The following is a 115343-nucleotide window of genomic DNA, read 5'->3' as shown; positions in this document are numbered from 1 at the left end:
GCGGATTAAACTCAATGGTCGTCACGATCCCGTTATGCGGTAACGCTTTCGCCATCCAAATCGTGCTGTAGCCGCCAAGTGTACCAATTTCAAGAACGCGAACAGCACGAGTCATTTTGACCAGAAGCGCCAGCATCTTGCCCTGCAAGGCGGATACATCAATAGCGGGTAATCCATGATTTGCGTTATTCGCGAGGGTATGTTTCAGGTCTGGTTGCTCAGAAACAAGCTTTTCAGCCAACCAGGTATCGACTTGTGACCATTTTGCCGCGTCGCTGGAAGGATAATCAGGAGTTCGCATAGTCGGTCTTATCTCCTTGAAGGGTTTTTTATCAGAAGTGTAGTCGCCGTTGGGAAGTTGCTCATCCACACCAATCCTGTCTTTCTCAGCTACTCTTTGTGACTTAAGTCACAAAAATGCATTGGGTAACAGGAGAAAACCATGTTGAACATCGCGAAAGCATTTTGCCTGTCTTGCTGTTTTATTTTGTGTGCCAGCGCCAGCGTGATGGCAGAAACTCTGCCACGTATCGGCATTATCGGTGCCGGATCGATGGGTGGGACGCTTGGGCGGTTGTGGGTTAAGGCGGGCTACCCGGTCTTTTTTTCTTCCCGGCATCCGCAGGAATTGCAGCCTTTAATCGCCTCTCTCGGGCCGCTGGCAAAGGCGGGTACACCCCAGCAGGCCGCTGAATTCGGGGAGGTGGTTGTGATGGCAGTCCCTTACGGTGTGCTGCCCGCTCTGGGAAAAAACCTGGCGGAAGCGCTGAAGGACAAAGTGGTGCTGGACGTTGCCAACCCCTATCCGCAAAGAGACGGTGATGTTGCCACCCAGGCATTACAGGTTGGGAGTGGTGTCTACAGTGCCCGTCTGTTTCCACAGGCACGCGTTGTCCGCGGATTTAATTCAATCGCCGCATCCAGTCTCGCATCCAATGCACATCGTTCAGGCGACGCTCTGGCCGTGCCTCTGGCAGGGGATGACAGGAAGGCACTGGATACCGTGATACAATTAACCAAAGCTGCTGGTTTTGCCCCTGTAGTGGTGGGCGATTTGAGCAAAGCCACGCTGTTTCAGCCTGGGAGTGATTTGTTTTTACAAACGATGACGGCGGATGAGTTAAAACAGGCAATTAGCCGCTAATCGGAGCCACGCATAATTCTGAATCACCGAAGAAATGCTTGCTGGCGTTCAATGAAATGTTCATCTTTTTCACAGAGAGGATGAGCTAACATGAAGACAGTGAGTCAAACCTCACGATTTGTGTTTCCACTCTTGGTGCTTCTACGGCATAATCCGCCCCCGCCGAGTCAGTGGTCCCCCCAGGGCCTTGACGTCACTGAGGTTTATGTATGACAGATATTCAGCAGCTGATACTTGCTGCCAGGCCCCTGATCCCTTTCAGACGCATCCATGACGCACAGGCATTTCTGAGCTTGTGGCCGCTTGAGGATCAATTTGCGCTTATCAGTGCGCTTTGCATTGGGCGTGATCACATGGGTGCCAACGTTATTCGGGCTGGCTATGTTTCTGATGATCAGTCATTCGATCGCTTTCTGCACATCGGCAGCACCGGGATCTGGCTGATTCCTCCAGCAGATTTTGCCGGTATACTGTGCGAGGCAGGCGCATCGCTGGAGGAATGGTTTACGACTTTTGAACATTGCGCCACGGTGTCTGGTTACGATCTGAGCGAGTTCTGAGCCTTAATCTACCGCTAAAAGAGCCCACAGCCTAGCTTGTACCTCTTCATGCGGTTCCCGTTCTGCGCATTCCGTCAGGTAATCACGATGATCCGACAGTACTGGCGCTGGCCATGCTTCCAGAGCGTTAAGCGCCATCTGACGGTTTCTGATCACCGGGCTTTGTAGTGCGGCCTCCAGTAAAGGCCATCCCATTGACGGGAAGCGCTTCAACTCCTGGACGACAGCGTCAAGTTTAGAATGCATCTTCCAGTTTGGACCCACACCGCTGCTGAGAGCAGGACCCGAGGCGATCGCTGGCAGGTCAAACTGAGCCTGTGCCAGGGTACACACCTGCTGTGCCTGAGCAGCATCCTCGGTCTGCATCAGTTGATACCAGTTATCTTCTGCTGAATCCTTACACTGGCGTTCAAAGAGGGAAGGCCATGGATCCTGTTTGCGCTCCCGGCTGACCTGAATCGCCAGGTAATAGACATAACCTTCACCGCTGGCGAGGATCTGAGGGATAAGGTCGTCCCACAGCGACATCGCCTGGACCTGCTTACTCTTTTCAGCCAGGTGTTGTGCAGTGGCAGGGGAGAGCGATGTTTCACTCTCTACCCATGTCCCAATATGCCGGGCAGTTAAAAAATGCAGTGGGTGAGAGGGCTTACAAGCCAACACCTTCTCCAGATAGCGCTGACAGCTCAGGGGCGCATCATCGTAAACCGAGATACCCGGAACCGGACCTCCCATGAGCATGGCATAAAGCATCTCAGCGGCACCCATCAGCAACGCGTCGTCATGTTCTGTTTCGAGTGCAGCCAGCAGCCCACCGCGTACTGCGCAGTTAACGGCGGTGTATTCATTCATCACGGAGTTGGAGAACCCCTCGCGCAGTAACCAGCGACGAAGTTCATCATTCATCTGTTCCGGCATGCGCTCCATCAAATGGATACGCCCCCAGCCATTGACGCGCAGCGCCATGCCATACCACACAGGTGCATATTCTTCCGGTTCCAGCATCGCTCGCAACGCGACCACCGCGTAAAGCGTGAATTCATCATGACGAGCCAGTACCTGAAGAATCTCCACGGTGCGTTGCTGTGGGAAGTACGCCATCAGTGCCATAGCAAACTTCACCACATTACGATCCGGACTGGCGGTGGCGAGCCAGACCACCAGCTTACAGAGCGCTTCTGCCCGCAGGTTTTGAGACTGCGGAATCGCGCTCAGCAGCTCGTCAATGTAGTGCACGGGCGAGCCCTGATTAATCAGTTGATAGAGCGCCTGTATGGCCATCGTGTCAGGCTTTTTCTGCACCTGATGCAGGGCAGACAGAATCTCCGAGGCATCCGGGCCGTCATTACCCACGCCAAAGTGATAAATCATGGTGCCTTCCAGCGCACCTGGTGCCCAGCAAATCTCATCGGAATCACTCATCGGCTGGTTGGCAAGCACCCCGGCGTCAGCAGGCAGCGGTTCGGCCTGCGCATAGCTTTCAGCCAGACATGCGTAGATCGACGGTTGCTGATCGTCCCAAACAACAGGGAAGGTCATTTCCGTGTTTTTACCCAATAAACGATCAAACCAGCTTTTCATCATTCGTTTTCCACATTCATGACGGTTTCAAACAACAACCGGTCCAGCAGCGCATCAGCAGACTTATCATGTGCAGCGGGCAGGAGGATTTCGTCGCGAGTCAGCTCCGCTTCGATAAACGCATGTAGCACTTCACGGCGCGAACCATACTGTGCCTCGCCTGAACGCTGTTTTATGGTCAGCAGTTCTTCGATGTCGCGCAATAATCGGGTGTCGGATACCGTTCCACGCACCAGTTGATCGAAACGCATCGGTGGCGCACCGTTTCTTTCCTCTATCCAACGCACAGCCAGTAGCGGGCGTAGCACGTAAAAATATTTCTTCAGTCGTACCTCTTCCTCCTGCAAATACTGGCGGAAGTTTTTGGCTGCCATCGCCTTGTAGTGCCAGCGGGCTCGATCCGCCGAAAAAAAGCGGCCACTCAGGGTGTTAAGGCGTGCCATGACGTTGCTTTCCTGCCGATATACAACGGGTGAGTCCAGCCAGTCGATAAGCGTCGGGTTAGCCCGTTTCAGCAGTCCCAATGCTTTGCGCCACTCCCAGCCGCAGACATCCAGCTCGTCATCTATGGGTTTTTCGATGACATCACGCGAGGCTTCCACCCGCAAATACCACTCAGGCTTGTGTACATAGAGAAAACGCACGTCATAATCGCTGTCTGGCGAGGCAAATCCCCAGCCCCGACTGCCAGACTCGCAGGCAAACAACACACGTACGTCGTGTTCCGCCTCGATTTCCTTCAGCACGCCACGGACGCGTTCACGCATGGCCTCATCAACGCCATGCAGTCCGGTTTTTATCTCCATTGTGTTCTCCTTTATCCTTTAACGCAGATGACCTGGCGCAGCGTGTGCACGATTTCCACCAGCGACGATTGCGCGGCCATCACGGCATCTATGTCTTTATAGGCCATCGGTGTTTCATCAATCACGTTAGTGTCCTTGCGACATTCCACATGGGCGGTCGCACGGATATGGTCATCAATGGTGAAACGATTTTTGGCTGCGGTACGGCTCATGGTGCGGCCCGCACCGTGGCTGCACGAGCAGAAACTTTCTTCATTGCCGAGTCCGCGCACGATAAAGCTTTTGGCACCCATCGAACCCGGGATGATGCCCATTTGTCCCTTCTGTGCCGATACGGCCCCCTTACGCGTCACCAGAATCTGCTCACCAAAATGCTGCTCCTGTTGTACGTAGTTGTGGTGGCAGTTGACGGCTTCCTGATGGGTAGCAAATGGCTTGGTAATACAGGCCGCCAAGGCTGCTAACACGCGATTCATCATCACTTCCCGGTTGTGATGCGCGTAATCCTGCGCCCAGCTCACCCCAGCAAGATAATCGTCATAATGCTGGCTGCCTTCGCTGAAGTAAGCGAGATCCCGGTCCGGGAGATTAGCCAGATGCTGCTGCATATCTTGTTGAGCCAGTTTGATAAACAGCGTGCCGATGGCATTCCCCACACCACGCGAACCACTGTGCAGCATCACCCATACGCGTTCACTCTGGTCAAGACAGATCTCGATGAAGTGATTACCCGTCCCCAGCGTCCCCAGGTGCTGGTGGTTATTGGTTTTCAGGAGCTGTGGATACTTGTCCGTGAGCTTTCTGAAACGCGGTGCAAGATGCGCCCAATGGGCGTTTACGTCATCGGGAGTATCCTGCCAGGCACCTTTATCACGCTTACCCCGCCCGGTGACCCGACCATGCGGCACGGCCTGTTCAATGGCATTGCGCAGTCCTTGCAGGTTATCCGGCAAATCGCCCGCCATCAGCGATGTGCGTACGGCGATCATGCCGCAGCCAATATCCACGCCTACTGCCGCCGGAATGATGGCGCCGCGTGTCGGAATGACGCTACCAATCGTCGAACCCTTACCCAGATGTACATCGGGCATTACCGCCATATGTTTAAAAATAAATGGCATGCTGGCCGTTTTCAGCAGTTGCATTTTCGCTTCTGGCTCGACAGGTACGCCCTGCGTCCACATTTTTATCGGTGCGCCTGCGGCGGGGTGAATAATGTCAAATTGAGGTTTCATGCTTGTTCTCTTTTTTGTTTGCGTCGTTTTGTTATTGCGAACGGCGTGCCAAAACAAAGTATATCGATAAAAAACTAATAACCATCTGATAAATAACATTAAAAAATAAACCCTCGACACGAGGGATAGTCAGAAGGTCTGTAATTATTTATATTTAAAAATAGAATTTATCTTACAGGATAAGAAATGAAGCGCAGGGTGGTGATTGGTGTTTTGGGGACTCAGCTGGACAGACGGGGTAAGCGTCAGAATCGCTGGACGAAATGGCGTCCCAGCGTTGCGCTGTGCCAGCATGAAGATTTGCCGATTGATCGGTTTGAGCTGCTTCATCAACCGCGCAATCGCGGCATGGCCGATCAGCTTGCGGAGGATATCGCGCAGATATCACCCCAGACGCAGGTAGTTCCTCACGCCGTCAGTTTGAATGATCCCTGGGACTTCGAAGAGGTCTACAGCGCATTTCTGGATTTCGTCAGCCGTTATCCTTTCGATACAGAAAATGAAGAGTATCTGGTGCACATCACTACGGGGACGCACGTCGCGCAGATCTGCTGGTTTTTGCTGACAGAAGCCCGTTATCTGCCCGCCACTCTTCTTCAGACCGGGCCGGGGCCGCAGGATGAAACCACACCAAAGGGGATCTATTCGATTATCGATCTGGATCTCAGCCGCTACGCTACCTTAACCAGTCGCTTCCAGCGCGAGCAGGCAAATTCGGTATCTTTCCTCAAATCTGGCATTGAAACACGCAACCCCACCTTTAACGCATTGATTGAGCAAATTGAACGTGTTGCGCAGCGTTCGGATGCCCCCATGCTGCTGACTGGCCCCACCGGTGCCGGTAAGTCGTTTCTTGCCGAGCGAATTTATCAACTGCGCCAGTCACGCCATCAGGTAAAAGGAAAGTTTGTGGCGGTTAACTGCGCCACACTTCGTGGTGATAATGCCATGTCGACGTTGTTTGGCCATGTTAAAGGGGCCTTTACCGGTGCGCTGACTGCTCGCAGTGGGTTACTCCGCGAAGCCGATGGCGGCATTCTTTTTCTGGATGAGATAGCTGAACTGGGACTGGATGAGCAGGCCATGCTGCTGCGTGCCATCGAAGAGAAAAGTTTCTTTCCTTTCGGTGCCGACCGTGAAGTCAGCAGTGATTTTCAGCTCATTGCGGGTACGCACAGGGATATGCCGCGCTGGGTGAGTGAGGGACGTTTCAGGGAGGACTTATACGCACGTATCAACATGTGGACGTTCCGCTTACCCGGACTGGCGGAACGGCGCGAAGATATTGAACCTAACGTTGAATATGAACTGCACCGTTACGGGCGTCAGCATCAACAACAGGTGCGCTTTGATAAGGAAGCGCGTGAGCGTTATCTGCATTTCGCTTATTCCGCCAAGGCCAGCTGGAGAGGGAATTTTCGTGAGCTGGGGGCCAGTGTTGCGCGCATGGCGACGCTGGCTGAGAACGGGCGCATTAATCTTGCGTTGGTGGATGAAGAGATTACCCGGCTGTTGGGGGCATGGCAGACAGAGCAGGGCGGAACCACGGAGTTTCCGCTCAATCAGGAAATCGATATTTTCGACCAAAAGCAGCTTGAGGCGGTGATTGATGTTTGTCGCACTTCGGCATCTTTGTCGGATGCCGGACGCAGGCTGTTTGCCGTATCACGACAACAAAAAAAACAACCCAACGATGCGGATCGTTTGCGTAAGTATCTGCTGCGCTTCGATCTGAAGTGGGAGGATGTGCATAAGGTATGAGCTGACAGGCTGCGGAAATTGCCCACCTGAGTGTGGGCAATGGCAAAAAAATTTAACCGCATCCTGACTCGTCAGAAAAACATCCTCACAGCGCAATAAATGAGTAACAGCGCCAGTATCCGATTAACCAATCGACCATGTCTGCGAAACAGTGACTGGAACATATGACCAGCCAGCGCCCAGACAAGATTTCCCAGGCAACCGATGATGGCGAGGAGAATGCTGACGGCAGTTACCCAGATAACATCCTGGGTGTAAGGCAAAACGAATGCAGACAATGCCGTTATGCCGTAAAGAATAATTTTTACGTTGGCAAACTGAAGCCAGAAGCTCACCCAAAAACTGAGAGGACTGCCAGTGTTATCAGCCGTGGCAGGTGAGCTGTGCGCAATCCGCCATGCAAGCCAGAGAATGTAAGCAGCGCCAATCCACACCAGCCAGCGAGTGGTTGAAGGCAGCACATTGATCAGCGTGTAGGTAAATACACCGCAAGCCAGCATAAGCACCAGAAATCCAGCACTCATACCTGCCATTGTGCGCAGACTGCGCCGAAAACCATGCTGATTTACTGAGCTGAGAGCCAGGATATTGTTAGGGCCGGGTGTTAGCGCGGTGATTAATGTATAGGTCAAAAAACCACTGATGATTGTTGGTGTCACTTGTATTCTCCTTGTTTCCGGAGCATATTAGCGACGCCAAAACATTCAAAAAAGCGAATGTTTTAGATGTCATATTTTCAATATTTCGATGTTTTAATCTTAGGGGTAACTTTATGGATCTGCGCCGTTTCATTACCTTTAAGACGGTTGTTGAAGAAGGTTCTTTTGCTCAAGCCGCCCGTAAGCTGTGTTGTACTCAGTCAACCGTCACCTTCCAGATCCAACAGCTTGAGCAGGAACTTTCATATCCGGTTTTTGAAAAAGTAGGCCGTCGAATGGCTCTTACGCCCGCCGGAAAATTACTCTTACCAAGAGTTCGGGAGCTGACGCGTGTACTGGAGGGGATACGCCAGATTTCATCCACTGAAGAAGATATTGCCGGTGACTTGCGGGTGATGGTCGGGGAAACATTACTTGCGTACAAAATGCCCGAAGTACTGAAATTGTTCAGGTTAAAAGCGCCCAAAGTTCGTCTGTCCCTGCAATCTGTTAACTGCTATGTGATAAGAGACTCGTTGCTTAACGACAATACAGACCTGGGCGTTTTTTACCGCGTTGGTCATGATGATGCGTTACATATGGAATACTTTGGGCAACAGGAAGTGGTGCTGGTTGCCTCCCCATTGTTCCAGGGCTTTGATTTCACGAAAAGTGATCAGCATATCCCGGTGAGTTTCATTATCAATGAGCCTCAATGTATTTTCAGGCAAATATTCGAATCCACTCTCCGGGAAAGAAAGATAACGCTAGATAATACGATTGAGCTCTGGAGTATTGAGAGCATCAAAAAATGCGTTGCCAGCAATCTCGGCATTTCATTTCTGCCACGGTTCAGCGTATTGCGTGAACTGGAATCAGGTGAACTTAAAGAGCTTCCATTCTCGTCCTCCCCACTGTCAATTACCGCGCTGTGTGCTCACCATGCAGGCCGAACTGTCAGCCCAGCGATGAAAACTTTCATTGACTGTATGCATGAATGCCTTGGTTAGGAAATTCCCTGAATTTAACAGCGCATGAGCTTGTTATCTGGAAGCTGTCATAAAACCCGGGTCTGTCCTCTCGTTACTGAAGGTGGTCAGGTCGCTATTACGGGGTTAAATAGAACGACTGCAACGCGCTCGTGATCTGCTGCCTGAAACATCGTTCATCCTCAAAAGTGATGCTGCCAGCGAATCAGATATCAGTGAATTACAGGTGGCGATTAAGCACTGGGGTACTCTTGATGGGTTGTGGCTTAACGCAGGATTCGCCGAAGTAGGTTCCCCGGAATTGGTTACCGCTGAATCATTTAATCACATGATAAATGCTAATGTCCGGGGGCCGATGCTACAACTTGCGGCACTCTCTGACGCCCTTAATCCCGGATCTTCTGTTCTGGTCACGTCTTCCTCGTCGGTTTATGAAGGTGCTTTATTGAGACTTCTGAGAACAGGCAGACACGGAAGATGATGAAAAATCACCTTCATAACAGTGCAGAGTTTGCTGTATTGCCGGTGCATTAGCACCGGGGGCTGTATAATTCTCGGTTTGTTAAGTGCTGACAACGTCAGAAAACGATGCCCATCGTTTTGCCGATCGTGATAGCTGCTGCAAAGAGGCTCATCGCAAGAATACTGATGCAGGTTCCACAGGTAATAATCCTGGCCGATCGGCCTGTCCCCAGATAATGCGTTTCAAGAACGATGATATTTGCTGCCGGAGGCAGAAGACAAAAGAGATAAAGTGTTGGCGTATTTTCCGTTATCAGTCTGAAATCGACAATTCTGGCAAGCCCTATCATCAGTGAAATCATCATCAACATCGCTGCTGATTTAATCAGATATGGGCGAACCTCATGCCGGAGATCCTTAAGCGTCAGCTCAGTTTTTGACAGCCAAACGCCAAGCACCGCCATACCAAGAAAGCTCATCAGAAATTTTGCGACTTCATACAGTTCGTTAAACCACAGCGATATCTGCTGGCTGAACGGAATGAGCGCGGCCCCGACAATCAGTGCCAGCACAGGCGGAGTCTGAACTAATTTCAACAGTCTGAAATGGTGGCCGGAGAGCATACCAGCCCCGACGGAATTACCTACGATTGAGCTGCCGACATAGGCGGCGATAACAATGGTTGCGGCTTGATCGCCAAAGAGGGCCGTCGCCACAGGCAATCCCAGCCATCCGATATTCAGGTAACTGAAGCACAGGCTTTTGATGGGATCACGAAAGAAATACCGGGAAGCCATCAGCATAATCAGCATGCAGATGGCTGTCGCGATGATTATCGTACTCATACTGCCAAAACGCGTGGATATATTGAAGATGATGACAACCGGAATAGCTACGCGGGTTAATACCCATGAGGCAGCTGCTTTTAAATCCCAGGCTGTTTTACCGACCAGCCAGCCGGCAAAAAGATAAATCAGCGGTACAAATATCGTCACAGCGTTTCCTTACCGTGTGTTCACAAAACTCAACAGCCCGCGACCTTGTCCGATTCTCAACAAACCGTGCAACAGATTGCCTGGGGTGCCGATGGCCATACGTGTGGGACATTTTTGTTTAACGTTAGCGGTGCATCTGTGAATTCGCCAGGCAGGGTAAGCTCCTCTTGTGATAGTTCAAGATTAAGCTCTTCCCTGAATTCCCGAATCAATGCGGAATGAGCGTCTTCTCCTGGCTCAATTTTCCCTCCGGGTTGTCCACTTTGAAGCAGGTGGCGTATAGGTTTTGAAATACTCGATAATGTCGTGCAAATTTTCAGAAAACAGAAGCATATCGGCATAATCCTGTTTCATAAAACCTTCACTCACCATCTGATTTACCATCACTTTAAGCGGGTTGTAAAAGTGATTAACGTTCAGAAACGCACAGGGTTTATCATGTATGCCTAATTGTGCCCAGGTCCACTGTTCAAATATCTCCTCAGCAGTTCCTGCGCCACCCGGTAAGGCGATAAAACAGGATGATAATTCTGCCATCACAGATTTTCTCTGATGCATGTCATCCACCACCTGTAGCTCAGACAACCCGGTGTGGGCAATTTCACGTTCCAGCAGGGACTTTGGAATAACACCCGTTACATGACCACCATATGCGAGAGCTGAGTCGGCTACGGCACCCATTAAACCAACACGTCCACCCCCATAAACGATATTTATACTCTGTTCAGCTAACCATCTACCAACATGACGAGCAGCCTCCATGTAAGCGGGTGTACAGCCTTCAGAAGAGCCACAGAATATGCCTACAGTGTGCATATTTTCTCCTCAAACAAATGGAAAAATCCCCGTGATGGGGAGAACAAGCGAGACCCATCTTAACATGTTACCTCGGAGAATGTGGATGAACACGTTCTTGCCATTATTACCAATTTCAAATAAAATTTCTCGAAGCATCATAAAATAACCACATAAAATGACCGGGAAATATTATTTTAGACACTGCTTTTGGGGTTTGATTGGTTTTGGCTATTTTGTTTACAGTATTCTGAAAGACCTACATGATGGATTGATTTTCCCTGCATATATACCCTATATTCCATATGTTGCCATCTATTTATCTATAAGTGCAGTAACGTACCCATATTCTTTATTTGTCACAAATAAATTGGGGCTGATGATAATGAAAAAAGAAACGTGGAGTTATTTCTTCACTATAAATGGCCCCAGCTGGAATTTTTTTATTTTTGTATATCTGTTTTGTGGATTGCTATCGGTACCACTGCTCATTATTTATCCACTTATAAACAGATCCGTTTAACAAATTAAAACACTCTGGCGCCACATTTTGTATTCTGGAGCCACGTCGGCTTCTGCAAGTATCGCAGAACCTAATCCCACTGCTGAAGGCTCATCTTTGGTAAATGAGATGCTGGCTGCTCGATAACAGAGACTCTCCTCTCTGTGCCAGGAGCGGACTTTGCAGACATCACTGTTTTAATTAGAGAATAACAGGTCATAATCTGTGGGCCTCATTGACTGCGTTCCATCAATTCAAGCGTCTGACCATCAGGGCTTTGTAAATATATTACTCGGGTTCCCTGCATGGGTCCTGACAACACTGTCTGAGGTTTACCGGGCGTCTTCCAGCCGTAGTCCGATACTTTGCCTAAGAGCGTATCAAGATCCTCAACTATAAAAGCAAGGTGAGCGTAGCCTGGGATATAGGGCGCTGAAGGTGCTTCTGGCTGCTCAATGTTATTGTATTGTAGTAATTCAATTTGAATATCAGCCAGTTCAAGCAAAGCCATTCGTACATCAGCTCCCCTTGCACCTGTTACCTCATCGATTATTGGTCCAGACATTTTTCCTTCGCGTAATAATTTACCTCCAAGAATCTGAGTCCAGAATAATAATGAGTCTTCAATGTTTTTAACTGAAAAACCAACGTGATTAACACTTAATATCATGCGATTACCTGCTGAGTTTTCAAAGTTCATCATCCAACTATATAAAAAGCCTGCTTTATTTCTACACGATAAATGCGCAACCGTTTTACAAGCCTGCATCTTTTATCGATAAATTGCGAATGTGCGCTTTTCGCTCATGACAGCCCTCTGATGGGCCGCCTGTTAGTTGTTCTTTTGGTTCGACTTTGCAAAGATATCTTTGCACAAGATTCCAGACCTGCCACGCAATCAGTAACAGGCATGCTTCTCCACGACCCATGACCTGTGCCCCGGCAACAACGCGCTACGTGGCCGAACGGGTTATGCTTTGAGGATTCCGAGATGACTACCTTTTATCAACTTACCGCCACCCGTCTTTCCGGCCAGCTTATCTCTATGGCCGACTACGCTGGTCAAGTGGTTCTGGTCGTTAACACCGCCAGCCATTGTGGATTCACGCCACAATACGGCGGCCTTGAAGCGCTCTACAAGAAATACGCCGTCCAGGGTTTCGTGGTGCTTGGTTTCCCCTGCAACCAGTTCGGTAAACAGGAACCTGGCGGCGCCGAGGAAATCGCGCAGACATGTCACATTAACTACGGTGTGAACTTCCCGATGTTCGCGAAAGTTGAGGTCAACGGAACCGCAGCACACCCGGTGTTTCGTTATCTGAAAAATGAATTACCTGGCGTGCTGGGGGGGCGGATTAAATGGAACTTCACTAAGTTCCTGATTGGACGTGACGGTAAACCACTCAAGCGTTTTGCACCGTTCACCACGCCGGAGAAAATGGAAGCATCAATCCTTACTGCACTTGAACGCTGAGGACTAAACGGAACGGAGCTTGTCCAGGTTGTCTGCAACTATGTCGATGATCAAATCATGTGGGAAGATCGTTTCGTTAGTATGTCTGAGTTCTTCTAACGTCCACCAGTGGTGATCCCGCATAACTTCCTTTTCATTCTTACTCCACCTTGAGCAATCGATATCTGTTTTATCCGCGTGAATGATAAAGAAACGTTCGTCAGCATAAACGGTTTCCCCATTTGGTAGCATCATGGTGAAGGTCCGGGATGCGACCGACATGCCAACTGAATGCCTTTGCAACCCGGTTTCCTCCCGCAATTCGCGTAAAGCGGCCTGCTCAAAGGATTCATTCGGCTCCAGCCCGCCCCCCGGTGTTGCCCAGTATGTCCTGCCATTTAACGCATCATCTTTATGGCAAAATTTAAACAGCAGAACCTGATTTGCCGGAGAACGAACGATCAACCGGGATGATGGACGAGTGCGCACAAAGCCTCCCTTTAATGCGGTAAATTACTCAGAACTGAACACCTTTTGTCAGTCCACCGTCGACAGTGAGATTGGTGCCCGTCGTGAAGCTGGCAGCGGAGCTGGCAAGAAAAAGCACGGCTTTAGCCACTTCATCCGGACGAGCCATTCGTCCCATTGGGTTCATTGCCAGACATTCGGCAAAGAGATCGGGCGTTTCGCGCTCGATTTTTCCCCAAACCCCATCCACGAAGTAAACGTTGCCCGGGGACACAGTATTTACGCGAATTTTCTCGGGCGCCAGTTTTGCCGACAGGGTTTTACCATAGTGAATCAACGCGCTCTTTAACACCCCATAAGGCTCGGCAAACATATCCACTTCTCGACCTGATACGCTTGAAATAAGAACCACTGAACCTGATTGTGACTGGCGGAGCCAGGGCAACGCAGCGTTTACCATGCTCACAGAACCGAGTAGGTCGGTCTCGAAAGCCAGACGCCATGTTTCCGGGTCGGAACCCCCGGCCAGTGCGCTGACGTTGGGAATAACGATGTCGATACCACCCATTTTTTTGGCAGCATCCTCAGCCCAGGCGCGTACCTGATCTGATTCTGTCACGTCAACTTTATAACCGAATGCCCGGTTGCCCATTGCGGCCTGAGCCGCGTCAATTTCTTCGCCCTTTCTCGCACAGAAAGCGACGCTTGCCCCTTCTGACAAAAATGCTTCGGCAATGGCTCGACCAATACCGCGTGTGCCACCACTTAGCATGACTCTGGCATTCTTCAGGCCTAAATCCATAATTTTCTCCTGTTTTCCGGGCTTCATCCGCCGGGATAATGGTTATCTGTGAAGCAATATAGGATTTGACCAGCATTCTGAAAAATGAAATTAATAGAACCCATCATTCATTAAATGAGAATGCCGAATGCACCTTTCTCAACTCAGGGCCTTTTGTGCGGTAGCGCAGACCGGATCGATTTCAGGCGCGGCTCGGGTGTTAAACCGCGTTCCTTCAGGCATCACGGTACGCATCCAGCAGCTTGAACAGGATTTAGGCTGCGAACTCTTTCTGCGCGACCGCCAGGGGATGTCCCTCTCGCAGAACGGGCGGCTACTGCTGGACCACGCGCAACGTATTCTGGACCTCACCGACAGCACCCGTCTGTTGATGCGAGAAGAGGATCTGGGAGGAAAACTGGTGATTGGCGCGCTGGATGTGGTTCTGGTCGATTTTATGCCGGCATTGATTGGCACCTTCCGTAAACGATACAGCGGTATTGGCCTCGACATCCGGCACGAAGCCTCGGAGGTTTTGGTGCAACATGTGGCAGATGGGACACTCGACATTGCCCTGACTGATGGCCCGGTACAGTCAAAGGCCCTTGAAAGCCGACTGGCCTTTGTCGACGAAATGTTGCTGATCACGGAACTCAATCATCCTGCGGTCAGAAAGCCATCGGATCTCCAGTGTGCCGAACTCTATGGATTTCGCCATGATTGCTCGTTTCGCTTCCGCATGGATCGATGGCTGGCAGAAGCGCGCATCAGCCATCTGCCGGTGACGGAAATTGAGTCATACCATACGATGCTGGCTTGCGTGACAGCAGGGATGGGGGCGGCCTGGGTGTTGCGTTCCGTATTACAAACCTTGCCAGGACATCAGCATGTACGCAGCCATTCGCTCGGTGAGGTAGGGTATACCGAAATTCATTATCTCTGGCGCAGTGGACAGCTATCACCGAATGCCCGCAGGCTGATTGAAACCGGGAGTGAGCTTGGCGAGCGGCGCCATACCCAAACCTGGAGCAAGGTATTACCTTAACGACTGTATGATCTTGTAATGAAACTCATACACTCATTTACTCAAAAACTCATTATTAGTAGTGCCCATTGGCTGTTTGTTGATTTGCCATCTGGGCACCGCTACACCAGTGGTCATCCTTCCAGACGCGTGAATTCCCCTTCAATCAATTCACCGCTTTCACGCCACGCCTGGAACTGCGAGCGTAGTTGCGTTTGGGTATTGATAGCATCGTTAACATCATTGGCATTCACTTTTAACGCGGCATAGTCAGGGAAGAAGTTTGCCTGGAAGATATCGCTATTAACCATCGCCAGCAGCTCTTCGCGCTGCGCATTGAAGTTTGTAATCATATCTTTCACTGCTTCGTTAACAGCTTCTTTGCGCTCGTGGTGTTTCCAGGAGTCATAGGCCTCCAGAGCCAATCCTGCCACCGCCAGCACGCCATTAATATTTTTCGCCAGATTAACAGCTCCCCACGGCTTAAATTTAAGTGCTTTGGTTAAATCCAGCCCCAACGTTTTCGCCGCAGTGACAATGCCGTCGCGTGCCGCCAGCACGCTACCATTATTGATGAAGTTACCTTTGATAACGTAGCTGACGCCTTGTTTACCGAAATTCACCACGGTGCTGTTGTAATGGGCAATCTCTGCATCGAAACTCAAACGCATCCGGTTCAACTCCTGGCTAACGCCGTTAAGTTGGCGATCGAACTCGTTCTGCAAGCGAGTGGTCACCATGACACCATCCTTGCCAATTTCGCGTTCAAAGAACTCAGCGAATGTCTCCAGGGTAAGACCTTGAGTACGCAGGATCATGCCGGAAAAGTAACGGGCGATAAAATCACGTAAGCCGATGCGTGCTTCCTGGATTTGCAGGTTAGCTTCATCAAGTTGGCGGGTGAGGTGGCGGTTCATTACCGTTAATCGCTCGACTTCAGCTCCAAGGCGTTGGTCGTTTTCTACGGCCAATGGCAATTCCTTATGCAGCACATCAAGAATGACGCTTTTACGTGCCTGTTCAGCCATTGCCTCAGGACCGCCGCTGGTCTGGATCTTAAGAGCGGTTGCCTGCTGCAACGAGTCAATGTGCGACAGCACCTTAAACTGGTCAAGATGCTCAAGCCAATAGTCGGTACCCATATCGAACGGGTTGGCCGCAACAGCCACGATACTGAGTGCTGCCAGCTCGGCTTCGCTGGCACCAATGGTTTCATGCAAGCGGCTTGCAACATTGTTACGCTTGACCTGTAGGTTTTGCGCGTAACTGGCTTCGTCTTCGACATCTGCCACTTCGTCGAAGCGGCTAAGGACGAAGACGGTGCGTGGTAGCAGGTCAAGGGTGCGGAATAACCAGTTAAGATCGTCCTTGTGGCTGTCTTTGATCGGGTTGGTTGAGTTCATCACGTACAACACCAGATGGGCTTCGCTGACATATTTGCGGGTAATGTCTTTGTACTTCTCCATCGCCTGCAAATCCGCGTTGAATTGCTCCTTGAAGCCGAACAACCCCGGTGTATCGATCAGTACGAAGTTGTCAGCGACTTCGTATACCTTCACTTCATTGGAGGATTCCTGCTGGCTGATATGCATACTCGCCTTGTCCAGACGTTCCATCCAGGCGGCGGCGATGGAGGTTTTACCTTCAGAAAAGCCACCGATAAGGGCAATCTTGAGTTTCCCGTCGGCGAGATGCTCACCCACATGTTCAAGTTTACTGAACAGGGAAGGGTCGATGTTCACGCCAAGCGAAATGCCTTGCTCAAGAAAGGTACGCAACTTGCCAAGTAATGCAACGGCCTTGCTATTCTGGCTCAGAAAGAGGTCAAGGGTAGATTTCATTGTCTGTTTCCTCAGGCAGTTAGGTCGCGAGCCATTTTCTTCAGGCCGAGATGGGCGACATCAAGTGTTTGATTAATATGTCGGGCTTGCACGGCAGGTTGTTCAAGCGCGTGGTCGAGCTGGTCGATGACCTTTTGCAGCGGCAGGAGTGCTTGCTTCAGGGTATTGGAAAAGCCTTCACGAAGCGTATCGCAGGCTTTTTCGAGGTTTTCATCAGCGGATTTGCGTTGCTGACTTTTCTTGTAGTCAGAGTCGAAGAAACTCCAGACTGCTTTCGCGAGGTTGATTAAGATACCTGCCGCTCCCAGCACCATCAGGGGCCAGGTCACTGGATTCCAGATCATTGCTGCCACCCCTGCCAGGCTTCCCAGGATCCCCCATACGCTAATGCCATTGTCGATATCAATTTTCAGATCAAACTCGCTGGCTAGTCGGGTTTTACCCACCTTTGCGTAGCCGTCTAATAGCTCGGCTGCATGGGCTTCGAAGCGTTTGATGATGTCACTGACGTTCCCCTGAAAGAGTTTTATCTGCTTGTCGAGCGCAACAGGAAGTTCACGTTGTAATGTTGCACTTTCTTGCTCCAGCAATTGTTCGAGCGTCGCTTTGAACTGATCATTGCTGATGTCATCGCGGATGCGGTCATAAATGCGTGTGCGCACGGCCTCTTCGAAAATACCAATCGACTGCTCCCCAGCGTTAGCCAGGCGCGAATTAAGGGCTTTGAATGCTATGGCAAGCTGATGCCTGGCACTTTGCGCTTCTTCGTCCAGTTTCGCTGCCAACGGCGCGAAGTTTTCAGTCTGTAGCGCTTTGACTCGTGAGCAAACGTGATGGAAAACCTGCTGCACCTTATTCAGATTGGAACGGCGAATTTTCTCTCTGACGTTGGTGACCATGTCCTGGGTCAGAAACTGACAGAATTGTTTGACGCCGGTTTTCTCCAGCAGCACGTCGGGTGCCTGTGCCGCGAGGAACTTCTGACGGCTGGTGGCTGCTGGTGAACGCGGTACCAGGCAAATCGCAGCGGCGTAAAAAGCGGGTAAAGCACTGAGGACAAAGCTGCGCTGATAGTGCTGCCCCAAATGTTCGGTCATGGTGCGGTCCAGATCACCCAGGCTGGTCTGCTCATCAGTACTGACTAAAGCTGACTTTTGCAACGCCAGGGGATTGGTGATGCGTTTGTTGTAAAGCGTCCAGACTTCTGTCTGATCCCCGAGCTGTGCTTTGATTTTTTCCAGCGTGCCCTTCCGGCCGGCATCTCCGGTTTGCGGTGGTGCAGCCTTGGCGGTGACATAGAACACTGCATGGGCGCGTTTAACTGCATTGTTGATTTGTTCGCTGACCTTACTTTCTTCGCCCTCAATACCCGGTACGTCGAGCAGTTTGAAAGCTTGCCCGTTCATTTCGAATTCATATGCCTGGGTTTGCCGGGTGAAATCCGCACGCCCGTCACCAATGATGCTGCCGTCTTCATAAGCCGATAACTGGTGCAGGTCGTTCAACGTTGTGACATGGCGGTGGTTCACGGCTGTCAGTTGGCCCTGAATCGTCTCACTCAATTGATACAATGGAGCGAGTTCAGCTTCGCGTTGGCTGGACAATGCTGCTGAACTGGCTTGCAGCTGTAACAACGCTAGCTCTTCGGGCAGTTTGCGAAGTAAGTTGAGCAGGCGCTGCAAAAAATTCGCCCGGGCCTTGATTTTCCCGACCCGATCAGCCAATTCAGTCTCTTGCAACTGTTGATATTGTTGGCGTTCGTCATGGCGAGTGGTTGCCAGGGTGATATCACTCAGTACCTGATCGTGTTGGTCGCCAAGTGTTCGAATCTCTGCCTCCAGTGCCAGCAACGCTTCCTCACTCAGTCCTGATGCCTGCTGCAATGCCGAGAACTGTTCGCGCTGCGCCTGTTTGCTACGTTCCTGGAGTAAAATACGCAAGGTTTCGATCAGGGTGGATTTCCCTGCATTGGTTTCGCCGTAGAAAGCGATGGTGAAGGTCTTATGTTCTGCATTGCGACGTAGTTCATTGATTGCATCAGTGATTGCTGTGTTGATGGCGTTTAGATTCTCGCGAGCCTGGCTTTGCGCATTGGCCAGCGTTGGGTCTTCACTATCTTGTGCAATGCTTTTGAGCAAGGTGCTGACATGTTGTAGTAGCTGCTGGTAAAGACTTTCGGGTAGGGTTTGAGCCGTCGTCATGGCAGTTTCCTTACTGATGAAGCGAGGTGCTTATCCGTAGTCAGGACATGCACGTCAGAATAAAAAAATGCTATCGGCACTTGTATATCAAACTTTAGTTGTAGGGCCACTTGTCTTAGCCACCGCTACAGCGAGAGAAAGGAGGTCGCTGAACAGCTTTCAGCCAGGGATAATCAACGCAGCCTTTAAAAGAAAACCGGCGTAATGCCGGTTATCCTGATGTTTCGCATTGAGGGCCGACATTTTTACATCCGGCTGATACTGACTGTGAATTTCTGTTAGTTATTGATGGTAAACCTGGATAAATCATCCAGGACCCAATAGCGTCATCTTTTCGCCTGTCGGGAAACCTCATTTGATGTTAGCCAGCAAAAAGATCGCTGATCATAGCGTTCCAATTTACTGATTAAACTTTATTCAATTTTTTTGAATTCTTTCAGCAAATCCCTCAGTTTTTACTCCCCCGCCGACAGTTCTATTCTCTCTCACATCGAGGCACAATGCCTCACCGATTAAACAAACTTCTGAGGAAATGACCATGAAATCTATCAAAACTTTCGTTGCAGTTGCCGCCCTGTCACTGGTTTCTTTCGGTAGCTTTGCGCAGAGCATCACTGCTTCCGCTTCTACCCTGGATGGCGCAGAAGCCAAAATTGCGGCGCAGGCCAAACAGGCAGGTGCGTCATACAAAATCACCGGCGCACGCGTGGACAACGGTGCTTACCTGTCAGCTGAACTGACTAAATAAGGTAATAATTAGCACGATCACAGTTATCGCACTAATTATCAATCACGAAACGATAACTATGGTTATTATTACTTTCATCGAAGGCACACAGCCTTCCAAACAAATTAAGGATTAAGACCATGAAAACTATCAAAGCACTGTCAATCGCCGCTGTAGCCGCTCTTTCCCTGATGTCAGCAACCAGCTTCGCGCAGAGCATCTCTGTTACCTCTTCAACCCTGGACGGTGCAGAAGCGAAAATTGCAGCACAGGCCGCACAGCAGGGTGCACAGTACAAAATCACCGAAGCGAACACCAATAACCGTGTTCACATGACCGCAGAACTGTACAAATAACGGATGGTCGTACAGGGACGTGCCAGAAGAGGTCGCCGCAAGGCGGCCTTTTTTGTGTTGCTGATCCGTCCTGAATAGGAGAGACATTTTCGTGCACACCCTTCAGATGTGCAAAGGGTGACGGGTAGTATTTTTCTTTGCTGTATTGCAGCACCCGCCGCATATGCAACCAACTTTTTTAGCTCAAAGTTAGGTTCAGTAGTAAGATTCTTCGCCTCGTCGAGAAATGGCGATTATGGAGTCTATCGTGAAATTTAAAATCCAGCATTTGCAGGCAGCAGTGGCACTGGTTCTTGCCAGTTTCCAGCCGCAACCAAAAGAGGTTGCGTGTAAGCCTACGATTGTAGAGCGGGTTTATGAGATGGGCGCCAGAGTTAACAAAACCGACATTAAAGATCTAACCGATGCGCTCCACACGCTGGCGGAGGAACTTCATGACAGCCGTGCGGAACTTTCCCGTTATGCAGATAACAATTTTGAAGGTGCTGTCATAACTGCGAAGGAAATCAAGAGCCAGACTATTCATGTTGCCGGTATTGCTGAATCCTTCGTTCTGATGTTGCCTGAAAAAGACATAATCATGTCTTACGAAAAAAACTCCGTTGAGTTTACGTTCTTTAAGGCCATCAAAATGGTGAGTATTGCGACAAAAAACTACCTCAGCCTCATTGATCAGTTTACTCGCACAACTGATACACGCGATTCAGGTGTCGACCTTTCTGCCATGAACCATCTATTGGGTACTGGTAATTTGGCTGCTGCTAAATGGCATTAGTAGCTGAATACAGTCAAGCTACATAGGGTGAATTTTTTCATCCCACTTTTGATGTTTATCCGGAGCTCAAAGCCGAGTTCATCACATACAAATCAACGGGCGCTCCATCAAACCTTCTCGGGCGTGATGCGCCGTTTGACTTCCCACCGTTCGCAGTTACTGCGAATGTTCAGCATATTCACGTCAATCTGCACTTTCAACTGACCTGGAACACACGGCAAGCAAACTACAATCGAACCTCTGATCACTATCTCGTTTATACCGAGCATATGTGGGAGAGTGGGCGATTTTTGCTGATGGGCCTGATTACCCCCGCTCACAATCGTATGCCTGCCATAGATACTCGATTGCTAAAATATTTTTCAGAAGTTGCAGAAGACTTTCATGCCTCGTAAAAATAAGGATGTTCGGCGATTCATGTTGGTCCAGTTTCCCGATTAATTAATATTCAATTTTTTTGAATTCTTTCAGCAAATCCCTCAGCTTTTCCTCACCCGCCGACAGGTCTATTCTCTCTCACATCGAGGCACAACGCCTCACCGATTAAATAAACTTCTGAGGAAATGACCATGAAATCTATCAAAACTTTCGTTGCAGTAGCCGCCCTGTCACTGGTTTCTTTCGGTAGCTTTGCGCAGAGCATCACTGCTTCCGCTTCTACCCTGGATGGCGCAGAAGCCAAAATCGCTGCTCAGGCAGCACAGCAGGGTGCACAGTACAAAATCACCGAAGCGAACACCAATAACCGTGTTCACATGACCGCAGAACTGTACAAATAACGGATGGTCGTACAGGGACGTGCCGGAAGAGGTCGCCGCAAGGCGGCCTTTTTCGCATCTGGAGACTGGACAGTTGCGCGATAAATCGCGTCGCTACGAATCAGTGACAAAAAAGCACCATAAAAGGTGCCTGTTTTTCATCTGTGCCTCATCCTGATTGGGTGAATACTCATTTACTCCAAAACTCACTTTTACTACTTTTCTGATGCTCGACCACCATTCAGCTTTCCCTACACGTTATGTGGGCAGGAGCGCCAGTCAGGCAGTTCTGAGCGATACCATTACCCAAAAATCGTAAGAATCAGAAAATTTTCACACTTAATTGATAATGAAATTGTAAATCACTCTCATTATTGTTAGTGTTCGTATCAAATTTTTACAACTTTCATCTGCCATAGTGCAACTGGGGACGTATCGGGGATCCCGGCATTGAGTCACCGGTTAAAAACTGTCTGAGGCAAGTGTAAACGCCGTACATTTTAGGGTGGGGAAGGGTTTTGCTTACATTTGGATCCTCTGCGAAGTCTACAGGGATGGCTGGATTTTTAACTCAGTCTCCCTGGTCCTTGTATCGCAAAACATTCCCTGTTTGCTCCTCTGTTGCTGTTCATCTCCTGTTGTTGGTGTTACTGGCGAGTTTCCGAAATACGCCCTTGCCGCTAACTAACGAGGCAGGTAAGACAGGAAATGAAATCTCAGTCGTAAATTTAAATCAGCCGATGCTGCCGGTAGCGACGCCTGTGCTTTCATCGCCAGAAGAGCAAGTGGTATTGCCCAAAACCGTCGTTGTCGACAAGGCAGATATTGTTGTTGAAAGGAAGAAAGTCACCTCGCAGAAGCCGCCGGTAACAAAAGCGACCACGGTTGACAACCAACCGGCCAGACCACGCCCGGTGGTGAAACCGATCTTGCTGCCAGCGTCTCCCGATAAGCATCAGCAGACTGAGCTTGCGCAACAAACAACATTATCCAGTTCTTCTTCCGCTCCTGTTAACGCTGGCAGCGGTGGAAATGTTGCTGCTGGTGGAGAGAGTACTTCTGGTCATGCTGCGAAGGGCGCAGGGAATGAAACGACGACAAGGGTGCGGGCGCTGAACCGTCGCGTCAATTATCCCGCCCGTGCCCGCTCTATGGGGGTTGAGGGCAGAGTGAAGGTGCAGTTTGACATTAGCGCGTCCGGAACAATAAAAAATATTCAAATTCTGGCTGAAGATCCTGCGGGTGTATTTAGCAGCGATCTGCGGCGGGATATTACACGCTGGCGATATGACATTACTGGTGAAGTTAAAAACCAGATTGTTACCGTTATTTATAAGTTAGATGGGCGTATTCAGGTCATAAACTGAATTTCACTTCTGGGAAAATCATGAAAATAACAGGCTGTATAATTATACCGCTTAGCATTTTTGCTATGCCAACGGTAGCGGACACCAATACCGTAATTCAGGACGTAAACACCACCACAGAAGAATCAGCTGCTGAGCAGATAGATGATTCTGGTGATACGATTATTGTTCGTTCTGCACCTACCAGTCAGACGATGGGGACGCAGGTTATTAACGCCGAACAGATCGCGCGTTTTCCCACGGGTAATGGCACCATCACCGAGTTACTGAAACATAATCCGAATGTACGATTCGCCAATAATACAGACTCCAGTAATAACCCTGGCGAAATTGCTCCCGAGAATGTCTCATTTCACGGCGAGAAGTTTTACAACAACAATTTTATGATTGACGGTCTTTCCAACAACAACACTGTCAATCCCGGCAACAAAAACGGCGACCTCAGTGATGATCCAGATGGTTACAGCCCAATTGACCTGCCATCGGGTGGTACACAATCATTCTGGATAAACTCAGAGCTGGTGGACAAACTCGAGGTTTTTGACAGCAACGTCGCTGCCAAATACGGTGATTTCACCGGAGGAGTGGTGGATGCACGTCTTAAAGATGCCAACCTTGAACGGGCATCTGGTCGTGTGTCCTGGCGCAGCACCCGAGATAGCTGGACGCGTTATCATATTGATGAGTCAAAACGTGAAAGTTTTGAGGAAGCGACTTCGCAAGCTAATCAACCTAAGTTCACCAAGAACTTTTATTCTGTCAGTGTTAATCAGCCCCTGAATGACAGTGCAGGTTTGATCTTTTCCTACAACCGTCAGGAATCAAAGATTCCGATGTACCATTCCAACCTGGATATGTGGACTAACCAGGAGCGAATTTCGGAAACCTATTTATTAAAAGGTACCTGGTTTGCGGATAATGGTGATATTTTCCGCATGACCGGAATGTATGCGCCGCATAAGTCAACTTATTATAAAGTTGATGTAAAGAATGGTGGCTTTACTAATAATGGTGGTGGTTATCGTGCCAATTTAGAATGGGAGCATTTTGCCCCGTGGGGTAAGATTACCAGTCTGGCAGGTTATCAGTTTGAACAAAACAAAATCGAACAAGAAGCCAGTACTTATCAAAGCTGGTACCATTTTAATAACAGTAGAAACTTTACCTCGGATGCGATTACCTGGGGGAGTACTTCAGGTTCAAGTACTCAGTTAGGTTATCTGGGCGGCTACGGTACCTTTGGTACCGATAAAACGACGACGACCCTGAAACAAGATGCCGAGTTCACGCCATTCTCTGCTCTTGGGATCACTCATCAACTCGATGCAGGCTGGCAAACCGATCTCTATCAGGCGAGATATCGTCGTTTTGGTGATGCCGCGTTGAGCCGTGGAGTCGCGACGATAGACACCAGCGTTGTCTGCCAGGCAGGTGATGACTTTTGTATTGATGGTGAGCAATATTTCAAAAGCAGAACGGTCTACCCGGCGCGCACGGTTGAGGGGAACTACACCAACTATGCGCTCTATCTTCAGGACAGTATGCTTTACAAGCGACTTGAAGTTACCCCTGGGGTACGACTTCAGTATGATGACTTCCTGAAAAACCTGACTGTCGCACCACGCTTTGCCACCTCACTGGATGTGTTTGGTGACCGCAGCACCCGCCTGTTTGGTGGTGCCAACCGTTACTACGGTCAGAACCTGCTGACATACAAACTGCGTTCAGGGATCAGTGCCAATATTGTCCAGACCCGTACGGATGCCAACAGCCCGTGGGTCGGTGATACTACCAAATACAGCACCTACGATTACGACATCTCCGATCTGAAAACGCCTTACAGCGATGAACTCTCTCTCGGCATTTCTCAGCGTCTGATGGATACCGTGTGGACCGTGAAATGGGTTAACCGTAAAGGACGTGACCAGTTTGGTCGTGACAGATACACGGATACGAACGGTAATAACTACTACATCCTCACGAACAGCGCGAAAACAGAAGGTAACACCTGGTCTCTGACCGCGCAGCCAATCAGTCCGTATCACTTCGCAGTAGCCGACATTAGCTGGGAACTGGGTGCCAGCATTGTTAAAAATAAATCCAGCTCGCAGACGTATTACGATCAGTCCACCTCTGACGAGAATATGGTGATCTTTAACGGCAAGTTGATGGAAAAAGGCGAGATGGATGCGCTGGACTTCAACACGCCGTGGACTGCCTTTATTAACGTCAATACCTTCTTTCCGGCAGTTAATCTTAACTGGAGCCAGAATCTCGGGTACACGGCAGGCTACTCCGGTTACAGCATCAGTACTGTGGCTTGTCCGGGTGACAACAGCGCCTGCGGCAGTTACGAAGGCAGCGCCAGTCTGTATGAGAAAACCAAATACAAAGACTACATCACCTACGACTGGCGCTTCGCCTGGTCTCAGCCCACGTTCCAGAATCAATCAATTGAGCTGACGCTCGATGTACTGAACGTTCTTGATAACGTCATTGAAGCGACGCAAACCACCGGTTCTACCTCCAAAACAGTGACCTACAAAACCGGACGGCAGTTCTGGTTTGGTGTCGCTTATAACTGGTAACCCTCCACTTTACCTCCGGCGGAATGCCGGGGGATTTGTGCTGCCTGCACCACAGGCAGCCGGTTGCAGCACTGAGTCTGATAAGGAAGAAAAATGTGTAAACGCAGAGGATTGGCAGGGGTCGCACTCTTTCTGCTGGTGTTATCCCAGCCCGTACTGAGTGAAGACGCAAAAACAACGCTGCCGGTGGTGACTGAAGGCGTACTGGATAATGGGCTTCAGTACACTCTGGCACCGATTAAATCAGATGCCGGGCGTATTGATATTCGTCTGAGTGTAGAAGCCGGGTCGCTTGATGAAACTGACGAGCAGTCAGGCGTGGCGCATATGGTCGAACATCTGGTTTTTCGCGGCAGTGACGCCTGGCCTGAGGGCGTTTCGGCGGCACTGGCTAAGAAGGGATGGTCACGCGGTGCTAACTATAACGCGGTAACCAACTACGAACGTACGCAGTTCATGATGAGCCCGCCTGATGGTGTAAAAGGGTTAGATCTGGCCTTACAGGCACTGGCACAGATGACGGCACATGCGCGTATAACGCAGCCTGATCTGGATGATGAACGTAAAGTCATCCTCGAAGAGTGGCGTGGCAAACTCGGAGTGGCAGCCCGCATGAACCAGCAACGCATCGCGGCCTTGCGTGCGGATTCCCCTTATCCCGACCGACCAACCATCGGGAACGTTGAGTCGATTGAGCATACCCCGGCAGCCACGTTGAAAGCCTTTTATCAGCGCTGGTATCACCCGGACAATATGCGCCTCCTGATCATCGGCGATTTTGAACCAGAGAAAGTCAAGGCACTGATTACAAAACATTTTGCCGGGTTGCCCGCCATTGCCGTGCCGGTCCGTCAGGAAAGCCAATACAACCAGCAGCTGAAAAAACAGTTTCGAGTGATCCATCTACAGGACTCGGAAAGCGGTGGTAGCCAGGTCTCGTGGGTAAACCGTTTTGATGAAAAACAGATGCAGGGTACCGAAGGGTATCGGGATCGCCTCATCAACCAAATCACCCTCACCATGCTGAGCCGTCAGCTCAAACGTCAGCAAAGTGCCTTGCCAGACTCCATTGGCAATATTGTTGCGCGGAAATCCGAAACAGGCCGCTCTACCGTCGCGTTTGGCCTGTTTGTTGATGTGATGCCGGGTGACTTTCAACTGGGCCTGGAAACGTTGATTCGCGAACGCGAACGCTTAATGCGTTATGGACTGAGTGTCGATGACTTTGCACGGGTGAAGAGCGACATCCTCGATGCGGCAAAGCGGCTGGAAGAAAAACCGGAAAACCGGACTTTCTCTGAGTGGGTGCAGACCCTGGCTATTGCGTGGCAGCAGAACCAGCCGTATGCCGACGCGCAACAGCGCGGAGTCCGGGCGGTGGCAGAACTTAAAACCATCGACATGGCCGACATCAACACTCGCCTGAATACGTGGTTACAGGCCACGGATCAACTGGTGCAGTTCAGCGTACCGGGAAGGTATGTTTACAGTGTGCCGTTGCCTTCTGAAATTCAGCGGATGGTGACGACGATCGCCGGTGAGCCATTAACTCCGGTAGCGAAGGAAAAAACATCGGTCTCAGTCCCGTTACCTGAACACGATACCTCGGGTAAACGCACATCCGTGAAAAATTTCCCGGCAGAGTCGGTGCAGGAGTGGCGGCTCAGTAATGGCGACCGCGTGGTCTGGATGAAAACCCCGTTGGCCAAAGACCGCGTGTGGTTCCAGGCACAAAGCGCGGCGGGCTATCTGGGCCGTGGGCTGAACGCCTGGCAGGCACAATTGGCTGCACAACTGGCAGGATTTGGTGCACCGACCGGCTGGACCGACGACGGTTATGCGCAATGGAAACGGGATCAGGAGATTTGGCTGAATATCAGTCAGCAACCGGACACACTGGAAGTGACCGGAAGTGCACCTTACAAGCGATTGGACAGCCTGTTGCACGCGTATCAGCTACTTCATACTGATAATCATATGAATGCTGCCTCGCTGAAAAGCAGCGTAATGATGTTGGCGCGCCGACGGCTTATGCAGGAAGGTTCGTTGTTTGCACTTCGCCAAATGGAGGTGACGGATTTGCGCTATGGCGGCCCGGCACTTGAACTGCCAGATGCAACACAGTTGTCGGCCCTTAATTCTGAGCAACTGACAACGCAGTGGAAAAAAATCAGCGCGGCACCGGTGACTTACTTTGTGATGGCCAATCTTCCCGAAGCCACCCTCAGACAGGCTGTTGAACGATATCTGGCGGGCATTAAACGCGGAGCCGGATTGCCTGCCGAACCTTATCTCGCTTTGCCCGGACATCGAGAACGACGTAGTCAACTCAACAAAGAGCCGAAAGCCGAGGTGAGGTTGTGGAGTTTCAGCAACGAAGTATGGTCACCGGAACGGGCAGCCCAGGTCAGCATCGCCAAAAATCTTGTCAACCGTCATCTGAAGAACGTTTTGCGCGATGATGCCCGTGGGATCTACAGCCTGAGTTTAGAAACCGTACTCAACGATAAAACCAACCGTATTGAAACCGAACTGCGTTTCAGTACCTCTCCTGAACGTGCTGCGGAACTGGTTCAGATCGCCAAAAAAGCGTTTAAGAATGCTGACAGCCAGATAAATGATCGCACCGTGCAGGAAATGAAGGCTTCGTTCCAGCGTGCAGAGACCTCACGGCAGCATGATTACTACACCCTACAGCGACGTCTGATACTGAGTTATCGCCATTATGATAATCCAGGCTATCTCTCCCGCGTGTCATCACTGGATAAAGCCATCACGATAGACGGTGTGCGTGCGGTCGCATCGCGTATTTACAACCCGGACAATCTGGTGATTTACACGGTTCTGCCGCAAGAGACGAAATAATGAAGAAGAAACTGGCCACGGTGTGGCAACTCAGCCGGGCGTTCTGGGGTGGCAAGCAGAGCTGGAGTGCATGGTTAATTCTGGCCGTCATTCTGAGCCTGGGGGGATCGATCGTCTGGCTGAACGTGTTGATCAACGACTGGAGCAAATCCTTCTATGATGCGTTGGGTGAGTTTGATGGTGCAAAGGTCTACAGCTTGGTTAAGGAATATTGCGTCTTCATCCTGATTTATATCGGGGTGTTCGTGTACCAGGATTGGTTTACCCGGCTGCTCATTATTCGTTGGCGGAAATCGCTGACGGCCCAGCTTGTGGACAGCTGGCTGGCGAAACAGGCGTACTACCACATGTCGCTCACCGGCAAGGTCGATAACCCGGATCAGCGTATTGCCGAAGACATCAACTTCTTCGTTGATAAGACCATCAGCCTGTTGGTGTCGTTCCTGATCACCAGTGCTCAGCTGTTCTCGTTTGTCTGGATCCTGTGGAAGCTCTCGGGCGTTCAGACCTTCACCCTGTTCGGGCAGGAGTGGGTGATTAGAGGTTATCTGGTCTGGGTTGCGCTGCTTTACACGCTGGTGGGCAGTCTGGTGACCCATCTGATTGGCAAGAAGCTGCATGGCCTGAATTATCAGAAACAACGCGCCGAAGCTGACTTTCGTGCAGCCCTGTTACGTAAGCATGATAACGCGGAGCAAATCGCGCTTTATCAGGGGGAGTCCTGGGAGAAGCAACATCTGAATCGCGCCTTTGGTGCCATCGTACAAAACTGGCGTGCCTTGATGAACGGAGAGCGTAACCTTGGCTTCTTTACCACCGGTTATACTCGTATCAGCCTGATTGTGCCGGTGTTTGCTGCATTGCCCCTGTTTATGGCAAAAACGATCACTCTGGGTGGTCTGATGCAGGTACGTTCCGCTTTTGGTCAGGTTCACGGGGCGCTGAGCTGGTTCATCCGTGTTTATAAGGCCCTGGTAGAATTGTCGGCGAGTATTTCGCGTCTGGAGCAGTTCTCCCAGGCAATCGCGGAGTGCCAGAACAACCGGGACCTCAGTGTGTCGGGTGAAATGACACAGGTAGATAAACTCACGGTTACCACTCCACAGGGAAAAACCCTGTTGTCAGACATGCAATTCGGTTTTCCTGCCGGAAGCTGGAGCAAACTTTCCGGCAGAAGCGGTATCGGGAAATCAACATTGCTGAGAACCCTGTCCGGGGTCTGGTCCTGGTATGAAGGGCACTGGCAAAGCCAGCAGGGCAAAAGTCTTTTGCTGCCACAACGCGCTTATATCGGACAGGGGACGTTACGGGATGTTCTTTGCTATCCGCAGCCTGCCGATCCAGACTCGGAAAAACTGGTGCGGTATCTCACTAAGACCGGTCTTGGTGAGTGGAGCGGGGCGCTTGATAAGCAGCTGAACTGGGAGCAGGTACTGTCAGGCGGTCAGAAACAACGACTCGCATTTGCCCGCGCATTGCTGTTGAAACCAGACATCCTGTGGCTGGATGAAGCGACCAGCAATCTGGATGCACCGTCGGCGCGCGAGATGCTGCAACTTATTAAAACCTGGCTGCCGGACTGTACCGTGATTGCAGTAACACACCAGACTGAAATCGATGAGCATTTTGGTCAGCACCTTAATCTGGATAGCGTGGCAGGCGTAATCAGAGCAGAAAAAATGAGGGGCTGACCTGGGCTGAACGTTATGGCCAGTTATCGGTATTTATTGTCCTGTTTCGGATACTGTACCGCGCAGCGCTTCCGGTAATCTGCGTCGGTACAACCATGTTAATCAAGCAGGACAGGATATGAATAAGCAAAGTCAGCTCGTCATTCAAGCGTTGCAGGAGATTGTGAGCAATCCACGCCATGATGAGAAAATGATCGCCTCGTATTTCGCCGCAAGCTATCAACAGCAGGTTGACGGAAAATACCTGGATTATCCGGGCTTTGTCAGCCATATGGCATTGCTAAAAACGCTGACCAGGCAAATGGAGGTGGTGCTGTTAAGCGTTGTAGCTGAAAGAGATACGGTGTTCACTCATCATCGCGTGAAGGTGGAAAAATGCGATGAAACAAAAAGTGAAATAGAGGTGATGGCACGATTTACCCTGGAATCGGATCGGATTATTCGTTGTGAAGAGTTAACACGGCTGGTCAGCGGAAATAAGCAGGATCATGATCTGGGGAGCAGAAGTTAATACCTGAACATAAACTTTGCCTAAGCGCTATGTATTGAAAAATAATGCCCTGAGGGCCGTATAAAAGTCCCTCAGGGAATGTGATAGGACTATGAACAAAACCTTGCAACATAGTTATAATAGCGTAAACGATGTTCATCCACATAAGAGTCACTATTGTCGGCCACATTGCCAATTGTTGAAATGGTATTCCCAGAAATATACAAGGGGATGCCATCATCGGTTATGGCACTAAAAATTCCTGCATGGTCACCTAAGCTCTTGCCATTTCCGAGAGTAGGATAATCAACTCTCAATACAATATCTCCGATCCTGACATTGTTTATTGGGACCAGTCTACCCAGTAGTTGTGCTTGCGTGAAGAAATCTCTAACGCTGGTCGTCATCGGAACTCCGGCTATTCCTGCCTGTTCATGGCACCAACAAACAAAAGCCATGCACCAGGCATTACCCGGATCGGCACCAACAGCTTTAAGATACTGATCCACTTTAGGGCCGGAGTTGCTATCCAGAGGGTTTTCAGCTTCACCAATCTGCATTCTGGTCCAGGACATTAAATCATTAACGTCAGACATATTGATCTCCAAAGCTAAAAAATTATTAGTAAGTTGATATCCCATATGCGGGAAATTATTTTGCGTTAAATGGGTAAAGGCATTCGCGTGTAAATCATTAGATAAGAGACCAGCCAATTGCACTGTCGGTAGCCTTGGCAAGTACTGCCATCGCCGCATTCAATGCATTATTATGTTACCTAGGACTTCAATATCGAATAATATGCCCTGTGCAGCGGCTCGGCTAAAGTTTCTACATCTCAAGATCTATGATGATCCGGGTATGACAGGAACTATTTTAAAACGATGTCAGGACGATCATTTAATTTTTGGAGCGTTAGTTAATTAACGATAGCGGTGTTTTTCGTTAGTGCAAGTTCTGGCATGTCGGAGATTATAAATTGACGGTTAATGTTTTAGAGGTCGTTATTTTTCGATAGTTATGCCTTTTAATCATTGCAAGCTAGCATGTTATACTAACACTGATATTTTAAGACACGGCCTCGTAAAAAACCAATAAAAATAAGATGTTATTCACAATTTCCAGAGAGTATGGATAGTTGCGTTGTAACCTTCATATTGATTGCCATTTTTATGTGTATTTCAAAAAATAATTTCATGATTTTAATCAATTACATGTATCAAAACCTCTTCGCATCATAAAAATCTAACATTACGCTAGATATTCATGGCGTTCTAACTAAAGTTACTCACAAAAAACTATGCTTTAACCCCAGATGGTTGAGTCATCCGGGGTTATGAATAATCTGTTTTGGATCACCAGAGCATTAAGCGAAGCGCTTTACCTCTTCGTTACTCCTCTATTTCCATAGTCTTACTTTTGGTTTTTCTTGCTCTTATCGCTACTTCAGATTCTTTGATGAATTTATTGATTTCACCTTCTGTTGGTCGCTTGTAGAGATGGAGGTTGAGTAATTTTTTCTGTATATCATGCGCCATGATAATCGATTGCTCCTTGCTTAACGTTGGATGCCAACCTGCGCTTTCAATTCCAGGCCATCCTCTCTCAATTCGTTCTTCAATGCGTGAAACTAAAAATCTTTCCGTGATGATATTATCTGATTTTGCACCGTTACATCCGCGGCAGACTGCAAGTAAGTTGTAATCTGTATTGTTTATTAGACAGTTACGTCCTTTCAAACGGGAATCGATATGGTCTATCTGAAAAGCCATATCCTGATAAACACCGAGGCAATAAAAGCAGAGTCGGCCTGTCCAGTTATTTAAGTCGGCTCTGAGTTGATGGTTTACCAACTCTTCGAAGACCTGATGTGCCTTGAATGGCATACCTGATCCCGGCGCGCGCCAGGCACGGATTTGCTTCTCTCCTTCATTCAATAAATTATTTGTCAAAATCCCTTCAGAAAGCGTCATCTCGTTCCATTTCGCGAGATAGCTGAAGAGTTTTTTGTCTCCCTGTGGCATATATACTGACATGATCTCCCAAGCCAGCTGGGTTTTCCGTTCAAGATGAGACAGGTCTGACAGTGCCGGACGATGAAATTCTATTGCATCATCCATTGTGGATTTTTTCGGGAAATCATCACCTTTCTCATTATTGCATTTATTGCAACAAATTATCAGGTTGTCAGTGTCATGAAGATATTTTTCGAGTTCTAATTTAATATTGGTGTTGCCATGCAGCCTGTTTCTGTTTTTATAAAGCTGATATCGAAGGAAGATTTGCTTTGGGATAATGTGATCGACTTGAGTTGCATGATGACCGGTGAATTCAAGGCACCAAGGGCACAGAATAACATCAACCTCTTCATTAATGGTTACCTGAGGTAATAAACTTAAAAAATGGTCCCTTACGGCAGGGGCAAAGCCATTCGTTTTTTTATCATCATCCAAATTTTCGGGAAAAGGCTGTAATTCAGCATTCTCATATCTAAATTGGTCTGTGTTGTCTATGAACCGCATATTTCTCCCGAACTATATAAGTACGCAAGTTTCAGCGCCTGGGAACGATCAGCGCTGATTTTGCTGGAATGAGTTACGAGTTAGTACCCAAAAGATATCAACATGAATTATCCCGTGATTCGACGCAGAACCTTCGGCCTTAGCGTTCTGGCTGCCGGATCGTAATCCAGAGCGACACCTCGAATTTTGGTCTTATTCGCTGCTTCCGCATCCATACCAACTGGCACTTTAATTTCATCAATATTCAGTGTTCTGGCACTTTCACTCATTCCTGCCAAACCGAACCAGGGGCCTTTATCAACCAGTTGATACTCAAAGGCGAGGTGTTTTTTTGGACTTTCGTGGACACGCAACCTGATGGCGTATATTGGATCTTCGGGAAGAATCAAGAAACGGTCGTCAACACAGACTTCACCATAGTCATGTAAGAAATCACGATCTTCCTTATCTTTATCTGGTTCGTCCTCCCAGACCTCTGTTGCACTTCCACTTAGCCTCTGAGCGGAAATTTTCATTTTAAGTCGATGGTATTCACCACTGACCAATTTACGGTCCTTACCACGTTTTTCGAGAATGAACTCTATCCCGGTTAAATAACCGTCAACTTTCAGTTCTCTTTTATCGACGGTTTTAACCTTTTCACAGGTCTGCATATTCCCGGAAGGGGTGGCAGAGCTGAATCCGACGGGAACGATTCCGACAGCGACATCATGATATCGGATAATATGAGCATCCTTTGCGTCCGTACTAACGGGTTGACCTGTCTCATCTGGTCTGGCGGCAGCGTAGAGATAAAACTTATCCGCAGGCACTTCCCCGGTGTAGAACATGTCATCGGTATCACACTTGAGAGCCTCTGCGGAAAGACTTTTCCCCCGTGCGATCACATTCTTCTGTGGATCAAGGGTGAGATACACATCGGATGATTGTGCTGGATTATTGCTACCAATACGGATGGCCGAGACTATCGTCCCGTCTTGTTTGCGATTCCACAGTTGATGTCGTCCACCAATGTCGGGTTGCAGGAGCACTCTGCGTTGTTCTGAACGCCCAAAGCTGTAACCCGTGTCTTCACATCCTTCCACCGACAACACCAGGCCAGTTGGATGAACCAGCTTGCCATAACACTCGTATGCATCAATATTTTTCAGGTCGTCGGGTGTTGCTTCATCAACACGCCACAAGCCAGTGCTTGATGGGGTATTTCCGCGCAGGCGAAATTCGGGTTTACCATTCAATGGTAAGGAGAGGACATAATCAGTGCCGTAAGCGATATTGTGTATTTCTCCGCGACCGGTGAATTCCCACCTTTGATACGGAGAGGAGCCTAATTCACTCAGGCCCAGCAACAATGATTCTTTCTTCGGTTCGATTTTCACTGCCGGGATTTCATCAGTGTCTTTGCCACTATCTTTCTTTACGGTCGGGACAGGTGCTGAAGAGGGAACAGGCTCAAGCACGCTCAGGGCAAATTCTACTGACTTCTTATGGCCTGGGAATCCACTTTTTATCGGTATAGCACTGACGAGATGGCCTTCTGGCGTTACTCGCCACAGCTGCTGACGTGTCCAGTCAAAGAGTTTTGCTGACAATTCGGGATTCTGAGGTGTTTCGCCCTTGAGAGAGAGGCAATGCTGGCTGGCAAGATTTTTTATGATCACATAATCAGGTCTTGCGAGGTAACCCACCTCAGTCTGGTAAGCACCATAAAAGAGGAAGTAGGCGTTACATTCGCCGGTAAGGTGCGACGTGGTATTACTTGAGACATACTGTTTTAACATGTCCCATACCCGTTTGCTCAGTTCCTCACTCAATACTTCAATACTGGGGATGAGTTTTTCACGCTGCACAGCCGCCCATCTTTGGTATTCATACAGGGATTCAGCCCATCGACCGGCTTGTTCGACGACCGTACCTTCGCCGCCGACCGCATGAATGGTGTATGTTTGCGTTTCATCGACATCCTTACTGCGGGTGTCAGTCTGTCTGCCATAATCTGCCGAAACGCCTGCTTCCACCGATGCTGACCATGTCTCCACACCGACTTTGACCTTCGCCGCGAAGCTTGTGGTCATAGATGCATCCTTTTCGGTACCGGTTAGCTCCTTTACATCAGTAGCAAACAATCGACCACCCACGAGCGTTTGTGTAGAAACAAAGTGGCCAAAACTTCCCAGTACTTTCACTAATTCTTTGAAGCACTCGGCGACCCCACCTTTAAGCAGAGCCTGGTTACAGGCATATTCGAATTCATCACTGGCGCAGGGTTCAGACTCATCGAATGAGAGTTCAACTTTAGGCAGAAAGAAGTTTGCGGTTGTATAGATCGTTTGCCCTTTAACGCCGCCGTTTTGTGACTCCGCGTTATGGTAGGCACCCGATATGCCAACACCCACGGTGGCCACCGTTCCAGCCGCAACATTGAGTGAAGTTGAGATATTCGTAACCCCATTTTTCTGGACCTGATGCAGGGATTCCGATGAGGTGTAGTAATTCTCGAAATAGCCCGAAAAGTTAGGTTTGCGGTAGAGGAGGGTGGCGACTTTACAAGGCCCCGGATTTGCAGAATCGTGGCGCTTCAGAACTTCCCTGAATCCTGTTTCAACTGGGTTTGACAGGCTGTGATCAATGATGAGTCCTTTATAGAAACCGATCCGGTCAAGCAGATCTTCTCTTTGTGCCAGGTTGAGGTCAAAGAAATCAGTCGCACTTTGGAGTTGCGCGTCGTTTTTAAAGAGTCGGACGAGTTCCTTCTGAGCAAATTGTTGTTTTTCCAGACTTAAACGTTCGAATGTTTCAACAAGGGGTTTGTTTATCTCCGGTGCAGACACCCGGACGGCATTCAAAAGCTGCGAACGTCGGTCTTTAGCTTCCTTTTCACGCTGTTCGACAGATTGCTTCTTACTGGCGATTTCCGTCTTCAGTTCTCGTTGTGTTAATTCAATCGCTTCATCTTCATGCGATGTCGCAGTGTTGGGGGCTTTGGAAGAACCGGATGTTTTCATCCCGAGTTCTTGTTTAAGACGTAACACAGCCTCAAGAGCGGCTTGCTGATCTTTTTCGATCTGAGTCTGTGGTTGCTTAGTATCCTGAGGCATGAGCCCGGCTTCTCCATGATGACGTGGTGAGACCCTCTGCAGTTCTGACACAGAGTTCCGCTGTAAAATTTCCAATAACATCCTGCCCTGGATTTCATGCCTCTGAATTCACCGGGCAGGGGTATGCCGCGCTACGCAAATGTTATGCGTAAATCAGAACCCGATATTCACACGCACCATAATCATCTGTGAACGTGTCTGCTGCTCATCCAGTCCGAGTGTGCCCTGGTAGGCGATGCCTGGCGTGATATCGTGTGGGAGCAGAAAATCAATGCCGAACCCCAGGGCCAGCGTCTGGGTGCTCTGCTGATAGAGCGACATGCTCCAGGTATCGTTACCCACATCCGCATAGCCTACGCGGGCTTTGCCGTTGTCATTCATCAGTTTGGCATACTCAAGACGACTCTGAAGTTTCACAAAGCCCCAACGGGTCGGCACGCTATGTTCGCCGCGCAGACCGGCTCCCGTCACGACCTGTGCAAGCGTCTGAGGTGCGTAGGCGAGGTTAAATACACCGGCATCGGATTCGGCATAAGCATCAAGCCAGGTACGGTAATACTGAATGCGCGCATAGGGTGAGATGAGGCTGCTGGCAGTACGGAACTCGTAACCTGATGTCAGCGAACTGAAAAACTGACGGCCTGAGCGGCTGCCACGCGCAAATGCATCTGACTCACTCACATAACGTTTGCTGTCGAACTCAAGACTGCTATAACCCAGCAACCCATCAATAAAGAACGCATCCGGGTGCCAGCTGCCATACAGGGCGGAGCTGATTGAGCGTCCGTTTTGCCGAGAACCGGAGTCGCCTACGTCGCTAACGTCGCGGCCAAAGCCAATCCCCATGCCTGCGGTAAAGGATGGCGTGAACCGATAGTCGCTGCCGGTGGTAATACCCACCAGGGTATGGCTGAAACGCACGGCATCGTCTTTATCACTGCCAAAATCGATGTAACCACCGGTCCACCATGACAGGCGGCTGTCCTCACTCTGACGGGCGAAAGGTGTGGCTGGCGGTTGCGGTTGTGCGCGCTCATCCTGATAGTGGCGCTGTTGCTGCCAGGCGCTGGCCCACAGGTCTTTATCTGTATCTCGTTCGGAGCGACTGGTCGGCATGGAAAAATGGATGCCATTGTGCCCGGAAGGGAGACTGGCACCGCTGTGAAGCTGCTCCAGACGATCGTTAAAGTTGCGGATCTGTGCTTTGGCAAAGTTCTGCGCTGCCTGTACCTGTGCGCTGATCAGGCCAATCACGTCAGCATCACTGGCCGGATTGGGCCGGTCGGCAATGGTCAGGGTGACGGTTGCTGGCTGGGCAGTGCCTGATGCGCTGCTCAGTTCATAGCGAAGTGCAACGGTACCGCTCGCCTGAGCCGCAGCGGTAAACAGTAGCTGATACGTTGCCCCCGAGGACTGGATAGTCGCTGTACCGAGGCTGCTTTGTGGTTGATCGAGCAAACGCGCACCGGTGAAAGGCCCGCCGGTGGCACCCTCAACCAGATTTACCTTCACTGACTGTCCGGCATACAACGAAGCGCTGTGATCAGCAGCCACAGGGACAGCGGCGTTAACGGTCAGCGTATAGGTTGACTGCACGGTTGCCGCGTTCGCGTCAGTTGCGATGAGGGTAAAAGAAGCGTTGCCCGCAGCAGTTGGGGTGCCTTTTAGCTCGCCATTCGCAAAAGTCAGTCCCTGGGGCAATGACCCGTTCAGTTGCCAGCTGTAAGGGGCCGTGCCGCCTGAAACGCTGAAGGTCTGACTGTATGCGGTTCCCGCCGTCGCTGTTGGCAATGTGCCGCTGGCAGGTGACATTGTCAGGCTGGTGGCCGTCACCGTCAGCGATACCGTTGCTTCCTGGGAGGTACCGTATGTGTTGGTTGCACTGTAGGTGAAGCTGTCGCTACCGGAATAGCCACTTACTGGGGTGTAGCGGATGCTGGTGCCTGCAACCAGCGCCGTGCCGTGACTGGCCTGACGGACAATTTGCAGGCTGGTGACTGCACCGGCGATTGCCAGAGTGATGCTGTTGTCGCTACTGCCTGAATCCACCGATGCTGTGACATCGTTTGCAACCGGCGCAGTGCCACCTGCGGTGACATTCAGAGTGTAGTTAACCGTGCTGCTGGCACTGTTACTGTCCGTTGCTGTGACCTGGATGCTGAAGCTTCCTGTCTGAGTCGGCGTGCCAGAAATAACACCTGTGCTGCTGTTAAGTGTTAATCCTGTTGGCAATCCCGTCGCGCTCCAGCTGTAGGGGGCAGTGCCGCCCGTGGCCGTTAATGTCTGGGACCATGCGCTGTCTGTTGTGGCGGCGGGAAGCGTACCGGCCGCTGGGGAGAACGTGAATGTGGGTGCCGTGACTGTCAGGTCCACGCTGGCATTAGCCGATGTTCCCGCGCTGTTGGTCGCGTTCCAGCTGAAACTGTCGCTGCCAGAATATCCCGCGGTCGGAGTGTAGGTAATGCTGGTTCCCGACGCGGTGGCTGTGCCATGTGCGGGGGCCGAAGCAACGGATACAGAGGTCGCTGTGCCACCACTGGTGGAGAGGGTTATCACATTATCTGTGCTGTTCGCCGCGACAGTGGCGGTACTGTTGTTTGCCACTACAGCAGCTTCCGCTCGCGTCACATTCAGCGTATAGGATTTGGTTATGGCGTCCTCGGCCGTAACAACGATGGCAATGGCGGTTGATGCACCTGCTGTCAGACTGATGGCGGCAGAAGCAGAACCTGATGTCACTGTGGTGCCATTCACCGTGACCGTTGCATTGGAGTCGGTGGTGGTCGGGGTAACGGTGATGGTGGAGACACTGTTCGCTACGGATGCGCTATAGCTGGTCGTACCGGCACTGAAGGAGGGAGAAAGTGTACCATCCGAAAGTGCCAGGCTGCTCAATGTTGCATCGCTGGACGGAGTTGCTGCCGTACCGGAGCAGGTAACAACAAAATTGCTGAATTGACCATGTGACGAGGTCAGCCTGATACGAACACCATCGGTTGAGAGGGTTCCCGCCAAATAACTCAACGTCACGGTATGCGCAGAGTTGCTGATTGACGATGAGGCATAGTAGTTCTGGAATGAGGTTTCTTCGTAATCAGTCATACCAAAACTATCGGAGGAAGATGGGTCTCCATTATATGCACCACCGCTATCGGTGACGGAAACCGATAGCGTATCGCCAGCATCAAACTCTGATGCAGGATAAGCATTTGTGATGTAATTCAGTGACGTTGAACCGGACAGCGCGTTGAGTGCGGTACAACCGGTGGAGAGCGCAAAAGCGGAGGTGAGCGTGGATATGAAAAGTATGAGAAAAGTGAATACCCAGCCCACTGCCCGTTGCAGCCTTTCAACGTAACGCATCATCATTCACCCTGATTATTGAATATTTTTTATATTAATTAAGATTAATCTTATTCAATACAATTATCATGAAAGTGTGGCGAGTGATAGCTGAGAGTGGCGGCTTTTTTTCCTTCAATTCACGGGATTGCAGAAATCTGCCAGGTGTCATGGGTAGGCATAAAGTTACTGTGGTTTATTAATTCATCTTATGTGTAGGGGGTGTACTTAGCCGTAAATAGGGCTGGATAATTTAAGTGTTGGAATGTGGTGCTACTTATCAACATAAGACTGAAATTTATATCTGCATAGAGGGATTAAGTGCAGTGGACTTTAATTGGTGTTTTTAACTTATCATCTGCTTTACTTCTTATCATCGGCGAAGCCAGTTCACTGCTTCGATCCTGCACCTGTAATTTCTGAAACTCATCTCCTTTCCTGCTGTCTTTTATAAATGTCTCCGCTTCGTTTTGACAGGAATATTAAAGACATGACGACAGTTTTGCTCATTGAGGATGATAACCGTCTGGCGCAAATGATCGTGCCTTACCTGGAGCAATATGAGTTTGATGTACTTCATAGCGCCAGCTCCACAGACGCGCAGTCCCGCATGAAAATGAAGGATTTTGATGTCGTATTATTGGATCTGATGCTCGGAGATGCCGATGGCCTGGCATTATGTCGCCAGATAAGGGCTGAGTCTCACAACGACCCGGCAATTATTATGGTCACCGGACGAGGCGACCCGGCGGACCGGATCATCGGGCTGGAGGTTGGCGCTGATGATTATCTGCCGAAGCCCTTTGAGCCGCGTGAATTGCTGGCGCGTATGCGCGCCGTACTTCGCCGTTTGCGTCCAGGGACGTCCCAACGTGGTGACATCAGCGTGATCCAGTCGGGTGAGCTGGAGATCGATACTGCTGCACGGACCGTCACACTACGACAACAGCCCTGCCTGCTCACCTCGTTGCAATTTGATGTGCTGGTTTCATTGGCTCGCCAGGCTGGACGGGTGTTGAGTCGCGAGCAAATATGGCAGACGGTACGCGGGGAGAGCTATGACAATTTTGACCGCGCTATTGATGTGCATATTGGGCGTATCCGCCAGTTGATTGAGGACGATCCGCGCTCCCCAAAACGCATTATCACGGTGCGGGGAGTGGGTTACGTGTTTTCTGCATTATCGGAACGCTAATGCCATGAAACGCATCGCAGATTTTCCCATGCATTTGCAGATCTTTTTTGCGGTGCTAAGCGCCATCGTGTTGGTCGTACTCTGTACCATTATCCTCTGGCTATGGAATGACGATAACAACCGTAATCTCAGTGCATTTGCGACCTTCAGCGAACTGGTCGAGCAAAATCTGCCTCCTGCATCGGCGCAAAAAAGTGTGCAGTCAGCTGCAATAGATGACTGGATGCAGCGTACTCATGCGCGCTTCGCGCTATTTGATGCCAATGGTCAGTTGCTGAGCCGGCCGCTTTCGCCAGAGATTCCTTTACCGAAACAAGCCAGACGAGGGGGGTTCTTTGATGACGGGTATGGAACACGTTTTGTCTGGCAATTGCAGGATAAACGGCTGCTGGTTATTGAGTTCAGCTCTGACCGCAGGGAACGCCCGTGGTTGTTTATCATCATGCAACTGGCATTGGCGGTCACTGTCGCGTTGATAGCTTTTCCGGTGATTCGCCGACTAACGGCGCGTCTGGAATCCCTGCAACAAAGTGTTGAAGCTTTGGGGAGGGGAAACCTGGCCGCACGCGTGCCGGTGACGGGGAAAGATGAAGTCAGTCAACTGGCCACCAGCTTCAACCGGTCGGCCGCGCAAATCGAAACGCTGGTGCAGTCGCAGAAAACCATGTTGGCTAATGCGTCACACGAACTACGTTCACCGTTAATGCGTATCCAAATGGCCTCAGCACTCCTGGCGGGGGAACCTTCTCAGGCGCAACATGAATTGCAACGCAGCGTGGCTGAACTGGACACGTTGGTTGAAGAGATACTTACCCTGAGTCGGCTGGAAATGGCGCAAAAGGTCATCGCAGGTGAATTTACCGCCACCGATGTCACGGCACTGGCTGCGGAAGAGTGTGCCAGGGCTGAAATCGATTTGGTTGCTGAACATATTGTTGCTCAGGTTGATGCCCGCCTGATACGCCGTTTAATGCGCAATCTGATTGAAAACGCCTTGCGCTATGCCGGTCAAGAAGTGGTTATGCGTTTATACCGTAGCGATCCGGATAATTTGTTGCTGACTGTCGATGATCGTGGTCCAGGCATTCCTACATCAGAAATGACACGCATTTTTGAGCCGTTCTTCCGCCTGAGCCGCAATGAAAATGGCACAGGTTTAGGGTTGGCACTCGTGCGTTCGATTAGCGAATATCACGATGGCGAGGTAAGTGTCATTAATCGCGGTGGCGGAGGTGCCAGCTTCAGAGTACGCATACCGCTGTTACATAACTTTACCTGAGGTAAAAAGAGGCGTTACAGGCGGCTGATGTAATGGAGACCAACACTTGCGCCAGCCCTGTAACGAAAAGGATGAAGTACCATGCTTTCCATTCCCGTGCAGTCTGCTCTGCTGTTGTTAATTCTGTCGGCAGCTTTACCCGCCCTCGCTGAGGAGTCAGATAACGCCTTCAGTGGATTTATTGGTGGAGGCGTCGGTGTAAAACCGAAGTACTCAGGAGCCAAAAAGAACGATACAACCTTTCTTCCTGCGGTGAGAGTGAACTACGGCCCGTTTTTTATCGGTGGCGTCGATACCCTGACGGCGTTCGGTTGGCAGTTTGCCAAAACCGAACACTGGACATTCGCCCTGGGAGCAGGTGCAGATCTTTCTCCACGCCATGAGTCAGATGACGAATATCTGCGTGGCATGGGCGATATTAAAACTTCGCCGCGCGCATTTACTTCAGCAATTTACCGCATTGATATCCTCAACGCCGGATTGATCCTTTCACAGGATGTGGGGGGAAATCAGCAGGGGTTTCTGCTGACAACTTACGCCAATCTGTCGTGGCGTCCCTGGCAGGATCTGCGACTCTTTACTGGCCCAAGCCTGAGCTGGGCGGATAGCGATTATATGCAGACACAACATGGTGTCTCCGCGCAACAATCATCACGTAGTGGTTTAGCCCGTTATGACGCAGACGCAGGGCTGGAGAAGATGGGATGGGAAGTCGGGGCCGATTATGACCTGACCTCATCCTGGCGGGTATCGGCCCGTATCATGGCTCAACGTCTGGAAGGTGACGCCGCAGACAGCCCGCTGACTCAGGAGAAGGAGCAACTGAGTTATGCCTTATTATTGGCCTGGCGTTTCTGATAAGCCTGGCGGGTGACACCGACTTACTGAGGTCATCTGATGACCGAATCCCTTACCATGTAGCTCCACTGATCCTGAGAACGCCAGCGTCCTTTTCCCCAGCTTTGCCAGGTAACACGAATGACCGGCGGTGTTTTTATCAAACTGATTGGTCATTAAAGCTAAAGAAAAACTCGGCGCTGCCGATAACAGTCAAGGCGTTGATTGCCATTCGCAAAGTAAGGCAAATCCTGCATTCCCATGTTCCTGTATGGATGTGAATAGGGCAACCAATGCGTACTTTCTGGGTTGGGAAAGGATAAATTTGGTCAAATCTGGTCAGATCAATTATTTAAAAATGGAGATTACACATGGCAACTAAAATTAAGATGGAAAATCCTCAGACGGGTGAAAGTGTTTTTGGTTTCTATGGATATTCATGGACAACACTTTTATTCGGTGCTTTTCCAGCTTTATTTCGAAAAGATTTTTTAACCTTCATTGGTGTGTTTGTGGTTTGGGTTATTTTAGCCTTTCTTACTATGGGTATCGCCCCTTTCTTTATGATGTTGGTATGGTCATTTATGTACAATAAATACTATACAACCGGGTTGCTGAAAAAAGGGTTTATTTTTGCTGCCACGCACACCGAAAATGAGCTGGCTGCTGGACGCCTCGGTCTGAAGCTCAACAGCAACAATTGCAGTACTGTCGCCCCTTAAACTCCGTATCAGCGACAACGCAATCAAAAGCATATTCTTGCACTAAAACACCTTGCGTCACCGCAAGGTGTTTTAGTGCTGATTTCAGTTAGCGTAATTGTCACCCGTGGTCTTCAGGGCTAATTGATACTTATTTTCAGTGGTTGATAGTATTGCGGGTCGAACGTGGACAGGGGCAAAGGCTGTTTAGTGTTGTTGCCCAATAATTCCTCGGCCTGAGTAATGCTCACTGAGTCAGCATGTTGCACAGCTTCGCAGTCAAACTCTGTTGAGGTGTCTACAGAGCGAGTGGCGTCACTGTCACCAAAAGGTGGCACGTTTAACGTGCCTTCGCCAAGGGGATGACCTGTTTTATCTTTCAGCTGGATGGTTAGCGCCAGTGCGTTAAATTCTCCGGCACCTCCATTATCCAGCCTGAATACCAGCGAACAAACGCCCTGAATCCACACGTTATCGGTATTTCGAATACTAATATAGCGCTGTGTTTCGGCAAGGCTGGTCGACTGCCAGCCAAACCCGAGTAATACCGTTGCCAATAAAAGTCTGCTTGAGCGTCCCATGTTCATGTTACTTCTCCTGTGCGATAGCTTTAGGGGCGTTGATCTGTTTACAGGTTTCCAGCCAGCCCGCAGTATCTATTTTGCCGTTTGCCAGATACGCCTGCTGATTCTGCCAGTGTGCGGCCAGGAAGGGCTTCAGCCCGGAAAGCCGCTTGTTCAGCGTGAGCATTTGATCAAACACCGTGACTTCATGTTGCAGGCCCTCTTTGCCATACAGGGTGGCGGCATCAACCAGGCTACTGGCGTAATAGCCTGTCAGCTGCTGGAGTCTGTCGGACTGCTCGCCCAGCTTGGTTTTGCGAATGGCACAGTTGGCGTCGCTGGCGTCTTTATTTTTACACAGCAGTTCGTAGTTATGATTTAAGAAGTCAAGGAAACGGCCATCATCCTGCAATTTGGTACAGAGGAAGGAACCTAAATTCAGGCTGGCGCGAATCGACTGGTCACGCTCTTCCTGCTGTTTCTGGTTGCTGGCTCGCAACTGGTTTTCCAGGTCTTTCAATTTCTGCTTCAGGGCAGAGTCATCAACCTTTGATGCGAGGCTGCCCAGCGCTTTGACCGTGTCTTTAGCGTCATCGTCTTTTTTAGCGTTAGCCTGACTATCCGCGCCAAGTGTTTCCCAGCTTTTTTCCAGCTGTTTCACTTTATCGGTTGAGGTGATGGTTGGTGCCACCAGCACCAGACGCAGACCGGTCGTTTTGCTACTTGCAGGGGTGGCCTGGTCGTAGTAATTCACCTCTTTACGCGTCGCGCTGCGAATTTCTGTTGGGCCAGAGAGGAAGTTACCGCCCCGCACCACAAAGCCGCCAGCCTGGCCGTGCAAACGATTGAGCTTATTGAGGTAAAAGGGATTGAACATCATCTCTGACACATTGCCCAGCATGTCATACAAACCCAGCGGATTGGGCTGTAGCAGGCCAATAAGCTGCACTCTGCCATTGGAAGATTGCGCACCTGAGAACCACTCATAATTCTTCATATCGTCCATCGGGTAGTGCTGGTCGCGGAATTCGGCGCTATTCACTTTCAGACCGCCGCGTGCGGCAAATTCCCACTCTACTTCTGTCGGCAGGCGTAAAAAGCCTGCATCACCGTCTTCCTGCGGCAACTTATCCATAGCATGGCTGCGCAACCACTGATTGTATTTATCAGCCGCACTCACGGCATCGAACCAACTAATCCCTGTCACCGGCAAACTGAGCTTGCGGGATGGCACAGGGCAGGTGCCTTCGGTCAACGCCTGATATTGCAGGGTGGTCAGTTCATACTTCGCCATCAGGTAATAGCGCCCCCTGGCTTTTTTGTCGGTAAAACTGCCCGCAATAAAAGCGGGATAACTGTGTTCGATCACCCCCCAATCCCCAGTGTCCTGGCCCAGCGTAATCGGCAGGTCATCGAGTGGCCCTGTCATCGGGATTTCGACACGACGAAACGCCATTGAGCCTTCGCAGGGCATGGGCAGAATAATATCTTCGCTATCCGGTTTCGGGTTCCAGCTATTTTCTGTCCAGGGCTCCGCCAGCGCAGAAGAGACATTGGCGAGCAAGCCAAGAACTAACCAGTAAGGCAGTGAGGAAGGCGTTAAGGTCACAAACAATCTCCGCTAATCATCAAATAACTCAAAGGGGGGGATTCACACCTCGCGCAGACTCTGCGCAGGTTCAATATTAATGGCGCGATAAGCGCCGATACTGGCAACCACTACCGCCACGACAACGGTTATTGTCATGGCCAGCAAGCTATGCGCCCAGGTGATTCGGCATAACATCTGATCGGTCGCCTGGCTACCGGCAAGCGCCCGGTTAAAAATCTGACTGGCGATCAGATAGATGCCGTAGCCCCCGATATAGGCCAGCAGGCTGAGCAGGCATCCTTGCACAATGACATAGGCTCCCACGGCAGGGCCGGTAAACCCCAAAAGCCGCAGCACGGCAATATGTTTGCGTTTGCGATCGACGTTGGCGATAAATGAGCCAATAAGAGAGGCGATACAGCCAATCAGGGCGGTGGCGGCAATGGTATTGAAGATTAGCCCCAGCACGCGGTTGATGCTTTTCACGTTTTCAATGTCGGCGAGACGACTCGAGGTTTCGATGCGTTGTGCGCGCAGATCGCGTTCAAGGCTGGCAACGTCATCGATGCTCCGTGCATATAATCTGGCACGCGCATAGCGGGTGGGTTTGTCACTTAATGGTTGCCCACTGCTCACGCCAAGGGCCGGGATCGCGTAACCGTCTCTGAAATGTTCAAGCATCAGCAGCAGGGAGGATTGGGTAAAGATGGCTGCGCGGTTGAAATAGATGGCGGGTAAAATGCCGACCACCACCAGGCTCCGTCGCCCCCATTCCTGGCGTTGATCCAGTTGACGGCTGACACGCAGAATCACGTTATCACCGACCTTAACCGCCAGTTTTCGTGCGGCTTCCTGGGTTAACACCACCTCATTTTCCTGCTGGATTTTGAGATGACCCAATAGCGGATCACCGATATCGGTCGGAATCACTTCGGCATTTTCAATGAAATGGGTGCTGTCCACTTGTAAGTCGGTCAGCGTATTGAGCGACCGCGTCTGCCCTATGGCAAATCCCACGTCGGGACGTTGGCGTAGCTGCGCTATCCATTCCGGGTCATAGCTGCCGCTGCTCAACATTCTGATTTCGAGATTGCGCGGATCATTGGCAAGCTCGTCCTGCAATTGGCTGACAATGCCAAACCTTAAGCCGAACAGCAGCAGGAGTGGGGCGATTACCGCAACCAGAGATGACGTAATACAGAAAGAGATGATGCGGTCGTGCCACAGGTCTTTCAGTGCCAGGCGTCCCAGCAACAGGATACGGTTACAGGACAAAGTGGCTTCCCCTTTGGGATTGTTCCCCTGACAGGTCAGATGCACCAGAACCAGGCCGGGCAACTAAACAGGGTAAATTGAAACGTTGCACCAGTGGCCAGTCATGGCAGACAACCAATGCCATCATGCCTTCCTGAGCAACCAGGTCGATAAACAGGCGAAAAAGTTGCTGTGCATTGTGGGGATCCAGTGCCGCGGTAGGCTCATCGGCCAGCACCAATGCGGGACGATGCAGAATGGCACGAGCAAAGGCGGTGCGCTGTCTTTCACCAAATGACAATTGCGCGGGCTGTTTATGTAGCAGAGGTCCAAGTTTCAGCGCATCAACGACCCTGTTCAGCATCGCTTTATCCGCTGACTTGCCCAGCAGCTGGCACGGAAGCTGGATGTTGTCCAGCACGCTGAGAAAGGGAAGCAGCCCGCCATTTTGCAGCACAAAGCCCAGATGGCGCGCGCGTATCTCAGCCAGTTCGGCTTGCTGGTTGTGAGTAAGTAAGGAAGCCACATCCAGCGGCGTTTCGCCCTCCAGCATAAAACGCCCAATGCTGGCCGGGCGTAACAACAAGCCGATCGCTTCCAGCAGGGTGCTTTTGCCACAGCCACTTTCGCCGGTCACCGCCATGACCTGGCCTGGCCGCAGCCTCAACTGCGGCAGGTAGACAGGATGCGCGTGATCCCCTTCACCACGCACCACATACAGGTTGTCTATGTGTAGCATCAGGGCATCATTTCCAGTGGGACCGGATAGACGCGATCGCGCGGATCGCTGCCTTTGGCCAGCTCCACCCAGCGGTCAACATCGGCATTGTATTTCTGGTAATAACGCAGCTTGGTGGAAAGCGTGCGGATGAATTTCTCCTGCGACAAGCCATCCCAGCTTTTCCAGGTCTCTTCATCAAGATTCAACACGTCACTCCGATAGGGCAGGTCTGCCAGGTATTCGCCTAACACGCCGAGATCGTTGATTTTGGCGTTATCCTGCTGCTTAAGCTGGTTCGGATCGGCACCCATAGTGGCGGCAACGGAACGTAGACGCTCAAACATTTTATTCGGCGAAATCATGCCTTCATTAGCGGCTTGCAGGATCTGGCTCACCACATCACTTAAATCACTCAGCTGCCCTTTGGTCAGCAGTACACGAACGTCAGTGGTGGGGATGTTTTGCTTGATGAGATCGCGATCGCTGATCCAGGCCTTAAACACCAGCGGAGCCTGAGTGTCGTTCTTTTTACCCAGCCAGGCCAGTTGCATGGCATGGCCAATCAGGGCAGTATCCCCCAGCAATTTCTCTTCAGGCGTCTGCTTTTTGCCATCATCTTTAGAGTAGAGTGCGCTGCCGATGGCCGGATCGCCCATATAGGCCGCTTTGACCTGCTCGGTAATGGCACCTGCCAACGTATCAACCTGTTGCCCGAAGGTTTTCAGATCACCGGCATCAACGGATTGGTAGAGATTGGACTGCGTGCTGTCAAAGTTAGACAGGTCGCGGTACTGGCCTTCCGCCTTTGCATGGTCATTCTTGCCTGACGGGGTTTTCAGATGCAGGGTATAAATCGCAATCCCCTTGTTACCGGCTTCCAGGCGCAGCTGTTTCGCATCAAGCCCGGTAGACGAAAGTTTGTTGCTGCCATCAATGGCGCCCGCGTCGGTGATCAATACGATGTAACGCGCGCCGAAAGGCGTCCAGTCGATGCTGTCGATAGCAGAAAGAACGCCGGAGTAAGCATCTTCATCAACCAAAGAGCTGGATACTTTGGCTTCTTTCAGGCCCGCGACTTTTTGCAGGAAATCATTGCCGTCCTTCACCTGGTTGGGGTCGGCGAAGATCTTCGAGGTGAACTCCAGACCGGGTACCGCTTTGGTGTTGGAGCGGAAGGAAACCAGACCAAACTTAACCTGATCCTGCAAGTGTTCCTGTTTAATCTTGTCATAAATTTTGTTGACCGCTTCTTTGGTGCGATCGATATACGGACCCATCGAGATGGTGGAATCGATGACGAAAACGACCGAGGCATTAAAGCCTTTAAGCTGATTAACGTCATCGGCCTGTTTCGCGTTGGGGTCTGCCTTGCTGACAGAAGCGACATTCAGTAAGCGAGTATAAAACCCACTCTCTGTCATGATCTCTTCGCCACTGAGGATCGGCAACAGGTAGAACTGCTTTTGCAGATCAACAAAGTATTCCGGCTCTTGCGCTAAAACACCGTCAGCATGGCCGTCGCGTTTAAGATGAGCGCGCAGCGGCGCAACTATTGAGACGGGGTCCGGTGCAGAGAGAATATCATCCAGGCTTTTCTTGTCTTTAAAGAACACTAACCGGTCGCGGTTCGCCGGGTTGGTAAAGGCAAGGGTCAGCTGCATTTTCCAGTCAACGGTGCAGGACTGGGGTAACCAGCCAATGGTTTTGCCATAGCTATCTGGCCCCACTTTGACCCAGCTTTGGCCGTTCACATCCGCTTTTTGATAGACATAAAAGCTGCTAAATGCGGGTTGCAGTTGGCCCTTATCATCGCCAGCCGTCGTTGCCAGTTTGCAGCCTGGCGTCGTCAGAACCCTTTGAAATAAGGTTTTCTTGCCTTCCTGTAGCAGAGGTTTGTCTCCCTCTGCTGCCAACACCTGGCTGGTCAGAAGCAGGCCACATAACGGCAGGGCGAGCCGAAGAAAATGTCTGGTCATTATTTTCTCAGCTCCGCAAGGCGTTGTTTGGCTTTCTGATTTTCTGGATCGGTTTGCAGCACGGTTTCATACCAGTAAGCAGCGGTATCCGCGTCCGGGGTTTTGAAACATTCGCTTGGCTGGTGACCCTGAGGATCATATTCAGCGGCATAGGCGAGCGCGATCCTGGTATCACCACCCTGAGCACTGTGGGCGTACAGACGCTGGGCCACACCGCACTGCTTCGCCTGTTTGGCTGCCTGAATGATGGCCAGCAACTTGTCACTGTCGAGCTTCTGTTGTACGCAGTTTTGGACAAAATCGAGCTCGGTCTGACTTGTCAGGTTGGCGGGTGAACACGCGTTAGCATCTGCTTTGGCTGCCTCTGCCACCACCGGGGCTTCCGGTTGTTTCGCTGCCGCGGGTGGCGTGGCGTTGTCGCGTCCCATAAACCACCAGAGCGCGCCGGCGGCAATCAACAGCACCAGCAGCACGGCGATGATGATCGGAACCAGAGACGTGTTGCGTTTGGGCCGCGCGGCTGTTGGTGTGCGAATGGGTTCATCAGGCGTGGGTTCGGCCTCAGTCTCCGGAACGGTTTCAGGTGCGGTGTCCGGTGTATCCAACACGCTACTGCCACCATAGTGGGCGGTTTGCCCACGGGCACCAGAAGAGAACAACTCATCGCGTGCCAACTGGAGTGTGGTGATCAGGGTTTTACCGGAGGCCAACTTAGCCTGAATTTGCACCTGACTGGGGCTGGTCAGCAGGGGATCAAGGATGTCCGGGCCGATACGGAAGCCGCTGCCATTATTGAATGCATACCCGCCATTGATGGTAAACCAGTGCGGCTCCGGGCTCCAGTGGCCGTCAGGCTGCAAATAATTCTGCTCGTTGTTGCACAACGTAAAGTTCAGATTGGCCAGCAAGGCGTCTTCGTCACGCAGGCGAATCATCAATTGTGCAAATCCCGGCTCTGAAGGTTGGCACGGTAAAATTTTAGCTAGCATGACGGGTTCTCTTGTTTCATTTGGCCGATGATCTGGCCCAGTTGCTGATTTTGTTCAATGGAGATATCACTGGTTGCACTGTGGCCGGCGTTGTTCAACGTGAGCGCCATTAATGCTGAGAGCCAGTCGCCCAAATAGGCCATCCCCGGTTGAGGCGCGACCGCTGCCAGTTGCGGCAATTCATCGCGGGCAAGCGTGGCCTGGCGGGCAAACACTTTCTTTTTCTCGCCAACGTAGCTGTCAGGGATTTGCGCTTCGGGCAAAGTGAGGTAGCCAAACCAGGCAATAAAGTCTCGCAGCGCCAGTTGAGCACGTTGCGTCTGGCGTGCCAGCAACTGCTCCCGACGTGTTCCCGCCTGTTCCTGACCTGCCAGCGCGCGCTTGAGCGTACCTTCCAGATCCAGACGTGTGGCTGCGGTAATCAACTCTTCACACAACAAATTGATGGTTTCACTGTTCAGCCCCAGTTGCTGCCAATACGTGGTTTGCTGCGACAGTTCTCTCAAATGCGCGACCCAGGCTTTAAAGGCCTGATGAGCGAATTCGTCATCCTGACCGATGCGTTCTGGCGCGGGTGCAATCGCGGAGGGTTGCTCCTCGACCGAATCCTGACCGAAAGGATTGCTGCCAAACGGGTTACTCCCAAAGGGATTCGCAGCAAAGGTGTTTTGCGGACGCTCAACCTCGCTGACTTGCGGCACTTGATCCTGATCGCGAATGCTCAGATAGATATTGTTCAGCTCATGGGAAGGCAGATCTAAACGACTGATCATCTCCCCCAAACTCTGCGGGCTGGCGGTTAAGCCCTGCCACAGTTCTTTGGCAATGGCTTGTTTTTTTTCTAACTGGCCGTCGCCGTCATGCTGGTACCAGCGGCCAAGGCGTTTTTCTGCGATTTCGATGCGACATTGTTTCAGCTGCTCACGCAGGCGATCTAATTTAAACGTCAGGTGGGCGACGCCACGCAGTGCCCCGGTCAGGCGAGAAACGCCGCCATCGTTGAGCTTGAGCATCTCCTGCCATGCCTCATTGGGTGCGGCAACATGCCGTTGGACATTTTGACGGGTCACAAAGGCGCGCCCCATGGTGTCGATGATGTCCTGGTAGCGATCGGTAATCGCCACCTCTTTCAGGCTCTCCTGCCCTGGGACATTTTCAAGCTTCAGGAACGGCGTATCTATGCCTGGTTTACGTACCAGGAAACAGTTATCAAAGGGTTTGCCCGGTGACCACTCTTTCAACCACTCGTACTGGGCAAAACGTTCCAGCAGAGTCATATGTATCATGCCTTCCCAGGCTTCATTGAGCTGACTCTCCGTTTTCGTCAGATTGTCCTGGATGCGCACATCGCACATGGTAATGGCCCAGAACAGGCCAGCTTTACTTCTGGCACGTTCTTCAGCCGTTTTGCCTTGCGTCTTCTCGACCCAGCGGGTGAGAACCGGACCCACATCGGAGACGTCACTTTGTTTAGACGAGCTGGCACAGACCACCAGGGCATTCATCTCCTGATTATCGGTGTAGCGCTCAAACAGATAGGCGACTTTGCCGCGTAGCAACAACTGCGATACCGGATTTTTACCCGACTGAGCCGCATCTTTCAGGGCGAGAAGTTTGAGGCGACCGCGATAACCGGGGAAGTCGAGTAAGTCGACCTGTTCCATCACGCTGTTTGGCGTGACCTCTGCCAACGGGAAAATGAGCTCCGCGGTCAATGCCGCGAGCTCCGCTTGTGACAAGTGGGCGCTACCGGTTTGTTGGTTCTCTTGCCAGAAACGTATCTCGACCAGGCGATCCTGGCTTGAACCGAGGCGATTCAGGCTGTCGACATTCATAATGCTGCCGTTGCTATGCTCGGTAAGCGTTTCTAATGGGGCAAACACCATTTTTGCGTGGTTAAGTTTTGCCAGCACATGGGCCAGGGAACGGTATGTTTCAGTGAGTTCCGGTTGTTCTCCCCACAGCAGAGAAAAAAGGTCTGCACGCTCATGGGGAGTAAGGGTGGGGGCGATTTTAAGCACCTGCGGCCACCAGGCATGCTCAAACTTTTCTACTGATTTTTTGAATGAATCTTTGAGGTAATCCCACAGGGCAACAACGTCCTCCCTGCTGACACCATTGTTGGCATCAGCCTGACCGGCGCGTTGCAGGAAAGGTCGCAGGCGTTCTTCGATGTGGTTTTCATCAAGCTGATAAGTCAGATTTTCATGGTTGAAATCATTGAACCAGGTATTGGCGAGGATCTTGGCCAGGTCGATTTCACTGAACAGGCGCAAAGGAACCGGATAGCCCTGCGGTGCTTCGGGCGCGTATCGGGTAAAGCGCGTGACCAGACCGGTCGCCTCTTTCCCTCCGCCAACCGGATTGACCTCTTTGATAAAGTCCACCACCCGGGTGCCATAGCGTGCTTTCAGTTCGCCATTGCTACCTGCGGCTACTGAAGAGATAAGATAAGACTTACCGGCCTGAGAGATGCCGAAGAAGCCTACCGTCATTGGCGTGCCAGAAACCTGAGAGAGGCTGTTCGCCAGATTACGGGTACGCAGCAAACTCAGATTCAGTTGGTCGGCTTCTGTGTCCAGGCGACGAGAGCCGGTGCGGACATTGTCCACCCAGCCCAGCGCATCCTGACAGCCCCGGGCGATAGCCGCCCATCCTTGTTGAAGAGTAGTTTGTTCGTTGTTCATTATTTTTTCACGCTCCCGCTATCGAGCCAGTGCCGGCTGTCAATGAGTCCTGTATCGGGCATGGTATTGAGTTCCAGCTCGACATCTTTCTTGCCGAAAGATCGGTCGGTGTTGCTGCTGACATCAGCAATGGTCAGACGATCGCTGATCAGCCCTAATTTTTGCGCAGCCTTACCTTTATCAATCGTGAGCCTGACTTTGAGATACGGAGAGCCGCTGTCGATGGATTTCGCTTTAGAGAAATTTTCACGCCCAGACTCGGTGAACCGCAGCGTATATAAGGGGGATGCAGACCAGCGCTCTGCGTCCAGCTGGCGATAACCCAGGCGCAGGTCGCCGCGCATCACGATGCTTGCGGTGGTTGCTTCACCCTCATCATTCATAAATACCGGCAGGATGATTTGTCCGTCTTCAGATTTGATATCGCGGTAGATAACGTCGGCATCGTGGATCAGGTTATCCATATCTATGGTGCCGATATGGCGAATGGTGGAATACGGTTTTAACGCCGAGATACGGAAATGGAAGTTGGGAATACTGTGGTTCGCGCATAATTGCGACAGCATCGCACCCACCGAGGCGGTACTTTTGGGATCGTGAATATGACCGTTTTTATGGAACGGATACCAGGTGCCGGTCTGGTAACCATGCAACGCCAGAATGCGTCCTGGAGGTAACGGCAGGTTGCGACGGACAATCGCCTGAATCCCTGGCAGCTGCGACGGTCGCCCGGTCAGCAGCAGCAGGTCACACTGGTAACAGGACAACACTTCGCACAGCGCTGTCAGCACTTTGTCGATGTTGAATTTGCCTGAGCACATATCGGTGTGCATTTTCGTCAGCGTGATATTGAGGGCAATATCCGCGAGTTTGAAATCCTCTATGCCTCCCGCCTTTTTCACTTCACGACGTACAAAACTATCAACCTCGTCACTGATGCTGTTCGCGGGCAGTAATTCACCGACGCACTGATTGATCAGCAGATAGGTTTGTTCATTCTGTGGATCATATTGCTCATAGCGGGCAAGGAGGTGCAGCGCCAGTGGCACAAACACTTGCAGGGTCAGTTGCTGGCGCAGAACCGCTTCGGCGGCACTAATATTTTGTGAACCGCACAGTTGGGACAGCAACGTATCTACCGAACGTACATTTGCTTCACGCAGCGCCAGCTCGAAAGCCGGTAATACGTAAGACTGAATAACGTCGAGCAGAATGTCATCCCCGGCAATTTTGAAGCTATCGCGGAATCGCTGGTGGGGGATGATATGCACGTTGGCGCCGCCGCCGGTCACGCCATTGCGATCCAGGCGGTAATCGGTGATAACCAGATCTGTTGTGCCGCCGCCGATATCAATTGATGCAATGGTGAGGGTTTCCCGATCCTGACGGTCCGGGCGTCCAAGCGTATTGAAAAAGACTTCCGGATGACCGGCGAAGTTCTGATTGATCTCGGTGTACAGGTACACCAGTTGAGCACAGGACGCTTCATCCCACTCGACGCGGATTTTTGGCAATGGGATCTTGATGTTGCCCTTGCTGTGTTCTTCCTTCTCATCAATATAAGGATCATTCTCACCCGCATGCCAGCGCAGTGATTTCCATACCAGACCCACGGCCTGACGCATTCTTCCATCAAGAATGCAGCGTTCCGCCATCGGCATACCCGGTGGGACCGTCAGGATGATGTGGCGAAGTTGACGCGGAAGACCGGCATGGCCTTCACGAATACGTTGCTCGGGACTGTTGATCTGGCTGATGGCTTGCGTTAACACTTCCGCCAACATAAAGGTCATCAGTGAACTGCGGGAATAGCGTGGTGTGAACACCGGGATGCGATCCATCTCATCCTCGATGGTATGCAGGGCATCGCCTTTCTCATTAATTAAATTGGCAAAAGGAGCGGCAGTGGCAAGGGGATTGGTTTCCTGCAATGAGCTGCCGTTAAAGCGCCAGCCCTGACCATAAAATTTCTCATCCCAGAGATAGCGTTTAGGGCTGGAAAGCCCGGTAGAACCCTCGCTCCCCCGGCGGCGTGACGCTAAGCGACTGGCTTCACCCCCAATGCGGGCGATGGTTGGCCACTGGAAAGCATCGTGGCGACCGCTTCGCACGGAATAAAGGTCTTTGCCAAAAAAGGCCTGGGCGAACTCCACCTTACTTTCAAACGGGTCGATATAGATATGTTCAGGTGTGCTAAGGTCGCGCAGCTTCAGCACGTAGTTGTGCATCAGGCCGGATCCTGACTGCCCGTGATCTTCAATCAAAATGCCGCAGGTGCGGGAGTTACCCACATCAAGAATCAGATCGACCGGGATCGGTTTAATGGCGTTCACTTCACGATTGGCAATCACTTTAAACTGGGGTATCGCGATAGAGGCTGTCGTTTGGGTTTGCAGGCCCTCAAGCGGTTCTGCCATCAGGGACAGCAGGTTAAGGTAGTGCGCCAGCGGATACTGCTGGGCGATCTCTTCCTCTCGATCGTCAATATCCCGCCCTTTGCTGGCTTCATTAAAGACATCGACCAGCCAATCTTTGACCCACTCCTGGGTTAAGTACCAGTTGAGCGCGTAAGTGGCAGTGGCTACTGCAAAGGTCGCACCGGCATTCACATCTTCATGATTAGGGCTAAGATCCGCAGCCGATTGTTGTTTAGCCATGATGCGGGTATCAATCGCCAGCGTCATGCGGTGCGTGTGACCATCCAGGTCGACTTCCGGCAGTTTCACAAGGCGAAAGCGCGCCCAGTTCAGCGGGCCTTCCTGGTAAATATTGGGCAAACTAAAACGGAACAGGGGCAGCGGCAACCAGACGCTGTCCAGCAGTTTCAGGCTCTGCTCAACAGGAATGTCGTACTGGCTTTTCGCCTTCTCAATTTTGTCTGGCGTCGGCTGATAGAAATAGTAATCACGCGGTTCGTTGTAAATCAGACGTGTCAGTACGCCGTTGGCGAGTTTGACAAATTCGCCCGTCCCGGCAGTCTGGCGTTTGAAGGTCAAACCGAAATCCATAAACTGAATTCCGGAGTCGCCGACCAGAGTGACCTGGCGATCAAAAGAAACAATTTCAGGCAACATAATCTATTCGTCCCTGTTAAGAATGGGTTTGCAGCATACGAATAGGGAAGGTTTTATCTCCCTCATTCTTGCCGACACAATCGGTGTGACCAGCCGCGGGCGCTTTGCACTCTATGGTTGGGCCAATAAAGTTTGAGTCATCGGTACACTTCATCTGCTCAGGATTTGTAATATTGAGCGCGCCTTGTTGCACATTGCCTTTAGCCGCACCGGTACAGGTGACGCCATTGGACTGACGGACGCTGACGGTGCCTTCGCCTTGTTTGAAGTTGTATTGCAACTGCAACGGACGGCCGGTGAGTTTGTCCTGGATTCCGCCGTTGACTCGCCACTGCCCGTTCAGAAACTGCGCAGGTCCATCAGGTAACGTACCAGGAAGCGTCAGTGGTTGACCCTGCACGGGTTGGACGGGGGGCACGTTATTGGGCGTGACCGCAGGATTTTGCGGCTCAACGTTTTGTGGTTCTGGCATCACGGGTGGCGTAGTCGTCGCGGCGGAATCAGGTGCTGGCAGCTCACGGGAGTCCGGCAGTGCCGGTGCATCTGATGTGGAGGTATCCGCAATCGGCGGCTCATCGACACCCCCTGTACCGGTTTGATTCACCTCAGCGGTGCTCGCCACTGCTCCACTGCTGGTCGCATCCGTACTCCCCGCAACAGGAGAGCCGGAGTTGGCTGAAGGATTGACCGCCACGTTTTGGCTGTTGTCCAGGTTGCCGACCGGTTCGCTATGGTTATTCTCAGCGGATAATTTCGGCAGTCCCGGCAGGGAAAGCGACGGAGCGCAGCCACGCAGTAATCCCAGGATTAGCGCCAGAGCCAGCAGGGCGACCAGCAGCCAGAGTAACCATCGCCAGTTCCATTTCCGCCGTTGGGTGTGTGTCACCGTCTCAACGGTGTGAACAGCCGTTGGAGCCGCTTGCGCCAGTGGCTGGGTGAGGGGGGCGACGGCTTTTGGCTCGGGTACTGAGCTGGGTTGCAGCCAGTGCATCGGGTTGCTCTGCTCACCTGTTGGATGGACAAAACCCCAGAAGGTGATCACCAGCACGCCGTTAACCAGATAAAGAAAATCATCATCGGGGAAGTTAACGACGGATTTTAATAACTGAGCGAATACCCGCCGATCGCCGCCTGCACCGCTGTTCTCAGCATTCAGCATCTGCTCACTCAACGCCTGAACCGCCATCTGGAATCCGGTGAACTGCTGACGTGCAGAGGCGCGCTCGCTTTCCGTGGCACTGCGCCAGGGAATGACATCGCCTGCAAAGCTGCTGTACCAATCTGTACGATCGCCACCTTGCTCATTTTGCGGGATGGCAAGATGGCGGGCTAAATCGCGCCCGGCATCAAGACGGTAAATGGCTTCACGGAGTTGAAAGGCCATCTTAAACACCGGATAACCCGTCTCCCCCAGCGCCTTAAAAGACGAGTTGTTTCCGGTACGTAACAGTGGTCCCTGAATCGAATTTCGCATTGTCTAAACCTTGTAGGGCTGTTAATTAACGCAAGTCAGATGACGGTGGCTAATTTTTGCTGGCGCCAGGCGTCCATTCAAAATTCCAGCCATAGTGCTTAGCCAGTGACTCCCGGTCCGGGAAGAAGCTGTTAAGCCGCTCAACTTTGAGGTCGCCATCGACGTTTTTTATTCGCGCGATTGCCGCAACTTCATTGCGTTCACCGCTATTGACCAAAGTGGTTGAGATAGGTGGCTGATTCGGCACAGAGAGCGTGATCGTGGCATCCAGTCCCTGCCAGTTATTCGCGCCGCCGTAAATGAAGCTGTAGATCAGTACCTCATCAATCTCCTGCCATTGGCTGCCGTTGATGAACAGCCATTCGCCATCTTTGTTGCCGCCATCGCGCAGATCTTTTTGCAACAGCATGAAGGGGGCTTTTTCATAGTCACCCAGGTATTTACTGAGTGCCTCAACACCGGTGTTTCTGCCATTTTTCAATTTAATGAACGCGGCAATATCCAGATCTACCGGTTGGTGATTCTGACCTTGCTGCCAGGTCAGATTGACTTTGATACGGCCGAAGTCGTTTGTTTTAGCGAGGCTGACGCTGGGATTATCCTGCGTTAACTCGGTCTTATTTGGCGAGGCTTCGCCAACTGCCGCTGGTGGCGTGTGCTGTACCGGAAGGGCAGCTTCGGTGCGGTGGTGATAACAGAACCACCACCATGCGAGAGCAATCAGCAGCAATAATCCCAGCAACAACCAGGGCAGGAATCTCCACCGCCTCGCTGGTGGTGGCACCTGAGTCAAGGGAGGCGGTACCGGGATGGCCCAATTGATTAATACCGGCTCGCCACCGACGCGATAACAATCCAGATCCTGTGAATGGGTGAGCAGCGTTTGCAATGCCTGAGCCGGTTGGGTTTCCCCACGCGCGGTAAGCTGGTCAATTAAGCCAGCGACCGTGTCCTGATACTGCTGACGCTTACGCTGAGTTTCGATTTGTTCGGTGTCGCTCAGTGCTGACAGCGGAGTGGCAAGACCTTGTCGCGCTGTCCACCACTCCAGATTCCCTTCGGCGCTTCGACGTGCAGTGGCATAAAGCAGCGCGAGGGAAGGCGGAAGATAACGGTGAATAATCGCAACCGTTTCTTCATAAATGGCGAGGGTGGCATCATCAATTTGCGCTGATCTTGTTAATCGTTGCATAGCCCGAATTCATATTTGTCGTTATTAGCAGCAGATGCTGATTGGCCAGGTGGCGAGCATTAAATGCCGCCACTCAGGTGACGCATTATTGAAGTGCGTTAGCTTGCTCAAGCTCGGCGACGCGTGCTTTGGCTGCGGCAATTTTCTTTTCAATGACCGCGACTTCATCTGCGCTGTTGGCCTGCTGAGACTGACGCTGCAACGCTTCCAGTTGCTTAATTTCTTGCTGGCGTTGCTGATTATTGGCTTTGCTCGATTTGAGCTTTTTCAGCGTTTGAGCCAGCTCAGATCGCGCCGCTTTTAACCTGGATTGTTCATCTGCCAATTTCTGGCTGGAGGCTTGTTCCCTGATTTGGGTATCCGCGAGATTTTGTTGGGCAATTTTATTGTCCCGCTGACTTTGCAGCACATGGCGCTCTTGCTCGTCGACTTTTTGTCTATATCCGCCAGAAGTTGTGCAGCTCAACTTGGTGAGAAAGCTGGGATCCTGAGCATGCAAATCGCAATCCTGAGGAGATGTGGCACATCCGGCGAGTAGCAGGGAAGTGACTAATACATAAATTCTCATAAGGGCGTCCATGAATTGAGCGTGCTGAACGAAATGTGTTCAGCAATAAATCTAAACAGGGCCGATAATAATATCGGCCCGTCATTATCAACCTAATGAAATAGCCTGGCGTTGGCTGTATAAACCATTCGCTTCAGATTCCAGCGCGGTAATCTGGCCATTGAGTTCGCTATATTCGGTGTTCAGTTGTTTCAGCTTGGCTTTATCTGCCGCTGTACTGGTGGTTTGTCCCTGCAACGCGACCTTATAAGCAGCGCTTTTTTCTTTCATATTCTTAATTTTGTCTTTCATGACGCTGATATTGGCATCAACCTGAGACAGTTCTTTTTTGGCACTGGCTTTATCAAAGCCTGCTTTGTCTTTCTGGATGCTAATTTGGGTCAGGGTCGCGCTGTTTTCACTGATCACTGCTTTCATCGCTGCGGTAGTTTTGGCGATATCTGCGGTATCTTTATTGATGTCTTTATCCATCGCTTGCAGTCGATCGGCGGTGGTGGCGTAATCTTTTTTCAGACTGTCCAGGTAATAGTTGGTCGCTACACCGGCAGCACAACCGGCAGCACCGCCCACGGCGGCACCCACCAACGCTTTTTTGCCATTTCCGGCCAGAGCCCCTGCCAGGGCACCAATGCCTGCACCCGCCAAAGCCCCCATGCCACAGCCCTGGGCTGCTGAACTGCTGAATAATTGGGATTGTTCGCCACTGGTCAGTCGTGGATCGGGTTTGGTGCTGGAGAGCAGGGAGCTTCCGGTATTAGCACAACCACCAAGCAGAAGGGAAAGAGAAACAAGCAGACAGGTAGTGCTACGTTTAAACTTATTCGACATCTTTTTTCCTTAAATGGTCGAATGGATCAGCGCTTAATGAGTGTGCTGTCCATAGACACTTTTGCTGTTAAAATTTTAAATCAGGATTTGACTGTCATTTGTTAAGGCAAATCCGTGGCGATACATCTCACAGGTGCAGATAAACCTATTTTCTGGAGTGTTCGCTCTTCTCTGAAACCAGATGAGATACGTCGCATCTATTTCCGGAGAGGTTATCGGCGTGTTTGTTGAGATCTTTAGTATCAGAGAAGAAATAGTCGTGTTGTTTTTTTCACCAAAACACAAGGAACAGTCCTAACCCAATATCCCAAAAAGAATTGCGTAGCCAGAGGTTGGAAAACCTCAATGCCAATCGGGAATATTCGTCGAAACAGATGCAAAAGCATCTTTAATTTTCATCGTTGCCGATGGGGATTTTTTTTTGTATTTAACTTAAAAAGGAAAATATTTCAAGACAGGATCCATGCTTAATTTCCTTCAGAGGTCAGTGAAATCAACCTGATATGATTAGTATTCTATAGGTTGCGCGAGTAGGTATGAAACAATATATTTCAATACAACTAATTTATACATTTTCCCATACCTTACACTTTATTTACGCATTAACATGACATGTGAGACTGAATTGCGCTGTTTTCCAGATGAATATTCTGATGTCAAGGTTGCGCAGGGTTAGCAACATGCTCAATTGGCATTAATTTTCTCGCCAATAAGGACCGCTGGTCCGATGTCAGGTGTTACCGCAACAGTGTGTAAGCCTTTTATAAGCCCCGTTTTTATGTTCTCCTGTTTGTATTCATCGCAATAAGGACATCAGCATGAAAATCTACTGGTCACTCAGAAGCATCCCCGAGCTATCACAACTTTCATCGAAAGAGTGTGGCAAACGCTGGAACGAGATCTATACCTCAACCTTTCGGCACTGGGAAACATGGATCGGGCTGTTACTCTGTGCACTCTTCTCTGGCGCAGGCGCAAAATTATTGGGTTTCCCGGGTGTTATCGTCATGGGAGCGATTGGCGGCTTTGTTTATAGTCAAATTCTCATTCACGTTGCCCGCAAATATTACAGACATCGTTTGCTGGGTGAACCAGGCTGAGACTTTTAGAAAGTGGTCAACATCCGACAGGAACAACAGATAAAATCAGGGAGGTGTTATGAAGCATTATGTGATTGAATTCGTCTTTAGCGCGGTATGTTTTTCCGTGCTGTGGGGCATGGCCATGTGGTTTGCGCAGTGGAAAAAAGCAGGGATTTCATCCCGTAAAGCGGTCTGCATATCCCTCATTTCAGGCCCGCTTTACGCATCCGGAGTTTTTCTTCTGAGGTATATCAGGCATCTTTTTTGACGTAAATGCAGTATGGCTTTATTGGCTTCATCTGACAGGAAGTAATACCGACGTGTCATACGCGTTGTGTTGGATCGATGAAGCAGTTTACTGGTTAATATTTGTTCAATTTTTTTGAATCCTTTCAGCAAATCCCTCAGCTTTTACTCACCCGTCGACAGGTCTATTCTCTCTCACATCGAGGCACAACGCCTCACCGATTAAATAAACTCCTGAGGAAATGACCATGAAATCTATCAAAACTTTCGTTGCAGTTGCTGCCCTGTCACTGGTTTCTTTCGGTAGCTTTGCGCAGAGCATCACTGCTTCCGCTTCTACCCTGGATGGTGCAGAAGCCAAAATCGCTGCGCAGGCCGCACAGCAGGGTGCGCAGTACAAAATCACCGAAGCGAACACCAATAACCGTGTTCACATGACCGCAGAACTGTACAAATAACGGATGGTCGCACAGGGACGTGCCGAGAGGGTCGCCGCAAGGCGGCCTTTTTCGCATTTGCTATACCATAAATTCAGTGAGTCAAGTTTGACCATCGCCAACAAAAACTGGCTCTGGATGTGAGTTGCATCTGCGTGACGGCACGTCATCTTCATCACGGGGCAGCGCTGATACAGAACTACCTGCGATAGCGCCGTTCAATAATTAACCATCACTCTACAGCCCTGCCGGTTCACGGCGGGGCTGATTTTATCCACAGGGTTCACGGGAGGCTATGCACCCGGAATGTGGACAACCCGACAAAAAGATACCTCTTAATCTGCAAGCTAACATTAAGGCTGAATACAGATACAATCTGCTATGAGCGAGGAGCTTTGTATCCGTGCAGTTATGAACCGTAACAGGCAAGTTGTCTCAGTCTCTTGATTACGGATTCAGGATCGGCAGACGCATACTCCAGTACGCTCAACCAGATGATTTTATCTTCGTCGAATCCCTGATGGTAAAACTGATACCGAAGACCGGGAGCGCAAACGAGAAGAGTGGGATTTCGTTCTGCCAATAAATTAATATCTGACTCGGTGTCGTCAGCGAAAACTGTCCATCCAGGGTCTGACCTGTCAAGTTCATTCTGAAGGGCTGTGATATACTTTTCGGTAAGTTTGTAGGGGAAAAAACCTCCCTGTAGAGGCGAACGACCTAACATAGGACTGGGGCGATGAATCATGTAAATGGCTTTGTTTGTCATAACACTCCCTGTTTGTGTCAGTAAATCAAACACTGACAGTTCTACGCTTCTTAAATATGTTCCTGCAACCGTAAATTGAGGATATTGCTGCGTGTCGCTGTCATGCTGCCAGTGACGGAGGGAGGGGAAACACGTACGGTCTGCGGCCGGTGCCGTGCCTTCACTTTACCCGGCCACTGCGGATGCAAGGGGTCGCTTCGCCGCCATCCTCACCCGTTCGCACTGTATGTAGGGTCAAGAAACTTGGCTGTCGCATCAATCATCATTGAAGAATAAAAACTCCTAAATGCCATATAACCAACAATTGAAAACATTACAGGTATGGCTATGTTAACAATAACCTCCATGAGGAAGTCTATGATTCCACCACTTTTAAGTACTTTCGCTCACAGCTGATCACCCGTATTAATGCCTGGATAGAACGTACTAGTATGAGCCAGGAAGAAGCAGCGAAAGCGCTGGGTGTGACCCAGCCTCGTATTTCTGAACTTGCCCGTGGGAAAATCACACTTTTTAGTGTGGACAAGCTGATCACCATGATGGCGCATGCAGGTATGCACATCGTCAGTATCGAAATCAGCGAACCGGCAGCGGCATAACGCAGGCTACTAACCCGGAGCTTCTGTTTCGCTTAGGGGAGCCTATTTTTCATCCCTGGGTGACGAGCTGGAGTTTTTCGAAACCTTCACATGGTAAGCGGTGTTATTACCAGGCCCACCGATGGTGGGCCTTTTGCTGCCCGATCTTCATATCAACTCAATATGAGGGTTAACAACAGCAGCCATTGACGCGGTGAGTGTTAAGGTAAGCTCTTGCGGAGGAACCTTAAAACAAACAACGCTATCAATGCGGATATAACCAACTTGATCATCAGAACCGTAAAGTCGAAATTATTCATCCCTTCTTCGCCATCTCCCTGAATAATATTCAGGTGATCAACCAGAGAGCCAATTACGCTATCTGGTATCAGTAAAACACCTGCGATCAGAATCGCGAAAAAAATAATTATCTTCATCTTACATCACACTTTGAAAAGTCCGGGACACCACGAACATCAATCCGACCATAAGCCATCAGTCCATTTCCCCCTGGAACGCGTACTTTAGGCTTGTTCAGCAGTGTACGCCTCAGAACCTGAAATTCATTTGCCCGGTAAAGGGTTATGCATCCCCAGGACACACCAGAACCATCAGTATTAAGAGGATGCAGTCTGAAACTTCCCCGACGCGCCCCATTAACGAAGACGTGGTCACTCATTGTGTGGCTGTTGTACAGCGCAAACCACTCTGAATGGTGATTTCTGTATAAATGGGCCATATCAATGGCTTCTGCTCTTACCCGGTTGAAAAGGCTTCCCTGTGGTCTGTCTACTATCCAGTATGTCCCGGGCGGGATGGCGGCTTTTTCATGATCAGAGCAGTCTGGATTATTTATGTATTTTTCAATACCGGACAGAACATCAAAAGACCCTACGCCATAACACATCAACTTCAGTGTCCTCCCATCCGGGGATAACCTCCCATAGTCCATCATGCAGATCTGCATCAGTGAAACTCCTGTAATTGTCATGAGGTAGTAATCGACAGCATTCATTGCTGCTTAACGATGACAGCTTTTCTGGCTTGTTCAACGCAAACAATATCTTACACAACAGGCATTCTTATGGCCGTCAATTATCCGGTTTTCTTCTTTCGGGCGTACTTTCTCAGAACATTCCGAACGGTCTGGTGCTGCCACGAAAGAGCTCCGCTCCTGGTATAAAAGTACAGGTCAATATGGTCTGTTTATCTGTCCGACTCTCAACGCACTCTTACCACCAGGCTTGCAGCAGGCTGGCGCCTGCGCCGTCCCATTAAGGAAACGGGCGTTGCCCGTTTTAACTTCCCGTTCTCTCCTTCTGATTCCGGCAGTCATCACGGATTGCCTCTGCCGTGAAAGACGCTAACCCGGTCCGGGATACTTACAAGGGTAAAGGCAAAGCCTGCTGACTTCACCCGTTCGTACTCTCTCCCTTCGGTCGTTCGCTTGCGCTGCGGCTTCGTTATCAGATGATCCCCGGCATGTTTCGGTTCGTCTGCATGAATGGCATGGTGTGCGGCAAGACATTTGGGGAGGTTCGTGTGCCACACAAAGGTGATGTCGTCGGCAGGGTTATAGAGGGCGCTTATGAAGTGCTGGGTATTTTTGACGGCATCCGCGATTCCAGTGAGCAGATGAAAAACATCGCACTGAACCCGGAGGAGCAGCGGATTTTCGCTGAGACGGCCCTTAACTGGAAATATGACGACAGGGGGAGGGAAAGCATATCCCGCTGAGTCCGGATGATGTGCTGTCGATTCGTCGTGAAGAGGATCGGCCAAACGATCTCTGGACGACTTACCAGCGTGTGCAGGAAAACCTGACGAAGGGCGGATTATGGGGAAGGACGGCGAAAGGTAAATCGCAGCGTACGCGACCGGTGACAGGTATTGATGGTGATATAAAGCTGAATCGGGCGCTGTGGGAGATGGCTGAGAAGATGAAAGATATCAAGTCCTGATCCTTGCTGGGCGGTGGCACATCACCGCCCGACACTGACCACGATTAGACCTGCGATGATGTCTGATCTGGCCCTGATTTATTGCTCCTGCGGGTAGCCGTTGCGCGCCCCGCAGTTTTTTTACGTGCGTTCAGGATCTCCCGAATCGCCTTCGCACTGGTCTGGATTCCGGCATTGTCCAGACCGCTCCTGATATCTTCCACGCTGTAACCCTTGTTATCCGCCAGCTCAATGATTTTGTCGCGAAGCTGGGTGAGTACGTCTGATTTGGTTAAGCGCTTTTTAGACAGATCGGGCAGCTCATCCAGGGAGGCCCGTGCCAGTTCCACGTCATCCATGCTGTACCATTTTTTATCAGTCATCGTCCATTTTCCTTTCTGATTTAGGTTAATATCCGTTATTAACTATATCCGCTGGATGTCCGATTAGCATCGCGACACTGAACCAAATTTAACGACAAAATCGGGACAGGGTATGTTTTGTAGCACCGCCTGCAGGCAGGCGGCCCCACAAAACGAACAGGTCAGGACTCCCGTCCCGACACCCTGGTTGAATTGACCAACAAAGGAATGACCGGATGAGCAGGAGCGAGATACGCCAGAAGACTGCGCTGTTGGGCAGCGTGCGTTGTTACCCGGAAGAAAAGGAGCAGATCCAGCAGAGCGCGCGGGCAGCGGGTATTACAGTCGGTGAATTTATGCGTCGTTCTGCCCTGGGACGCCGAATCGTTGCCCGAGGCGATCCGCGGCAGATGCATGAAATTCTGCAACTTGGGGAGCAGCAGAAACGCCTCTACAACGAGTTGCAGTGCCAGGGGATGATGACGCCGGTGCTGCGAGAGCAGTTTTCTGCAACCTTGTCTGCTTTGCAGGTCGCGCTGATGAAGTTTCGTGCTGACAGCCTGAATAACGGCGGGGACTGAGATGCTGGCGGTTGTGGCAGAGCGGCGAAGGGATGGTAAGTCCAGCTTTGTGCATCTCGTTTCCTACACCATCCTGCGTGAAGATCTTGAGATGGCTGAAACACGGTCACCGGACAAGCCATTTATCCGCAAATCGCGTTCAGAAGAGGCCATTTTCAATGACCTGGTGAATTACGCCACCCAAAACGCGTTGCCGGATTCGCAGGATGTCATCGCGATATTTCCGGACGGTCGCCAGTGGCTGCGATGCGATAAAGTCCTCTGCGAAACTAACTGTTTCTCGCTCGCTACGGCGTCGACTGAAATGGATATGGTCGCCATGCAAAATGCGCGCTGTGTCGACCCAATCTGGCACGTCATTCTTTCGTGGCCAGAGAAGGAGAGGCCCACTCACGACCAGATCTTTTCTTCTGCGCGTCACTGCCTCGAACAGATGGGTATGGAGGGACATCAGTACATTTTTGCCATTCATGATGATACCGATAATCTGCACTGCCATCTGACGGTGAATCGTATCAATCCTGTGAGCCTGAAAGCCGCATCGCTGTATAACGACCACTTTGTTCTTGATCGCTGCTGCCGCGAACTTGAACTGAAAAATGGCTGGAAGCATGACAATGGGCCTTATGTGGTGGATGAAGAGGGTGCGGTGGTCCGTAGCTGTCGCCAACGGTGCAAATGGAATACTTTAGTGATCGGGTAAGTCTGTTCTCTTACGCGAAAGACAAATGCCAGGACAGGCTGGAAGAGTTGTTTACGCAGGTAACTTATTCATGGCAGGACATCCACCAAGTGCTGCAAAGCGCGGGGCTTGAGTTGCGGGTGAAAGGGCAGGGGCTTGCGATTTATGATCTCAGCGATGACAGCCAGGTGCCACTGCGTGCCAGTCGCCTACATCCGGATCTGACTTTGAGATGCCAGCAGGAAATGTTAGGGAAATCAATGGTGGTTACCCCGCTTACTACCAGATAATGTATCCAAGATTTTCTTTCAATATTCCTTCTTAAAGTGTGAGCAGATTCAGGAAAGTCGCCTGCACTTTATGCCAGAGTATCCTTATCACGCGAGTGGGCCTATGAAAAAAATTCTTTTCAAGGTGGTGTTCTCAAATTCTACCCATATGGATAATGTTCGGTTGGAAATAATTAAAATCAAACCACATGGGATTATGTTATTGTATAAGGATATTAAAATGGAATGTATACAGGCCAAGGATTCAGATCTAGATAATATATGTGATCTTTTGGCGTCTGAGTTCTTTGATGACCCAATTTATAAATTTGTCTTCACTAATCGGCTTGGTCGTATTGACAGATTGTGTCGATTTTTCCGTATCTATGTCGAACTTGCCAGAGAGTATGGTGGTATATTACTTCTTGAAAACTATGCTGGAGTTCAGATCTATTTTCGACCTGAATGGATGGAGCAAAATAGTGAGTCTCTTGACATCGATAATCGGCTTCGGATGGCATGTGGATCAGACTATTTATCTGTTTCCGCATGGATGAAAGGCAGTGACAACTATCATCCTCGAACTACACCTCATTATTATTTACTTCTCACGGCCGTAGAGAGTGCACACCGTGGCTACGATGGAGCAAAAGCGATGAAAACCTTATTCAGAGAACTGAGCTCTATACTCGACAGAGCGGGCCTTCCATGCTATTCCGAGTGCACAAGAACCGGAGGAAGGAGGGTGGCAAGACCATTTGGTTTTCGTGATGCAGGCCCGGCTCGCTACGTTGATGGTTTCCCAGGGTTTTATCCGATCTGGCGTGAACCTCAAAACATAATTTATTAAAAGCCACAGGATTCTCAAACCCCACCCGATTTGTCAAAGTTAAAACAGAGAGTTAGGTGATCGCATTAGCGATCACCATTAGTGCGGGAACTTTCGGGAAGAGTTATTTACTGAGTCTGGAATAAGATTGAGTTCATTTGCCAAACTGATTGCATGTTTTGCATTCTTCACGCCAAGTTTCTTGACAGTTTTTCCCATATGAAATTTAATCGTGCTCACGGTGAGTTGCAGTATCTCAGCTACTTCCGCATAGGTTTTTCCGGTGCTGCTCCAGTAAAGAATTTCGGCTTCACGGCTGGATAACACAGTGTTAGAAAAAGTCGCTTCCTCTGATTTTTTGTAGACCTGAAGCAACATTGCATGAGTATCAAGTAGAATCCCCTGAAAATCGTTTTTATGCTCTTCTATTAGTTCACCAACATCAGCCATCAGATATTTATCATAGTACAGGGATAATGTGGCCATATTGTTATTGTAATCATGTACAACAAACGTATGCCCACATAAAAAGCTGTATGACTTCCAGATAAACACCTTGTCCATCGGCCAATGAGAATTTATTTTTAGGTTTGCATCCCAGACAAAAGATGTAACGCTATTCAGTGCCGTGATAACAACAGGGTCAATGTTTTGATATTTATTTTCAAGATACTCATTGGTAAATTCTTCTGATATGTTATTGATAACCAATATGTTATCAGTGTTTTTCTTGTCCATTACAGCATAGGCATGACTAATCTTGCCGAGTTTCTCTATCCGTCTTTCTAAATTTTCCTTTATATAGCTATTTTTTTCACTATCTGAAAAGTAACTGTTCATATGCAACTCTCTTTGGAATGAATATTTCAGAGCTAACTCTTCCCTGAAGATGGAAAAATTCATTTATTACAATGCATTACCAATTTTCTACTTATGAAGTCTTTACTTGTATAACCAACATTATACTCCTGAGCCGAATCCTGGCCTCTATGATTTTACTAACAATCAAGTCATGGCTATTCTCAGACATGAAATGACCAGGGTGACAGTTCCTTAACTTAACGCTTGCGGAGCGAGCAGGGATGCAGAGAAATTCACCCTTAATGGTTTCCTGATGTTGATGGTAGCGCAGCCTGTGATCCAGTATGGCTCGGTCTGCGGCAGAACAGGACCTTGAGCCAGCATCTTAACCTCTAAGTGAGATTTGTATTGTGTTCTTCTGCATCAGAGGCACTGCTGCAGCTTTTTTCATGCTTCCAGTGTTTTTATGATAAACAAATGAATAGTGATTACCGCGTCAGATGCTTTTCCTGATTATTGGGGGACAGCCAACTTTTTGCTTTGGAGACTAACCCCTGATGTATTTTTCTTCTATGATTTTACACCGGGCTGCTTGCTGTGTTTGCTGCGCTGAATCGTATACAGATAATGCATGAAGCACGGGAGGTGCTGGCGAAAATCTACAGGTGATCGCACGTAATGTGGTCACTTCCGGGAAACAGGAAGCAAATAGTGATTTTTGTACCACTAAAGGCGAGATTCTTCTATTTTCTCGATTCGAGGATTTTTTCAGGATGAAATTATCAAGGGAGAGCTATATCAAACTGAAATGTTAAAGATTCAGCCAGTCTGTATAGAAAAATAGGCTATCGGGTTTGTTTAAACAGCTATATTATGTAGATAAAGATAAGGATGTTAAAATGCGATCAACCCACGTTTCTGCAACTTCAGTACTCGTGATGCACAAATGTACGGATGAACGAGGAGCGGGAATAAATTTTTCTTCGTTCTGTAATTCAGAGGACACGTTAAAATCGATTCGTTATAGTCTGCCAAGAAATTCAGCTCACACAAAAATAAAGGAAGTGTCCAGAAGTCTTGTTCAGGAACTATCGATTACACCTTCTGAAGGTCGGTCACACTTGCTTAAGAGTTCTCTGTCTGTGATGAAGGACTATGCAGGAGACCTGGAACATGCTCTCCCGAAGAGATACACGCCAGCTTCACCATTGAAAGAAATAGCATGCGATATGCTGATAAAGTTATCTATTTCTTCTGATAAAAACAGGCTTAATTTAATAAACGAGGCGCTTGAAAAGATGGATCACATAAACGACTGCAGTGATCCAGGCTATGAAAGTCAAAGCAGCAGTCCCATATTGACACCCGCATTAGATAATTTTCATTACGTCTTCGGGTATCCTGAGAATTCAGAGTGTGAAGTAAAATGTGATGAGTTAGATCTGCTGCCTAATCTAGACGGTAGCATTCAGGTTCATGCCAAGCCCCTAATTATCTCACAGTCTTCACAAAAGATTTATCACTCCAAATTTAGTGATTGCGTTAAAAACCGACTCAATACTATTGCTGAAAGATACAGACCTCTAGCTGAAGAAAATCTCGCGACGGAATCAGAGGATAGATCCGAGTTGGTACCTGCCATGGCAACTTCGGCAGTGAATGGACCTTTAGCAGCGACCGATGGAGCTTGTTCCAAACGTGAGGTACTTGATTCACAAATGATTTCTATCAAGGACAAGCTTAAACATCTACCGACTCGACGTGAACAGCTAAAATTGGATGTGAGCCGTATCCAGGATAAACTCAGAGACATTCCTATGGATTTTTCCTTTTATGAAATAACGCATTTTGATGTTGAATTTAAAGAGGGAATGCCCCGTCAGGACAGTGAATACTACCCAGTATACCATCGGGGGAATATAGTAACCGGAACTTAATGGAATACGAGAATATAATTTGATCGACAATGTAATATAGAGGGCGACATTAGGATTTATGGTGGTTGGAACAACATATAAGAATGTTGCTAAAAAACATTAATAACTAATCTTTATCAAACCTCTCCTTGTAATACTGTTAATACAGGGAGGGTCTGATGGTTTTCTAGTCATCACTTCATAAAGAAGTGTGCATTTCACTTTTCGTTCAAATGCTTCTGTCAGGTTTGATTGTGTTATGTCCGTATAAACTGTCAGTTCAAATCTTAGATAATGTAGTGAATTCATATCACCACCGTGATCACGTTCAAATCCTCTACGCCCTCTTGCAGCCTGCCCATTGTTGAGAAAGGCATAATGATTAAAACGTTTACGTAGCTGAGAAAGTTTTAATAATAATTATTTAGTGATAATGGCTTCCTGGATATCAAAATCATCAATATGTTCCGCAAGATAATAACCTATTACATTCAGTACATCGATTAACGTAATGTTGTTGCTTTTCTTCCCATTCAGTAATGGTCCCCGCCCGGTATGCCAAAATGCCTGTTGACGGAGGCAGTTCTCATCTGATGCCAGTTTCCAGAGTTCTATGAATATTTCTCGTGAAAATCTGACCGGCTGCTCATCAAACTGTTCCAGCAAGAAAAAATAACAGGAGATTTTGAACGCGTTAATTCGGGCAATCTCAATTTCTGGATCTCGCCGTAACTCAATCAGGCTGCTAAATCGCGAGCACATGCAGGCGATGGGATTAAGCACCCTTACTTTTCATTCATTTCCGGGGTATCCGGGCTGGTTGTCTCAACATGGAACGGTGATGTGTGCAGGTAGAGTTTGTCACCAATGAAATCTGCACGGCCAAATGCCTCGGGCCGGTCAATAATATCGACTGCATTGGCCTCATCAGGCACATCTGGCAAAGTAAAAAAACATCTATCAACGCTCTTGATGCCGTGTGTACCAGTTCGATAAGCATAAACTGGGCAAGTGATGAGGGTTAGCCGTCCTTATTCTCCCACGTCTGTACATTGAGCGTTTTGGCGATGGCCGCAATGTCATCCTTACGTGCGTTGTAGTCACAATCAACGGCGGTGGTTAAACGTTCTTTGGGCAACTCCTGGATGAAGTGATGAGTGATAAGCTCATTTCCCTGGTCGCTACAACTAAATATGTCCGGTATCGGGATGTCTGGGATCTGCCATGGTTACTCCAGCAGAATGCAGCCTATGATATTGAACTTGTCCGCAGGAAAATTCAGGACTATCGGATTCCTAATTACAGCGAACTTCTAAAGCTTCGCCTGGATAATATTGACCAGATAGTCAGTGAGGGACGGTTTGAGGCTGAAATGCGACGTTTTTTACCACAGACGGTTTTTGACAGAACGCTGGGGCGTGCTGAGTTTACCGGTTATTTGAGTAACAGACTGAAAACGCTATTGAGTTCATTGCTACTGGAACTTGAAGGGGAGGGTAAAGGGAATACTTTTCAGATGTAAGAAATTGGCTCTCTGCATGGTGTGATTTGGGCGGGATAACAGAAGGCCAAATACAGATGATAAGAGAAGACAGGGAAGGAACTCGCAGAATAAATTTCAGTAAAAGTATACTTTTACCTTATTGTTAGTTACAACAAACATAAATATCACAACATATGACAGGAACACTTCTGCAAACACTATGCCCCTCTCCACCAAAAATCGTGCAAACCTCTGACATGAGACCGCAAGAACCTCCTGAAAAGCGCCACGCCCGGGCCGCAGGCCCGTTATGTTATTGCATTAAGAATGGATGATGTAACTATAATCTGAGGCTGGCTGCGCGTCCTGTAACTGTACGACCTGAGTAACACGCCCGTATGCGGCCCTTTCGGCCCGCTTACGCGGAGATACGTCCCTGCGGCGGCATTCTGCCTTGCCGGGCCAACTCCGTCGGCGCACAATAATTACTGTAGCGCTTTTAGTCCGTATGGCTTAGCAGTCTGCTGTCCCGAAAATATGGCCTTTGTGCCTCAAATGCTGCAACCCACACTCAAAAACGCCAGGAACAGGACTGCATATCAGGGCAGCACATAAAAATGGACCGGGAATAAGGGCTAAGGCAGGATATAAAAACCACAGACACTTTTAACGTCATTAACAATGATGAATTTCATAAATAAATAAAAGGATAGTGTTATGAAGAAATTGATTATCACAGCACTCATGTTTGCAGCAGCAGGTGCTGCTCACGCCAGGGGCTATAGCTATCATATACCCTCCACTGGCTCATACCATTCGTCTGCCTCGGGTCACTATGGAACAGGAAGCAGTGCCTGGCACGATCACGTCACTAGCTATACACGCAGCAACGGAAGTCATGTGTCTTCATACATGCGGACACATAAAGACAATACTCAATATGATAACTTCAGTGCTAAAGGAAATTACAATCTCTATACGGGTAAACGGGGCACGAAAACACCGCGCTATTGAATAACAGCCGAAAAAAGAATATCTGAAGAATAAAGTAAGACGATGATGAAATATTGCGTTTTAAAGATGAATGGATGTGGGCACTTAGCCCACATCACATCGAAAGACTATTTAGATGAGGAAATCATCCAGAGATTTACCGCTGTCGATTGCCGCTTTGATCACCGCCGGAGTTCGGCCCTGACCGGTCCAGTGTTTTTCCTGGCCGTCTTCGTCAGTATATTTATATTTAGCCGGACGGGGGGCACGTTTTGCACGCGGTTTACCTGCTCCCTGCAAAGCACCCAGCAACTCAGTTGGGTCAATACCGTCTTCCAGAAGCAGCTCGCGATATTTAGCGAGTTTTTCTGCTTTCTCACGCACGGCGGCTTCTTCTGCATGACTTTCTTCACGACGTTCAGCTACCACAACACTGAACTTCTCAAGCATTTCCTCAAGATCAGCTAATGCCAGTTCGCAAGCCTGTGACCTGCTCCCCGTTGATTAATACACCGCGATGTTAGTAATGTCTTCATAAGCCACATGAGGACATCCCCATGAAGAAGCGATTTTCCGACGAACAGATCATCAGTATTCTCCGCGAGGCCGAAGCCGGGGTTTCAGCCCGGGAACTCTGCCGTAAGCATGCTATTTCAGACGCTACCTTTTACACCTGGCGCAAGAAGTTTGCCGGCATGGAAGTTCCCGAAGTGAAGCGGCTCAAGTCGCTTGAAGAGGAGAACGCCCGTCTCAAGAAGCTGCTCGCTGAAGCCATGCTGGATAAGGAGGCGCTTCAGGTGGCTCTTGGCCGAAAGTTCTGACGACAGATCAGAAGCGGGAAGCCGTGGAAGTCATGTGTGAGGCCGCAGGTCTGTCGCAACGTCGTGCCTGCAGGCTGGCAGGTTTGTCCCTGTCGACCTGCCGTTATTCGGCTCAGCGTCCGGCTGCTGACGCGCAGTTGTCTCTACGCATCACAGAGCTGGCACTTGAGCGCCGCCGCTTTGGTTACCGGCGTATCTGGCAACTTCTGCGGTGTGAAGGCCTTTGCGTTAATCACAAGCGGGTTTACCGCATCTATCACCTTAACGGCTTGGGTGTAAAACGCAGGCGCCGCCGTAAGGGGCTGGCGACTGAGCGACTTCCGCTTCTTCGCCCGGATGCACCGAACCTGACATGGTCGATGGATTTTGTCATGGATGCACTTGCCAGCGGCCGCCGGATTAAGTGCCTGACCTGTGTGGATGATTTCACGAAGGAGTGTCTGACGATCACCACCGCTTTCGGGATTTCAGGTGTTCAGGTCGCGCGTATTCTGGACAGCATTGCGCTGTTTCGTGGATATCCTGCGACGGTAAGAACCGATCAGGGCCCGGAATTTACCTGCCGCGCACTGGATCAATGGGCCTTTGAACATAGTGTTGAGTTGCGCTTAATCCAGCCGGGCAAGCCAACTCAGAACGGATTTATTGAGAGTTTCAACGGTCGCTTTCGGGATGAATGCCTGAGTGGACACTGGTTCAGCGATGTTCTTCATGCCCGGAAAATCATTAATGACTGGCTGCAGGTCAGCATATTTCTGCAATGGACAGTTTAAATGTTTGTATCTTCAAAACACTCTGGTTCTCTAAAAAACCAAGACAAATTTATGCTATCGCGGATGCCTGCAGGCCGGATATCAATAATCTGTGGGAGAACAGTCAAAGGCTGTCATCACCAGGTGATGGTGTCGCTGCGTGAATTCTGATGAACACGCATGGGATTGGGAGGAGATTATGCGCTGCTACGGGTGAGGTGAATTAAACCGAGTGATTTCTTTGTCGCGTTTTGTGACGATGATAGAGGGAATCATGAAGTCGCACATGATGCATTTAAACAGATGAAGCATGACGGAATTGAAACCTGTGAGCTTTTATCGGTGCAAACATTCCCGCACGATATGGTCGAGGAGGTTTATGTCTACCGGGATACCGTGGAGGATGAGTCCCAGGCATAATTAGTAATCCGTTCAGGCGTCTCTACGTGAAATCTAAGAAAAGAGCAGGGTAATGCGTGTGGAATTTTGCCGTAGCGGCGCGATTTATCGCGCGGGGTTTCCATAATCATCGCAGAACGATGCGCGATAAATCGCGCCGCTACAGGTGGGGTGTGCCGGGGAGCATATCCGAATACGTAATTTAACATAATAAGTATATACAGTAGTTTGGCTGCATGATTAGTTTTGCATCCGAGGATGACACTAAGATGGTTTACGCTCATAATGACAACACAAACGACACCACAAGAGGCAGCATTATGAGCAGCACTATTCATTTTCGGATAGATGATGAAACGAAACGTTTGGCTATGCTTGCTGCGGAGCGCCAGCAGGTGAGCCTTACTGAACTCATGCGTCAGCGCGCAGAAGAGCTGGCAGCAGAAGAACTCCGATTTCAAAACAGTGATCATGAGCACTGGCTGGAGCAACAGATAGCTCACGCGTTCAATCGTCATAACTCTGGTGAAGGCGAGTACCTTAACAATGATGAAGTGATAAAACACATGGATGATCTGCGACAGCGAGCTGCTCAGGGGAAATTGTGACCACGAATATTGTCTGGGAGAGACGCGCGCTGGCTGACAGAGAAAACATTTTTCTCTACCTGAACAAAGAAGCAGGTGCTTTAGTCGCCATTGCTGCCGATGACAGACTCGCAGCGATGGTGAGTATACTCAAGGAAAACCCTATGGCTGGAGTACCGGCCGGGCGCACCGTCAAACATAGAAAGCTCGTAATACCACACTTTCCCTTCATAGTTGTGTATGTGGCTGACGAAACCAAAGTGAGCATCCTCCGTATCCTTCATACATCCCGAAAAATAGCCGGACGATACAGCCACAGTTAAGTCTTTTAGACTTTTAAGATTCGAATAGTAAGAAGGGTACTACGGGTGTGGTTTGGCAGGCAGAAACGGATAGATAATTTAACATAATAAGTATCTGAAGTATTTCATCTTGTACCCAAGCACAGATGACCGGGTTCAGACCAATTTGGCCACCCCAAGCCTACACTTCGCTGGTTGTTCAACCAAAGGGTAGGGCAAGAAAGTTTCCTGTCACGCTACCTTCGCCATGCCCGAATGTCCATTTCGCGATAAAGATAGTCCAGCACGCGACATAAAGACACCCAGCAATTTAGTAACCTGGACGCATTCTCATTAACGAGTTTGTCCAATGAACAAATCCGCTGGATGTTATGTTGCCTTATTCCCCCTGCTGTTAGCAGGTTGTACATCAGGGCCGGAACAGCCCCCCATAACCACTTTACCCGTGAAACTCGACGGGCAAAGCGTGTCCATCCCTGATAAGTGGTGGACCCTCTATCACGATGCGGATCTGAATCACGCGGTTGAACAGGCGCTGACTAATAATCGCGATCTGCGTATGGCCGCTGCAAATCTCCGGGCAGCAAAAGCTGTGGTGGATGAAACGGATGCAGCGCGTCTTCCCACGACATCCCTGAATACTCAGGCCGGATACGGCAGTACTGCAAATGACCAGTTAGAAGCCGCTCTGGATCAATCCGACCATATCCGTACCGGTGCACGTTATGGCATTGGTATCGATGTGCAGTGGGAAATCGATTTTTTTGGTCGCCTCCGTTCGATGCGCCATGCAGCCAACGCCGATGTGCTGGCGGTGATGGCAGAAGAGGAGGGCGCGCGCGTGCTGGTTGCAGCCGAAACCACCCGCGCCTGGCTCAGTGCCTGTAGTTACGCCCAGCGGATCGGTATCGCACAGCGTTCTTTGCTGCTGGCAACACAGGGCCAGCAACTCGCCAGCCAATTGTATCAGTCCGGTGCAGGTGTTGAGCTGGATGTGATACGTGCGCAGAACCAAGTTGAACTGGCAGCAGCTGAGCTTCCTCCCTTACAGGCTGCGCGCCACAATGTCCTTGCTCAGCTTGCCGTATTAATGGGGCAATTGCCTGACAACCCACCTCAGGCGGCAATGCAGTGTCAGTCAACGCCCTCGCTGACAAGCATTGCGGTTCCTCATAGTGAGGGGATGACAATGTTAAGCCGACGCCCGGATGTCCTGCGCGCTCAGCAGGCGTTGATTGCGGCAACGGCTCGCATCGGCGTCGCTACTGCCGACTTCTACCCCCAAATATCGATTGGCGGCAGCGTGTTCAGCTCAGCCCATCAGCCAGATGGGTGGGATAAAAGCGGAGCGACCATCTGGAGTCTCGGTCCACTTATTTCCTGGTCATTCCCGAATGAGAGTGAGCAACGCGCACGTCTTGCTCAGGCGAATGCCCACGAGCAGTCTGCTCTGGCACATTTCGATGCCATCATTCTTGGTGCACTGAAAGATGTACAGCAAGGTATGACGAATTATAACGCGGCATTACAACAGAATGCAGCGTTACAAAAGGCGGCGGCTGGCAGTCAGCATGCGTTAAAACTTGCGTCCATTGCCAGAAAAGAGGGCGCAGCGACCGCGCTGGAGTTTCTGGATGCACAACGCACTGACATCGCTATTCAGCACCAGTTAGCCAGCGCCGACACCCAACTGATCAATACACAGATCGCGCTGTTTAAATCGCTCGGGGGCGGCTGGCAGCAGGCTCCGTCCATACCCTTACCAGAGCCGCAGCGTAGGCCTGTTCCATCTCAGATCTCCCTTGTCGATAACAGAGAAATAAAACAATGACCAAGAATCCGCAGGTTGCTGAAAAGCAGGCCTTTACTCATCACTATGCAAAACCCCGCCCCCGTACTCTGATGATCGCCATATTTCTGCTGATCATCGCACTGACATGGGGAATTTACTGGTGGACGACCGCCCGCTGGATGACCGATACCGATGATGCCTATGTGCGGGCCGATATTGTGACGCTTGCACCACGGGTCAGTGGTTATCTGGCGGTCGTAGAGGTTCAGGATAATCAGCGCGTCAGCGCAGGACAGGTGCTGGCCCGGATTGACGATAATGAATATCAGGCGAAGGTTAGTCAGGCGGAAGCGGTCGTGAAGTCAGCAGAGGCGCAAAAGCGTCTCCGGCAGGCGCAGATTTTCAATCTGGATGCACGTCAGGCACAGCAGAAAAATCGCGTTGATGAAGCGATGGCAACCGTCCATGCAGCAATAGCCGAATCCGCCCGTGCCGTGCAGGAAGCGCAGCGACAGCAGCGGCTGGTCAGTCAACATGTCAGCAGTGAACAACTGCTGGAATCCGCTAACGCCCAGATGAAAAAAATGGTTGCCTCAGTTGCGCAGGCACAGGCTGCATTATCAATCACCCGACAGGAGAGCGGGGTGCTGGCGAGTGAGCGGCAGGCAGCCGTAGCCGAGCAGGACAATGCTGATGCGGCGTTGCGCCAGGCTCAGGCGCAACTGAATCTTGCGCGGATTGATTTAGCCAGTACCAATATCATCAGTCCGATTACCGGCACCGTCGGACAGCGATCCATCAGAACCGGGCAATATGTTGAAACGGGGGCACCTTTACTCGCGGTGGTGCCTGACAATGTTTATGTGATTGCCAACTTCAAGGAAACCCAGCTTGATCACATGCACATTGGTCAGCCTGCGGAAATCAGCGTTGATGCCTATGGTGGCAGGCGCTTTCGTGGAACGGTGGACAGCTTCGCTCCAGCCTCTGGCGCTCAGTTCGCGCTGTTGCCGCCAGATAACGCGACGGGGAACTTCACCAAAATAGTCCAGCGTATGCCGGTGAAGGTTCGGCTCTCAGAAGGACAGTACGGAGAAGATGTGATTCGTCCGGGGATGTCCGTTTTGGTGACCGTGGACACCCATCATGACTAAGCAACTGACCATAGAACCCACAAACTCCATTTCGCTTCGTACCTGGGTAGCCGTGCTGGGCAGCGTAGTGGGCTGTTTTATGGCGGGGATGAATGTGCATGTGACTAATGCTTCATTGCCGGATATACGCGGCTCACTGGGTGCGTCATTTGAAGAGGGGTCATGGATCACCACGGCTTATCTGGTAGCGGAAATCATCATCATCCCTGTCACAGGCTGGCTGGTATCAATTTTTTCGATGCGCAGAGTCCTGATGACCGGGACCACGGGCTTTGTGATCTTTTCGGTCCTCTGCTCTATGGCACCGAATATACAGACCATGATCGTCTCCCGCGCGTTACAGGGTGCCTTCGGTGGCGTTCTGATCCCGCTCTCTTTTCAACTTATTGTCAGTGAGTTGCCTGCCAGAAAACATGCGCTGGGCATGGCCCTGTTCGCCGTTGCCAACAATGTTGCTCAGGCTGCCGGGCCGTCACTGGGAGGCTGGCTGACAGACGTCTATTCCTGGCGGTGGATTTTCTATTTGCAGGTGCCACCGGGTCTGTTGTTGCTGGCGGCGATTGGCTGGTCGGTTAAACCCCAGCCACTGATGCTGGAAAAGTTACGGCAGGGAGACTGGTGGGGCATTATCACCATGGCACTGGGGTTGTCTGCACTCCAGATCATGCTGGAAGAGGGCGAGCGTAACGACTGGTTTTCTTCCGCCTATATCATTAACTGTACGCTGCTGGCTGTAATCGGATTGGTCGGGTTTGTCTGGGTTGAACTCAGGAGTAAAACACCTTTTATCAACCTTCGTCTGTTGGGACGTTACAATTTTGGCATCGCCAGCCTGATGCAGTTCTGCTTCGGTGCCGTGGTATTTGGCGTGGTCTTTTTGGTGCCGAACTACTTCGCCGAGGTACAGGGATATAACGCCAGCCAGATCGGTATCATGATGATCCCCTATGGCATCATTCAGTTCATTATGTCTTTCGCCACACCGCATTTGATGCGCTGGACCAGTGCGCGAACCATCATCATCGTCGGATTTCTCATCACGGCTCTGGGATGCCTGATGAACATCCATCTTAATCCTGATGCGGCGGCTAATGTGATTGTGCCCTCACTGGTGGTACGCGGCATCGGCCAGTCGCTGGTCGTCGTCGCGTTAGGGGTGATGGCGATTCAGGGGCTGGAAAAAGAACAGGTTGGATCTGCCTCGGGTCTGTTCTCCATGATAAGAAATGTTGGCGGCGCGATAGGGATCGCGCTGTCGAGTCAGATAGTGGTGGAGCGCGCCAGGTTTCATGCCGTACGACTCGGTGACGCTGTCACGGATTTTTCTCAGGGCACCCAGGGAAGCATGGTCGCGATGGTAAATCGGTTGTCTCACCAGCACATCAGTTACGCTGCGGCGCTCTATGGAGAGGGTTTAACCCGTTTACGTATGCAGGTGATGGCACTGATCAACCAGGAGATACAACGGAATGCGTTGCTGATGGCATACAGCGATGCTTTTTATCTCGCGGGGATCGCCATGTTGCTCTGCGTCATCACCGGGTTGGTACTGCGAAAAAGCAACGATTAAGAATAAAAAGCCGAAGGCGGCATGCCAAATTGACGTTTGAAAGCCGCCGCAAAAGCACTCTGGCTCTCATAGCCATGCTGTAACGCCACCTGTAAGACCGGCTGGCCCTGCGCCAGAGACTCCAGCGACAGCAGCAGTCTGGCCTGCTGCCGCCAGCGGCCAAATGTCACGCCGGTTTGTTTGTGGAACTGACGATGGAAAGTTTTGACTGTCATCGACAGCAGGTCAGCCCAGTCGTTAGCGGTTCTGGCATCAGAGGGTTCCGCAGACAGCAACTGGCAAACTCGTAAAATGCGGGAATCCTGCGGCCAGGGAAGGTTGAAGGGTAAAACCGGTAATGTGCACAACTCATCAAGGATAAACCGCATCAGACGCGCATCACGGCTATCTGGCAGGTAATCTCCCTCGACTCTGGTCGCCGCCAAAATCAACTCTCTCAGTAACGGAGACACTTCAATAACGCAGTCCTCGTCGGGAAGTCCCGGTATCGCATCGGGCAGCACAAAAATACTGCGCATCCTGGCCGCACCACGCATACGCACCGTGTGGCTGATACCCGCTTTTAACCAAACGCCTCTGCTGGGTGGGACGACCCAGCGCCCTGCACTGGTCTCAATGACCAAGACCCCTTCAATCGCATACAGCAGTTGAGCGAGGTCATGACTGTGCGCAGGAATAACATGTCCATTTATGAAGTCTGCCGATACGGCCGTTACCGGCATCGCACCCTGTTCAGGAAAAAAATGATTCACTGCATTATTAAGCACAGTTATTTGACTCAGTTTTATGCCACCCATTCCTCTGTGCTGACCAGACTAACAAAGGGGCCAGCCAGAGTCTGGTTATGATGGCGAATAATATTATCCGCTGTCAGGGCCGGATTATCGATCGTAGTATGTGCATCTGAAATCAGCACCACTTTAAACCCGGCATCAAAAGCTGCACGACAGGTGGTATCCACACAAATCTCTGATTTCATTCCGGCAATCACCAGTTGATCAATATTGCTTCGCTTAAGCTGCTGTAGCAGTACCGTATCACGGAAACAGTTAGGATATTTTTTGATAAATACGCTGTCCTGTTCAACATTGACGTTAAGTTCAGGTATCAGTTGCGTCAGGGGACTCTGCTCACTAAAAGGTGATCCATCCGGGCCGGTGTGGCGGGCAAAAAACAACGGAGTACCTGACAATCTGGCTTTTTTAATCAGAAGTCTGATATTGGATAAAACTGAGCTGGCAGCATAGGGAATATGCGGACCATGAAACAGTCCCTGTTGCATATCAATAATCAGTAATGCATTTTTCATGAAGTGTCTCCATTCAAACCGGCGATGAACGGAGTTTTGATCCCCGTCCAGAACGGCGGGGTTTGAGATTCTGTCTGCTCAGGTATTCGCCACAGAAACACTCACGCCGCCGCAGGTTGCGGTGGTAGTGGTGGATGTGGTGGTGACCGTAATCAGATGCATTGTCTCACTCTTGGATAGCAGGTACTCATGACGAAACTAACATAAAGCTTCGAATAAAGTATGCAGTGTGCTTACTTATGCAAAATTAATCGTACTGCGCATGTCTTGCTCAACAATTCGCACTCAGTGGTGTTGCTCGTTATTAACCCGGGTGCAGGGCCAGAGAAATAGGATTAGAAACTTGTTGATGTGATGCAACAGTGATAAGTCTTGATTGAATAGACGGCAAAAAAGAAATGCAATGATGTGGGCACTTCGCCCACATCACATCGACAGGCTATTTAGATGAGGAAATCATCCAGAGATTTACCGCTGTCGATTGCCGCTTTAATCACAGCTGGCGTGCGACCCTGGCCGGTCCAGTTCTTTTCCTGGCCATCTTCATCGGTATATTTGTACTTGGCCGGACGAGGTGCGCGTTTTGCGCGAGGTTTTCCTGCACTCTGCAAAGCACCCAGCAGTTCAGTAGGATCAATACCGTCTTCCAGCAACAGCTCACGATATTTAGCGAGTTTCTCAGCTTTCTCACGAACGGCCGCTTCTTCGGCATGACTTTCTTCACGACGTTCTGCAACGACTACGCTTAATTTCTCAAGCATTTCTTCAAGATCAGCCAGAGCCAGATCTCGTGCCTGTGCACGGAGTGTACGAATGTTATTTATCGCTTTCAGTGATTCGTTCATGGACATCTCCAAAATCTGGTTTTGAATGTAAGAAGGTCGTTATCTGCATGACCTCAAATACTGCTTTAAATTGAGTATATACATACTGATCTTTCCAGTGAAGGGAATTTTCATGATGAAGCTATTATATTTTCAATTCTCTTACCCATTTTGTTAAGAGATGAGGTAATACCTTCTCTTAAATTTTCTCTTTAGACATAGGTTGTGCAGGTTATGTGAAAAAACGTAATCTTATCTTTAACTCTTCAAATCACCTCAAGTTGAAGAATACGAAATGTAACTTCAGTCTGGCATTGTTCTGACAGGATTCACTGGAGCAAAATTCAGATCCAAAGGATCCCAGTAGCCAGAGTGACTTTCGGAAATTATGTGTGATGGAAGATCGCAACATCATGATACTGTACAAGAAAAGTATTCATCGAGGTGAAGCAATGCAAGACGAACTTCTTTATCAGAGGATCGGACAGATTATTTATAGCTGTGGACCCGCGAATGCCAGCGAGTTGTTTGTCAAAGCCAAACTGTTTTCTGCAACTGGAGCAGGGGAGTTCGAATTTGATTATCTGGATGACAGTGGCGAGCCGGACTGGTTCGAGCCTGATCATCTGGCTGTTGCCGACTTATCCGAAGCGTTACGCGAACTTCAGCAGCATTCTGTCGAAAGCGGTATGCCTGATGGGACTGCGATTTGGTCCAAATGTGAAATAACCGTCAATGTTGCCGAAGAAAAGATCGACATCGTTTTTCAATATGAATAGATGGTTCAGAATCTATGGCAATAAAATATCGGTTTCGGCTATTGTTTGTCGGTTGAAACCTATGTGATTAATCCTATTTCACTTATTACAGGGAGATTTTTTTGCGCACTGCATCGATGACAAAAATCACGCGCAACAGTCGATGTTGGTCCAGTGCCTGTTTAACCGCAGCAAACGCAGAGTCACGCTGACTGCTGAAGGTACTCTTTTCCTGGAAGCGAGACGATGTATCCCTGCCTTTAATAACTGACAATGTACTAAAAATGATTTTAATGGCTGTGGATTTTATTAAAGACAACTTTAATAAACTTTAGTTTTGTTTGAATCGTACTTCCGGAAAGTCCATAGTCACCACAAGCCATGATGATGCACATCAGATAACCAATCCGGTCCATAATGACGGCTTCGGGGATAAATTTGACCGGATTAGATCGTCATAAAGTCGAGAAGCTTCTTATAATCAGGTTGACGTTGATTGTCGTTCCATCCGAGTCGCACAAGGAGAAGAGATGAAATTATTCAGCCACAGCTTCAATGACGGGGAAGTCATCCCCGGGAAAAACAGCTTCGCGGTTTATGATGCACAGAACCATGTACGTTTGTCTGATAACCAGAACCCGCATTTCGGCTGGTCAGATTTGCCTGCCGGAACACAGTCACTGGTATTGATTTGCCATGATTATGATGTCCCGACCAGCGGCGAAAACGTCAATCAGGAAGGCAAAGTTGTTCCGGCTTCACTGCCGCGAACCGATTTCTATCACTGGTCGCTGTTTGATATTCCGTCTACGCAGACAGAAATCGCTGAGGGTGCACAGTCAAACGGCATTACGGCCAAGGGCAAAACCGGGCCGCAAGCACCTGGTGGACTGAAACATGGCATCAACGACTATACCGCCTGGTTTGCCGGCGATGATGCTATGGGCGGGACTTACTATGGTTATGATGGCCCATGCCCACCCTGGAATGATGAGATCGTGCATCATTATGTTTTCACATTATATGCACTGGCAACGCCGACCCTGACAGTCGAAGGCGAACTGACTGGAGCTAACATCCTGCAAGCAGTGAAAAAGAGTCATGTCCTGGCTGAAGCCAAGCTGACCGGGCTTTATAGCCTGAATCCAGACGTGAAGATTTAACGATACAAAATCAGGAAAAACCATGACCAGTGAAAGTGCATTGCCTGTTAAAGAGAGTCCAGTGCCAGGGTCTGGTTTTTCCCGTGACAGTCTTCGGCGGGCAAATTTAATCTCCGTTGCATGGCCAGAATTGAAGATTCAGCAGAAGGCGAGTTCATTTTTCTTTTATGAACCGACACTGTTGCTGGTGCTTTCCGGCAGGATTGAGTTCTCCCACGTCGCAACTTCGTATGAACTGAACACACCAACGCTGCTGGGCGTGATCGACCAGGGGGTCGATGCTGACTATGTTAAGTATCCGGCAAACGATGCTTCCCCGTTTCGTTCCCTGTTTATTTCCCTGAATTCGGATGTGCTCGACGGTTTCTATCAACATTTTCCGCAATATCTCGCCGCTGCCAGAAAAAATGCGCAGATAACCACAGTGGAATTACTGAGCGATATTAAAGACTCAGTGCAAGATTTACTGGCAACGCTGCAAAACCCACTGATGAGTGATGAGCGGGTTCGCCTGCGCATCTTTGACCTTCTTCTGGTACTGGCGGAACAACGTGTTCACTTCTTATTACCTCATCAGCAGGGAATTTTTCCACGTCTGAGCAAGCTGTTACGAGAAGCGCCGGATAAAGGATGGACCGCCAGACTTGCCGGTGATGCACTGGCGATGAGTGAATCGACACTTCGACGACGCTTGCGGCAGGAGGGCGTGCGGTTTGAACAGTTGCTTTTGGATATCCGGATGCACCATGCCCTAATGTTGATCCAAACTACCCACTGGAATCTTACCCAGGTTGCTGATGCATGCGGCTACAAATCGGTATCACGATTTACCGAACGATTCCGCTATCGCTTTGGTAATTCGCCAGCACAGCTGAGATAACTTCAGGTCAGTATCTGCCTTTCTTTTTTTCCATCATATCGACCATCGCACCTTCATGCGCATCAACATTACGAATGTAACGCATCAGGGTTTCAGGCTTTTTCCAGGTGCCTTCCTGCATGATCTGCGCTACCGGATAGCCATTTTTAGTCATGTCCTGCGCAGCACCAACACGCGCACTGTGACCACTCCAGTTACGGTAGCGGTTTTTATTCGCCCTGACTGGCTCGCTCTGACCCGCAACATCCCAGGCTTTTCTGAAAATGTCCTCAACAGCAGGGCGACTTAATATTTGGTGTTCTGACGGAAGCGCCTTATTGGATCGATGCACCCGACAGAACAGAAATGCATCAGGCTCACTTAACAGGCCAGATGCCTTAAGCCATTCATCAATACGCTGGCTGGAATAGCTGCTCAGCGCTTTGATCAGTCCACCCGTCATGACGATAGTTTTTGTATGTGAAATGTCGAGAATGATCCGCCCATCTTCAGCCCTTGAGATATCGCGCACGCGGATGCGCGAAATTTCACTGATACGGAGCAGGGTGCTGTAGGCGATATGCAGAAAGGCGAGGTTACGCAATTCCTGCAAGCGTTCAGAACCCGCCCAGTAATCATCGACCTTCTCCAGATCGGCCAGTCTGAACGGTACGGCCTGACCTGCGCGCTCCCCGGACGTCACCGCCATGCGGTTTATCTTCTTCATTACACGATAAATCAGGGGTGAGACGTTTGGCGGTGTGACTCCGGCGTTACGGTGTAACATTGAGATCAACGAGGCATGCGTTGAAATGGTACTTGAGGCCCGTCCAGTCTGCTGTAGCCAGGAGAGATAGTCACGGAGATCGCTGGACAACATTGGCAAAAAGCTGCGTTGATTTTCCTGCGACCAGCGCCAGCATACTGCCATTACACTCATCAGCTGTGACCAGGTGTTGGTTGAAAACGCATCCCTGTCCTGAACAAACTCTTTCAGTCGCGCTGAAATGTCACCGTCATCGGGGAAGTTGAGAGCCAGAGCGGTGTTCTGTACAAATTCCGTCATTATTGTGTGTTATTTGGCCGATTATTGAATTGATCGCGCTACGTAAATTCTGGAATAACGCGCGGGGAATTACCCTGCAAATTTTACGTAGCGACGCCTGATTTATGAACAGTTTTGTTGCTGATGCCAAAAATACGACTGGTGGCAATTATCATACCCGGATCCTTTAAAGGATCCTAACTTTACATAACTCCAATTATGTAAAGTTAGATGGCTAAAATGAAAATGGCTCGTACTAGAAGTAGGGGGAACAGATGGGCTCCATATGAAATTATCTGGCGTCATAAAAAACCGTACTATTGCCTTAGCAGAACTTATCAGTGACGAGAAAAGAAACCGATATCATATAAATGACGATGACTTGATCGAGCTTGCATCTGGCGAGGTTGTGGCAATATCTAATCAGTGGGGCATAGGCAACATAGAACGAGTATTAAACTTTTTCCGTAGGGATGGATTTATTGTAGAGAAAGTTGAAGTTAATTAAAATCCATATGGCTCTAACTTTTTTACCATAAAGGTATGGGGCAGACCGTTGAAAAAATACCAGTGCCAGCCCCAGTGAGACAGCCAGGTGAGAAAGTTTCCCATAACTGCCCATAAATAATTATTTTTTAGAGTAAAACAGCTCCTAATAATACACGATGAAATATGTATTATAACAACTCGCAGTTTTTGTCATTATAAAGCAATGCAGCTGAGTTTGTCAGGGCGCTACTGTATTTTGACCATGTCTGATTAGAGTCAATGCCTTCCGAAAATGCTTTCCGTGCTTGCTCTTGTTCAGCATTCCATAGTGCGCCTTTCACAAACTCATATGACGTGTGATAATCATTTAGAAGAGCACTCCAAATCATCGGGATCTTACCCGCTGCTTCTTTTGAAATATTCCCTGCATCAATACCCGCTAAAAATTCATCTGACTCTTTGCTAAAGTTTTTAGCAAGGACCTGCAATTTTTTACCGTCAACCTTTGCCTGGGCACCGAGTGCGACACATTCCGCAAGCCTGACTGCTCGCGTTGCATGCCCGGCTATCTCATCGGATTGAGCCGGTGTATAGGTGATAACGCTGGCATGTACATAGGTTGAGATAAAAATGCTGGCAGAGAAAAAAACGCGAAATAAGCCCACCCAGAAATCAATTTCAAAATAAATCCTTAGTTACTGATTTTAATTAATAAAGTTGAACCTTATTCTATCTCTGAGCGAGTAGCGATGTCTATTACCATCGCATGATGTACATTATGACGGCACTGAATACCGATAAACACATTTTACTGCGTTAACATCAAGGAAACCGAAGCATCCCTGATGTTATTCCGTCCAGGTAGCAGCCAAACGTTATGGCCGCATCCAATACCCGATAAAAAGCGTTTTTAACGGGTAATCCCCACATCCGTAATTGCTATCGGTTTTACCACACCATGATAAGTACGTTCGAGGGGAAGGAAGATCCGCAAATCATTTAACCATGCGATTGCTGATTTTTCCGGACCATCTGAACCTGACTGCGTACATTCCACGCGCCAGTAACTCCCGGTAAATGCGGCGTTAATCTTTGCAGCATCTCCACTGGATACGACGTCGCAGTCTCGCTCAATCCGCGTGACCTTTTCGCCGTCTTGCCCCTTGGTCAGCGTTAGCACATGATAATGCTGCCCCTTAAATAAAGGGAAACGTAGCGTAGTTTCGATCCTTTGCGTGATGGACGGAAGAGGGCTGATGCTCATTGCCCCCTCCAGTTGAATGTCATTGGCGACCATAATGCGCTGCGCGAGAAAAACGTTGTAGTCCTCAAGCCGCCGTACCAGTCCATTAGCCTGAACATCAGCGATTATTTTCACCGGCTTATCATCGGCCTGCGTTTCTGACCATTTGAGTTGTCTGAAGCGAGGCTCCGCCCAATTCGCAATCAGTGCCATCCCCTTCGACTCCACCTCCGGTGTCAGCGGAAACTTCATTATCCAGTTCGGATTATTATCCCTGAAGTCAGGAAGGATTGGTCCGCTGTATTTGGCAACCGTTTTATGCGGATGACTCTGGTATTTCCCTGATCCGGCATAGCGCTGGGGTTCGTCCATGCGGCACATTGTTTTGAATGATTCCACAACTGCCGGACTATTAGTAAAGTCGGATGCACGCTTTTTCATTGCTTCACCGATCAAACTGTCGGTAACGAACCCGTGAGGATCTACATCTGTCGCCCCGATCACCGTGTCCTGGTCGGTTTTACAGTCGTAAACGTGGTATTCGACTTTAAGATCAAAAGGAGCATCGTAAGGCGGGTCGTAATCGATCTCATCGTAGCCGTAACCCAACCGGACAAGCAGCTTGTCCTTAACTTTGATGACATTCGCGACATCCACCAACGAAGAGGCTTCCGGAATATCCTTACCGACATTATTTTTCTTTTCGCTGTAAACCCAGTCGCTGTTTTTAACTTTGATATCGCACAGGATTGCGGCTGCTTTTGCCTCATTACCAGATATTTCCAGCGGCGGGGCGTAGCGCCCATAACTTTTATCGCCGTAAAAGCGCTCACTCAGTTTGCCGTCTTTATTTAAGATATCGAGATACAATCGGTAATATTTTTTATTCCCGCAGTCCACGGTATTCCAGCGTTCAACTCTGGAACCATTATTCAGTTTCACCATCGTGACGTAGGTGAGGTGGTCATTCTGACGATAGAAATAAAGAGGATTGATAAAAACATTGCTGACATTCGGCGGCGGCAATTTTTCATCGCTGGCTTGTACCGCACTGACTGCACACAACGTTGTCAGTGCTGCCAGCAGCGTTATCGACTTTTTCATTTTTTACCCTGTTCTATTTTCCCATGATGCCTATATGTTGGCCGCATCAAAGAAAGGATCGCACCTGGCTGGTGAAGGTTGTTACGCAGCTATCCATGAGTTTCTGCGTGACCTCATTTACTTTGGCATAATTATTTGCCTGCCACTGCGGGAGGGTGAATTGCGGCGTGGTTGCATCCGAGCTGCATTCGATTTGTTTGGATGTTGGGTGTCCCGCTGGATCGCTGACAGTACGTGTGAGTGTCGTCGTCATCACTAATTGATAATTGTCATCACCGCCTGCGAGATTTTTATAAATCAGCTTCCAGGTCAATGGCTTTATAATTAGCGGTTTTTCGTATTTTTTGGTTGGCAGACGATCCATCTCGGCTTTCAGGACTTCGCTCACTCGCGGGGTCAGGTATGAAAGCGACGGATTCATAACGCCAACGGCTTGTGTTCCTTTAAGTTGATCCTTGCTAAACCCCTGAATCTGGCCGCCGACAAATATCATTGAAACAAACTGAAGTGTTTTTAATGCCGTCGCTTTAGTGGTGTCACCTTGAGTGATATAACGCAATTGTGTGTCTGATGGGCGGCTGTAATCGGTTTCGAGGTCCTGCCAACCTTCAACAGTAAGCTGGGATTGGTTTTCTGAAGTAATTGTTTCAGTCTGAACACGCTTTTCAGTCGGAGGAAGGGGTTTTGAAGCACATCCGGTCAGCGTTAATGTTGTTGCCAATAGAGACAGAGTCAATTTTTTCGACATGTTTTCATCCATAAAAGTAACGGTTTACTATGGGAGATAATATCGGCAAAAGGGCGGAAAACTTTATCTGCACTGCAAATTTGCTGTCGGCTGGATTAATTCATCAGGTAAATGAGGGGGAGTTTCGCTGAGCTATAACAACCATCAGGATACGTTATTCGTACCCCGATGCAGTTACGCAACGCTATTCGAATAGCGGTTCAAACTGAATTCGCATCCGAAGATGGGTAATCTTCCTGCCGTTATAACGACGGAAAATATCAATCTTCATTCTGTTTATTGCTATCCCACAGCCACATCATCTGCGTGATAGCCTTGTTCAGCTCATCAAGGCTGGCACCATCGCGCGCCTGAATCGATATACCAAACAAAAAAGTACTGAACATTGCCGCTAATGCTTTCACATCGACGCTTTTGTTAAGCTGTCCCGTCGCAACGCCACGCTCAATTGTTGCGACAACGCCTGCTCTGGTGCGATTACGCGAGCGATCCAGCGGTTCAGCGACAGCAACATTTTCAGCAGAGGGCGCGCTCATCGCCCCCAGACCTACCATGCAGCCGGATGGATGTCCTGGCTCACATTGCATTTCTGCTGAACGGCGTAACGTCGTCTCAAGAGCATCGCGAGCTGACAGGTTGTTATCCCATAAGAACTCGGTGACCTGAGCATAAGTGGCGATATAACGCTGCACGCACTCCCGGAATAGCGCTTCTTTCGATCCAAAAGCGGCATAGAAACTGGGCGCAGAGATGCCGTTGTTGATCCCGGCCTTCAGTTGGGCGAGTGAGGTTGATTCATAGCCATGCTGCCAGAAAAGAAACATGGCATCTTCAATCGCCTTATCTCTGTCAAACGTTCTTGGTCGGCCCATAGTCGCCATTGTTTTCTCCCGTCAGAATCTAACGACTAACATACTAATCGATACATATGTCGTTGACAAAGATTTCCTTCCTGACTAATGTATCGATCGATACACAAATAGATCCCATAAGTTGGCACCCGGTTATACCAGGTACAAATTTCCACACCAATATATATACCAATCGGTACATATCACAACATTGAAGGACGTATGGAGAACGAGACCATCTTTACACAACCGAATGAGCGAGCAGCTCCGCAACCCCATTCAGAAACACAGAGGCTGCCAGTTTCAGCGTTACTTGCCCTGGCAATGACAGGTTTCATCTGCATCATTACTGAAACGTTGCCAGCCGGATTATTGCCGCAAATCGCGTCTGGCTTGAGTATCTCGAATTCCCTCGCAGGTCAGACCGTGACTGCTTATGCTCTTGGCTCACTATTGGCTGCGATACCGCTGACCATTGCCACGCAAAGCTGGCGACGCCGCAATGTGCTGCTGCTTGCCATTGCCGGTTTCTTTATTTTCAACTCGATTACCGCGTTGTCCTCACATTACTGGCTCACACTGATGGCACGATTCTTTGCCGGGGTAGCGGCAGGGCTGTCATGGAGCCTGCTGGCCGGTTATGCGCGTCGTATGGTTGCCATCCACCAGCAGGGTAAAGCTATGGCGATTGCCATGGTCGGAACGCCAATCGCCCTTTCACTGGGCCTGCCATTGGGAACATGGCTTGGTGGGGTAATCGGCTGGAGAAGTGCCTTTGCCGGGATATCTGCCCTGACCGTTGTGCTGGTGATATGGGTGCTGACCAGCGTGCCCGATTATCCGGGGCAGTCCCGCCATGAACGCCTGCCGCTGCTGCACGTACTGACTACCAAAGGGGTACGCCCGGTCCTCAGCGTCGTTATTACCTGGATGCTGGCGCACAACATTCTTTATACCTACATCGCACCGTTTCTTGATTTGGCGGGCCTCGCTTCACAGACAGATGTCATTCTGCTCACTTTTGGACTCGCGGCATTGCTGGCGATCGCGGTTACCGGGCGTCTGGTAGATCGCCATCTGCGTACCTGCGTGCTGGCTAGCCTTGCCATTTTTACGCTGGTTTCTGTGGTGTTTATGGCCTCTGCACAAGTACCGGCGGTGATTTATGCCGGTGTAGCGGTATGGGGATTCACTTTCGGTGGCGCAGCAACGCTGCTGCAAACCGCGCTGGCGGATAGCGCGGGCGAGGGCGCTGACCTTGCGCTCTCGATCAATGTGGTGGCCTGGAACGGCGCTATCGCAGCTGGCGGTCTTGTTGGCGGCATTTTGCTCAATAACTGGGGGGCACAGGTTTTCCCACCGGTGCTCATCCTGCTGCTGATCATCGCATTTCTTATCACATGGCGGGCGCGGGAACAGGGATTCAGAGCAGGTGCGCGCCCAGGGCATTAATCCTTTTCCTCATTCCGCTTAAACCAGGAGATAACCATGACACACGTAACCGTATACGTTACCTACGCCGGAACGACAGGATCCCGTTTTGACCAGGATTACTACCACAGCAAACATCTTCCGCTGGTGATGGCGTCATTTGCCCGCTACGGCCTGCTCAGCGTTGCAGCCTTTTATCCGGCAGTGCCTCAGCCAGGAACCGTTGCGATATGCGAATGCATTTTCCGCGATGACACCGCCATCGAAGCTTCTTTTACTTCACCAGAAGTCACTGCGGTAATGGCAGACGTCGTGCAGTTTACGGATATTGCGCCGGTGCGTGTACGCGCCAGCCATATCTAATTCATCAGAGGACAACATCATGAACATTGGCATCATTGGGATGGGCGCGATGGGGAGTGCCATCGCGCGAAATTTAGTGGCTGCCGGACACCGGGTATATGCCTGGAGCCGCTCAGGCCGTGAGATTGAGGGCATCATAAACGTCAATGCGCCGGGAGAGGCGTTGCTGGGTGATGTCGCAATAACTCTGCTTTCTGACGATGCAGCAATCCAGCAAGTCATCATTGATGGCGGCTTGCTTGCCGGAGCCAACCCAAATCTCGTGCATATTATTTCCTCAACCATATCGGTAAGTTTTTCACATCAACTAGCCCTGGTTCATCAACAAGCCGGGATAAGTTATGTAGCAGCGCCGGTGTTGGGCCGGCCGGATGTCGCCGCACGCGGGGAGCTGAATGTCCTTGCTGCCGGTCAGCCAGATGCGTTGGACCGAGTGAGGCCGGTGCTGGACGTCATCAGCAAACGCGTATGGGAAATGGGAGAGAAACAAACGGCTGCACATGCAGTGAAGATCGCCTGCAACATGATGATCACTATGGCGATTGAAGCGATGGCGGAAGCCGTAGTGCTCACGGAATCCAATGGACTGGATCGAGCACAATTCTTTGATCTCATACTCAATACATTGTTTGGCGGCCGGAGCTATCAGGTCTATTCACGAAATATCATGGCAGAGGTTTATGAACCGGGGTTCAAAGCCAGTCTGGGCCTGAAAGACCTGGGACTCGCCAGAGAAGCCGCCGCAACATTGAGTGCAGAGCTGCCCATGCTGGCAGCAGTGAACGAGCAAATGGCCCGCGCTGTTCATGCTGACGGAGGTGACAAAGACTGGTCGGTCATCGCGGATTATACGCTTCGGTCGGCGAACAGACGCTGAGCAAAGAACTAACTTCCAGCATCTAAATAGAAGATATTGGCGTCTAAAATGTTGCATATATAACCTACAAGGTATAATCCTTTTATAGCTTGTGGGTTATAGGAAATTGATGGAATTGGCCTGGGAAATCATCACACGGACGTTATTTGATAACTGGTGTGAGGCTCAAGCTGACGAGGTGCAGGAAGAAATTTTAGCCCACTTTGGCATTTTCGAGGAAGACGGTCCTAACCTGGGGCGCCCACAGGTCGACCAGCTTAACGACTCAAATTATACCAATATGAAAGAACTGCGAGTACAGGTTGGTGGACACCCGTTCCGCTTGTTCTTTGCGTTCGATCCAACGCGTAAGGCCATTATCTTATGCGCCGGTGATAAGAAGGGCCAGGTCGAAAAACTATTCTACAAACGAATGATTAAAATTGCAGATGCGAGTACGCATCACATCTGAAATCACTAGAGGCAAAAGAAGATGGCGACGTATAAAAAATTGCTCGAAAAACGCTCACCTGAAAGCCAGGCGCGCATTGCAAGGTTGATAACGACCCTAAACTGTCAACCCTGAAACGTTACGTCGCTGCCCTGGGTGGTGAGTTAGCGCTTGATGTAACCTTGCCAGATGGTAAGCGTATTGCGCTTAATCTGTAAAAACCACAGATGCCGCATCAAAAAGTGGGGCTTTTTATCCACTTCAACCAGGTGATGTATCATGACTTTTTGCACCATGACCTTCTCGTACCGCTAAGGCATAGCATGCGTACGCATGGGTTCCTGAGTTAAGACAGATTCAGGAAATCTTTTAACGTGAGCTGAAATCCAGCGGATATCTTCTCGATAGTCGCCAGCGTCGGACTCGATTCTCCTCGCTCGATCTGACCGAGCATTGATTTGCTGACCCCGGTCATTCTCTCTGTTTCACTCAAACTCCAGCCCTGCGCTTTTCTCAAATGTCGCAAGCGTTCAGAGATATAAATGTCAATCGAAGCCATTTTCACCTTCATCAATACTGGCGTTGATTTAATTCTGATTGATTTTTTTATATTCCAATGAAAGGATGCAAACAAGCAATTCTCGTAGCCAGCAAAAATATAAGAACAGGCTATGACAAAAATAAGATATTCATATTATACAAGGCGGAGATCATGGAGCAAAAGAAGAATCCGGACATCACAAATGGTGATAAAACACTCGACCGCTTTGACATGGCAATACTCCGAATTTTACAGCGTGACAGCTCTATCGCTAATGTCACCCTGGCTGAGAAAATCAACCTCAGCCCTCCCGCTTGTCTGCGCCGTGTCGAACGGTTAAAAAAGCTCGGTTTTATAAAAAACACTGTTGCATTACTCAACCCGGAAACATTAAATGCGGGTCTGGTGGTGATGATTGGCATTGTTCTTGATCGTTCCACTCCTGAATCCTTTAAAGATTTCGAAGGTGAAGCTGGTAAAATACGCGGCTGCATGGAATGCCATATGGTAAGCGGTGAGTTCGACTACATTATGTTAATTCGCACCGCAGATAACCAGAGCTTTAATAAACTCCACGCCGAGCAATTATTATTTCTTCCCGGTGTACGCCAGATCCGTTCATTTATTGGTTTGCGTGAGGTGTTTTCTACCACACAAATACCTTTATAAAACGGTCGTCATGCTTTTTTCCGCGTCAGTAACGCAATACCCAGAGCAATCAGCAACGCGCCCGCCATCAGAGGTAATGTCAGTTCTTCGTGCAATGCAGGCACCGACACCAGCAGGCCGGTAATCGGCACCAGCAACATCATTGATGAAAGGGTGACGCCGGATAACCATGCACTGGCGGCATTGACCGCACAAAAACAGAACGCCGTGGCGACCGGCCCCACAAATAAGGTGATTGCTAACAGCTCGCGGGAGTTATCGCCGCTCCAGTTGCCCTCAAACCCCCATGCCAGCGGCAGTAGCACCAGGGTAGCGAGCAGCATTTGCCACGGTGCCAGTTCAAAGGCATTGAGTCGGGAGCCAGTATGGCGCAAATGCAAAATGCAGATAGCCCAGCAAAGAGAAGCCAGCAACAACAGTCCGTTGGCGATAATTTGCCCGTGATCGTGCCAGTCGAGAGCAATTGGATTAAATAATACCACAATACCAATAATGCCAATTAACGCACCGGACAACTGGAGTGAGGATAATTTTTCTTTAAACAGAAACACTGAAACTGGTACGACCCACAATGGCGTTGTGTAGGCCAAAACGGCAGATTTTCCGGCGGGCAGATAATTCATCGCAATACATCCCAGCGCAGTAAACGCCATCATCTGTAACAGGCCGACACTGAATATCACCGGCAACTCCCGGCGTCCAGGAATACGTATCCGTCCTGTCGATAATTGCAATAAAAAAAGGACGGCCGCACTGGAGGAAAAACGCAAGGTAGAAAACCACAATGGCGTGATATGTGAAAGACCCGCTTTCATCACCGGCCAGTTACACCCCCATAAAATAATCGCAATGACTAATAAAATTATGCCTTTCAACATCCCTTGGCGGGCACTGCTCGCATATTGGTAATTTTCAGCCATGTGATTATTCATTATTAATATGGGGGAGGAATGGACAAAGAAATAGCATTGTTAGCCGCGTGCATTCAATAGAAGGCAACGATGAATTCAGGGGTTCTACATCAGGTCAGCCTTGCTCAACAAAATCAGGATAACCTTATGATTTTTAATCAAAAACCCAAGGACGGGTCGATGGAAATCCATTAGCGATGTTAATTTTATTTCGTCATGACGCCGAAAAATGTAACTTCCAGTCGAGATCATAAAAATGAATGGATTTTTATTAAAAAATACGTGATTAAAACGAAATGTGAAAAACAAACACGATGCGATATTGTTATTTCGTAAACCAATATCAACTGCGCAGCATAATTTAAGGCGTGCGACTTCATTTATCCCGGAGAGAAGCTATGAATCTTGAAAAATTCCCCCGTTATCCTCTGACTTTTGGTCCATCGCCGATTACCCCACTGAAACGTCTGAGTGCAGAGTTAGGCGGTAAAGTAGAACTTTACGCCAAGCGCGAGGACTGCAACAGCGGTCTGGCCTTCGGTGGCAACAAAACCCGTAAAATGGAATATCTGATCCCGGAAGCACTGGCGCAGGGTTGTGACACGCTGGTTTCCATTGGTGGCGTGCAGTCCAACCAGACGCGCCAGGTTGCCGCTGTGGCCGCACATCTCGGGATGAAATGTGTTCTGGTGCAGGAGAACTGGGTGAATTATGCCGATGCCGTCTATGACCGCGTTGGCAATATCGAGCTTTCACGCATTATGGGTGCCGATGTACGCCTTGATTCTGCCGGTTTCGATATCGGGATCCGCGAAAGCTGGAAACAGGCGATGGAAGAAGCGGCAGAAAATGGCGGCAAACCGTTCCCGATCCCGGCAGGGTGTTCAGAACATCCCTACGGCGGTCTGGGCTTTGTCGGCTTTGCCGAAGAGGTTCGTCAGCAGGAGAAAGAGCTGGGCTTTAAATTTGATTACATCGTAGTCTGCTCGGTCACCGGCAGTACCCAGGCGGGTATGGTGGTGGGATTTGCCGCTGATGGCCGTTCACGTAATGTCATTGGTATTGATGCTTCAGCCAAACCCGAGAAGACCAAAGCCCAAATCCTGCGTATTGCGCAGAATACGGCTAACCTGGTCGAACTGGGACGTGAAATCACCGAAGAGGACGTAGTGCTGGATACCCGTTACGGCGGCCCGGAATACGGCTTACCGAGCGAAGGCACGCTGGAAGCGATTCGCCTGTGCGCCCGTACCGAAGGGGTACTGACCGACCCGGTTTACGAAGGCAAATCCATGCAGGGTATGATTGATATGGTACGTAATGGCGAATTCCCGGAAGGTTCGAAAGTGCTCTATGCCCACCTGGGGGGGGCGCCAGCCCTGAGTGCTTACAGCTATATCTTCCGTAACGGTTAATCCCTCGGGATAATTCATTCGTAGCGGCGCGATAAATCGCGCCGCTACGGATCTGACTCAACGAAACTGCAAATCAAACTCTTTCCGACACTGCTGATCCCGCTGCTGTAACTCTTCCCGCAGGAAAACAAAAAAAGCATCCAGCATCGCACTGCGAGGTTTTCCCATCTCACTTTGCAATTGCAGGCTGCGCTGGCTCAACTGGTCGCGGTTGATGGTCTTGATGATCAGGCCATCCTGCCGCGCCCGCGTCATTATCGAATAATGGCTGCTAACGCTGATGGCGCCGGGAGTTTGACAGACAAATTCGTACAGCGTGGAAAAGTGGTTACAGGTGAAGACGGGATCGATGAAGACATTATTCATACGGCAGGAGAGGTCGAAAAGCTGGCGAATGGTCGCTGACTGGTCTGGCAGCACCACGGGCCAGGCATTCAGATCCGCCAGCTGAATATCCCGTTCCGCTAACGGATGATCGTCCTTCATAAAAATCAGTACCGGGGAGGGAAAAGACGCCAGCACTTCCACACCGGACTCAGGAGAAAGAATAAACCGGATAGCCAGATCGCACTCACCATTGCGCACCAGTTCCGGCACCTGCCTGCCGGTGCCGACCGTGAGGATAAAACTGACACGGGGATGGAGCAGGCGAAACTTTGCCATCAGGTTCGGTAGCAAGTTAAACGCCAGCCCATCAGTACACACCACCCGGATAGTGGTTTGAGCCACGGCTTTAATCCCTTGCAGTTCAGCCACGGCCAACTCCATATCCGCCATGCTACGACGGACATGGTTTGCCAGAATATGTCCGGCATCATTAAGCTGCATCCCGCGTGGACTGCGTTCAAACAACGTCACCCCCAGCCGGGTTTCCAGCCGCTGAATATGCCGACTGATGGCGGAGATGGCGACAAACAGTTGCTGGCTGGCGGCGCTGATCGAGCCGGTGGTTGCAACCGCCATAAAGTAGCGAATCTCAGTGTTGTGCACAGGGCCTCCCTGATGTCAGCCTTGCCGTTCGAGCATGACCTCCCGGCCCTGCTCAGCCAGATCCCAATACAGACCAGTCATGATTTGCAGCGCTTCGCAGGCCACATCGGCGAGCAAATGCTCATCGGGTGCATGCTGGGAACACGCCGGATACGAGTGGGGTAGCCACAACGTGGGCACATCAAACGTATCAAGAAAGCAGGCATTGGGTAAGCCACCGCCAAAATTTGGCAGCACTGCGGCTTCCTTGCCGATTGAACGGCGAATTGAGTCGAGACTCCAGCCAACCCAGGGATCGTCAGGATCAATACGCGTGGCTTTGAAACAGTTTACCGGCGCCACCACATCCACATCGTGAAAACCCTGCTGGTCAAGATGCTGGCGAATATGGTCGGCAAAGTTGTCCACATCACTGCCCGGAACATAACGCATATGGCAATGCGCCAGCGCGGTTGGTGGGATAGCATGTGCCGGTTTTTCGGGATTGCCGCTGGTGATTGCCAGCGTCTCCAGCGTATTCCAGCCATAGAGTTTTTCTGCCGCGCTTAAGCCCGGCTCTCCCCACTGCGGGGCAATCTGCGGATCGCCAGGGGCATTTCCCAACGCAAGGTCGCTCAAATGATGACGGATACTTGCGGATAACGGCGGTGGCAACAACGCAGGAAGCAAGATGCGACCATTGTCATCCACCAGACTGGCAATTGCATGGGCCAGGCGTATACCCGGGTTACTGAGCAATCCGCCCCAGTTGCCTGAGTGATGCGCGCCATCACGTAATGTCACCCGCAAGGTAAAATTGAATACGCCGCGTGAGCCGAGGAATAAAGTTGGACGTGACGCTGTCACGCGTGGACCATCTGAAGCAATAAACAGATCGGCGGCCAGCCAGTCACGATACTGCTGACAAACCGTTTCCAGACCCGGTGAACCGATCTCTTCCCCCATCTCCAGAATCATTTTGACGTTATAGCCCAGCCGTCCGTTACGCGCCTTGAGCACCAACGCCAGCGCGGCCAGGTTGATGCTGTGCTGGCCTTTATTATCAGCCGTCCCGCGCCCATACCAGCGATTGCCCTCGACACTCAGCTCCCACGGATTAAGACCGCTGCGCCAGTTCTCTTCGTCTCCCGGCACCACATCGCCGTGCCCATAAGTCAGCAGGGTAAACGCCGCATCGGCTTCGAGTCGACGCGCCAGCAGAAAAGGACTTTTCCCTGCTTCAGGATTGGCCACCACCTGACAACTGAACCCCAGTGCGGTGAGGTACGGGATCATCTCTTCATTGAGATAGGCCATCTGCTGTGGATGCTGACTCTCTGTCCGGTAGCTAACCCGGCGCGCCAGCGTTTCACGTAAGGCACCGGTGTGAAAATGGTCCAGCGCCGCCTGTAGCACGACTTCACGAGTGATCGTCATTATCCGTCAATTCCTTCTATTTCCGGGATACCGAGCCCCGGTTCCGGTGTCATTACCGAGGCCAACAACGCTCGGGTGTAGGGATGTTGCGGTTGGCTAAAAATCTGTTCCCGCGTTCCCTGTTCAACGATCTGGCCTTTGCGCATCACCGCAACATGATCAACCAGATGTTCCACCACCGACAGGTTGTGGCTGATAAACAGGTAAGTCAGGGAAAACTCCTGTTTCAGCGCCAGCAACAGATTGAGGATCTGCGCCTGCACCGAAACATCCAGCGCCGAAGTGGGTTCATCACAGATCAGAATCTCCGGACGTAGGATCAGCGCACGGGCAATGGCGACGCGTTGACGCTGCCCCCCTGAAAGTTGCCCCGGATACTGGCTGTGAGTACGTGAAGGCATGCCGACCAGATCCAGCATCTCCCGCACCTGCTTTTTGCGTTCATCCGGCGTGCCAATGTGGTGCAGCCGCAATGCCACTTCAACGACATCTGAGACGGTGCGACGCGGGTTAAGTGAAGAGTAGGGGTCCTGAAAAATGGGTTGAATACGCGCACTCAATTTACGCCGATCGGCGGCATCAACCTCGCGTCCCTCAATCAGTACGTTGCCAGTGGTGGGCGGCAGCAGACCCAGTAGCATTTTTGCCAGCGTACTTTTACCGCAGCCGGATTCCCCCACCAGTCCCAGCGTTTCCCCGCGCCGGATACGCAGCGAGACATTGTCTACCGCCCGGATCTCCGCAGGGGACTTAAACAACCCGCGATTCAGGCGAAAAGTCCGGCTCAGCGCGCAAAGTTCCAGCGCGATGTCCTCATTGCCGGCAATGTGTGGCCGTGTCAGCTTGCTCATAGCGCCTCCCTGATGGTCAAAGGACGAATGCAGCGCACCTGATGCTGTGCATTGAGCGGTTGATAAGGCGGATTCTCGTTACATGCCTCCTGGCACTGGCTACAACGGTTGCGAAACGCACAACCCTGTTGAGGACCGGTAAGATTAGGCACCACGCCAGGAATGGTAGGCAGAGGCTGCCCCGGCTGCGTGCGGCCCGCAACCGGAATGCACTCCAGCAACCCACGGGTATAGGGATGGTGCGGCTGACGGAACAGTTCATTGACCGGGGCGGTTTCCACCACCTGCCCGGCGTACATCACCGCCACGCGATCGGCAATACGTGCCACCACGCCCAGATCGTGGGTAATGAAGATCACCGCCATGCCCATTTCCTGTTGCAACTCGCGCAGTAAACGCAGGATCTGTGCCTGAATGGTGACATCCAACGCGGTGGTCGGTTCATCGGCAATGATCAGTTCAGGTTCACACATCAGCGACATCGCAATCATGATGCGTTGCCGCAGGCCACCAGAAAGTTGGTGCGGATACTGTTTCAGTCGATCTGCCGCCTGCGGAATGCCGACGCGCTCCATCAGGTACACCGCGCGTTCCCGCGCCTGCGCACGCGACACCTTACGATGTGCCAGCAGGGTTTCACATAACTGTTCGCCGAGCGTCCAGGACGGATTCAATGATGTCATCGGTTCCTGGAATATCATCGACATACTGTTGCCGCGCATCGCCGCTCGTTCACGGCGGCTAAGTGCGAGCAGGTCGTTTCCCTTAAAGCGCAGGCTGTCGGCCTGGCGTCGGGCATTGCGCGGCAGCAAATCCATCATCGCCAGTGAGGTCATGGATTTACCACAGCCGGATTCCCCCACCAGGCACAGCATTTCACCGCGATTTACGCTGAAATCGATACCGCGCACAGCATGCAGCGTGCCACGCGGCGTCTGGAGATCCACCCGCAGATTTTTCACTTCAAGCAGAGGTGCGTCAGTCTGGTTCATGTCATTTCCCTCTTAGTTGCGACCGTCGAGTGCCGTGATATCGCGCAGACCATCACCCACCAGGTTGATACTCAATACCAACAACGCCAGTGCCACACCGGGGATCACAATCACCCAGGGCTGAAAGAACATATATGCCTTGCCTTCTGCGACCATCAGCCCCCAGGACGGCATGGGCGGTTGTACGCCAAGCCCCAGAAACGACAGGGTAGCTTCAAGTAAAATGGCGTGGGCAATTTCGAGCGTCACCACTACCGTCAGCGGTCCGAGCAGATTCGGCAGAATTTCGCGCAGCATGATAAACAGCGAAGATGCGCCCAGCGTTCGCGCTGCTGCGATGAATTCGGCCTCACGCAGTTGCCGGGTGACGGAACGGGAGACAATCAGAAAGCGATCCCACAACAGCAGGCCAAGCAGCATAATCACCACCTTGACCGAACCCCCAATCAACGAGGCCAGCGCCAGCGCCACCAGGATCACCGGCATCGCCAGACGTACTGTCAGCAGGTAGCTGACTACCGCATCAACCCGTCCACCAAAGTAACCGGCCAGCACACCGAGCGTGACGCCAATCAGCGCTGAGATCATCACCGATACCAGACCAATCAGCAGAGATACCCGAGCGCCATACAACAGGCGGCTGAGATAGTCGCGCCCGAGTTTGTCGGTACCCAGCAGGTGCGTCCATTCGCCTTTCTCAAACCATACCGGCGGCACCAGGCGTCTGCTGACGTCCTGCGCAAAGGGATCGTGTGGGCTGATTAACGGAGCCAGCAACGCCAGCAGAACGATGGTGCCAAGAATCACCACGCCCAGCGTCATGCTGTGATGACCGAAGACACGGCGACACAGGCGCTGCCAGGCCGTTGGTTCCGGCAACAGGCCGGTTTCCGGGCTAATGACGTTTTTCATGGTTCCTGCCATAGTCGTTTTCATTGAGGTTCCTTATTTGCTGCGCAAACGGGGATCGAGCACGGCATTAAGCACATCCGCCAGGAACGTCAGCCCGATATAGAAAATGGCGATGATCAACACGATGGCCTGCACCACCGGGAAGTCGTTGCGCGAGATGGAGTCCCAGGCCAGTTGCCCCAGCCCCTGTAACGAGAACACCGATTCAATCACCACCGAGCCGCCCAGCATAAAACCGAGCTCCACCGTTGCCAGCGCCACGACCGGGATAATGGCGTTACGCAGCCCATGCTTGACCACCACCTTAAAGGCACTCAATCCTTTGGCATGGGCGGTGCGGATATAATCCGCACCCAGCACATCCAGCATGCCGGAGCGTGTCAGGCGCATCAGCGACGGCATGGCGTAATATCCCAGTGCCACTGCTGGCAACACAAAATGTTGCCAGCTACCGTTACCGGCCACCGGCAACCATTTCAGCCCTACGGCGAAAATCAGGATCAACACCAGAGCGAACCAGAAGTTGGGGATCGCCTGGCCCAGCACCGAGATAAACATCGCGCAGCGGTCTACCCAACTGTCGCGAAACACCGCCGCCACCACACCAAGGGGGATCGCCACCACCAGCGCCAGCAGCAGCGCCACACCGCCCAACTGGAGCGTAATGGGCATACGCTGACCGACCAACTCCATCACGGTGTTTTCGAAGTAGAAGGAACGACCAAAATCGAGGTGCAACGCCGACCAGAACCAGTGTGAAAACTGCACCAGCAGCGGCTGGTCCAGCCCGTTCTGTACGCGGATCTGCGCCACGGTTTCCGCGCTGGCATCCGGTCCGGCAATGGCTATCGCCAGGTCACCCGAAAGATGCAGCAGGGCAAAACTGACGACCGCCACGGTAAACAGCACCGCCAGCGCCACCAGCAGCCGATTTAAGATAAAGCGCACCATAACTTCGGCTCCTTATTTCCAGCTGGATTGGGCAAAGCGCGGCAGTTCATCCGGCCAGTCCTGGAAGTTCAGATCGGCATTGAAGGCGTAGTGGGTGGAGTAGGAAAACATCGGTGCAATGTAAGCCTGGGCAGAGATACGCCCCAGCGCCTCGCCATATTCTTCATTGCGCTGTTTGGCATCGACCGTGGCATCGGCTTTTTTCAGCATTGCGGTCAGCGTGGCATCTTTCCAGATATCGCTGCCTTTGCCACCGAAGTAGGGGGTGGTAAACGCCGAGGTATCATTGATCGAGAACGATCCCCAGGTGTTAAAGGCCATTGGCGCCTGGCCGGAGCTGAGGGCGGTCGCCATCACCGGATACTGCACAAAATGGAGGCGGGCGCGGATACCGACTTTGCGCAGATCGCCAATAATCGCTTCCGCATAATCACGTTCGCGATAGGCCCACAGGTCGGTGTCAAAACCGTTGGCATAGCCCGCTTCTGCCAGCAGTTGCTTCGCTTTGGCAGGATCGTAATTGTACTTGATAACTTTGCTGTCGTTGCAGGCGACCTGGGTACGGAAACAGGCGGTGTACACTGGCTTGCTGCCACCACGTACCAGGTTATCGACAATGCCCTGACGGTTAATAGCGTAATTGATGGCCTGGCGTACGCGCAGATCTTTCAGCGGCGCCGCTTCGGGGCCGCTGGCATTGGTGTTCAGCGCGAGGAAACCGATGCGCATGGTCTCGCCACTTTTCACCGCGATATTCGGCATGGCCGAAAGCGGCTCCACCTGGTCGGCGGCCACACGCCAGATCCAGTCCACCTGGCCGGTCATCAACTGGGCGACACGGGCTTCCGGGTCGCGGATCACCACAAACTGCACCTTGCCGATGTGCGGCTGTCCTTGTGGACTCTCTTTGAAGTAGTCGGGGTTTTTCACCATATCAACGCCCTGGCCGGGGATGACTTTCACGATCTTGTAGGGGCCGGTGCCGATTGGGGCTTTACTGAAACCTTCCAGTTTCACCTGCTGGAAATATTTGGCCGGGTAGATTGGCGTAGGGCCGGATAGATACTCCAGCGCCGCCGGGAAGGGTTGTTTCAAGTGCAAACGAACGGTGAAGTCATCGACTTTCTCAACATGATCGATCCAGTCAACACTTTGCGGCACCACGGAGGCGGTATTTGGACCCGCGATTTTCTCGAAGGTGTAGACCACATCATCGGCACTGAAGGGATCGCCATTGTGGAATTTAACGTCTTTGCGCAGATGAATTAATAACGCAGTCGGGGATTCCCATTTCCAGTCAGATGCCAGTTCCGGCTTATATTCACCGGTTTTTGGGTCGCGATAAATAAGTGTGTCCCACACCATATGCGCCAGAATAACGCCTTCGCGCAGATTGTTATGATAAGGACTGATATTTTCCACTTCGTTATCAGAGGCATAAACCAGCGTGTCGTTCTGTTTACCTGCATAGCTGTAAGAAGCGCAGCACAACAATAATGCGGTTAAAGCATACTTGTGAATCTGTCTTGTCTTGTAACGAGCCATACCGTTCTCCAGCGATCAATGAAAAGTTAACAACAAAAGCAGATGGCACTGATGTAGCAAGAGCAGCGCCAATGCCGGAATATTGTCATTACCGATTTTCGATAACCGATTTCTCAAAATGAGAAACACGAGAGCAGGCAGACGTCACAGCGAGATAATTAAGGTTAAGTGGGAGGGAATATTAGCCAGCCAGGGATCGCCGCGTTATCGTAGTACCTTCCATTGGGCGTTACGATGGTGCAGGAAAGTTTCACCCTGCACTTTTTGTGTGAAGGTTATTTGTGCAAACCGCATTCTATTTTTGTGAAAGCTGGCAACGAGCACAACAGGTTGTAGACCGTCACCCGCGTTAATCCAGGTTAGCCTTGCGCATCGGCATTTGATCAATGGTCGAGAGCAAGATCTCTGAACTTATTGGTCGGGTGTCACGCAGTTTCATGCAGTAATCATGATGATCTCCTCTAAGCCGACGGGCGCAAAGCCACCCTATCAAGGTTAGAGGAAACTGATCCGACCGTGCGGGTCTTCACCTTTTTTTACCAACAGGACCAGATAATCCTGAGACAGTCGTTTAACCTGCCGCGAGTTCGTTGAGAAAATCCTGTGTCGTCACCTGGCGACAATAACCTTTGATGGCATTGAGGGAGTTTTGCTGACGTTCTGGCGTCAGTGTCGCGCAGGCATCGGTCACTAATGTCACCAGATAGCCCAGATCGCAGGCGTCACGTACCGCGCTTTCAATGCATTGATCGGTAAGAAAACCCGCAATCACCAGATAACGTGTGCCAAGGTTACGCAACACATAATCAATATTGGTGGAGATAAACACGCTGGAAGAGGTTTTCGACAGAACGATTTCATCATCCGCTGGTGCGATAGCTTCCAGCACCTGGGCGTCCCACGAATCACGCGGCACGTTAAAGCCGGTGATTTTGTAGTCGAGACTACGGTCACGTCCATCTTTGGTCAGACTTTCAATCACGGTGTACATCACTTCAACCTGACTGGCACGACACGCCGCCTGGACTTTTTGCATATTCGCGATGGTTTCACGTTCAATAATGTCAAAGAAATAACCAAACTTCTCGTATTGCTCGGCTGTAGACATCCCGACATATTCACCACCATCACGGCGGGCGTTGTAGTTCTGCACATCGACAAATAACAACGTCGCGGCTTGTTTCTCAATCGGGATATTACGACTGGAGGGATTAAACATGAATTACGCCTCTTTTTTATATTGCTGACGGGTAAGCACATTCCAGCTGTCGGTAAAAATGGGGGCTAAATCCTCAGCCCACGCCAGTTGTCCTGCTGGCTGCGCAATCAAATCCTGGCGGATTTCAATTTCCACATAAGGCAGACCATTTTTATTGGCATGCTGCGGTACGGCGTAGTCGGTTTCATCGGAAACGGAATAGGGTTGGTTATCTCCCACGCACCAGCGCTGGGTGTTGTGCAATTGTTCCAGCACCGTCAGGGCATAGTCGGCCTGATGCTGATACAGAACGCCAACCTGCCAGGGCCGCTGCTCACCATGAAACACCGGGGTAAAGCTGTGCATTGCCAGGATGCACGTCGGGATACCGTGCTGCTTGCGCTCGGCCAGTATCGCGCGGATAGCATCATGATACGGGGTGAAAATGTCGTCCCGTCGCTGGTCACGATCCTGCTGACTCAGGTCGATATTGCCCGGAATGGGGGTGGCTTCCGACACCACCGGGATCGAGCTGGGAATGCCAGGCAGGCGGTTGCAGTCGATCACCAGGCGGGAATAGCGCTGATGCACCAACGGGGCATTCAGCAAGCGGCTCAGGTGCCGGGAAACCGCCAGTACGCCAATATCCCAGCCAATATGACGGTCGATCTCATGCTGAGGTAAACCCAGATCGCCGAGCTGACGCGGAATGCGTTTTCCACCGTGGTCACACAGGATCAAAAAAGGGGAATCGCCTGTCCGGTTCTCCACCATCACCGGAGCGGGTTCATCGGAAAAAAGGAGTGGGACGCTCACGTCTTCAATTACCTCATTTAGATTTTGCATTCAAAGATAGGGGGCCAAGCGCTTCCCATTGCTGCAAGCGCTGCACAGTTTTATCGCCCTGACTTTCCATAATGCTGGCGATAATGGCATCGATCAGCACAATACCGGCGGCATAACCATCAAACAGCCACGGGGTTTCCACATGGATGGCCAGCACCACTTTAGCCAGAGAAGCGATGGGAGAGAGTTGGGTATCCGTTACCGCAATGAGCGTGGCGCCTCGCGCCACAATCTCCTGCGCCAGCTGATACATGTCCTGCTGGTAGCGGCGAAAATCAAACAGCACGAACACGTCGTTTTTATTGACGTCGATGATCTGCTGAATCCGGTCATGATGGTTTTCGGCGAGCACATCCACGCCGCGTCTTACCTGTTGCAGGTTGCGGCCAAAATACATCGCCAGCGATTGACTGATACGGCCACCGCCGAGGATCACATGATGTTCTTTGGCACCGATTAGCCGGGTGGCCTCGGCGATTTCGTATTCCGCGATGTCACGTAATGAACACTGGATTGCCAGCGTCGAAGATTTAATCGCCGCTTCCATCAGGGCCGACGCGCTTTCTGTCGTCACCCAGTTATCCAGACGTTGTAACGGGCCTTTGGCCTGTTCAGAGATCTCATCACGCAGCGCCTGCTGAAAATCAACGAAGCCACCAAAGCCCAGGCGGCGGGCAAAGCGCACCACGGAAGGCAGGCTGACGCCAGCGCGATCTGCCAGCATCTGCACCGAACCTAAGCCCGCTCCGGGATAGTCGGCCAGCATGGCCCTGGCAATTTTACGCTCCGCCGGACTCAGCTCCGCCATATTGTCTTTTATCTGTTGTGCCAGCACCCGGCTCTCCTTTACTCCACTTCAGGCAAATCACAGTGCCACAAGCGCTGCGTCTGAACCATACGAATTTAATATATATTACATATATTGATTTTTAATCGATATTGTAACATACATAAAAAAATAGCAAGGGGCGTATCTCAAACCAACTATGACGGGAGTTCTCGGTTTAATGGGCAAGCAATCCGTAATCATCGACGAAGAATCCATTGATTTACAGAGTGAAAGTGAAAGGCTCAGGGCACTCGGTGTCACGACCTTGTTTGCTTCACTGGTGGATTCCGCTGGCGTTATCCGTGGCAAATCCGTTCCGGTTAACCGACTGAAAACGCTCTGTCAGTCAGGGGTGGGGGCATCACCCTCCTGGGCATTATTCTGCGCCGATAATGCCATCGCCTGGATCCCGGCATTCTCGGCGGTTGGCGATCATCGTCTGCGTGCCGACCTCGCCGCGCTGGTGACATTACCGGATGGTTTTTGCTGGGCGCCGGTTGATGTGTTTGAACAGGAAGGGGAGCACGCTGCCTGGTGTAGTCGCCATTTTCTACGCCGACAGGTTGCGGCCTTGCAACAGCAGGGCATTGAAACCCTCGCAGCCGGTGAGCTTGAGTTCTTTTTGTTACCAGAACAGGACGATCAGCAGGATAACGAATGGCACGCCTACGGTATGGGCGGGCTGCTGGCACATGAAGCGATGGTCAATGATCTCGTCAAAACTCTTGAAGAAGCCGGTGTCGGCCTTGAGCAATTTCATGCCGAATATGGCACTCGCCAGTTTGAATTATCACTGGCCCCGGCCAATCCGGTTACGGCCATCGATCGCCTGGTGCTGACCCGTATTTTGCTGGGCCGCATCGCACGTCAACACAAGTTGCGGGTCAGTTTCTCTCCCAGGCCGTTTGAGCATGATGCTGGTAACGGCGCACATCTGCACTTCTCCTTTACCCGTGAGGGCCAGCCGCTGCTGGCAGGCGGTAGCGGTAGCGGTAGCTACGGTATCACCGATGCGGGAGGCAGCCTGCTGGCCGGGATTGTTCGGCATCTGCCGGAACTGGTGGCGTTATTGGCCCCGTCAGTGCTGTCCGCCGATCGCCTGCAACCTGGGCACTGGTCAGGCGCGTATGCCTGCTGGGGACTGGAAAACCGGGAAGCTGCGGTGCGTTACTGTGCGGCAAATCAGGGCAACCCCTATGGCGCGCACCTTGAAGTGAAGTGTATCGATCCTTCCGCCAACCCCTATATCGCCTGTGGCGCAGTGCTGGGGATGGCGCTGGCGGGACTGAACGCCGCGCTGCCGCTGCCACAACCTACACAATCGGCCCCTGCCGATCTCTCTGAAGCGCAGCGCCATGAGCAACATATCCATCGACTGATCACCTCCCACAGCGATGCCTTAACGCGTCTCGCACAAAGTCCGTTGGCGCAATCGATGTTGCCGCCGGAATCGCTGGGGGCACTGATCGCTGTGCGTCAGCACGAACAGGATACCTGGGGACATATGCCGTTAAAGACCATCACGGAAAAATTCCGCTTTGCATGGTCGGTTTAAGCCTTACCAATACCGGGGAAACCCATAACACATCTCGCTAATCAATCACGTCGTATGAGGGTGATGAAGATGAACCATGCACCAAATAAAAAGCGAAGTTTAAAACTGTGGGAAGCGCTGGCGCTCTCGCTGGGGATGGTGGGACCGACGCTGGCTATGTCGGGCAATGCGCAGGGATTGATCGACTCAGTAGGCAAAGCGCTGCCGATTGTGTTTGTGCTCGGTCTGATCGGGGTCGCGTTAATTGCCTATGGTTTTATCCGTTTGACGCGTTTTTATAATCACGCCGGTAGCGCATACGGCCTGGTGGGAAAAACCATCGGCCCGCGTGCCGGGTTCTTTTCCGGTTTCGCCATTATGGGCACCTATCTGTTCTTCTCGATTGCCACGCTGGCGGCACTGGGCGCATTTACCAACGCCTTTCTGGCCGCATTATTCCCCACGTCAGGTTTTCAGATCCCGTGGATTGTCACCGCGGCGGTCGGGGTGATATTTAGCTGGATCCTGAATTCGCGAGATGGACAGACCGTGGCCCGCGTGCTGATGGTGATTGAGGGCATCGGGATTGTATTGATGTTAATTCTGGCGGCGGTGATTGTCGTGCACCAGCCTGCGACCGGCACAGAACATGCCTCATTGTTTAGTCTGAATGGCGTTAGTTTTCAGGCGGTGATGGCGGGCGTGGTCGCTGCTTTCCTCTCCTGGGCTGGTTTTGAGGCCTGCGCCACCCTGGGTGAAGAGACGGAAAATCCCAAACGCAATATCCCGCTGGCCCTGCTGGGTTCTATCCTGCTGACCGGGGTGCTGTTTGTCGGCATGATGTATGTGCAGACACTCGGTTTTGGTACCAGCGAATCGGGTTTAACTGCCTTCAAAAACTCAGCGAACTCGCTGGGGACGCTGTCGCAAACTTACGTCGGCACCGCATTCTCATTAGCGATGTTGTTTACCGCCATGATGTCGGCCTTCGCGGCGAATTTATCGGCCGCGGCCACCTCCAGCCGTCTGCTGTTTGCCCTCGCCCGCGATGGGTTCGGCCCGGCATGCTTCGCGCAGGTGTCAGAAAAAAATCATCAACCTCGTAACGCGCTAACGCTGGTACTGGTAGTCAGCCTGCTGATCGATGTCGTGGCCTGGCTGAGCGGTAAACCGGCGATGGGCACCGGCAATAGCGCGATTGATGCGTACTTCTACTTTGCGATCATCGGCTCAGTTTGCCTGATGATCACCTATCTGATGATTGAAGTTGGGGTGATCAATTTTATCACCCGCATGAGCCAGAACATCCCGAAATGGGAACTGATCCTGCCGCTACTCGGCATCGTCATTATGGTGGTGTCGTTGTATTACAACGTGGTAGGGCAGGAAGAACTGTTTAGCCCGGCACTGGTGGCGTTTTACTGGTGCATTGCCGGGATGATCATCATCATCTCTGTGCCAAAACTGGTGCGCAATATCGGGCTCTCTCTGGCGTCAGAGTTTGTTACGCCTGCGGAAACGGTGACAACCGCCACGACACAGAAGGAGTGGGTATGAGTCAGGACATTTTTCCACCCGAAGCCGCCGCGCTGTATCAACGCGACGCCCAGTCAGTCGCCGGTATCGAGAAGTTACGCTTTTTTCCGTTAGCGATTACTTCCGGGCAGGGATGTTGGCTGACTGAAGCCGGTGGCCGAAAGTTACTCGACCTGTCAGCCACCTGGACCGCATCCGGTTTGGGGCATGGACACCCGGCGATTACGGCTGCCATCACCCAGGCAGCACAGAATCCAGCCGGGGCGGGGGGATTGTCTGCCGTTCATCCGGATTCGGTTGGGCTGGCGGAGGAGTTGCTGGCGATCACCCCCGGCAGTGGCGATCGCTGTGTCTATCTCGGCCATGCCGGTAGCGATGCCAATGATGTGGCGCTGCGCGCCTGCCGACTCGCCAGCGGCAAACGTAAAGTAGTGGCGTTTGCGCATGGCTATCACGGCGGCATCGGGCTGGCGATGAAGGTGTCCGGCGTACATATCTCGGCAGGCAACGCTGCCGATCCTGACCTCTATCTCGCCACCTATCCCAATCCTTTCCGCAGCGATGATGCAGGCGCAGCGGCAGTCAGTGCCAGCCTGCTGGAAGTTAAAGAACAACTCGATAAAGGCGATGTCGCCTGTGTCATCGTCGAACCGATTCTGTCGGATGGCGGCATGGTGGTGCCACCAAAAGGCTTTTTATCGGGGTTACATCGGTTGTGCATTAACGCGGGTGTGCCGCTGATTTGCGATGAAGTAAAAATGGGACTGGGACGACCCGGACTGATGCATGCATTCCAGCATGAGAACATCACCCCGGAAATCGTCACCTTTGGCAAAGTGATCGGTGGCGGTTTACCGCTCTCTGCTACCGTGGGGCCCAAAGAGATCCTCGGCGGTCCCGCTGCGCATGCATTGCTGACCACGGCGGGCAATCCGATTTGTACTGCGGTGGGCCGCTCCGTGTTGCGTGTGCTGCAAAGCGAAGAACTGCCACAGCGGGCGGCGCAGGCCGGACGCTATTTTATGCAACTGCTGCGCGAGCTGGCGCAGGATATCCCGGAGATCGGTGATGTCCGTGGACATGGCCTGGCAATCGGAGTCGAGTTAGTCGTTCCGGACGGCAGCAAAAAACCGGACCGTGCGCTGGCGCAAAAAGTCGTGTACCAGGCATGGAAAGAGGGACTGGTGGTGTACTACGTCGGGGGGAATGTGTTGGAAATTACGCCGCCGTTAATCATCAATCAGGATGAGATGGCCTATGCGGTCGAAAAACTCTCGCTCGCCATACGCCATGCCCCACAGGTCACGCGTGAAGAAATCCAGGCGTATGCGGGTTGGTAACGAATCTCGCATTGAGATGATCTTGCCAGCCGGTCTGGCGAGATCGTCCCCATGAATAAGATGTCTGGCTACTCGACGTCCAGCACTTCACCAATTTTATAAAAGTGTTTTCCCGCGATGTAATGCAAACTTCGCCACTCATCCCCGGCCGATTCAAACAACCAGTGTCCATCCTGGAAAATACGGCTATCGGCCCATGCTGCTTTGACTTCGCCGATAAACAGATCGTGATCGCGTTGATTCGCTTCCAGCGGAATCAGTTCGCAATACAACCAGGCGGAGCAGCCGCTGACAAAAGGTTGATCAATCCCCTCAACATAAAAACACTCGACATCGCTGTGAGAAAGTTTGTCCTGCTCGTTGGCTTTTGAATGGGTTCCGAGGTAGTGCACCATTTCCGCCTGTTTGGCATTCGGAACCTGAATAACAAACTTGTTGCTCTTCTCAATTAACTGGCGGGTATAGGCGGATTTATCCAGCACCACCGTCAGTTTGGCTGGGGTGAAATCCAGACCACAAACCCAGGACGCCGCCATAACGTTTTCAATGCCATCATGGCTGGAGGATACCAGTGTTGCAGGCCCATGATTTATCAGGCGGTAAGCCTTTTCTAGCTCGACTGAGGTGAAATAGGGTTTCATTGCATCTTCCTGTCACTGTTGGCGGAAAAAATAAGGTCACGACCTGCGTCATTTTACCTTTTCCCCTCGTAAAACAGCAGATCAAAAGCGTTAGCTTGCCTCTCCATGACATGCGATGACATAAGTCTGGAACAATTGATAACCCCTGCCGACGCGGCTTTTTTATATTCTCCTCCCCGTGAATTTCCTCACATCCCTTTATGCTTTCTTTAACGGTTAATCGAGGTAACAAATGAAAAAGTTTCTGATTCTGGTGGCAGGATTGGTCTTTATGAGCGCGGCCAACGCCGCACCGACCGCCGCATTCGCGCAACTGATGCAAAATCGCTTCAATGCAGCGAACACCAATCATGATGGCAAGTTAACCCTGGCTGAAGCGCAGGCCGGCATGCCCCGCGTTGCGCAGCATTTTTCTGAAATAGATACGGCGAAAAAAGGCTATATCACCTTCGCACAACTCAGCGCATTTATGGCTGCGAAAAAATAACCTGGCTGATGAACGTGCTATCCATGAAGATACTTAGTGTGGCATGCCGATTCGGGCTGCTGGTGATGGCGGGCTGTGCACTGGCGGGGTGCAAGCCACAGCAAAACGCTCACCCGCAACCCGTTCCCGCCGTGTCGGTGAGTGTGCCGCAAAAACTCACGTTTGATCCGTCAACCACCGTCACAGGCACGCTGAGTGCTTCTGAGCAGGTGCAGATTGTGGCGCGTGTCGCCGCGACACTGCAATCTGTTAACTTCAGGGACGGCGATATCGTTCATGCTGGTCAGGTGTTGTTCACCCTGGACTCTTCCACCTTACAGGCGCAGTTTAATTCGGACCAGGCCACGCTGGTGAATAATCAGCGTGAAACGGACCGGGACCAGGCGCTCTATCCGTCACATGTTATTTCTCTGTCAGACTTGCAAAACGCACAGACGGCCCGCGATCAGGCACAGGCGCAACGGGACATTGCGCAAATTAACCTCGGCTATACGCGGATTACCGCCCCGTTTACCGGGCGCATTGGGCGACGCACTGTCGATGTGGGTAATCTGGTCGGCAGCAGCGGTAACACCGTGTTAGCCACACTGAATAAAATCGACCCGCTGTATGTCACTTTCAGCCTGAACCAGTCAGACGCGACGCGTTTCGGCATTATCGCGGCACGCAGCGATGCGGTGGAACATCAGCCGGTGGATATCCAGGTTCCCGGTCTGAATAAGCCGCTGCATACCACCATCGATTTTGTCGATAACCAGCTCGACAGCGCCAGCGGCAATATCACCCTGAGGGCGACCCTGCACCAGCCGCCGGTTAACCTGCTGCCGGGCATGTTTGTCCAGGTCACTCTGCATGCGGCAACGCCGGACAGCCCGTGGCAGCTCCCGGTGACGGCCGTGAAGGACGGCAGCATTTTCCCGGTGTCCCCGGATGGCACGGTCAGCCAGCTCAGGATTAACACCGCTCCCGGCAGTGATGAACATGTCATTTTGCTCAGTGCAAATGACACCACACAACGCGTCCTGACCTATGCGCGCCCGGATCTGGTCGGCAAAAAAGTCAACGTCAGCAACGAGGCGCAAAGTCAGCATGATTAAGTTCTTTCTCGACCGGCCGGTTTTTGCCAACGTGCTGTCATTGATCATCCTGATCCTCGGCG

General features: G+C 50.7%; 105 protein-coding genes and 6 pseudogenes (2 of these 111 running past the window's edge). 56 read left to right on the top strand and 55 right to left on the bottom strand.

What is annotated here, in order from left to right; all coding sequences use genetic code 11:
* Window positions 1–301, bottom strand: partial view of an O-methyltransferase gene (locus tag AC6I8N_RS25665; RefSeq protein WP_497831548.1) — the beginning only. The gene continues 380 nt to the left of window position 1, outside the view; the window shows 301 of its 681 coding nt (coding positions 1–301); the start codon lies at window positions 299–301; the stop codon falls past the left edge of the window.
* Window positions 302–442: 141 nt separating this feature from the next.
* Here AC6I8N_RS25665 and AC6I8N_RS25660 point away from each other — a divergent pair, with 141 nt between their 5' ends.
* Window positions 443–1144: an NADPH-dependent F420 reductase gene (locus tag AC6I8N_RS25660; protein WP_497831433.1), complete on the top strand. Its 702-nt coding sequence runs from the start codon at window positions 443–445 to the stop codon at window positions 1142–1144.
* Window positions 1145–1353: 209 nt separating this feature from the next.
* Window positions 1354–1704 carry a hypothetical protein gene (locus AC6I8N_RS25655; RefSeq protein ID WP_497831432.1) on the top strand — a complete coding sequence of 117 codons (351 nt, stop codon included), beginning with the start codon at window positions 1354–1356 and terminating at the stop codon, window positions 1702–1704.
* Window positions 1705–1707: 3 nt separating this feature from the next.
* Here the strand turns inward: AC6I8N_RS25655 and AC6I8N_RS25650 are convergent, their stop codons facing one another.
* The 3 genes from AC6I8N_RS25650 to AC6I8N_RS25640 are packed head-to-tail and all read right to left on the bottom strand — an operon-like array spanning window position 1708 to window position 5326.
* Window positions 1708–3288, bottom strand: coding sequence for a hypothetical protein (locus AC6I8N_RS25650; RefSeq protein WP_497831431.1), 1581 nt, complete (start codon window positions 3286–3288; stop codon window positions 1708–1710).
* Window positions 3285–4091, bottom strand: coding sequence for a nucleotidyltransferase domain-containing protein (locus AC6I8N_RS25645; protein WP_021186228.1), 807 nt, complete (start codon window positions 4089–4091; stop codon window positions 3285–3287). The genes AC6I8N_RS25650 and AC6I8N_RS25645 overlap by 4 nt, the downstream gene beginning before the upstream one ends.
* A gap of 11 nt (window positions 4092–4102) precedes the next feature.
* On the bottom strand, window positions 4103–5326 hold the full coding sequence (locus AC6I8N_RS25640) for an RtcB family protein (RefSeq protein WP_497831430.1): 1224 nt from the start codon (window positions 5324–5326) through the stop codon (window positions 4103–4105).
* A gap of 186 nt (window positions 5327–5512) precedes the next feature.
* Here AC6I8N_RS25640 and rtcR point away from each other — a divergent pair, with 186 nt between their 5' ends.
* Window positions 5513–7087, top strand: coding sequence for an RNA repair transcriptional activator RtcR (gene rtcR, locus AC6I8N_RS25635; protein WP_497831429.1), 1575 nt, complete (start codon window positions 5513–5515; stop codon window positions 7085–7087).
* 71 nt (window positions 7088–7158) lie between these two features.
* Here rtcR and eamB read toward each other — a convergent pair whose 3' ends face one another.
* On the bottom strand, window positions 7159–7746 hold the full coding sequence (gene eamB / locus AC6I8N_RS25630) for a cysteine/O-acetylserine transporter (protein WP_497831428.1): 588 nt from the start codon (window positions 7744–7746) through the stop codon (window positions 7159–7161).
* Window positions 7747–7859: 113 nt separating this feature from the next.
* Between eamB and AC6I8N_RS25625 the strand changes: the two genes are divergently transcribed.
* A complete protein-coding gene (locus tag AC6I8N_RS25625; RefSeq protein ID WP_497831427.1) occupies window positions 7860–8735 on the top strand; it encodes a LysR family transcriptional regulator in 876 nt (291 codons plus the stop codon).
* Between the two features lie 24 nt (window positions 8736–8759).
* Window positions 8760–9189 (top strand): annotated as a pseudogene (locus AC6I8N_RS25620) (SDR family oxidoreductase); the annotation flags it as partial.
* A gap of 103 nt (window positions 9190–9292) precedes the next feature.
* Here AC6I8N_RS25620 and AC6I8N_RS25615 read toward each other — a convergent pair.
* The 4 genes from AC6I8N_RS25615 to AC6I8N_RS25600 form a co-directional block, all read right to left on the bottom strand.
* Entirely contained in the window at window positions 9293–10171 is an 879-nt protein-coding gene (locus AC6I8N_RS25615; protein ID WP_497831426.1) for an AEC family transporter, read from the bottom strand.
* A gap of 56 nt (window positions 10172–10227) precedes the next feature.
* Complete coding sequence (locus tag AC6I8N_RS25610; RefSeq protein WP_497831425.1) at window positions 10228–10512, bottom strand: NUDIX domain-containing protein; 285 nt, start codon at window positions 10510–10512, stop codon at window positions 10228–10230.
* A complete protein-coding gene (locus AC6I8N_RS25605) occupies window positions 10409–10987 on the bottom strand; it encodes an LOG family protein (RefSeq protein ID WP_497831424.1) in 579 nt (192 codons plus the stop codon). The genes AC6I8N_RS25610 and AC6I8N_RS25605 overlap by 104 nt, the downstream gene beginning before the upstream one ends.
* A 713-nt stretch (window positions 10988–11700) precedes the next feature.
* A complete protein-coding gene (locus AC6I8N_RS25600; protein WP_208727070.1) occupies window positions 11701–12138 on the bottom strand; it encodes a VOC family protein in 438 nt (145 codons plus the stop codon).
* Between the two features lie 321 nt (window positions 12139–12459).
* Here AC6I8N_RS25600 and AC6I8N_RS25595 point away from each other — a divergent pair, with 321 nt between their 5' ends.
* Window positions 12460–12942 carry a glutathione peroxidase gene (locus AC6I8N_RS25595; protein WP_497831423.1) on the top strand — a complete coding sequence of 161 codons (483 nt, stop codon included), beginning with the start codon at window positions 12460–12462 and terminating at the stop codon, window positions 12940–12942.
* 3 nt (window positions 12943–12945) lie between these two features.
* On the opposite strand, the gene AC6I8N_RS25590 is transcribed toward AC6I8N_RS25595, so the two are convergent.
* Together AC6I8N_RS25590 and AC6I8N_RS25585 are read right to left on the bottom strand one after the other, a co-directional pair.
* Window positions 12946–13410, bottom strand: coding sequence for an NUDIX hydrolase (locus tag AC6I8N_RS25590; RefSeq protein WP_497831422.1), 465 nt, complete (start codon window positions 13408–13410; stop codon window positions 12946–12948).
* A gap of 28 nt (window positions 13411–13438) precedes the next feature.
* Window positions 13439–14191 carry an SDR family NAD(P)-dependent oxidoreductase gene (locus AC6I8N_RS25585; RefSeq protein WP_497831421.1) on the bottom strand — a complete coding sequence of 251 codons (753 nt, stop codon included), beginning with the start codon at window positions 14189–14191 and terminating at the stop codon, window positions 13439–13441.
* 127 nt (window positions 14192–14318) lie between these two features.
* Between AC6I8N_RS25585 and AC6I8N_RS25580 the strand changes: the two genes are divergently transcribed.
* Window positions 14319–15215, top strand: coding sequence for a LysR family transcriptional regulator (locus tag AC6I8N_RS25580; protein ID WP_497831420.1), 897 nt, complete (start codon window positions 14319–14321; stop codon window positions 15213–15215).
* 113 nt (window positions 15216–15328) lie between these two features.
* Here AC6I8N_RS25580 and AC6I8N_RS25575 read toward each other — a convergent pair whose 3' ends face one another.
* The gene (locus AC6I8N_RS25575; protein WP_497831419.1) at window positions 15329–17035 is read right to left on the bottom strand and encodes a LeoA/HP0731 family dynamin-like GTPase; all 1707 of its coding nucleotides are present in this window, start codon (window positions 17033–17035) and stop codon (window positions 15329–15331) included.
* Between the two features lie 11 nt (window positions 17036–17046).
* A complete protein-coding gene (locus AC6I8N_RS25570; RefSeq protein WP_497831418.1) occupies window positions 17047–19236 on the bottom strand; it encodes a hypothetical protein in 2190 nt (729 codons plus the stop codon).
* A 538-nt stretch (window positions 19237–19774) separates the two neighbouring features.
* On the opposite strand from AC6I8N_RS25570, the gene AC6I8N_RS25565 reads away from it, so the two are divergent.
* The 10 genes from AC6I8N_RS25565 to AC6I8N_RS25520 all read left to right on the top strand — a co-directional run bounded on the left by AC6I8N_RS25565 (window position 19775) and on the right by AC6I8N_RS25520 (window position 30874).
* Window positions 19775–19984 (top strand): YdgH/BhsA/McbA-like domain containing protein, encoded by a 210-nt coding sequence (locus AC6I8N_RS25565; RefSeq protein WP_013508023.1) that lies wholly within the window; start codon window positions 19775–19777, stop codon window positions 19982–19984.
* A 119-nt stretch (window positions 19985–20103) separates the two neighbouring features.
* Window positions 20104–20319: a YdgH/BhsA/McbA-like domain containing protein gene (locus AC6I8N_RS25560; protein ID WP_497831417.1), complete on the top strand. Its 216-nt coding sequence runs from the start codon at window positions 20104–20106 to the stop codon at window positions 20317–20319.
* Window positions 20320–20566: 247 nt separating this feature from the next.
* Window positions 20567–21094 carry a hypothetical protein gene (locus tag AC6I8N_RS25555; protein WP_497831416.1) on the top strand — a complete coding sequence of 176 codons (528 nt, stop codon included), beginning with the start codon at window positions 20567–20569 and terminating at the stop codon, window positions 21092–21094.
* Between the two features lie 80 nt (window positions 21095–21174).
* Window positions 21175–21489, top strand: coding sequence for a type II toxin-antitoxin system YafO family toxin (locus AC6I8N_RS25550; protein ID WP_497831547.1), 315 nt, complete (start codon window positions 21175–21177; stop codon window positions 21487–21489).
* Between the two features lie 174 nt (window positions 21490–21663).
* A complete protein-coding gene (locus AC6I8N_RS25545) occupies window positions 21664–21873 on the top strand; it encodes a YdgH/BhsA/McbA-like domain containing protein (protein ID WP_013512484.1) in 210 nt (69 codons plus the stop codon).
* Window positions 21874–22406: 533 nt separating this feature from the next.
* Entirely contained in the window at window positions 22407–23219 is an 813-nt protein-coding gene (locus AC6I8N_RS25540; RefSeq protein WP_497831415.1) for a TonB family protein, read from the top strand.
* Window positions 23220–23239: 20 nt separating this feature from the next.
* Window positions 23240–25807, top strand: a complete 2568-nt coding sequence (locus AC6I8N_RS25535; protein WP_497831414.1) for a TonB-dependent receptor plug domain-containing protein — start codon at window positions 23240–23242, stop codon at window positions 25805–25807.
* Window positions 25808–25900: 93 nt separating this feature from the next.
* Window positions 25901–28672: a M16 family metallopeptidase gene (locus tag AC6I8N_RS25530; protein WP_497831413.1), complete on the top strand. Its 2772-nt coding sequence runs from the start codon at window positions 25901–25903 to the stop codon at window positions 28670–28672.
* Entirely contained in the window at window positions 28672–30363 is a 1692-nt protein-coding gene (locus AC6I8N_RS25525; RefSeq protein ID WP_497831412.1) for an ABC transporter ATP-binding protein/permease, read from the top strand. Before AC6I8N_RS25530 ends, AC6I8N_RS25525 begins: the two co-directional genes overlap by 1 nt.
* 118 nt (window positions 30364–30481) lie before the next feature.
* A complete protein-coding gene (locus tag AC6I8N_RS25520; protein ID WP_497831411.1) occupies window positions 30482–30874 on the top strand; it encodes a nuclear transport factor 2 family protein in 393 nt (130 codons plus the stop codon).
* A gap of 89 nt (window positions 30875–30963) precedes the next feature.
* Here AC6I8N_RS25520 and AC6I8N_RS25515 read toward each other — a convergent pair whose 3' ends face one another.
* The 4 genes from AC6I8N_RS25515 to AC6I8N_RS25500 form a co-directional block, all read right to left on the bottom strand.
* Window positions 30964–31572, bottom strand: a complete 609-nt coding sequence (locus AC6I8N_RS25515) for a hypothetical protein (protein ID WP_497831410.1) — start codon at window positions 31570–31572, stop codon at window positions 30964–30966.
* A 669-nt stretch (window positions 31573–32241) separates the two neighbouring features.
* On the bottom strand, window positions 32242–33372 hold the full coding sequence (locus AC6I8N_RS25510; RefSeq protein ID WP_497831409.1) for a hypothetical protein: 1131 nt from the start codon (window positions 33370–33372) through the stop codon (window positions 32242–32244).
* 107 nt (window positions 33373–33479) lie between these two features.
* Complete coding sequence (locus AC6I8N_RS25505) at window positions 33480–36470, bottom strand: hypothetical protein (RefSeq protein WP_497831408.1); 2991 nt, start codon at window positions 36468–36470, stop codon at window positions 33480–33482.
* Window positions 36471–36623: 153 nt separating this feature from the next.
* The gene (locus tag AC6I8N_RS25500; protein WP_497831546.1) at window positions 36624–39836 is read right to left on the bottom strand and encodes an autotransporter family protein; all 3213 of its coding nucleotides are present in this window, start codon (window positions 39834–39836) and stop codon (window positions 36624–36626) included.
* A gap of 466 nt (window positions 39837–40302) precedes the next feature.
* Between AC6I8N_RS25500 and AC6I8N_RS25495 the strand changes: the two genes are divergently transcribed.
* From AC6I8N_RS25495 to AC6I8N_RS25480, 4 genes are all read left to right on the top strand, one after another.
* Complete coding sequence (locus AC6I8N_RS25495) at window positions 40303–41007, top strand: response regulator (RefSeq protein ID WP_497831407.1); 705 nt, start codon at window positions 40303–40305, stop codon at window positions 41005–41007.
* 4 nt (window positions 41008–41011) lie between these two features.
* Window positions 41012–42286 carry a sensor histidine kinase gene (locus tag AC6I8N_RS25490; RefSeq protein WP_497831406.1) on the top strand — a complete coding sequence of 425 codons (1275 nt, stop codon included), beginning with the start codon at window positions 41012–41014 and terminating at the stop codon, window positions 42284–42286.
* Window positions 42287–42367: 81 nt separating this feature from the next.
* On the top strand, window positions 42368–43144 hold the full coding sequence (locus AC6I8N_RS25485; RefSeq protein ID WP_497831405.1) for a MipA/OmpV family protein: 777 nt from the start codon (window positions 42368–42370) through the stop codon (window positions 43142–43144).
* Window positions 43145–43494: 350 nt separating this feature from the next.
* Window positions 43495–43845: a hypothetical protein gene (locus AC6I8N_RS25480; protein ID WP_497831404.1), complete on the top strand. Its 351-nt coding sequence runs from the start codon at window positions 43495–43497 to the stop codon at window positions 43843–43845.
* A gap of 119 nt (window positions 43846–43964) precedes the next feature.
* Here AC6I8N_RS25480 and AC6I8N_RS25475 read toward each other — a convergent pair whose 3' ends face one another.
* From AC6I8N_RS25475 to AC6I8N_RS25420, 12 genes are all read right to left on the bottom strand, one after another.
* Entirely contained in the window at window positions 43965–44411 is a 447-nt protein-coding gene (locus AC6I8N_RS25475; protein WP_497831403.1) for an IrmA family protein, read from the bottom strand.
* Window position 44412: 1 nt separating this feature from the next.
* Entirely contained in the window at window positions 44413–45996 is a 1584-nt protein-coding gene (locus tag AC6I8N_RS25470; protein WP_497831402.1) for an SUMF1/EgtB/PvdO family nonheme iron enzyme, read from the bottom strand.
* A 42-nt stretch (window positions 45997–46038) separates the two neighbouring features.
* On the bottom strand, window positions 46039–47253 hold the full coding sequence (locus AC6I8N_RS25465) for an ABC transporter permease (protein WP_497831401.1): 1215 nt from the start codon (window positions 47251–47253) through the stop codon (window positions 46039–46041).
* Window positions 47243–47971: an ABC transporter ATP-binding protein gene (locus AC6I8N_RS25460; RefSeq protein ID WP_497831400.1), complete on the bottom strand. Its 729-nt coding sequence runs from the start codon at window positions 47969–47971 to the stop codon at window positions 47243–47245. Before AC6I8N_RS25460 ends, AC6I8N_RS25465 begins: the two co-directional genes overlap by 11 nt.
* A complete protein-coding gene (locus tag AC6I8N_RS25455; RefSeq protein ID WP_208726992.1) occupies window positions 47971–49929 on the bottom strand; it encodes a vWA domain-containing protein in 1959 nt (652 codons plus the stop codon). The genes AC6I8N_RS25460 and AC6I8N_RS25455 overlap by 1 nt, the downstream gene beginning before the upstream one ends.
* Window positions 49929–50918, bottom strand: a complete 990-nt coding sequence (locus tag AC6I8N_RS25450) for a hypothetical protein (RefSeq protein ID WP_497831399.1) — start codon at window positions 50916–50918, stop codon at window positions 49929–49931. The genes AC6I8N_RS25455 and AC6I8N_RS25450 overlap by 1 nt, the downstream gene beginning before the upstream one ends.
* A complete protein-coding gene (locus AC6I8N_RS25445) occupies window positions 50912–53605 on the bottom strand; it encodes a virulence factor SrfC family protein (RefSeq protein ID WP_497831398.1) in 2694 nt (897 codons plus the stop codon). Before AC6I8N_RS25445 ends, AC6I8N_RS25450 begins: the two co-directional genes overlap by 7 nt.
* Window positions 53605–56679 (bottom strand): virulence factor SrfB, encoded by a 3075-nt coding sequence (locus tag AC6I8N_RS25440; RefSeq protein WP_497831397.1) that lies wholly within the window; start codon window positions 56677–56679, stop codon window positions 53605–53607. The genes AC6I8N_RS25445 and AC6I8N_RS25440 overlap by 1 nt, the downstream gene beginning before the upstream one ends.
* Window positions 56680–56695: 16 nt before the next feature.
* The gene (locus AC6I8N_RS25435; RefSeq protein WP_497831396.1) at window positions 56696–58153 is read right to left on the bottom strand and encodes an SrfA family protein; all 1458 of its coding nucleotides are present in this window, start codon (window positions 58151–58153) and stop codon (window positions 56696–56698) included.
* A gap of 49 nt (window positions 58154–58202) precedes the next feature.
* A complete protein-coding gene (locus AC6I8N_RS25430; protein ID WP_497831395.1) occupies window positions 58203–59345 on the bottom strand; it encodes a tellurite resistance domain protein in 1143 nt (380 codons plus the stop codon).
* Between the two features lie 85 nt (window positions 59346–59430).
* Window positions 59431–59913, bottom strand: coding sequence for a hypothetical protein (locus tag AC6I8N_RS25425; protein WP_497831394.1), 483 nt, complete (start codon window positions 59911–59913; stop codon window positions 59431–59433).
* 87 nt (window positions 59914–60000) lie between these two features.
* On the bottom strand, window positions 60001–60741 hold the full coding sequence (locus AC6I8N_RS25420) for a YMGG-like glycine zipper-containing protein (protein WP_497831393.1): 741 nt from the start codon (window positions 60739–60741) through the stop codon (window positions 60001–60003).
* Window positions 60742–61559: 818 nt separating this feature from the next.
* Here AC6I8N_RS25420 and AC6I8N_RS25415 point away from each other — a divergent pair.
* The 4 genes from AC6I8N_RS25415 to AC6I8N_RS25400 all read left to right on the top strand — a co-directional run bounded on the left by AC6I8N_RS25415 (window position 61560) and on the right by AC6I8N_RS25400 (window position 63874).
* Window positions 61560–61841 carry a hypothetical protein gene (locus AC6I8N_RS25415; protein ID WP_497831392.1) on the top strand — a complete coding sequence of 94 codons (282 nt, stop codon included), beginning with the start codon at window positions 61560–61562 and terminating at the stop codon, window positions 61839–61841.
* Between the two features lie 58 nt (window positions 61842–61899).
* Window positions 61900–62091, top strand: a complete 192-nt coding sequence (locus tag AC6I8N_RS25410; RefSeq protein ID WP_497831391.1) for a DUF6404 family protein — start codon at window positions 61900–61902, stop codon at window positions 62089–62091.
* Between the two features lie 226 nt (window positions 62092–62317).
* Window positions 62318–62527, top strand: coding sequence for a YdgH/BhsA/McbA-like domain containing protein (locus AC6I8N_RS25405; protein ID WP_013512484.1), 210 nt, complete (start codon window positions 62318–62320; stop codon window positions 62525–62527).
* Window positions 62528–63667: 1140 nt separating this feature from the next.
* Window positions 63668–63874, top strand: a complete 207-nt coding sequence (locus AC6I8N_RS25400) for a helix-turn-helix domain-containing protein (RefSeq protein ID WP_497831545.1) — start codon at window positions 63668–63670, stop codon at window positions 63872–63874.
* 412 nt (window positions 63875–64286) lie between these two features.
* On the opposite strand, the gene AC6I8N_RS25395 is transcribed toward AC6I8N_RS25400, so the two are convergent.
* Window positions 64287–64820 (bottom strand): DUF2778 domain-containing protein, encoded by a 534-nt coding sequence (locus AC6I8N_RS25395; RefSeq protein WP_497831544.1) that lies wholly within the window; start codon window positions 64818–64820, stop codon window positions 64287–64289.
* A gap of 497 nt (window positions 64821–65317) precedes the next feature.
* On the opposite strand from AC6I8N_RS25395, the pseudogene AC6I8N_RS25390 reads away from it, so the two are divergent.
* Window positions 65318–65814: pseudogene (locus AC6I8N_RS25390) on the top strand (DUF932 domain-containing protein); the annotation flags it as partial.
* Between the two features lie 44 nt (window positions 65815–65858).
* On the opposite strand, the gene AC6I8N_RS25385 reads toward AC6I8N_RS25390, so the two are convergent.
* Window positions 65859–66176 carry a molybdopterin-guanine dinucleotide biosynthesis protein MobC gene (locus AC6I8N_RS25385; protein WP_497831390.1) on the bottom strand — a complete coding sequence of 106 codons (318 nt, stop codon included), beginning with the start codon at window positions 66174–66176 and terminating at the stop codon, window positions 65859–65861.
* A 215-nt stretch (window positions 66177–66391) separates the two neighbouring features.
* Here AC6I8N_RS25385 and mobA point away from each other — a divergent pair, with 215 nt between their 5' ends.
* The 4 genes from mobA to AC6I8N_RS25365 all read left to right on the top strand — a co-directional run bounded on the left by mobA (window position 66392) and on the right by AC6I8N_RS25365 (window position 68537).
* Window positions 66392–66736 (top strand): plasmid mobilization protein MobA, encoded by a 345-nt coding sequence (gene mobA, locus AC6I8N_RS25380; RefSeq protein ID WP_497831389.1) that lies wholly within the window; start codon window positions 66392–66394, stop codon window positions 66734–66736.
* Window position 66737: 1 nt separating this feature from the next.
* Window positions 66738–67439: a relaxase/mobilization nuclease domain-containing protein gene (locus AC6I8N_RS25375; RefSeq protein WP_497831388.1), complete on the top strand. Its 702-nt coding sequence runs from the start codon at window positions 66738–66740 to the stop codon at window positions 67437–67439.
* Window positions 67415–67708: a hypothetical protein gene (locus AC6I8N_RS25370; RefSeq protein ID WP_497831387.1), complete on the top strand. Its 294-nt coding sequence runs from the start codon at window positions 67415–67417 to the stop codon at window positions 67706–67708. Before AC6I8N_RS25375 ends, AC6I8N_RS25370 begins: the two co-directional genes overlap by 25 nt.
* A gap of 103 nt (window positions 67709–67811) precedes the next feature.
* A complete protein-coding gene (locus AC6I8N_RS25365; protein ID WP_497831386.1) occupies window positions 67812–68537 on the top strand; it encodes a GNAT family N-acetyltransferase in 726 nt (241 codons plus the stop codon).
* A 78-nt stretch (window positions 68538–68615) separates the two neighbouring features.
* Here the strand turns inward: AC6I8N_RS25365 and AC6I8N_RS25360 are convergent, their stop codons facing one another.
* Entirely contained in the window at window positions 68616–69356 is a 741-nt protein-coding gene (locus tag AC6I8N_RS25360; RefSeq protein WP_497831385.1) for a helix-turn-helix transcriptional regulator, read from the bottom strand.
* Between the two features lie 860 nt (window positions 69357–70216).
* On the opposite strand from AC6I8N_RS25360, the gene AC6I8N_RS25355 reads away from it, so the two are divergent.
* Entirely contained in the window at window positions 70217–71254 is a 1038-nt protein-coding gene (locus AC6I8N_RS25355; RefSeq protein WP_497831384.1) for a hypothetical protein, read from the top strand.
* 288 nt (window positions 71255–71542) lie between these two features.
* On the opposite strand, the pseudogene AC6I8N_RS25350 reads toward AC6I8N_RS25355, so the two are convergent.
* Window positions 71543–72428 (bottom strand): annotated as a pseudogene (locus tag AC6I8N_RS25350) (hypothetical protein); the annotation flags it as partial.
* Between AC6I8N_RS25350 and AC6I8N_RS25345 the strand changes: the two are divergent.
* Window positions 72387–72755, top strand: a complete 369-nt coding sequence (locus tag AC6I8N_RS25345; RefSeq protein WP_497831383.1) for a nucleotidyl transferase AbiEii/AbiGii toxin family protein — start codon at window positions 72387–72389, stop codon at window positions 72753–72755. The pseudogene AC6I8N_RS25350 and the gene AC6I8N_RS25345 overlap by 42 nt on opposite strands.
* Window positions 72756–73433: 678 nt before the next feature.
* The gene (locus AC6I8N_RS25340) at window positions 73434–73730 is read left to right on the top strand and encodes a hypothetical protein (protein ID WP_497831382.1); all 297 of its coding nucleotides are present in this window, start codon (window positions 73434–73436) and stop codon (window positions 73728–73730) included.
* Window positions 73731–73841: 111 nt separating this feature from the next.
* Here the strand turns inward: AC6I8N_RS25340 and AC6I8N_RS25335 are convergent.
* Window positions 73842–74201, bottom strand: a pseudogene (locus tag AC6I8N_RS25335) (H-NS family histone-like protein); the annotation flags it as partial.
* 65 nt (window positions 74202–74266) lie between these two features.
* On the opposite strand from AC6I8N_RS25335, the gene AC6I8N_RS25330 reads away from it, so the two are divergent.
* The 6 genes from AC6I8N_RS25330 (at window position 74267) to AC6I8N_RS25305 (ending at window position 81086) form a co-directional block, all read left to right on the top strand.
* Window positions 74267–75303 (top strand): IS3 family transposase gene (locus AC6I8N_RS25330; protein ID WP_497831381.1). Its coding sequence is split into 2 segments (ribosomal slippage): window positions 74267–74525 and window positions 74525–75303, totalling 1038 coding nucleotides; the frame shifts between segments, so codons are not numbered across the junction.
* 698 nt (window positions 75304–76001) lie between these two features.
* A complete protein-coding gene (locus tag AC6I8N_RS25325) occupies window positions 76002–76289 on the top strand; it encodes a damage-inducible protein J (protein WP_497831380.1) in 288 nt (95 codons plus the stop codon).
* Window positions 76286–76591 carry a type II toxin-antitoxin system RelE/ParE family toxin gene (locus AC6I8N_RS25320; protein WP_497831379.1) on the top strand — a complete coding sequence of 102 codons (306 nt, stop codon included), beginning with the start codon at window positions 76286–76288 and terminating at the stop codon, window positions 76589–76591. The genes AC6I8N_RS25325 and AC6I8N_RS25320 overlap by 4 nt, the downstream gene beginning before the upstream one ends.
* A 328-nt stretch (window positions 76592–76919) precedes the next feature.
* On the top strand, window positions 76920–78401 hold the full coding sequence (locus AC6I8N_RS25315) for a TolC family protein (RefSeq protein ID WP_497831378.1): 1482 nt from the start codon (window positions 76920–76922) through the stop codon (window positions 78399–78401).
* Window positions 78398–79516 (top strand): HlyD family secretion protein, encoded by a 1119-nt coding sequence (locus tag AC6I8N_RS25310; RefSeq protein ID WP_497831377.1) that lies wholly within the window; start codon window positions 78398–78400, stop codon window positions 79514–79516. The genes AC6I8N_RS25315 and AC6I8N_RS25310 overlap by 4 nt, the downstream gene beginning before the upstream one ends.
* On the top strand, window positions 79509–81086 hold the full coding sequence (locus tag AC6I8N_RS25305) for a DHA2 family efflux MFS transporter permease subunit (protein WP_497831376.1): 1578 nt from the start codon (window positions 79509–79511) through the stop codon (window positions 81084–81086). The genes AC6I8N_RS25310 and AC6I8N_RS25305 overlap by 8 nt, the downstream gene beginning before the upstream one ends.
* On the opposite strand, the gene AC6I8N_RS25300 is transcribed toward AC6I8N_RS25305, so the two are convergent.
* The 3 genes from AC6I8N_RS25300 to AC6I8N_RS25290 form a co-directional block, all read right to left on the bottom strand.
* A complete protein-coding gene (locus AC6I8N_RS25300; RefSeq protein ID WP_497831375.1) occupies window positions 81083–81808 on the bottom strand; it encodes an AraC family transcriptional regulator in 726 nt (241 codons plus the stop codon). The two genes, AC6I8N_RS25305 and AC6I8N_RS25300, sit on opposite strands and share 4 nt — an antisense overlap.
* Before the next feature lie 62 nt (window positions 81809–81870).
* Window positions 81871–82395, bottom strand: a complete 525-nt coding sequence (locus AC6I8N_RS25295) for a cysteine hydrolase family protein (protein WP_497831374.1) — start codon at window positions 82393–82395, stop codon at window positions 81871–81873.
* A 443-nt stretch (window positions 82396–82838) separates the two neighbouring features.
* Window positions 82839–83240, bottom strand: coding sequence for an H-NS family histone-like protein (locus AC6I8N_RS25290; protein ID WP_021184006.1), 402 nt, complete (start codon window positions 83238–83240; stop codon window positions 82839–82841).
* Window positions 83241–83671: 431 nt separating this feature from the next.
* Between AC6I8N_RS25290 and AC6I8N_RS25285 the strand changes: the two genes are divergently transcribed.
* From AC6I8N_RS25285 to AC6I8N_RS25275, 3 genes are all read left to right on the top strand, one after another.
* Window positions 83672–83998, top strand: a complete 327-nt coding sequence (locus tag AC6I8N_RS25285) for a hypothetical protein (protein ID WP_208726936.1) — start codon at window positions 83672–83674, stop codon at window positions 83996–83998.
* Between the two features lie 509 nt (window positions 83999–84507).
* Complete coding sequence (locus tag AC6I8N_RS25280) at window positions 84508–85140, top strand: YbhB/YbcL family Raf kinase inhibitor-like protein (protein WP_497831373.1); 633 nt, start codon at window positions 84508–84510, stop codon at window positions 85138–85140.
* Window positions 85141–85162: 22 nt separating this feature from the next.
* Window positions 85163–86020 carry a helix-turn-helix transcriptional regulator gene (locus AC6I8N_RS25275; protein WP_021184002.1) on the top strand — a complete coding sequence of 286 codons (858 nt, stop codon included), beginning with the start codon at window positions 85163–85165 and terminating at the stop codon, window positions 86018–86020.
* A gap of 7 nt (window positions 86021–86027) precedes the next feature.
* On the opposite strand, the gene AC6I8N_RS25270 is transcribed toward AC6I8N_RS25275, so the two are convergent.
* Window positions 86028–87065 carry a tyrosine-type recombinase/integrase gene (locus AC6I8N_RS25270; RefSeq protein ID WP_497831372.1) on the bottom strand — a complete coding sequence of 346 codons (1038 nt, stop codon included), beginning with the start codon at window positions 87063–87065 and terminating at the stop codon, window positions 86028–86030.
* Between the two features lie 265 nt (window positions 87066–87330).
* On the opposite strand from AC6I8N_RS25270, the gene AC6I8N_RS25265 reads away from it, so the two are divergent.
* Window positions 87331–87552 carry a hypothetical protein gene (locus AC6I8N_RS25265; protein WP_497831371.1) on the top strand — a complete coding sequence of 74 codons (222 nt, stop codon included), beginning with the start codon at window positions 87331–87333 and terminating at the stop codon, window positions 87550–87552.
* Between the two features lie 169 nt (window positions 87553–87721).
* Here the strand turns inward: AC6I8N_RS25265 and AC6I8N_RS25260 are convergent, their stop codons facing one another.
* The 4 genes from AC6I8N_RS25260 to AC6I8N_RS25245 form a co-directional block, all read right to left on the bottom strand.
* Window positions 87722–88198, bottom strand: coding sequence for a hypothetical protein (locus AC6I8N_RS25260; RefSeq protein ID WP_497831370.1), 477 nt, complete (start codon window positions 88196–88198; stop codon window positions 87722–87724).
* Window positions 88199–88443: 245 nt separating this feature from the next.
* Entirely contained in the window at window positions 88444–89880 is a 1437-nt protein-coding gene (locus AC6I8N_RS25255; protein WP_497831369.1) for a hypothetical protein, read from the bottom strand.
* 46 nt (window positions 89881–89926) lie between these two features.
* A complete protein-coding gene (locus AC6I8N_RS25250; RefSeq protein WP_497831368.1) occupies window positions 89927–90628 on the bottom strand; it encodes a hypothetical protein in 702 nt (233 codons plus the stop codon).
* Window positions 90629–90888: 260 nt separating this feature from the next.
* Entirely contained in the window at window positions 90889–91509 is a 621-nt protein-coding gene (locus AC6I8N_RS25245; protein WP_497831367.1) for a TetR/AcrR family transcriptional regulator, read from the bottom strand.
* Window positions 91510–91803: 294 nt separating this feature from the next.
* On the opposite strand from AC6I8N_RS25245, the gene AC6I8N_RS25240 reads away from it, so the two are divergent.
* The 5 genes and pseudogenes from AC6I8N_RS25240 to AC6I8N_RS25220 all read left to right on the top strand — a co-directional run.
* On the top strand, window positions 91804–92931 hold the full coding sequence (locus AC6I8N_RS25240) for an MFS transporter (protein ID WP_021183996.1): 1128 nt from the start codon (window positions 91804–91806) through the stop codon (window positions 92929–92931).
* 36 nt (window positions 92932–92967) lie between these two features.
* Window positions 92968–93273 (top strand): EthD family reductase, encoded by a 306-nt coding sequence (locus tag AC6I8N_RS25235; RefSeq protein ID WP_497831366.1) that lies wholly within the window; start codon window positions 92968–92970, stop codon window positions 93271–93273.
* Window positions 93274–93292: 19 nt separating this feature from the next.
* On the top strand, window positions 93293–94150 hold the full coding sequence (locus AC6I8N_RS25230; protein ID WP_497831365.1) for an NAD(P)-dependent oxidoreductase: 858 nt from the start codon (window positions 93293–93295) through the stop codon (window positions 94148–94150).
* Window positions 94151–94265: 115 nt separating this feature from the next.
* Window positions 94266–94636 (top strand): annotated as a pseudogene (locus AC6I8N_RS25225) (type II toxin-antitoxin system RelE/ParE family toxin).
* 45 nt (window positions 94637–94681) lie between these two features.
* Window positions 94682–94798 (top strand): annotated as a pseudogene (locus tag AC6I8N_RS25220) (helix-turn-helix domain-containing protein); the annotation flags it as partial.
* A 128-nt stretch (window positions 94799–94926) separates the two neighbouring features.
* Here AC6I8N_RS25220 and AC6I8N_RS25215 read toward each other — a convergent pair.
* Window positions 94927–95139 carry a helix-turn-helix domain-containing protein gene (locus AC6I8N_RS25215; protein ID WP_051337958.1) on the bottom strand — a complete coding sequence of 71 codons (213 nt, stop codon included), beginning with the start codon at window positions 95137–95139 and terminating at the stop codon, window positions 94927–94929.
* Between the two features lie 153 nt (window positions 95140–95292).
* Here AC6I8N_RS25215 and AC6I8N_RS25210 point away from each other — a divergent pair, with 153 nt between their 5' ends.
* Window positions 95293–95790: an Lrp/AsnC family transcriptional regulator gene (locus tag AC6I8N_RS25210; protein WP_497831364.1), complete on the top strand. Its 498-nt coding sequence runs from the start codon at window positions 95293–95295 to the stop codon at window positions 95788–95790.
* A gap of 8 nt (window positions 95791–95798) precedes the next feature.
* Here AC6I8N_RS25210 and AC6I8N_RS25205 read toward each other — a convergent pair whose 3' ends face one another.
* Complete coding sequence (locus tag AC6I8N_RS25205) at window positions 95799–96668, bottom strand: DMT family transporter (RefSeq protein WP_497831543.1); 870 nt, start codon at window positions 96666–96668, stop codon at window positions 95799–95801.
* A 431-nt stretch (window positions 96669–97099) separates the two neighbouring features.
* On the opposite strand from AC6I8N_RS25205, the gene AC6I8N_RS25200 reads away from it, so the two are divergent.
* Window positions 97100–98116, top strand: coding sequence for a 1-aminocyclopropane-1-carboxylate deaminase (locus AC6I8N_RS25200; protein ID WP_021183987.1), 1017 nt, complete (start codon window positions 97100–97102; stop codon window positions 98114–98116).
* Window positions 98117–98173: 57 nt separating this feature from the next.
* Here AC6I8N_RS25200 and AC6I8N_RS25195 read toward each other — a convergent pair whose 3' ends face one another.
* The 10 genes from AC6I8N_RS25195 to AC6I8N_RS25150 all read right to left on the bottom strand — a co-directional run bounded on the left by AC6I8N_RS25195 (window position 98174) and on the right by AC6I8N_RS25150 (window position 108652).
* Window positions 98174–99106: a LysR family transcriptional regulator gene (locus AC6I8N_RS25195; RefSeq protein ID WP_497831363.1), complete on the bottom strand. Its 933-nt coding sequence runs from the start codon at window positions 99104–99106 to the stop codon at window positions 98174–98176.
* A gap of 15 nt (window positions 99107–99121) precedes the next feature.
* Window positions 99122–100516, bottom strand: a complete 1395-nt coding sequence (locus AC6I8N_RS25190; protein ID WP_497831542.1) for a M20 family metallopeptidase — start codon at window positions 100514–100516, stop codon at window positions 99122–99124.
* A gap of 5 nt (window positions 100517–100521) precedes the next feature.
* Window positions 100522–101373, bottom strand: a complete 852-nt coding sequence (locus AC6I8N_RS25185) for an ATP-binding cassette domain-containing protein (RefSeq protein ID WP_497831362.1) — start codon at window positions 101371–101373, stop codon at window positions 100522–100524.
* Complete coding sequence (locus AC6I8N_RS25180) at window positions 101370–102365, bottom strand: ABC transporter ATP-binding protein (RefSeq protein ID WP_021183983.1); 996 nt, start codon at window positions 102363–102365, stop codon at window positions 101370–101372. Before AC6I8N_RS25180 ends, AC6I8N_RS25185 begins: the two co-directional genes overlap by 4 nt.
* Window positions 102366–102377: 12 nt before the next feature.
* Window positions 102378–103301 carry an ABC transporter permease gene (locus AC6I8N_RS25175; protein WP_021183982.1) on the bottom strand — a complete coding sequence of 308 codons (924 nt, stop codon included), beginning with the start codon at window positions 103299–103301 and terminating at the stop codon, window positions 102378–102380.
* Window positions 103302–103310: 9 nt separating this feature from the next.
* A complete protein-coding gene (locus AC6I8N_RS25170; RefSeq protein WP_021183981.1) occupies window positions 103311–104228 on the bottom strand; it encodes an ABC transporter permease in 918 nt (305 codons plus the stop codon).
* A gap of 12 nt (window positions 104229–104240) precedes the next feature.
* A complete protein-coding gene (locus AC6I8N_RS25165; RefSeq protein WP_497831537.1) occupies window positions 104241–105773 on the bottom strand; it encodes an ABC transporter substrate-binding protein in 1533 nt (510 codons plus the stop codon).
* Between the two features lie 571 nt (window positions 105774–106344).
* A complete protein-coding gene (locus AC6I8N_RS25160; protein ID WP_497831536.1) occupies window positions 106345–106992 on the bottom strand; it encodes a cysteine hydrolase family protein in 648 nt (215 codons plus the stop codon).
* A gap of 3 nt (window positions 106993–106995) precedes the next feature.
* Window positions 106996–107817: an N-formylglutamate amidohydrolase gene (locus AC6I8N_RS25155; protein WP_497831535.1), complete on the bottom strand. Its 822-nt coding sequence runs from the start codon at window positions 107815–107817 to the stop codon at window positions 106996–106998.
* The gene (locus AC6I8N_RS25150; RefSeq protein WP_021183976.1) at window positions 107801–108652 is read right to left on the bottom strand and encodes a MurR/RpiR family transcriptional regulator; all 852 of its coding nucleotides are present in this window, start codon (window positions 108650–108652) and stop codon (window positions 107801–107803) included. Before AC6I8N_RS25150 ends, AC6I8N_RS25155 begins: the two co-directional genes overlap by 17 nt.
* Before the next feature lie 172 nt (window positions 108653–108824).
* Between AC6I8N_RS25150 and AC6I8N_RS25145 the strand changes: the two genes are divergently transcribed.
* The 3 genes from AC6I8N_RS25145 to AC6I8N_RS25135 all read left to right on the top strand — a co-directional run bounded on the left by AC6I8N_RS25145 (window position 108825) and on the right by AC6I8N_RS25135 (window position 113056).
* Entirely contained in the window at window positions 108825–110201 is a 1377-nt protein-coding gene (locus AC6I8N_RS25145; RefSeq protein WP_497831534.1) for a type I glutamate--ammonia ligase, read from the top strand.
* A 69-nt stretch (window positions 110202–110270) separates the two neighbouring features.
* On the top strand, window positions 110271–111737 hold the full coding sequence (locus AC6I8N_RS25140) for an APC family permease (protein ID WP_497831533.1): 1467 nt from the start codon (window positions 110271–110273) through the stop codon (window positions 111735–111737).
* The gene (locus AC6I8N_RS25135) at window positions 111734–113056 is read left to right on the top strand and encodes an aspartate aminotransferase family protein (RefSeq protein WP_208726958.1); all 1323 of its coding nucleotides are present in this window, start codon (window positions 111734–111736) and stop codon (window positions 113054–113056) included. Before AC6I8N_RS25140 ends, AC6I8N_RS25135 begins: the two co-directional genes overlap by 4 nt.
* Before the next feature lie 68 nt (window positions 113057–113124).
* Here AC6I8N_RS25135 and AC6I8N_RS25130 read toward each other — a convergent pair whose 3' ends face one another.
* The gene (locus AC6I8N_RS25130; RefSeq protein WP_497831532.1) at window positions 113125–113697 is read right to left on the bottom strand and encodes a flavin reductase family protein; all 573 of its coding nucleotides are present in this window, start codon (window positions 113695–113697) and stop codon (window positions 113125–113127) included.
* A 232-nt stretch (window positions 113698–113929) separates the two neighbouring features.
* On the opposite strand from AC6I8N_RS25130, the gene AC6I8N_RS25125 reads away from it, so the two are divergent.
* The 3 genes in view from AC6I8N_RS25125 to AC6I8N_RS25115 are tightly spaced (at most 23 nt apart) and all read left to right on the top strand, a layout consistent with a single transcriptional unit that may run on beyond the window.
* Window positions 113930–114184: an EF-hand domain-containing protein gene (locus AC6I8N_RS25125; protein ID WP_208726960.1), complete on the top strand. Its 255-nt coding sequence runs from the start codon at window positions 113930–113932 to the stop codon at window positions 114182–114184.
* 23 nt (window positions 114185–114207) lie between these two features.
* Window positions 114208–115281 carry an efflux RND transporter periplasmic adaptor subunit gene (locus AC6I8N_RS25120; RefSeq protein ID WP_497831531.1) on the top strand — a complete coding sequence of 358 codons (1074 nt, stop codon included), beginning with the start codon at window positions 114208–114210 and terminating at the stop codon, window positions 115279–115281.
* On the top strand, window positions 115274–115343 hold the 5' portion of the coding sequence (locus AC6I8N_RS25115; RefSeq protein ID WP_497831530.1) for an efflux RND transporter permease subunit. The gene runs 3065 nt beyond the window's last position; 70 of the gene's 3135 nt are visible here — the first part of the coding sequence; the start codon lies at window positions 115274–115276; its stop codon lies off the right edge, out of view. The genes AC6I8N_RS25120 and AC6I8N_RS25115 overlap by 8 nt, the downstream gene beginning before the upstream one ends.

The sequence above is a fragment of the Pantoea sp. X-Soil-TKNS-1279 genome (assembly GCF_059730565.1).
The sequence above is the reverse complement of the archived record's forward strand: the minus strand, read 5'-3'. Positions and strand labels throughout refer to the sequence as shown.

What these genes read in the sequence shown, in the direction of transcription:
- AC6I8N_RS25660 (WP_497831433.1), top strand. Translation starts at nt 443, where the DNA reads ATGTTGAACATCGCGAAAGCATTTTGCCTGTCTTGCTGTTTTATTTTG.
- AC6I8N_RS25655 (WP_497831432.1), top strand. Translation starts at nt 1,354, where the DNA reads ATGACAGATATTCAGCAGCTGATACTTGCTGCCAGGCCCCTGATCCCT.
- AC6I8N_RS25650 (WP_497831431.1), bottom strand. Translation starts at nt 3,288, where the DNA reads ATGATGAAAAGCTGGTTTGATCGTTTATTGGGTAAAAACACGGAAATG.
- AC6I8N_RS25645 (WP_021186228.1), bottom strand. Translation starts at nt 4,091, where the DNA reads ATGGAGATAAAAACCGGACTGCATGGCGTTGATGAGGCCATGCGTGAA.
- AC6I8N_RS25640 (WP_497831430.1), bottom strand. Translation starts at nt 5,326, where the DNA reads ATGAAACCTCAATTTGACATTATTCACCCCGCCGCAGGCGCACCGATA.
- rtcR (WP_497831429.1), top strand. Translation starts at nt 5,513, where the DNA reads ATGAAGCGCAGGGTGGTGATTGGTGTTTTGGGGACTCAGCTGGACAGA.
- AC6I8N_RS25625 (WP_497831427.1), top strand. Translation starts at nt 7,860, where the DNA reads ATGGATCTGCGCCGTTTCATTACCTTTAAGACGGTTGTTGAAGAAGGT.
- AC6I8N_RS25610 (WP_497831425.1), bottom strand. Translation starts at nt 10,512, where the DNA reads ATGCCGATATGCTTCTGTTTTCTGAAAATTTGCACGACATTATCGAGT.
- AC6I8N_RS25605 (WP_497831424.1), bottom strand. Translation starts at nt 10,987, where the DNA reads ATGCACACTGTAGGCATATTCTGTGGCTCTTCTGAAGGCTGTACACCC.
- AC6I8N_RS25600 (WP_208727070.1), bottom strand. Translation starts at nt 12,138, where the DNA reads ATGATATTAAGTGTTAATCACGTTGGTTTTTCAGTTAAAAACATTGAA.
- AC6I8N_RS25595 (WP_497831423.1), top strand. Translation starts at nt 12,460, where the DNA reads ATGACTACCTTTTATCAACTTACCGCCACCCGTCTTTCCGGCCAGCTT.
- AC6I8N_RS25585 (WP_497831421.1), bottom strand. Translation starts at nt 14,191, where the DNA reads ATGGATTTAGGCCTGAAGAATGCCAGAGTCATGCTAAGTGGTGGCACA.
- AC6I8N_RS25580 (WP_497831420.1), top strand. Translation starts at nt 14,319, where the DNA reads ATGCACCTTTCTCAACTCAGGGCCTTTTGTGCGGTAGCGCAGACCGGA.
- AC6I8N_RS25575 (WP_497831419.1), bottom strand. Translation starts at nt 17,035, where the DNA reads ATGAAATCTACCCTTGACCTCTTTCTGAGCCAGAATAGCAAGGCCGTT.
- AC6I8N_RS25570 (WP_497831418.1), bottom strand. Translation starts at nt 19,236, where the DNA reads ATGACGACGGCTCAAACCCTACCCGAAAGTCTTTACCAGCAGCTACTA.
- AC6I8N_RS25565 (WP_013508023.1), top strand. Translation starts at nt 19,775, where the DNA reads ATGAAATCTATCAAAACTTTCGTTGCAGTTGCCGCCCTGTCACTGGTT.
- AC6I8N_RS25560 (WP_497831417.1), top strand. Translation starts at nt 20,104, where the DNA reads ATGAAAACTATCAAAGCACTGTCAATCGCCGCTGTAGCCGCTCTTTCC.
- AC6I8N_RS25545 (WP_013512484.1), top strand. Translation starts at nt 21,664, where the DNA reads ATGAAATCTATCAAAACTTTCGTTGCAGTAGCCGCCCTGTCACTGGTT.
- AC6I8N_RS25540 (WP_497831415.1), top strand. Translation starts at nt 22,407, where the DNA reads ATGGCTGGATTTTTAACTCAGTCTCCCTGGTCCTTGTATCGCAAAACA.
- AC6I8N_RS25535 (WP_497831414.1), top strand. Translation starts at nt 23,240, where the DNA reads ATGAAAATAACAGGCTGTATAATTATACCGCTTAGCATTTTTGCTATG.
- AC6I8N_RS25530 (WP_497831413.1), top strand. Translation starts at nt 25,901, where the DNA reads ATGTGTAAACGCAGAGGATTGGCAGGGGTCGCACTCTTTCTGCTGGTG.
- AC6I8N_RS25525 (WP_497831412.1), top strand. Translation starts at nt 28,672, where the DNA reads ATGAAGAAGAAACTGGCCACGGTGTGGCAACTCAGCCGGGCGTTCTGG.
- AC6I8N_RS25520 (WP_497831411.1), top strand. Translation starts at nt 30,482, where the DNA reads ATGAATAAGCAAAGTCAGCTCGTCATTCAAGCGTTGCAGGAGATTGTG.
- AC6I8N_RS25510 (WP_497831409.1), bottom strand. Translation starts at nt 33,372, where the DNA reads ATGCGGTTCATAGACAACACAGACCAATTTAGATATGAGAATGCTGAA.
- AC6I8N_RS25505 (WP_497831408.1), bottom strand. Translation starts at nt 36,470, where the DNA reads ATGCCTCAGGATACTAAGCAACCACAGACTCAGATCGAAAAAGATCAG.
- AC6I8N_RS25500 (WP_497831546.1), bottom strand. Translation starts at nt 39,836, where the DNA reads ATGATGCGTTACGTTGAAAGGCTGCAACGGGCAGTGGGCTGGGTATTC.
- AC6I8N_RS25495 (WP_497831407.1), top strand. Translation starts at nt 40,303, where the DNA reads ATGACGACAGTTTTGCTCATTGAGGATGATAACCGTCTGGCGCAAATG.
- AC6I8N_RS25490 (WP_497831406.1), top strand. Translation starts at nt 41,012, where the DNA reads ATGAAACGCATCGCAGATTTTCCCATGCATTTGCAGATCTTTTTTGCG.
- AC6I8N_RS25485 (WP_497831405.1), top strand. Translation starts at nt 42,368, where the DNA reads ATGCTTTCCATTCCCGTGCAGTCTGCTCTGCTGTTGTTAATTCTGTCG.
- AC6I8N_RS25480 (WP_497831404.1), top strand. Translation starts at nt 43,495, where the DNA reads ATGGCAACTAAAATTAAGATGGAAAATCCTCAGACGGGTGAAAGTGTT.
- AC6I8N_RS25475 (WP_497831403.1), bottom strand. Translation starts at nt 44,411, where the DNA reads ATGAACATGGGACGCTCAAGCAGACTTTTATTGGCAACGGTATTACTC.
- AC6I8N_RS25460 (WP_497831400.1), bottom strand. Translation starts at nt 47,971, where the DNA reads ATGCTACACATAGACAACCTGTATGTGGTGCGTGGTGAAGGGGATCAC.
- AC6I8N_RS25455 (WP_208726992.1), bottom strand. Translation starts at nt 49,929, where the DNA reads ATGACCAGACATTTTCTTCGGCTCGCCCTGCCGTTATGTGGCCTGCTT.
- AC6I8N_RS25450 (WP_497831399.1), bottom strand. Translation starts at nt 50,918, where the DNA reads ATGCTAGCTAAAATTTTACCGTGCCAACCTTCAGAGCCGGGATTTGCA.
- AC6I8N_RS25445 (WP_497831398.1), bottom strand. Translation starts at nt 53,605, where the DNA reads ATGAACAACGAACAAACTACTCTTCAACAAGGATGGGCGGCTATCGCC.
- AC6I8N_RS25440 (WP_497831397.1), bottom strand. Translation starts at nt 56,679, where the DNA reads ATGTTGCCTGAAATTGTTTCTTTTGATCGCCAGGTCACTCTGGTCGGC.
- AC6I8N_RS25435 (WP_497831396.1), bottom strand. Translation starts at nt 58,153, where the DNA reads ATGCGAAATTCGATTCAGGGACCACTGTTACGTACCGGAAACAACTCG.
- AC6I8N_RS25430 (WP_497831395.1), bottom strand. Translation starts at nt 59,345, where the DNA reads ATGCAACGATTAACAAGATCAGCGCAAATTGATGATGCCACCCTCGCC.
- AC6I8N_RS25425 (WP_497831394.1), bottom strand. Translation starts at nt 59,913, where the DNA reads ATGAGAATTTATGTATTAGTCACTTCCCTGCTACTCGCCGGATGTGCC.
- AC6I8N_RS25420 (WP_497831393.1), bottom strand. Translation starts at nt 60,741, where the DNA reads ATGTCGAATAAGTTTAAACGTAGCACTACCTGTCTGCTTGTTTCTCTT.
- AC6I8N_RS25415 (WP_497831392.1), top strand. Translation starts at nt 61,560, where the DNA reads ATGAAAATCTACTGGTCACTCAGAAGCATCCCCGAGCTATCACAACTT.
- AC6I8N_RS25410 (WP_497831391.1), top strand. Translation starts at nt 61,900, where the DNA reads ATGAAGCATTATGTGATTGAATTCGTCTTTAGCGCGGTATGTTTTTCC.
- AC6I8N_RS25405 (WP_013512484.1), top strand. Translation starts at nt 62,318, where the DNA reads ATGAAATCTATCAAAACTTTCGTTGCAGTTGCTGCCCTGTCACTGGTT.
- AC6I8N_RS25395 (WP_497831544.1), bottom strand. Translation starts at nt 64,820, where the DNA reads ATGCAGATCTGCATGATGGACTATGGGAGGTTATCCCCGGATGGGAGG.
- AC6I8N_RS25385 (WP_497831390.1), bottom strand. Translation starts at nt 66,176, where the DNA reads ATGACTGATAAAAAATGGTACAGCATGGATGACGTGGAACTGGCACGG.
- mobA (WP_497831389.1), top strand. Translation starts at nt 66,392, where the DNA reads ATGAGCAGGAGCGAGATACGCCAGAAGACTGCGCTGTTGGGCAGCGTG.
- AC6I8N_RS25375 (WP_497831388.1), top strand. Translation starts at nt 66,738, where the DNA reads ATGCTGGCGGTTGTGGCAGAGCGGCGAAGGGATGGTAAGTCCAGCTTT.
- AC6I8N_RS25370 (WP_497831387.1), top strand. Translation starts at nt 67,415, where the DNA reads ATGGAATACTTTAGTGATCGGGTAAGTCTGTTCTCTTACGCGAAAGAC.
- AC6I8N_RS25365 (WP_497831386.1), top strand. Translation starts at nt 67,812, where the DNA reads ATGAAAAAAATTCTTTTCAAGGTGGTGTTCTCAAATTCTACCCATATG.
- AC6I8N_RS25360 (WP_497831385.1), bottom strand. Translation starts at nt 69,356, where the DNA reads ATGAACAGTTACTTTTCAGATAGTGAAAAAAATAGCTATATAAAGGAA.
- AC6I8N_RS25355 (WP_497831384.1), top strand. Translation starts at nt 70,217, where the DNA reads ATGCGATCAACCCACGTTTCTGCAACTTCAGTACTCGTGATGCACAAA.
- AC6I8N_RS25345 (WP_497831383.1), top strand. Translation starts at nt 72,387, where the DNA reads ATGAGTGATAAGCTCATTTCCCTGGTCGCTACAACTAAATATGTCCGG.
- AC6I8N_RS25340 (WP_497831382.1), top strand. Translation starts at nt 73,434, where the DNA reads ATGAAGAAATTGATTATCACAGCACTCATGTTTGCAGCAGCAGGTGCT.
- AC6I8N_RS25325 (WP_497831380.1), top strand. Translation starts at nt 76,002, where the DNA reads ATGAGCAGCACTATTCATTTTCGGATAGATGATGAAACGAAACGTTTG.
- AC6I8N_RS25315 (WP_497831378.1), top strand. Translation starts at nt 76,920, where the DNA reads ATGAACAAATCCGCTGGATGTTATGTTGCCTTATTCCCCCTGCTGTTA.
- AC6I8N_RS25310 (WP_497831377.1), top strand. Translation starts at nt 78,398, where the DNA reads ATGACCAAGAATCCGCAGGTTGCTGAAAAGCAGGCCTTTACTCATCAC.
- AC6I8N_RS25305 (WP_497831376.1), top strand. Translation starts at nt 79,509, where the DNA reads ATGACTAAGCAACTGACCATAGAACCCACAAACTCCATTTCGCTTCGT.
- AC6I8N_RS25300 (WP_497831375.1), bottom strand. Translation starts at nt 81,808, where the DNA reads ATGCCGGTAACGGCCGTATCGGCAGACTTCATAAATGGACATGTTATT.
- AC6I8N_RS25295 (WP_497831374.1), bottom strand. Translation starts at nt 82,395, where the DNA reads ATGAAAAATGCATTACTGATTATTGATATGCAACAGGGACTGTTTCAT.
- AC6I8N_RS25290 (WP_021184006.1), bottom strand. Translation starts at nt 83,240, where the DNA reads ATGAACGAATCACTGAAAGCGATAAATAACATTCGTACACTCCGTGCA.
- AC6I8N_RS25285 (WP_208726936.1), top strand. Translation starts at nt 83,672, where the DNA reads ATGCAAGACGAACTTCTTTATCAGAGGATCGGACAGATTATTTATAGC.
- AC6I8N_RS25280 (WP_497831373.1), top strand. Translation starts at nt 84,508, where the DNA reads ATGAAATTATTCAGCCACAGCTTCAATGACGGGGAAGTCATCCCCGGG.
- AC6I8N_RS25275 (WP_021184002.1), top strand. Translation starts at nt 85,163, where the DNA reads ATGACCAGTGAAAGTGCATTGCCTGTTAAAGAGAGTCCAGTGCCAGGG.
- AC6I8N_RS25270 (WP_497831372.1), bottom strand. Translation starts at nt 87,065, where the DNA reads ATGACGGAATTTGTACAGAACACCGCTCTGGCTCTCAACTTCCCCGAT.
- AC6I8N_RS25265 (WP_497831371.1), top strand. Translation starts at nt 87,331, where the DNA reads ATGAAATTATCTGGCGTCATAAAAAACCGTACTATTGCCTTAGCAGAA.
- AC6I8N_RS25255 (WP_497831369.1), bottom strand. Translation starts at nt 89,880, where the DNA reads ATGAAAAAGTCGATAACGCTGCTGGCAGCACTGACAACGTTGTGTGCA.
- AC6I8N_RS25250 (WP_497831368.1), bottom strand. Translation starts at nt 90,628, where the DNA reads ATGTCGAAAAAATTGACTCTGTCTCTATTGGCAACAACATTAACGCTG.
- AC6I8N_RS25245 (WP_497831367.1), bottom strand. Translation starts at nt 91,509, where the DNA reads ATGGCGACTATGGGCCGACCAAGAACGTTTGACAGAGATAAGGCGATT.
- AC6I8N_RS25240 (WP_021183996.1), top strand. Translation starts at nt 91,804, where the DNA reads ATGACAGGTTTCATCTGCATCATTACTGAAACGTTGCCAGCCGGATTA.
- AC6I8N_RS25235 (WP_497831366.1), top strand. Translation starts at nt 92,968, where the DNA reads ATGACACACGTAACCGTATACGTTACCTACGCCGGAACGACAGGATCC.
- AC6I8N_RS25230 (WP_497831365.1), top strand. Translation starts at nt 93,293, where the DNA reads ATGAACATTGGCATCATTGGGATGGGCGCGATGGGGAGTGCCATCGCG.
- AC6I8N_RS25215 (WP_051337958.1), bottom strand. Translation starts at nt 95,139, where the DNA reads ATGGCTTCGATTGACATTTATATCTCTGAACGCTTGCGACATTTGAGA.
- AC6I8N_RS25210 (WP_497831364.1), top strand. Translation starts at nt 95,293, where the DNA reads ATGGAGCAAAAGAAGAATCCGGACATCACAAATGGTGATAAAACACTC.
- AC6I8N_RS25205 (WP_497831543.1), bottom strand. Translation starts at nt 96,668, where the DNA reads ATGTTGAAAGGCATAATTTTATTAGTCATTGCGATTATTTTATGGGGG.
- AC6I8N_RS25200 (WP_021183987.1), top strand. Translation starts at nt 97,100, where the DNA reads ATGAATCTTGAAAAATTCCCCCGTTATCCTCTGACTTTTGGTCCATCG.
- AC6I8N_RS25185 (WP_497831362.1), bottom strand. Translation starts at nt 101,373, where the DNA reads ATGAGCAAGCTGACACGGCCACACATTGCCGGCAATGAGGACATCGCG.
- AC6I8N_RS25180 (WP_021183983.1), bottom strand. Translation starts at nt 102,365, where the DNA reads ATGAACCAGACTGACGCACCTCTGCTTGAAGTGAAAAATCTGCGGGTG.
- AC6I8N_RS25175 (WP_021183982.1), bottom strand. Translation starts at nt 103,301, where the DNA reads ATGAAAACGACTATGGCAGGAACCATGAAAAACGTCATTAGCCCGGAA.
- AC6I8N_RS25170 (WP_021183981.1), bottom strand. Translation starts at nt 104,228, where the DNA reads ATGGTGCGCTTTATCTTAAATCGGCTGCTGGTGGCGCTGGCGGTGCTG.
- AC6I8N_RS25165 (WP_497831537.1), bottom strand. Translation starts at nt 105,773, where the DNA reads ATGGCTCGTTACAAGACAAGACAGATTCACAAGTATGCTTTAACCGCA.
- AC6I8N_RS25160 (WP_497831536.1), bottom strand. Translation starts at nt 106,992, where the DNA reads ATGTTTAATCCCTCCAGTCGTAATATCCCGATTGAGAAACAAGCCGCG.
- AC6I8N_RS25155 (WP_497831535.1), bottom strand. Translation starts at nt 107,817, where the DNA reads ATGCAAAATCTAAATGAGGTAATTGAAGACGTGAGCGTCCCACTCCTT.
- AC6I8N_RS25145 (WP_497831534.1), top strand. Translation starts at nt 108,825, where the DNA reads ATGGGCAAGCAATCCGTAATCATCGACGAAGAATCCATTGATTTACAG.
- AC6I8N_RS25140 (WP_497831533.1), top strand. Translation starts at nt 110,271, where the DNA reads ATGAACCATGCACCAAATAAAAAGCGAAGTTTAAAACTGTGGGAAGCG.
- AC6I8N_RS25135 (WP_208726958.1), top strand. Translation starts at nt 111,734, where the DNA reads ATGAGTCAGGACATTTTTCCACCCGAAGCCGCCGCGCTGTATCAACGC.
- AC6I8N_RS25130 (WP_497831532.1), bottom strand. Translation starts at nt 113,697, where the DNA reads ATGAAACCCTATTTCACCTCAGTCGAGCTAGAAAAGGCTTACCGCCTG.
- AC6I8N_RS25125 (WP_208726960.1), top strand. Translation starts at nt 113,930, where the DNA reads ATGAAAAAGTTTCTGATTCTGGTGGCAGGATTGGTCTTTATGAGCGCG.
- AC6I8N_RS25120 (WP_497831531.1), top strand. Translation starts at nt 114,208, where the DNA reads ATGAAGATACTTAGTGTGGCATGCCGATTCGGGCTGCTGGTGATGGCG.